General features: G+C 73.1%; 106 protein-coding genes, 2 tRNA genes and 1 pseudogene (1 of these 109 cut by a window edge). 48 read left to right on the forward strand and 61 right to left on the reverse strand.

Annotated features, from left to right (window positions below; all coding sequences use genetic code 11):
- A protein-coding gene (locus tag O7546_RS23860; protein WP_194800510.1) for a chlorophyllase crosses the window boundary here: on the forward strand, positions 1-855 show its 3' portion. Its footprint begins 111 nt before the window's first position; 855 of the gene's 966 nt are visible here — the last part of the coding sequence; its start codon lies off the left edge, out of view; the stop codon is at positions 853-855.
- A 4-nt stretch (positions 856-859) separates the two neighbouring features.
- On the opposite strand, the gene O7546_RS23865 is transcribed toward O7546_RS23860, so the two are convergent.
- From O7546_RS23865 to O7546_RS23875, 3 genes are all read right to left on the reverse strand, one after another.
- Positions 860-1,822, reverse strand: coding sequence for a zinc-binding dehydrogenase (locus tag O7546_RS23865; protein WP_194800509.1), 963 nt, complete (start codon positions 1,820-1,822; stop codon positions 860-862).
- Between the two features lie 76 nt (positions 1,823-1,898).
- A complete protein-coding gene (locus tag O7546_RS23870; protein ID WP_120573292.1) occupies positions 1,899-3,074 on the reverse strand; it encodes an NADP-dependent malic enzyme in 1,176 nt (391 codons plus the stop codon).
- A 157-nt stretch (positions 3,075-3,231) separates the two neighbouring features.
- Positions 3,232-3,570 carry a S24 family peptidase gene (locus tag O7546_RS23875; RefSeq protein WP_194800508.1) on the reverse strand — a complete coding sequence of 113 codons (339 nt, stop codon included), beginning with the start codon at positions 3,568-3,570 and terminating at the stop codon, positions 3,232-3,234.
- 78 nt (positions 3,571-3,648) lie between these two features.
- On the opposite strand from O7546_RS23875, the gene sodN reads away from it, so the two are divergent.
- From sodN to O7546_RS23890, 3 genes are read left to right on the forward strand one after another with little or no spacing between them, the layout of a single operon-like run.
- Positions 3,649-4,053, forward strand: a complete 405-nt coding sequence (sodN, locus tag O7546_RS23880) for a superoxide dismutase, Ni (RefSeq protein WP_013288353.1) — start codon at positions 3,649-3,651, stop codon at positions 4,051-4,053.
- A complete protein-coding gene (locus tag O7546_RS23885) occupies positions 4,050-4,574 on the forward strand; it encodes a GNAT family N-acetyltransferase (RefSeq protein WP_194800507.1) in 525 nt (174 codons plus the stop codon). The genes sodN and O7546_RS23885 overlap by 4 nt, the downstream gene beginning before the upstream one ends.
- A gap of 32 nt (positions 4,575-4,606) precedes the next feature.
- A complete protein-coding gene (locus O7546_RS23890; RefSeq protein WP_013288355.1) occupies positions 4,607-5,014 on the forward strand; it encodes an ATP-binding protein in 408 nt (135 codons plus the stop codon).
- Positions 5,015-5,068: 54 nt separating this feature from the next.
- Here O7546_RS23890 and O7546_RS23895 read toward each other — a convergent pair whose 3' ends face one another.
- Positions 5,069-5,470 (reverse strand): hypothetical protein, encoded by a 402-nt coding sequence (locus O7546_RS23895; RefSeq protein ID WP_269697607.1) that lies wholly within the window; start codon positions 5,468-5,470, stop codon positions 5,069-5,071.
- A 43-nt stretch (positions 5,471-5,513) separates the two neighbouring features.
- Between O7546_RS23895 and O7546_RS23900 the strand changes: the two genes are divergently transcribed.
- Both O7546_RS23900 and O7546_RS23905 read left to right on the forward strand, forming a co-directional pair.
- A complete protein-coding gene (locus O7546_RS23900) occupies positions 5,514-6,464 on the forward strand; it encodes a diacylglycerol kinase family protein (protein ID WP_194800505.1) in 951 nt (316 codons plus the stop codon).
- Positions 6,465-6,911: 447 nt separating this feature from the next.
- The gene (locus tag O7546_RS23905; protein ID WP_013288358.1) at positions 6,912-7,169 is read left to right on the forward strand and encodes a WhiB family transcriptional regulator; all 258 of its coding nucleotides are present in this window, start codon (positions 6,912-6,914) and stop codon (positions 7,167-7,169) included.
- Between the two features lie 63 nt (positions 7,170-7,232).
- Here O7546_RS23905 and O7546_RS23910 read toward each other — a convergent pair whose 3' ends face one another.
- Genes O7546_RS23910 through O7546_RS23925 form a run of 4 tightly spaced genes read right to left on the reverse strand, consistent with a single transcriptional unit; the run spans position 7,233 to position 10,574 of the window.
- Positions 7,233-7,982 (reverse strand): CbiX/SirB N-terminal domain-containing protein, encoded by a 750-nt coding sequence (locus O7546_RS23910; RefSeq protein WP_194800504.1) that lies wholly within the window; start codon positions 7,980-7,982, stop codon positions 7,233-7,235.
- On the reverse strand, positions 7,964-8,713 hold the full coding sequence (locus tag O7546_RS23915) for a phosphoadenylyl-sulfate reductase (RefSeq protein ID WP_194800503.1): 750 nt from the start codon (positions 8,711-8,713) through the stop codon (positions 7,964-7,966). Before O7546_RS23915 ends, O7546_RS23910 begins: the two co-directional genes overlap by 19 nt.
- Positions 8,710-8,868 carry a hypothetical protein gene (locus O7546_RS23920; RefSeq protein ID WP_194800502.1) on the reverse strand — a complete coding sequence of 53 codons (159 nt, stop codon included), beginning with the start codon at positions 8,866-8,868 and terminating at the stop codon, positions 8,710-8,712. Before O7546_RS23920 ends, O7546_RS23915 begins: the two co-directional genes overlap by 4 nt.
- Positions 8,865-10,574, reverse strand: coding sequence for a nitrite/sulfite reductase (locus O7546_RS23925; RefSeq protein WP_269697608.1), 1,710 nt, complete (start codon positions 10,572-10,574; stop codon positions 8,865-8,867). Before O7546_RS23925 ends, O7546_RS23920 begins: the two co-directional genes overlap by 4 nt.
- Positions 10,575-11,085: 511 nt before the next feature.
- Here O7546_RS23925 and O7546_RS23930 point away from each other — a divergent pair.
- On the forward strand, positions 11,086-12,957 hold the full coding sequence (locus O7546_RS23930) for a glycosyltransferase family 39 protein (protein ID WP_281600066.1): 1,872 nt from the start codon (positions 11,086-11,088) through the stop codon (positions 12,955-12,957).
- On the opposite strand, the gene O7546_RS23935 is transcribed toward O7546_RS23930, so the two are convergent.
- Both O7546_RS23935 and O7546_RS23940 read right to left on the reverse strand, forming a co-directional pair.
- Positions 12,932-14,509 (reverse strand): PAS domain-containing sensor histidine kinase, encoded by a 1,578-nt coding sequence (locus O7546_RS23935; RefSeq protein WP_194800500.1) that lies wholly within the window; start codon positions 14,507-14,509, stop codon positions 12,932-12,934. The two genes, O7546_RS23930 and O7546_RS23935, sit on opposite strands and share 26 nt — an antisense overlap.
- A gap of 25 nt (positions 14,510-14,534) precedes the next feature.
- Complete coding sequence (locus O7546_RS23940) at positions 14,535-15,563, reverse strand: SIS domain-containing protein (RefSeq protein ID WP_281601182.1); 1,029 nt, start codon at positions 15,561-15,563, stop codon at positions 14,535-14,537.
- A gap of 187 nt (positions 15,564-15,750) precedes the next feature.
- On the opposite strand from O7546_RS23940, the gene O7546_RS23945 reads away from it, so the two are divergent.
- The gene (locus O7546_RS23945; protein ID WP_281600067.1) at positions 15,751-17,352 is read left to right on the forward strand and encodes a tetratricopeptide repeat protein; all 1,602 of its coding nucleotides are present in this window, start codon (positions 15,751-15,753) and stop codon (positions 17,350-17,352) included.
- A gap of 498 nt (positions 17,353-17,850) precedes the next feature.
- On the opposite strand, the gene O7546_RS23950 is transcribed toward O7546_RS23945, so the two are convergent.
- Entirely contained in the window at positions 17,851-19,440 is a 1,590-nt protein-coding gene (locus O7546_RS23950) for an MDR family MFS transporter (protein WP_194800498.1), read from the reverse strand.
- 119 nt (positions 19,441-19,559) lie between these two features.
- Between O7546_RS23950 and O7546_RS23955 the strand changes: the two genes are divergently transcribed.
- Complete coding sequence (locus O7546_RS23955; protein ID WP_281600068.1) at positions 19,560-20,144, forward strand: TetR/AcrR family transcriptional regulator; 585 nt, start codon at positions 19,560-19,562, stop codon at positions 20,142-20,144.
- A gap of 6 nt (positions 20,145-20,150) precedes the next feature.
- Here the strand turns inward: O7546_RS23955 and O7546_RS23960 are convergent, their stop codons facing one another.
- The 7 genes from O7546_RS23960 to O7546_RS23990 form a co-directional block, all read right to left on the reverse strand.
- Positions 20,151-20,663, reverse strand: coding sequence for a GNAT family N-acetyltransferase (locus O7546_RS23960; protein WP_194800496.1), 513 nt, complete (start codon positions 20,661-20,663; stop codon positions 20,151-20,153).
- Positions 20,660-20,875, reverse strand: a complete 216-nt coding sequence (locus tag O7546_RS23965; RefSeq protein ID WP_135241895.1) for a biotin/lipoyl-binding carrier protein — start codon at positions 20,873-20,875, stop codon at positions 20,660-20,662. The genes O7546_RS23960 and O7546_RS23965 overlap by 4 nt, the downstream gene beginning before the upstream one ends.
- A 394-nt stretch (positions 20,876-21,269) precedes the next feature.
- The gene (gene rsrA, locus O7546_RS23970; protein ID WP_135241896.1) at positions 21,270-21,557 is read right to left on the reverse strand and encodes a mycothiol system anti-sigma-R factor; all 288 of its coding nucleotides are present in this window, start codon (positions 21,555-21,557) and stop codon (positions 21,270-21,272) included.
- A gap of 2 nt (positions 21,558-21,559) precedes the next feature.
- A complete protein-coding gene (locus O7546_RS23975; protein WP_194800495.1) occupies positions 21,560-22,369 on the reverse strand; it encodes a sigma-70 family RNA polymerase sigma factor in 810 nt (269 codons plus the stop codon).
- Positions 22,370-22,597: 228 nt separating this feature from the next.
- Positions 22,598-23,209: an alpha/beta family hydrolase gene (locus O7546_RS23980; protein WP_281600069.1), complete on the reverse strand. Its 612-nt coding sequence runs from the start codon at positions 23,207-23,209 to the stop codon at positions 22,598-22,600.
- Positions 23,210-23,309: 100 nt separating this feature from the next.
- The gene (locus O7546_RS23985) at positions 23,310-23,702 is read right to left on the reverse strand and encodes a WhiB family transcriptional regulator (RefSeq protein ID WP_013288375.1); all 393 of its coding nucleotides are present in this window, start codon (positions 23,700-23,702) and stop codon (positions 23,310-23,312) included.
- A gap of 214 nt (positions 23,703-23,916) precedes the next feature.
- Positions 23,917-24,624, reverse strand: a complete 708-nt coding sequence (locus tag O7546_RS23990) for an SOS response-associated peptidase (protein WP_194800493.1) — start codon at positions 24,622-24,624, stop codon at positions 23,917-23,919.
- A gap of 102 nt (positions 24,625-24,726) precedes the next feature.
- Here O7546_RS23990 and aroA point away from each other — a divergent pair, with 102 nt between their 5' ends.
- From aroA to O7546_RS24010, 4 genes are all read left to right on the forward strand, one after another.
- Positions 24,727-26,028 (forward strand): 3-phosphoshikimate 1-carboxyvinyltransferase, encoded by a 1,302-nt coding sequence (gene aroA / locus O7546_RS23995; RefSeq protein ID WP_194800492.1) that lies wholly within the window; start codon positions 24,727-24,729, stop codon positions 26,026-26,028.
- Between the two features lie 162 nt (positions 26,029-26,190).
- On the forward strand, positions 26,191-27,126 hold the full coding sequence (gene rsgA, locus O7546_RS24000; protein ID WP_269697612.1) for a ribosome small subunit-dependent GTPase A: 936 nt from the start codon (positions 26,191-26,193) through the stop codon (positions 27,124-27,126).
- Positions 27,127-27,186: 60 nt separating this feature from the next.
- Positions 27,187-28,005 (forward strand): histidinol-phosphatase, encoded by an 819-nt coding sequence (hisN, locus tag O7546_RS24005; RefSeq protein WP_194800491.1) that lies wholly within the window; start codon positions 27,187-27,189, stop codon positions 28,003-28,005.
- A gap of 60 nt (positions 28,006-28,065) precedes the next feature.
- A complete protein-coding gene (locus O7546_RS24010) occupies positions 28,066-29,031 on the forward strand; it encodes a hypothetical protein (RefSeq protein ID WP_194800718.1) in 966 nt (321 codons plus the stop codon).
- On the opposite strand, the gene O7546_RS24015 is transcribed toward O7546_RS24010, so the two are convergent.
- Positions 28,914-30,182 (reverse strand): glycosyltransferase, encoded by a 1,269-nt coding sequence (locus O7546_RS24015; RefSeq protein ID WP_194800490.1) that lies wholly within the window; start codon positions 30,180-30,182, stop codon positions 28,914-28,916. The two genes, O7546_RS24010 and O7546_RS24015, sit on opposite strands and share 118 nt — an antisense overlap.
- Positions 30,183-30,374: 192 nt before the next feature.
- Between O7546_RS24015 and O7546_RS24020 the strand changes: the two genes are divergently transcribed.
- The 3 genes from O7546_RS24020 (at position 30,375) to O7546_RS24030 (ending at position 32,753) form a co-directional block, all read left to right on the forward strand.
- Positions 30,375-31,373, forward strand: coding sequence for an SDR family oxidoreductase (locus tag O7546_RS24020; RefSeq protein ID WP_281600070.1), 999 nt, complete (start codon positions 30,375-30,377; stop codon positions 31,371-31,373).
- Between the two features lie 56 nt (positions 31,374-31,429).
- Positions 31,430-32,101: an ATP-binding protein gene (locus O7546_RS24025; protein ID WP_194800488.1), complete on the forward strand. Its 672-nt coding sequence runs from the start codon at positions 31,430-31,432 to the stop codon at positions 32,099-32,101.
- A 79-nt stretch (positions 32,102-32,180) separates the two neighbouring features.
- Positions 32,181-32,753 carry a DUF5709 domain-containing protein gene (locus O7546_RS24030; protein ID WP_194800487.1) on the forward strand — a complete coding sequence of 191 codons (573 nt, stop codon included), beginning with the start codon at positions 32,181-32,183 and terminating at the stop codon, positions 32,751-32,753.
- A 4-nt stretch (positions 32,754-32,757) separates the two neighbouring features.
- Here the strand turns inward: O7546_RS24030 and O7546_RS24035 are convergent, their stop codons facing one another.
- Both O7546_RS24035 and O7546_RS24040 read right to left on the reverse strand, forming a co-directional pair.
- Positions 32,758-33,390, reverse strand: a complete 633-nt coding sequence (locus tag O7546_RS24035) for a response regulator transcription factor (RefSeq protein WP_194800717.1) — start codon at positions 33,388-33,390, stop codon at positions 32,758-32,760.
- Between the two features lie 11 nt (positions 33,391-33,401).
- Positions 33,402-34,523, reverse strand: a complete 1,122-nt coding sequence (locus tag O7546_RS24040) for a DUF5931 domain-containing protein (protein ID WP_194800486.1) — start codon at positions 34,521-34,523, stop codon at positions 33,402-33,404.
- 115 nt (positions 34,524-34,638) lie between these two features.
- Here O7546_RS24040 and O7546_RS24045 point away from each other — a divergent pair, with 115 nt between their 5' ends.
- The gene (locus tag O7546_RS24045; protein ID WP_194800485.1) at positions 34,639-35,106 is read left to right on the forward strand and encodes an ATP-binding protein; all 468 of its coding nucleotides are present in this window, start codon (positions 34,639-34,641) and stop codon (positions 35,104-35,106) included.
- A 14-nt stretch (positions 35,107-35,120) separates the two neighbouring features.
- Here O7546_RS24045 and O7546_RS24050 read toward each other — a convergent pair whose 3' ends face one another.
- On the reverse strand, positions 35,121-36,059 hold the full coding sequence (locus tag O7546_RS24050; protein ID WP_194800484.1) for a ribose-phosphate pyrophosphokinase: 939 nt from the start codon (positions 36,057-36,059) through the stop codon (positions 35,121-35,123).
- A 64-nt stretch (positions 36,060-36,123) separates the two neighbouring features.
- Here O7546_RS24050 and glpK point away from each other — a divergent pair, with 64 nt between their 5' ends.
- Positions 36,124-37,608, forward strand: a complete 1,485-nt coding sequence (gene glpK, locus O7546_RS24055; RefSeq protein ID WP_269697615.1) for a glycerol kinase GlpK — start codon at positions 36,124-36,126, stop codon at positions 37,606-37,608.
- Positions 37,609-37,611: 3 nt separating this feature from the next.
- Here the strand turns inward: glpK and O7546_RS24060 are convergent, their stop codons facing one another.
- Positions 37,612-38,445, reverse strand: coding sequence for a phosphoribosylaminoimidazolesuccinocarboxamide synthase (locus O7546_RS24060; RefSeq protein ID WP_194800482.1), 834 nt, complete (start codon positions 38,443-38,445; stop codon positions 37,612-37,614).
- Positions 38,446-38,567: 122 nt separating this feature from the next.
- Between O7546_RS24060 and O7546_RS24065 the strand changes: the two genes are divergently transcribed.
- The gene (locus tag O7546_RS24065) at positions 38,568-39,893 is read left to right on the forward strand and encodes an extracellular solute-binding protein (protein WP_281600071.1); all 1,326 of its coding nucleotides are present in this window, start codon (positions 38,568-38,570) and stop codon (positions 39,891-39,893) included.
- A gap of 49 nt (positions 39,894-39,942) precedes the next feature.
- On the opposite strand, the gene O7546_RS24070 is transcribed toward O7546_RS24065, so the two are convergent.
- From O7546_RS24070 to O7546_RS24090, 5 genes are all read right to left on the reverse strand, one after another.
- The gene (locus tag O7546_RS24070; RefSeq protein ID WP_091422247.1) at positions 39,943-40,191 is read right to left on the reverse strand and encodes a hypothetical protein; all 249 of its coding nucleotides are present in this window, start codon (positions 40,189-40,191) and stop codon (positions 39,943-39,945) included.
- A 106-nt stretch (positions 40,192-40,297) separates the two neighbouring features.
- A tRNA-Met gene (locus tag O7546_RS24075) sits at positions 40,298-40,371 on the reverse strand.
- A 303-nt stretch (positions 40,372-40,674) separates the two neighbouring features.
- Positions 40,675-40,748: transfer RNA gene (locus O7546_RS24080), tRNA-Met, on the reverse strand.
- Between the two features lie 183 nt (positions 40,749-40,931).
- Positions 40,932-43,928 carry a UPF0182 family protein gene (locus tag O7546_RS24085; protein WP_269697616.1) on the reverse strand — a complete coding sequence of 999 codons (2,997 nt, stop codon included), beginning with the start codon at positions 43,926-43,928 and terminating at the stop codon, positions 40,932-40,934.
- 127 nt (positions 43,929-44,055) lie between these two features.
- Positions 44,056-45,069 carry a PDZ domain-containing protein gene (locus tag O7546_RS24090; RefSeq protein ID WP_194800479.1) on the reverse strand — a complete coding sequence of 338 codons (1,014 nt, stop codon included), beginning with the start codon at positions 45,067-45,069 and terminating at the stop codon, positions 44,056-44,058.
- Between the two features lie 115 nt (positions 45,070-45,184).
- On the opposite strand from O7546_RS24090, the gene O7546_RS24095 reads away from it, so the two are divergent.
- A complete protein-coding gene (locus O7546_RS24095) occupies positions 45,185-46,456 on the forward strand; it encodes a zinc-dependent metalloprotease (RefSeq protein WP_091423230.1) in 1,272 nt (423 codons plus the stop codon).
- A gap of 185 nt (positions 46,457-46,641) precedes the next feature.
- Here the strand turns inward: O7546_RS24095 and O7546_RS24100 are convergent, their stop codons facing one another.
- On the reverse strand, positions 46,642-47,277 hold the full coding sequence (locus O7546_RS24100; protein ID WP_194800478.1) for a hypothetical protein: 636 nt from the start codon (positions 47,275-47,277) through the stop codon (positions 46,642-46,644).
- A gap of 103 nt (positions 47,278-47,380) precedes the next feature.
- Positions 47,381-47,902: a M48 family metallopeptidase gene (locus O7546_RS24105; protein WP_194800477.1), complete on the reverse strand. Its 522-nt coding sequence runs from the start codon at positions 47,900-47,902 to the stop codon at positions 47,381-47,383.
- 473 nt (positions 47,903-48,375) lie between these two features.
- On the opposite strand from O7546_RS24105, the gene O7546_RS24110 reads away from it, so the two are divergent.
- The 3 genes from O7546_RS24110 to O7546_RS24120 all read left to right on the forward strand — a co-directional run bounded on the left by O7546_RS24110 (position 48,376) and on the right by O7546_RS24120 (position 51,190).
- The gene (locus tag O7546_RS24110) at positions 48,376-48,543 is read left to right on the forward strand and encodes a DUF5679 domain-containing protein (RefSeq protein WP_007464795.1); all 168 of its coding nucleotides are present in this window, start codon (positions 48,376-48,378) and stop codon (positions 48,541-48,543) included.
- A gap of 177 nt (positions 48,544-48,720) precedes the next feature.
- Positions 48,721-49,833 carry a hypothetical protein gene (locus O7546_RS24115; protein ID WP_194800476.1) on the forward strand — a complete coding sequence of 371 codons (1,113 nt, stop codon included), beginning with the start codon at positions 48,721-48,723 and terminating at the stop codon, positions 49,831-49,833.
- Between the two features lie 10 nt (positions 49,834-49,843).
- Positions 49,844-51,190 (forward strand): AarF/ABC1/UbiB kinase family protein, encoded by a 1,347-nt coding sequence (locus tag O7546_RS24120; RefSeq protein ID WP_194800475.1) that lies wholly within the window; start codon positions 49,844-49,846, stop codon positions 51,188-51,190.
- A 317-nt stretch (positions 51,191-51,507) separates the two neighbouring features.
- Here the strand turns inward: O7546_RS24120 and O7546_RS24125 are convergent, their stop codons facing one another.
- The 3 genes from O7546_RS24125 to O7546_RS24135 all read right to left on the reverse strand — a co-directional run bounded on the left by O7546_RS24125 (position 51,508) and on the right by O7546_RS24135 (position 54,513).
- Positions 51,508-51,873 carry a WhiB family transcriptional regulator gene (locus O7546_RS24125; protein WP_194800474.1) on the reverse strand — a complete coding sequence of 122 codons (366 nt, stop codon included), beginning with the start codon at positions 51,871-51,873 and terminating at the stop codon, positions 51,508-51,510.
- Between the two features lie 132 nt (positions 51,874-52,005).
- Positions 52,006-52,260, reverse strand: a complete 255-nt coding sequence (locus O7546_RS24130; protein WP_082931090.1) for a hypothetical protein — start codon at positions 52,258-52,260, stop codon at positions 52,006-52,008.
- Between the two features lie 129 nt (positions 52,261-52,389).
- Positions 52,390-54,513, reverse strand: coding sequence for an ATP-dependent DNA helicase UvrD2 (locus tag O7546_RS24135; RefSeq protein ID WP_194800473.1), 2,124 nt, complete (start codon positions 54,511-54,513; stop codon positions 52,390-52,392).
- 91 nt (positions 54,514-54,604) lie between these two features.
- Between O7546_RS24135 and O7546_RS24140 the strand changes: the two genes are divergently transcribed.
- The gene (locus O7546_RS24140; RefSeq protein WP_018784736.1) at positions 54,605-54,847 is read left to right on the forward strand and encodes a mycoredoxin; all 243 of its coding nucleotides are present in this window, start codon (positions 54,605-54,607) and stop codon (positions 54,845-54,847) included.
- Positions 54,848-54,904: 57 nt separating this feature from the next.
- On the opposite strand, the gene O7546_RS24145 is transcribed toward O7546_RS24140, so the two are convergent.
- Positions 54,905-56,158, reverse strand: a complete 1,254-nt coding sequence (locus O7546_RS24145; protein WP_194800472.1) for an MFS transporter — start codon at positions 56,156-56,158, stop codon at positions 54,905-54,907.
- 148 nt (positions 56,159-56,306) lie between these two features.
- Between O7546_RS24145 and O7546_RS24150 the strand changes: the two genes are divergently transcribed.
- The 3 genes from O7546_RS24150 (at position 56,307) to O7546_RS24160 (ending at position 58,064) form a co-directional block, all read left to right on the forward strand.
- Entirely contained in the window at positions 56,307-57,287 is a 981-nt protein-coding gene (locus O7546_RS24150; protein WP_194800471.1) for a helix-turn-helix transcriptional regulator, read from the forward strand.
- Between the two features lie 71 nt (positions 57,288-57,358).
- Complete coding sequence (locus O7546_RS24155; protein ID WP_194800470.1) at positions 57,359-57,598, forward strand: DUF397 domain-containing protein; 240 nt, start codon at positions 57,359-57,361, stop codon at positions 57,596-57,598.
- Between the two features lie 196 nt (positions 57,599-57,794).
- Positions 57,795-58,064 (forward strand): hypothetical protein, encoded by a 270-nt coding sequence (locus tag O7546_RS24160; protein ID WP_194800469.1) that lies wholly within the window; start codon positions 57,795-57,797, stop codon positions 58,062-58,064.
- A 306-nt stretch (positions 58,065-58,370) separates the two neighbouring features.
- Here the strand turns inward: O7546_RS24160 and nudC are convergent, their stop codons facing one another.
- The 3 genes from nudC to O7546_RS24175 are packed head-to-tail and all read right to left on the reverse strand — an operon-like array spanning position 58,371 to position 61,965.
- Entirely contained in the window at positions 58,371-59,318 is a 948-nt protein-coding gene (gene nudC, locus O7546_RS24165; protein ID WP_194800468.1) for an NAD(+) diphosphatase, read from the reverse strand.
- Positions 59,315-60,658 (reverse strand): pitrilysin family protein, encoded by a 1,344-nt coding sequence (locus tag O7546_RS24170; protein WP_194800467.1) that lies wholly within the window; start codon positions 60,656-60,658, stop codon positions 59,315-59,317. The genes nudC and O7546_RS24170 overlap by 4 nt, the downstream gene beginning before the upstream one ends.
- Positions 60,655-61,965, reverse strand: coding sequence for a pitrilysin family protein (locus tag O7546_RS24175; protein ID WP_194800466.1), 1,311 nt, complete (start codon positions 61,963-61,965; stop codon positions 60,655-60,657). Before O7546_RS24175 ends, O7546_RS24170 begins: the two co-directional genes overlap by 4 nt.
- A gap of 148 nt (positions 61,966-62,113) precedes the next feature.
- Here O7546_RS24175 and O7546_RS24180 point away from each other — a divergent pair, with 148 nt between their 5' ends.
- The 4 genes from O7546_RS24180 to O7546_RS24195 are packed head-to-tail and all read left to right on the forward strand — an operon-like array spanning position 62,114 to position 65,273.
- Entirely contained in the window at positions 62,114-63,175 is a 1,062-nt protein-coding gene (locus O7546_RS24180; protein ID WP_194800465.1) for an ABC transporter substrate-binding protein, read from the forward strand.
- Positions 63,172-63,951 carry an ABC transporter ATP-binding protein gene (locus O7546_RS24185; RefSeq protein WP_262013975.1) on the forward strand — a complete coding sequence of 260 codons (780 nt, stop codon included), beginning with the start codon at positions 63,172-63,174 and terminating at the stop codon, positions 63,949-63,951. Before O7546_RS24180 ends, O7546_RS24185 begins: the two co-directional genes overlap by 4 nt.
- Positions 63,941-64,825 (forward strand): ABC transporter permease, encoded by an 885-nt coding sequence (locus tag O7546_RS24190; protein WP_194800463.1) that lies wholly within the window; start codon positions 63,941-63,943, stop codon positions 64,823-64,825. The genes O7546_RS24185 and O7546_RS24190 overlap by 11 nt, the downstream gene beginning before the upstream one ends.
- 4 nt (positions 64,826-64,829) lie before the next feature.
- On the forward strand, positions 64,830-65,273 hold the full coding sequence (locus O7546_RS24195) for an Rrf2 family transcriptional regulator (protein ID WP_194800462.1): 444 nt from the start codon (positions 64,830-64,832) through the stop codon (positions 65,271-65,273).
- 11 nt (positions 65,274-65,284) lie between these two features.
- Here O7546_RS24195 and O7546_RS24200 read toward each other — a convergent pair whose 3' ends face one another.
- The 8 genes from O7546_RS24200 to O7546_RS24235 form a co-directional block, all read right to left on the reverse strand.
- A complete protein-coding gene (locus tag O7546_RS24200; RefSeq protein WP_269697619.1) occupies positions 65,285-65,803 on the reverse strand; it encodes a GNAT family N-acetyltransferase in 519 nt (172 codons plus the stop codon).
- A gap of 51 nt (positions 65,804-65,854) precedes the next feature.
- Entirely contained in the window at positions 65,855-66,004 is a 150-nt protein-coding gene (locus O7546_RS24205; protein WP_281600072.1) for a hypothetical protein, read from the reverse strand.
- Positions 66,005-66,210: 206 nt separating this feature from the next.
- The gene (locus O7546_RS24210; RefSeq protein ID WP_194800460.1) at positions 66,211-67,464 is read right to left on the reverse strand and encodes a DEAD/DEAH box helicase; all 1,254 of its coding nucleotides are present in this window, start codon (positions 67,462-67,464) and stop codon (positions 66,211-66,213) included.
- 178 nt (positions 67,465-67,642) lie between these two features.
- Positions 67,643-67,846 carry a cold-shock protein gene (locus O7546_RS24215; RefSeq protein WP_013288421.1) on the reverse strand — a complete coding sequence of 68 codons (204 nt, stop codon included), beginning with the start codon at positions 67,844-67,846 and terminating at the stop codon, positions 67,643-67,645.
- A gap of 204 nt (positions 67,847-68,050) precedes the next feature.
- Positions 68,051-71,455 (reverse strand): UvrD-helicase domain-containing protein, encoded by a 3,405-nt coding sequence (locus O7546_RS24220; protein WP_281600073.1) that lies wholly within the window; start codon positions 71,453-71,455, stop codon positions 68,051-68,053.
- 55 nt (positions 71,456-71,510) lie between these two features.
- Entirely contained in the window at positions 71,511-74,825 is a 3,315-nt protein-coding gene (locus tag O7546_RS24225) for an ATP-dependent DNA helicase (protein ID WP_281601183.1), read from the reverse strand.
- A 936-nt stretch (positions 74,826-75,761) separates the two neighbouring features.
- Entirely contained in the window at positions 75,762-76,307 is a 546-nt protein-coding gene (locus O7546_RS24230) for a TIGR00730 family Rossman fold protein (RefSeq protein ID WP_194800458.1), read from the reverse strand.
- A gap of 3 nt (positions 76,308-76,310) precedes the next feature.
- Positions 76,311-77,192: a TIGR00730 family Rossman fold protein gene (locus tag O7546_RS24235; RefSeq protein ID WP_269697621.1), complete on the reverse strand. Its 882-nt coding sequence runs from the start codon at positions 77,190-77,192 to the stop codon at positions 76,311-76,313.
- A gap of 155 nt (positions 77,193-77,347) precedes the next feature.
- On the opposite strand from O7546_RS24235, the gene O7546_RS24240 reads away from it, so the two are divergent.
- Positions 77,348-77,509, forward strand: coding sequence for a hypothetical protein (locus O7546_RS24240; RefSeq protein WP_013288426.1), 162 nt, complete (start codon positions 77,348-77,350; stop codon positions 77,507-77,509).
- A 50-nt stretch (positions 77,510-77,559) separates the two neighbouring features.
- Here the strand turns inward: O7546_RS24240 and dapE are convergent, their stop codons facing one another.
- Positions 77,560-78,633 carry a succinyl-diaminopimelate desuccinylase gene (gene dapE, locus O7546_RS24245; RefSeq protein WP_269697622.1) on the reverse strand — a complete coding sequence of 358 codons (1,074 nt, stop codon included), beginning with the start codon at positions 78,631-78,633 and terminating at the stop codon, positions 77,560-77,562.
- 103 nt (positions 78,634-78,736) lie between these two features.
- Between dapE and dapD the strand changes: the two genes are divergently transcribed.
- Positions 78,737-79,696: a 2,3,4,5-tetrahydropyridine-2,6-dicarboxylate N-succinyltransferase gene (gene dapD, locus O7546_RS24250; protein WP_194800455.1), complete on the forward strand. Its 960-nt coding sequence runs from the start codon at positions 78,737-78,739 to the stop codon at positions 79,694-79,696.
- A 51-nt stretch (positions 79,697-79,747) separates the two neighbouring features.
- On the opposite strand, the gene O7546_RS24255 is transcribed toward dapD, so the two are convergent.
- The gene (locus tag O7546_RS24255; protein ID WP_269697623.1) at positions 79,748-83,098 is read right to left on the reverse strand and encodes a S8 family serine peptidase; all 3,351 of its coding nucleotides are present in this window, start codon (positions 83,096-83,098) and stop codon (positions 79,748-79,750) included.
- 140 nt (positions 83,099-83,238) lie between these two features.
- Between O7546_RS24255 and O7546_RS24260 the strand changes: the two genes are divergently transcribed.
- Entirely contained in the window at positions 83,239-83,805 is a 567-nt protein-coding gene (locus O7546_RS24260) for a sugar O-acetyltransferase (protein WP_194800453.1), read from the forward strand.
- Positions 83,806-83,888: 83 nt separating this feature from the next.
- The gene (locus tag O7546_RS24265; protein ID WP_281600074.1) at positions 83,889-86,474 is read left to right on the forward strand and encodes a hypothetical protein; all 2,586 of its coding nucleotides are present in this window, start codon (positions 83,889-83,891) and stop codon (positions 86,472-86,474) included.
- 33 nt (positions 86,475-86,507) lie between these two features.
- Here the strand turns inward: O7546_RS24265 and O7546_RS24270 are convergent, their stop codons facing one another.
- Genes O7546_RS24270 through fdxA form a run of 5 tightly spaced genes read right to left on the reverse strand, consistent with a single transcriptional unit; the run spans position 86,508 to position 90,254 of the window.
- Positions 86,508-87,155, reverse strand: coding sequence for a nucleoside/nucleotide kinase family protein (locus tag O7546_RS24270; protein ID WP_194800451.1), 648 nt, complete (start codon positions 87,153-87,155; stop codon positions 86,508-86,510).
- Positions 87,155-87,799: an SIMPL domain-containing protein gene (locus O7546_RS24275; protein WP_281600075.1), complete on the reverse strand. Its 645-nt coding sequence runs from the start codon at positions 87,797-87,799 to the stop codon at positions 87,155-87,157. The genes O7546_RS24270 and O7546_RS24275 overlap by 1 nt, the downstream gene beginning before the upstream one ends.
- Positions 87,800-87,803: 4 nt before the next feature.
- Complete coding sequence (locus tag O7546_RS24280; protein WP_194800449.1) at positions 87,804-88,820, reverse strand: prephenate dehydrogenase/arogenate dehydrogenase family protein; 1,017 nt, start codon at positions 88,818-88,820, stop codon at positions 87,804-87,806.
- Position 88,821: 1 nt separating this feature from the next.
- Positions 88,822-89,931 carry a succinyldiaminopimelate transaminase gene (gene dapC / locus O7546_RS24285; RefSeq protein ID WP_269698159.1) on the reverse strand — a complete coding sequence of 370 codons (1,110 nt, stop codon included), beginning with the start codon at positions 89,929-89,931 and terminating at the stop codon, positions 88,822-88,824.
- The gene (gene fdxA / locus O7546_RS24290; protein WP_007464872.1) at positions 89,928-90,254 is read right to left on the reverse strand and encodes a ferredoxin; all 327 of its coding nucleotides are present in this window, start codon (positions 90,252-90,254) and stop codon (positions 89,928-89,930) included. Before fdxA ends, dapC begins: the two co-directional genes overlap by 4 nt.
- Positions 90,255-90,333: 79 nt before the next feature.
- Here fdxA and O7546_RS24295 point away from each other — a divergent pair, with 79 nt between their 5' ends.
- Positions 90,334-91,305 (forward strand): GNAT family N-acetyltransferase, encoded by a 972-nt coding sequence (locus O7546_RS24295; protein ID WP_281600076.1) that lies wholly within the window; start codon positions 90,334-90,336, stop codon positions 91,303-91,305.
- Between the two features lie 12 nt (positions 91,306-91,317).
- Here the strand turns inward: O7546_RS24295 and O7546_RS24300 are convergent, their stop codons facing one another.
- From O7546_RS24300 to mshB, 3 genes are all read right to left on the reverse strand, one after another.
- Positions 91,318-91,782, reverse strand: a complete 465-nt coding sequence (locus O7546_RS24300) for a hypothetical protein (protein WP_262013992.1) — start codon at positions 91,780-91,782, stop codon at positions 91,318-91,320.
- Positions 91,783-91,868: 86 nt separating this feature from the next.
- Complete coding sequence (locus tag O7546_RS24305) at positions 91,869-92,363, reverse strand: hypothetical protein (RefSeq protein WP_194800446.1); 495 nt, start codon at positions 92,361-92,363, stop codon at positions 91,869-91,871.
- The gene (gene mshB, locus O7546_RS24310; protein WP_194800445.1) at positions 92,360-93,283 is read right to left on the reverse strand and encodes an N-acetyl-1-D-myo-inositol-2-amino-2-deoxy-alpha-D-glucopyranoside deacetylase; all 924 of its coding nucleotides are present in this window, start codon (positions 93,281-93,283) and stop codon (positions 92,360-92,362) included. Before mshB ends, O7546_RS24305 begins: the two co-directional genes overlap by 4 nt.
- An 85-nt stretch (positions 93,284-93,368) precedes the next feature.
- Here mshB and O7546_RS24315 point away from each other — a divergent pair, with 85 nt between their 5' ends.
- Entirely contained in the window at positions 93,369-95,513 is a 2,145-nt protein-coding gene (locus O7546_RS24315; RefSeq protein ID WP_194800444.1) for a prolyl oligopeptidase family serine peptidase, read from the forward strand.
- Positions 95,514-95,559: 46 nt separating this feature from the next.
- Here O7546_RS24315 and O7546_RS24320 read toward each other — a convergent pair whose 3' ends face one another.
- The 5 genes from O7546_RS24320 to O7546_RS24340 all read right to left on the reverse strand — a co-directional run bounded on the left by O7546_RS24320 (position 95,560) and on the right by O7546_RS24340 (position 101,535).
- The gene (locus O7546_RS24320) at positions 95,560-97,302 is read right to left on the reverse strand and encodes an ABC transporter substrate-binding protein (protein WP_194800443.1); all 1,743 of its coding nucleotides are present in this window, start codon (positions 97,300-97,302) and stop codon (positions 95,560-95,562) included.
- A 108-nt stretch (positions 97,303-97,410) separates the two neighbouring features.
- The gene (locus tag O7546_RS24325) at positions 97,411-98,397 is read right to left on the reverse strand and encodes an ABC transporter permease (protein ID WP_013288442.1); all 987 of its coding nucleotides are present in this window, start codon (positions 98,395-98,397) and stop codon (positions 97,411-97,413) included.
- An 11-nt stretch (positions 98,398-98,408) separates the two neighbouring features.
- Positions 98,409-99,416, reverse strand: a complete 1,008-nt coding sequence (locus tag O7546_RS24330) for an ABC transporter permease (protein WP_194800442.1) — start codon at positions 99,414-99,416, stop codon at positions 98,409-98,411.
- Complete coding sequence (locus O7546_RS24335) at positions 99,413-100,435, reverse strand: dipeptide ABC transporter ATP-binding protein (protein WP_281600077.1); 1,023 nt, start codon at positions 100,433-100,435, stop codon at positions 99,413-99,415. The genes O7546_RS24330 and O7546_RS24335 overlap by 4 nt, the downstream gene beginning before the upstream one ends.
- Positions 100,432-101,535, reverse strand: coding sequence for an ABC transporter ATP-binding protein (locus tag O7546_RS24340; RefSeq protein WP_281600078.1), 1,104 nt, complete (start codon positions 101,533-101,535; stop codon positions 100,432-100,434). The genes O7546_RS24335 and O7546_RS24340 overlap by 4 nt, the downstream gene beginning before the upstream one ends.
- A 240-nt stretch (positions 101,536-101,775) precedes the next feature.
- Between O7546_RS24340 and O7546_RS24345 the strand changes: the two are divergent.
- From O7546_RS24345 to O7546_RS24375, 7 genes and pseudogenes are all read left to right on the forward strand, one after another.
- A pseudogene (locus tag O7546_RS24345) lies at positions 101,776-102,063 on the forward strand (Uma2 family endonuclease); the annotation flags it as partial.
- A gap of 76 nt (positions 102,064-102,139) precedes the next feature.
- On the forward strand, positions 102,140-102,325 hold the full coding sequence (locus O7546_RS24350; protein ID WP_255533249.1) for a Uma2 family endonuclease: 186 nt from the start codon (positions 102,140-102,142) through the stop codon (positions 102,323-102,325).
- A gap of 68 nt (positions 102,326-102,393) precedes the next feature.
- The gene (locus O7546_RS24355) at positions 102,394-103,830 is read left to right on the forward strand and encodes a TldD/PmbA family protein (RefSeq protein ID WP_281600079.1); all 1,437 of its coding nucleotides are present in this window, start codon (positions 102,394-102,396) and stop codon (positions 103,828-103,830) included.
- 227 nt (positions 103,831-104,057) lie between these two features.
- On the forward strand, positions 104,058-105,476 hold the full coding sequence (locus tag O7546_RS24360; protein ID WP_194801307.1) for a metallopeptidase TldD-related protein: 1,419 nt from the start codon (positions 104,058-104,060) through the stop codon (positions 105,474-105,476).
- Between the two features lie 227 nt (positions 105,477-105,703).
- A complete protein-coding gene (locus O7546_RS24365; RefSeq protein ID WP_121685313.1) occupies positions 105,704-106,525 on the forward strand; it encodes a hypothetical protein in 822 nt (273 codons plus the stop codon).
- 10 nt (positions 106,526-106,535) lie between these two features.
- On the forward strand, positions 106,536-108,446 hold the full coding sequence (locus tag O7546_RS24370) for a fumarate reductase/succinate dehydrogenase flavoprotein subunit (protein WP_194801308.1): 1,911 nt from the start codon (positions 106,536-106,538) through the stop codon (positions 108,444-108,446).
- A 3-nt stretch (positions 108,447-108,449) separates the two neighbouring features.
- Entirely contained in the window at positions 108,450-109,589 is a 1,140-nt protein-coding gene (locus tag O7546_RS24375) for a succinate dehydrogenase/fumarate reductase iron-sulfur subunit (RefSeq protein ID WP_194801309.1), read from the forward strand.
- 107 nt (positions 109,590-109,696) lie between these two features.
- Here the strand turns inward: O7546_RS24375 and O7546_RS24380 are convergent, their stop codons facing one another.
- Entirely contained in the window at positions 109,697-110,137 is a 441-nt protein-coding gene (locus tag O7546_RS24380; protein WP_194801310.1) for a (deoxy)nucleoside triphosphate pyrophosphohydrolase, read from the reverse strand.
- A gap of 184 nt (positions 110,138-110,321) precedes the next feature.
- Between O7546_RS24380 and O7546_RS24385 the strand changes: the two genes are divergently transcribed.
- The 4 genes from O7546_RS24385 to O7546_RS24400 all read left to right on the forward strand — a co-directional run bounded on the left by O7546_RS24385 (position 110,322) and on the right by O7546_RS24400 (position 112,700).
- Positions 110,322-110,630: a 4a-hydroxytetrahydrobiopterin dehydratase gene (locus tag O7546_RS24385; protein ID WP_194801311.1), complete on the forward strand. Its 309-nt coding sequence runs from the start codon at positions 110,322-110,324 to the stop codon at positions 110,628-110,630.
- Positions 110,631-110,662: 32 nt separating this feature from the next.
- Positions 110,663-111,025 (forward strand): PH domain-containing protein, encoded by a 363-nt coding sequence (locus O7546_RS24390; protein ID WP_135241958.1) that lies wholly within the window; start codon positions 110,663-110,665, stop codon positions 111,023-111,025.
- A 22-nt stretch (positions 111,026-111,047) separates the two neighbouring features.
- Complete coding sequence (locus O7546_RS24395) at positions 111,048-111,761, forward strand: ElyC/SanA/YdcF family protein (RefSeq protein ID WP_269697632.1); 714 nt, start codon at positions 111,048-111,050, stop codon at positions 111,759-111,761.
- A 207-nt stretch (positions 111,762-111,968) separates the two neighbouring features.
- Complete coding sequence (locus O7546_RS24400) at positions 111,969-112,700, forward strand: class I SAM-dependent methyltransferase (RefSeq protein ID WP_194801313.1); 732 nt, start codon at positions 111,969-111,971, stop codon at positions 112,698-112,700.
- Positions 112,701-112,787 lie beyond the last annotated feature (87 nt).

Here is a 112,787-nt window from a genome sequence, read left to right on the forward strand (position 1 = left end):
CCGACCAGTGCCACACCGGCGCCGCGCGTACCCGCCGGCAAGGCTCCCACGGAGAGCTTCGCTGTCGGCGTACGCCAGGTGAAGCTGAACCGCGACGGCGACCGGCCGTTGCCGGTGACGCTTTGGTACCCGGCGGCCGGCGCGGCCGGTGGCGCGGTCGAGCGGTCCGCCCCGGCGGCGGACGGGCGGTTCCCGGTGGTGCTGTTCAGCCACGGGCTCACTGCCCGGCCGGAGGACTACCAGGCGCTGCTGACCCGCTGGGCGGCGGCCGGTTTCGTGGTCGCCGCGCCGCGTTTCCCGCACACCTCCCGGGGCACCGACGGCAACCCGCTGGACGTGCTCAACCAGCCGGCCGACGTGTCGTACGTGCTGACCCGGGTGCTCGCGCTGGGCGAGAAGGCCGGCGATCCGCTGCGCGGCCGGCTGGACCCGGAGCGGGTGGCCGCGACCGGGCACAGCGCCGGTGGCGTGACCACGATCGGGCTGTTCACCGCGGGCCGGGACGAGCGGCTGGACGCGGGCATCGTCTTCGCCGGCACCGCGCTCGGTGTGGGCACCGCGTTCGCCGGCGCCGCCGCGCCGCAGCTGTTCGTGCACGGCGAGGCCGACGAGGTGGTGTCGTACGCCGCGGGCAAGGCCGTCTTCGACGCGGTGCCGTGGCCGAAGGCGATGCTCAGCCTGCCCAAGGGCGACCACGGCCGGGCGCTGCTCGGCGACGGCAAGGCGCTGGGCGTGGTCGCCGACACCACAGTCGAGTTCCTCCGCTGGACGCTCTACGGCGACCCGGCGGCGAAGAAGCGCCTCCCGGCCGACGCCGCCCGGGGCGGCCTGGCCACCCTGGACGACCGGCTCTGAGACGTCAGGCGGTGTGGTCGACGACCACCTTGCCGAAGACGTCACCGGAGTGCAGCCGGGCGAACGCCTCGGAGATCTCGCTGAACGGCACCACCCGGTCGACCACCGGGCGCACCTCGTGCTCGGCGCAGAACGCGAGCAGCTCGGTCAGCTCGTCCGGGGTGCCCATCGAGGTGCCGAGGATCTCCAGCTGCATGGCGAAGACCCGCCGCAGGTTGACCTTGGGCTCGTGCCCGGCGGTGGCGCCGGAGACCACGATCCGGGCCAGCGGGGCGGCCGACTTCAGCGAGTGGTCGAAGGTGGCCGCGCCGACCGTCTCGATCACCACGTCGACCCGTTCCGGCAGCCGCGCGCCGGGTTCCAGCGCGGTCGCGCCCAGCTCGGCGATCCGCTCCCGCTTGCCGGCGTCGCGGCTGGTCGCGTACACCCGCTTGCCGAGCGCGACGCCGAGCGCGACGGCCGCGGTGGCCACGCCACCGCCGGCGCCCTGGACCAGCACCGACTCGCCGTCGGCGACCCGGCCCTTGGTGGTCAGCATCCGCCACGCGGTGAGCCAGGCCGTGGGCAGGCACGCCGCGTCGGTCGCCGACAGGCCGTCGGGCAGCGGCAGCAGGTTCATCCGGGGTACGGCGACACGCTCGGCGAACGTGCCCTGGTAGTGCTCGGAGAGGATGGAGACCCCGCGCGGGTCCCCGGGGGTGGGCACGACCGGGTAGATGACCACCTCGTTGCCGTCCGGGTCGGTGCCGACCGCGTCGCAGCCGAGGATCATCGGGAGCCGGCCGGCGGTCAGCCCCACGCCGCGCAGCGACCACAGGTCGTGGTGGTTGAGCGAGCTGGCCCGGACCTGCACGGTGACCCAGTCGTCCTGCGGGTGGGTCGGCTCGGGACGGTCGCCGACGGCGAGCGCGGCGAGCGGGTTGTCGGCGTCGAAGGCCGAGGCATAGGCAGCACGCATGATCGGCACGGTAACAAGCTGAGCAGCAGTTAAGAAGGGGCCCTTCCTCTACCGGAGGCGTCAGGAAGGGCCCCTTCCCTACATCTCAGCGGCGGGCGACGCCGTCGCGGCGGGCGGCCTCGGCGACCGCCTCGGCCACGGCCGGTGCGACGCGCGGGTCCAGCGGCGAGGGCACGATCGCGTCGGCGGTCAGCGACTCGGCCACCACCCCGGCGATGGCGTCGGCGGCGGCCACCTTCATCGAGTCGGTGATCCGGGTGGCCCCGGCGTCCAGCGCGCCCCGGAACACACCCGGGAACGCGAGCACGTTGTTGATCTGGTTCGGGTAGTCGCTGCGCCCGGTGGCGACCACCGCGACGTGCCGGGCGGCCACCTCGGGGTGCACCTCCGGGGTGGGGTTGGCGAGCGCGAACACGATGCCGCCGGGGGCCATGCCGGCCACCGCCGCCTCCGGGATCTGGCCGCCCGAGACGCCCACGAGCACGTCCGCGTCGCGCAGCGCCTCGGTGATGTCGCCCTGCCGGCCCTCGGCGTTGGTGATCTCGGCCAGCTCGGCCTTGGTGCCCGTCAGCTCGCGGTGCCGGCCGATGATGCCGCGCGAGTCGCACACCACCACCCGGTCCGGGTCGACGCCGCCGGCGATCAGCATCTTGGTGACCGCCACCCCGGCCGCGCCCGCGCCGCTGACCGCCACCCGCAGGTCGCCGAGCTTGCGGTTGAGCAGCGTCGCGGCGTTGCGCAGCGCGGCGAGCACCACGATCGCGGTGCCGTGCTGGTCGTCGTGGAAGACCGGGATGTCCAGCGCCTCGTCGAGCCGGCGCTCCACCTCGAAGCAGCGCGGGGCGCTGATGTCCTCCAGGTTGATCCCGCCGAACGAGGGCGCGAGCGCCTTGACCGTCGCGACGATCTCGTCCACGTCCTGGGTGTCCAGGCAGACCGGCACCGCGTCCACGCCGGCGAACTGCTTGAACAGCACCGCCTTGCCCTCCATCACGGGCAGCGCGGCGCGCGGGCCGATGTTGCCCAGACCGAGTACGGCGGAACCGTCGGTGACCACGGCGACGGTGTGCGACACCCAGGTGTAGGTGTCGGCGAGCGCGGGGTCGGCGGCGATCGCCTCACACACCCGGGCGACACCCGGGGTGTACGCGAGGGAGAGGTCCTCGCGGCTGGTCAGCGGCACGGTGGAGGCGACTGCCATCTTGCCGCCGACGTGCAGGCGGAAGACGGGATCGGCGGGGTCCGGGGTGGACGAAGACATGGTGACTCCAGGATCTGTCGAGCAGACGGACCGGCCGGCGTGGTCAGCGGTGGTCAGCGACCGGCGGCGCGGCGGTGCGGGGGTCACCCGGGCACTTTTCGAGCATAGTCACGCTTCGGCACCCAGTATGTGAGCGGGGTCATATCCGCTCCGGTCGTTACCTGCTCCTGACCCGTCCCGGACGCGGCCACCAGCGGGCCACCACCCGGCCCCGGACGTCGGCCACCCCGTACGCGCGGGAGTCGTCGGTGACGAACTCGTTGTCGCCGCGCAACCACCATCCGCCGTCGCGCGGTTCCACCGCCCGCTTGACGACGAGCAGATCGGGACGGCTGCGGAACACCGCGACGACCACGTCGCCGGGGCGTACCGGCCGGCCTTTCGTGCGGACCAGCACCGCGTCGCCGTGACGCAGCGTCGGGGCCATGGACGGGCCGGTCACCAGCACCGGCACCAGCGGGCCGCGCAGGGCCGGAGGTTCACCGGTGGGCGCCATGTCACCTCCCAGCCCCCGAGGGCGTCTCCAGGAGTAATGTCGTCTTGGATCATCGCAAACAACCCATGGAGGACCCTGATGCGCCTTCCCCGCATCCTCACGCCCCGGGTGACGGCCAGCGCTCACTGCGACCTGCCCTGCGGCGTATACGACCCGGCCCAGGCCCGGATCGAGGCCGAGTCGGTCAAAATGATCTGCGAGAAGTACCAGGCCAACACCGACCCGGAGTTCCGCACCCGCGCCATCCTGATCAAGGAGCAGCGGGCCGAGCTGGTCAAGCACCACCTGTGGGTGCTCTGGACCGACTACTTCAAGGCGCCGCACTTCGAGAAGTACCCGCACCTGCACCAGCTGTTCAACGAGGCCACCAAGCTGGCCGGCGCGGCCGGCGCCAAGGGCGGCACCGACCCGGCCAAGGCCGACGAGCTGCTGGCGAAGATCGACGAGATCTCGAAGATCTTCTGGGAGACCAAGCAGGCGTGACGTCGCCCGACGGCACTCCGACGATCCGGCCGGTACGTCCCGAGGACGTACCGGCCGTCGTCGCCATGGTGCACGAACTCGCCGAGTACGAGCGCGCGCCCGAGCAGTGCCACCTCACCACGGCACAGCTCGACGCGGCCCTGTTCGGCCCGTCCCCGGCGCTGTACGGCCACGTCGCCGTCGACGCGTCGGACCAGCCGGTCGGCTTCGCGCTCTGGTTCCTCAACTTCTCCACCTGGGCCGGCGTGCACGGCATCTACCTGGAGGACCTCTACGTCCGCCCGGCCGCCCGGGGCACCGGCGCGGGCCGGATGCTGCTCGCCACGCTCGCCGCGATCTGCGTCGAGCGCGGATACCAGCGCCTGGAGTGGTGGATGATCCACTGGAACCCGGCGGCCCGCTTCTACGCCGCGATCGGCGCCACGCCGATGGACGAGTGGACGCCGTACCGCCTGGCCGGGCCGGCGTTGCACGAGCTCGCCACGCACGCGAAGGCCGCGCCCACGCGCCCCGCCCGCTGACCGGGTAGAGTCCCGCACCGGGGGGAGGAGCCGTGACTCAACTGACCGGGCACCCGACGACCGATGACGACGTCGTCCACCTCACCGTGCCCGCCGACGGTGGTTACCTCGGCGTGCTCCGCACCGCCACGGCCGGCCTCGCGGCCCGGCTCCAGTTCGCCCTCGACGAGATCGAGGATCTGCGCATCGCCGTCGACGAGGCGTGCGCCATGCTGCTCGCCATCGCCACCCGCGACGCCGAGCTGGAGTGCCGGTTCGCGGTCACCGACGACGCCCTCACCGTCGAGGTGACGGTGCCCACGGTCCGGGGCGCCACGCTGCCGTCCGAGTCGTCGTTCGCCTGGAAGGTGCTGACCGCGCTGACCACCGGGGCGAACGCCCACGCGTCCGGCGGCCGGGCCACCATCTCGCTGCTGACCCGCCGCGCCGGCGGCTTCTGACCAACCAGCGGCCGGCGACGCTCAGGCCGGGCGGCGCCCAGGCCCGGCGGGCTCTCAGCCGGCCGGCTCGCCGAAACCCAGCGCGCGGTTGGTCGGCCCGCTCACCAGCAGCCCGACCATGCCGATCCCGAGCGCGATCAGCGGCACTCCGAGCCAGCCCATGCCGCCCTCGACCATGAACCAGCCGACCGGCAGCAGCATGAGCTGAAGCACGATGGCCGGCGCGCGGGCACCGGCCCGGCGGCGGGACAGCGCGCCGCCGAGCGCCCAGAGCGCCACCGCGCCGCCGACGGCGAAGACGGTCACCAGCAGTGCCGAGGTCAGATCCGTCGTGTCGGCGGTGAGGTCGGACCAGATGAGCCACACCGCGATCAGCCCCAGCGCCACCGCCTGGGCACGTAGCAGGAGCACCGCGGCGCGCAGCGTGCCGGGGAGCGGGTCGGAGTCGATCGTCACGGGCGCCACGATACCGGTGGGTAGTCGCGGTACAGTGCCGCCCATGCGGGCCGTCCTGGTGGTCAATCCGAAGGCCACCACCACCAGCGAGCGCAGCCGGGACGTGCTGGTCCGGGCGTTGCGCAGTGAAGTCGACCTGTCGGTGCGCTACACCCGCCGACGGGGCCACGCCACGGACCTGGCCCGGGAGGCCGCCCAGGAGGGCGTGGACCTGGTCGTCACGCTCGGCGGTGACGGCACCGTCAACGAGGTGGTGAACGGCCTGATGGCGGCGGAGCCGCCGACGTTCCGTACCGGACAGACCTCGGCCGAGCGGCTGCCCGCGCTGGCCACCGTGCCGGGCGGTTCGACGAACGTGTTCGCCCGCGCGCTCGGGTTGCCCCGGGAGTGGCCGGACGGCACCAGCATGATCCTGGAGGGGCTGCGACTGGGCCGGTCCCGCACGATCGGGCTGGGCCGTGCGGACGACCGCTACTTCACGTTCTGCGCCGGCTTCGGGCTGGACGCGGCGGTGATCCGCCGGGTCGAGCAGGCCCGCAAGAAGGGGCGCGTCTCCACCCCGGCGCTCTACTTCCGTTCCACAGCGAGTCAGTACTTCGTCGGCTCGGACCGCCGCCACCCGTCGATCACGCTGGAGCGCCCGGGTGAGGCGCCCGAGGCGGAGCTGGCGACCGCGATCATCCAGAACACCGCGCCGTGGACGTACCTGGGCGATCGCGAGATCAACCCCAACCCGGAGGCGTCGTTCGATCTCGGGCTCGACGTGCTCGCGTTGCGGCGGCTGCGGGTCGCCAGCACCGCCCGTACGGCGGCGCAGTTCTTCTCGAAGCGACCGGATCCGCACGGCAAGCAGGTGCTGCGGCTGCACGACGTGGCCGAGTTCACGCTGGTCTCGGAGCGCCCGTTGCCGTTCCAGCTGGACGGGGACTACCTCGGCGAGCGGGAGAAAGTCCGATTCACATCCGTACCGGCCGCACTGAGAGTAATCTGCTAGGTCTCGGGTATCCCAGTCGGTTGACGCGGACCCCCCGCCGCGCGGGCGCGGTGGCCGCCACGCCGAGGAAGGGTGCCGGAAATGTCAGCAACGTCACGCAGACCGTACTACATTGATTATCGACTGTGGCACGCCGGGTAACCAGGGCTCTGGCAAACCCGGACAAATGGGTGGTGAGCCCGCTCACTGTTCGGAGTTTTTCCGAGCGTCACCCTTGACATCGCTGTAGTTCGTGAAAGTATTCACAAGCGAACTCGTGTTGCCGGGACATTGCCTGGATATGCTCGTTCGGTTGAGCTGTTCCAGCAGGTCCGGGCACCCCACAGCCTGCTCACGCTGCGCCGAATTGATGGATGCTGACCGTCACCATTCGGCAATGCGGACGCAAATAGAAATAGCAACGAAGCGTTATCTGGCCACCCACTAAGAATGAGGAGTGTTGCCGCCATGGACTGGCGCCACGATTCGGTCTGCCGCGACGAGGACCCGGAGCTGTTCTTCCCGATCGGGACGTCCGGCCCGGCCCTCCTTCAGGTGGAGCAGGCGAAGGCCGTCTGCCGGCGCTGCCCCGTGACCGACCAGTGCCTGCAGTGGGCGCTGGAGTCCGGTCAGGACGCCGGCGTCTGGGGTGGGATGAGCGAAGAGGAGCGTCGCGCGGTGAAGCGCCGCGGCGGCCTCCGGGTGCTGCGCGCTCACTCCGCCTGACCCGTACACGCTGATCGCCCCGGCCGGGATTCCGGCCGGGGCGTTCTGCTGTCCCGGACCGGGTCAGCCCGCCACCGCCGCCACCCGCCGCCGGACCAGGTCGGCCAACTCCGGCAGGTCGGTCAGGGGATCCGCCACGGCGACCGCGCCCGCCGACCGGGCCGACGCGCGTACCCCGTCGTGGAACCGGCCCGGGGCCAGGAAGTAGGCGGCCACCGCGACCCGGCGGGCACCCGCCGCGCGCAGTCGCGTCACCGCGCCGCCGACCTCCGGGGGCGCCGCCGAGGCGTACGAGACGCGGCAGGGCACTCCGAGGCCGGCGCCGAACGCCGCGGCGACCCGGCCCACCGAGGCCCGCGCCGCCGGATCCCGGGTACCGGCCGCCGCCAGCACCACCGCGTCCAGCCCGTCCGGCCCGTCACCGGTCGCCTCCGCCAGACGGCGGCGCAGCCCGTCCAGCAGCCCGCCGTCCACCCCGCCGCCGGTCGGCCCCAGCACGTCGGTCACCCGTACCTCGATGTCCGCGCCCGCCGCCGCGACCGCCGCCGGGATGTCCACCTTCCGGTGGTACGCGGCGGTCAGCAGTAGCGGAACCAGGACCGCCCGGGAATGACCGGCGTCGGCCAGCCCGCGCAGTACCTCGGCCGGCCCGGGATCGGTGTGGTCGAGCCAGCTCGGCAGCACCGGACGCCCGGGGCAGGTGTCCGCCACGGCCCGGGCCAGCGCCCGGGTCGCCTCCGCCGCACGCGGGTCACGGCTGCCGTGGGCCACCAGCACCACCGGTGGCCCGGCGCTCAGGTGTGCAGGCCGCACTCGGTCTTCTCGAACATCGCCCAGCGGCCGGACCGGGGGTCCTCCCCCGCCTTCGTCCGCCGGGTGCACGGCCAGCAGCCGATCGAGCCGTAGCCGCGGGCGAACAACTCGTTGACCGGGATGTCGTACCGGGCCACATAGGCGTCCACCTCCCGCTGCGTCCACGCCGCGATCGGGTTCACCTTGACCTTGCCGCGCCGCGCGTCGAAGCCCACCACCGGCGTGTTCGCCCGGGTCGGCGACTCGTCCCGGCGCAGCCCGGCGGCCCAGGCGTCGTACCCGGACAGCGCCCGCTCCAGCGGCTCCACCTTGCGCAGCTGGCAGCAGTCGTCCGGGGACCTGTTGAACAGGCGCGGACCGTACTGGCCGTCCTGCTGCCCCACGGTCATCCGTGGCCGGATCGACCGCACCCGCACCGGCATCCGCCGGGCCACCTCGTCGCGGACCCTCAGCGTCTCCGGGAAGTGCAGCCCGGTGTCCAGGAACACCACGTCGACGCCGGGCGCGACCCGGGAGACCAGGTGCGCCAGCACGCCGTCGGCCATCGAGCTGGTCACGCAGAACCGCTCGCCGAACGTCTCCACCGCCCACCGGGCGATCTCGATCGCCGGCGCGTCGGCCAGCTCCCGGCCGGCCTCCTCGGCCAGCGCCCGTAGCTCCTCCGGGTCGCGGCGGGCCGGCTCGGCCGCGCCGATCAGCCCGAGGCCGGCGGCGGAGACCAGGCCGCTCACCGGGTCACCGCCCGGCCCAGCAGGCCGGTGAACTTCACCGCGAAGACCCGCGCGCAGGCGTGGCACTCCCAGGCGCCGTGCCCGGCCTCGTGCGGCCGCAGGTCCTCCTCCCCGCAGTACGGGCAGTAGAGAGGCGCAGATCTGGCGTCGCTCATCGGAGCTCCTCCTCGTCGGCTCTGATCACCCAGTTGGCGAACGTCTCACCCTCGGTCCGGCCGGCCAGGTAGCGGCGGGCGAGCCGTTCCACGTACTCCGGAAGTTCCTCGGCGGTGGTCTTCAGACCGCGCAGCTTGCGGCCGAAGCCGGCGGTCTGCCCCTGCGCCATGCCCAGGCCGCCGCCGAGGTGCACCTGGAAGCCCTCGACCTGCCGGCCGTCCGGACCCACCACGAGCTGGCCCTTGAGCCCGATGTCGGCGACCTGGGTGCGGGCGCAGGCGTTCGGGCACCCGTTGAGGTGGATGGAGATGTCCGCGTCGAAGTCGCGCAGCCGCTCCTCCAGACGCGCGACCAGCTCCTCGCCGCGCCGCTTGGTCTCGACGATCGCGAGCTTGCAGAACTCGATGCCGGTGCAGGCCATCGTGCCGCGCCGCCAGGCCGACGGCCGGGCCTCCAGCCCGATCCCGCGCAGCGCCGTGACCAGCTCCTCGGTTCGCTCCGGCGCCACGTCCAGCACGAGCAGCTTCTGGTACGGGGTGAGCCGCACCCGGTCGCTGCCGTGCGCCTCGACCACGTCGGCGAGCTGCGCCAACTGGGTGCCGGAGACCCGGCCCACCACCGGGGCCGCACCCACGTAGTTCGCGCCGTCACTCTGCCGGTGCACACCGATGTGGTCGACCGGCTTCGCCGGCAGGTCCGCGGCCGGACCGTCGAGCAGCGTGCGGCCCAGGTACTCCTTCTCCAGCACCTCCCGGAAGCGCTCCACGCCCCAGTCGGCGACCAGGAACTTCAGCCTCGCCCGGTTGCGCAGCCGACGGTAGCCGTAGTCGCGGAAGATGCCGACCACACCGGCCCACACGTCCGGCACCTCGTTCAGTGGCACCCAGACGCCGAGCCGCTTGGCCAGCATCGGGTTGGTGGACAGCCCGCCACCCACCCAGACGTCGAAGCCGGGCCCGTGCTCCGGGTGCTCCACGCCGAGGAACGAGATGTCGTTCGCCTCGTACGGGGTGTCGACCAGCCAGGAGATCGATGTCTTGAACTTGCGGGGCAGGTTGGAGAACGCCTTGTCGCCGACGTACCGGCGGACGATCTCGTCGATCGCCGGGGTCGGGTCGAGCACCTCGTCGCGGGCCACTCCGGCGACCGGGCTGCCGAGCACGATCCGGGGGCAGTCGCCGCACGCCTCGGTGGTCTGCAGGCCGACCGCCTCCAGCCGGCGCCAGATCTCCGGCATGTCCTCCACCCGGATCCAGTGGTACTGGATGTTCTGCCGGTCGGTGATGTCGGCGGTGTCCCGGGCGAACTCCCGGGAGATGTCCGCGATCACGCGGAGCTGGGCCAGGTTGAGCTGGCCGCCGTCCACCCGGACCCGGAGCATGAAGAACTCGTCCTCCAGCTCGTGCGGCTCCAGCACTGCGGTACGCCCGCCGTCGATGCCGGCCTTGCGCTGGGTGTAGAGGCCCCACCAGCGGAACCGGCCACGCAGGTCCTGCGGGTCGATCGAGGCGAAACCGCGGTGGGCATAGATGTTCTCGATCCGGTCCCGCACGTTCAGCGGGTCGTCGTCCTTCTTGATCCGCTCGTTGGGGTTGAGCGGCTCACGGTGTCCGAGCGCCCACTGCCCCTCGCCGCGTGGCCGGCGGGGCGCACGGGCGGCAGGCGCCGGGGTGTCGGGACGGGTCGGGGTGCTGCTGACCGCCATCGCGGCGTCCTCCATGGTCTGCTGCGGTGCCTGGAGCGCGGACGCGGCGGCCGGCCCTGAAGAGGGCCGTGGACGGCGATGTCGATGACGGCCGGCGCGAGTACGCGCCCGAGACGGAAAGGTCGGGCGTCGTCAGTGGGCCGGACAGATCGCGCTGCGCACGCGGCCGTAATCGACGTGGCGACGAGCCACGAAGCGGCGGACGACAGCGGCGGTCATGTGCCTCATGCTGCCACACCACGCCCCGCACGACCACAGCTCCGCACTGTGATCCCACATCACGGGCCCACCACCCCCACATCGACCCCTGCCCCTGCCCCTGCCTCGCCCTCCCGCCCCGCCCACCACACTGTTGATCATGAAGTTGGCGGGGACAAAAGGGACGGTGAGTGCCGCCAACTTCATGATCGACGGGGCAGGGGTGCGCCCGGGGCGAGGGCGGGGTGGGCCGGGTGGGTGGGAATCGGTGGAGCGGGCGGGCGGGAAGGGCTGAGCGTGTGAGGCTGCGGGGGTGAGGAGGTTCGCGCCCGCGTCCGTCCACGGCCGGCCGGGTCCGGTGGTGTGGGTGGTGCCCGGACTGCTCACGCTCGTGGTGACGCTGGCGGGCATCGGGCACGCCCAGCCGTGGCGGGACGAGCTGGCCACCTGGAGCGCCGCCTCCCGCCCGCTCCCCGACCTGGCCCGGATGACCCGCACGATCGACGCCGCCACCGGCCCTTACTACCTCCTCATGCACGGCTGGACGGCGCTGGCCGGTACGTCGCCGACGGCGCTGCGACTGCCCTCCGCGCTCGCGATGGCAGTGGCTGCCGCGCTCACCGCCCGCCTCGGCGCGATACTCGTCGGCTGTCGCGCCGGGCTGCTGGCCGGACTGCTGTTCGCGGTCCTGCCGGTCACCTCGCGGTACGGCCAGGAGGCCCGCCCGTACGCCCTCGCGACGCTGCTCGCCGTGCTGGCCACGCTGCTGCTGGTCGAGGCGTTGCGCCGGCCGGGGCGGTGGCGCTGGGCGGGGTACGCCGCAGCGGTCGCCGCACTCGGCCTGCTTCACCTGATCGCGCTCACCCTGCTCGCGGCGCACGCCGTGGTGGTGCTGCTGACCGCCGCACATGGCCCCGCGGCGGTCGTCGATCCGCCCGGCCAGTCCCGAGCCGAGATGCCCGACGCGAGCCGGCCACGCGGCAGACACCCACGGCGTTCCACCCGGCCACGAGATCGAGCGCCGGTGGAACGCCACGGGTGTCACGATGCCCCGCAGACACCCACGGCGTTCCACCCAGCCACGAGATCGAATGCCGGTGGAACGCCACGGGTGTCACCGCATCCCGGGAGCAGGGAGCACGGCACGGACGCGCCGGAAGCGGAACCGCAAGACGTGACCGGCGAGGCTCGGGAGGCGTCGGCGCCCGGCCGACGGGTGCTGGTCGGGTGGCTGCTGGCGCTGGTGCCGGTCGTCGTGCTCGTCACCCCGCTGGCGCTGGTCGCCCGGGGGCAGCGCGGTCGACAGCTCGACTGGGTGGACCCGGCGCGGCTGCCCGACCTGGCGGCACTACCGGGCGCGCTGGCGCAGAGCGGCGTCGTCGGCGGGTTCGTGCTCGCGCTCGCGGCGCTCGGTGCGGCCCGGCTGGGTCGCCGGGCGCTGCTGCCGGTCGCCGCCGTAATGCTGCCGGTGCTGCTGGTCTTCGCCGCCGGAACGACGGTGCCGCTGTGGGTGACCCGCTACCTCGTCTTCACCGTGCCGTTCGCCTGCGTACTTGCCGGCGCCGCGCTGGCTGCCGCGCGGGTCACTCCCGCACCGGCCCGAGCGCCGGGAACAGCAACGTCCGCCGGACCAGAGCGCACGGCGACACCCGCCGCAGCAGGCCGCACTGCCGCGCCCGCGGAAGCAGAGCAAGAACCGACGTCGCCGCGCGGACGGGTCGCGGCGGGAATCGCGGTGGTGGTCCTGGCCGGGCTGCTCGGGCTGCCCGATCAGGCGGCCCTGCGCCGTACCCACGAGTGGCCGCGCAGCGCACCGGTCGACTATGCGGGCGCGGCCGGGATCATCGGCACCGAGCAGCAGCCCGGCGACGCGATCGTCTACTCGCCCCGGGACGGGTGGTTGTTCCCGGATCTCGGCATGGCGTACCACCTGGGGCCGAGGCTGCCGCGCGACTTGCTCGTGGTCCGCGACCAGCGTGAGGACGCGAGCCTCTGGGCCGTGGAGTGCGACGACCCGGCGCGGTGCCTGGCCGGGGTGGACCGGGTGTGGCTGGTGGTCACCGGCCGCCGCGCCGACCCACTGGCGGCGGTGCCGGGATCGAAGGGCGACGCGCTGCGCGCGGGCTACACGGTGCGGCGGGTGTGGCCGCGCCCGGGGATCACGGTGGCCCTGCTCGTCCGGTGAGGCGGTCGGTGGTGCCGCGGGCAAGCGGTACGACGATGGCCGCCTCGGTGCCACCGTCGGCGCCGTTGCGCAGCTCGATGGTGCCGCGCAGCTCGCCGGTGACCAACGCCCGGACGATCTGGAGGCCCAGGTTGCCACCGCGTTCGGCATCGAACTGCTCGGGCAGTCCCCGGCCGTTGTCGGTGACTGTGACGTGCAACTGCTTGCGGGCCCGGTGCGCGGTCACCACCACCTCGGGCCGGGACGCGGAAACCGCCCCCTCCACCGGAGAAGGGGCAGCGGTCTCCTCGTCGGCCGGCGGGAAGCCGTGTTCCACGGCGTTGAGCAGCAGTTCGTTGAGCACCATCACCAGCGAGGTGGCGATCTCGGCGGGCAGGATGCCGAACGTGCCGCGGCGGCGCATGCCCACGCTCACCTCGGTGGCGGCGACCTCGGTGGCGGCGCTGGCGACCCGGTCCACGATGCCGTCGAACTCGACCGCCTCGTCGCTGGACAGGGAGAGCGTCTCGTGGACGAGCGCGATCGAGGCGACCCGGCGTACCGATTCTTCGAGCGCCACCCGCGCCTCGGGCATGGCGACCCGCCGGGCCTGGAGGCGCAGCAGCGCGGCGACGGTCTGGAGGTTGTTCTTCACCCGGTGGTGGATCTCCCGGATGGTGGCGTCCTTGGTGATCAGGGCGCGGTCGCGGCGGCGTACCTCGGTGATGTCGCGGACCAGCACCAGCGCGCCGATCGGCACTCCGGCGGGCATCAGCGGCAGCGCCCGGGTGAGCATGGTGGCGCCGCGGGCGTCGATCTCCCGGCGTGGCGGCGCCTCGCCGCGCAGCGCGGCGAGCACGGCGTTGCCCGCGTCGGTGCCTTCGAGGGGGTCGCCGGCGAGCCGCCGGTGCAGCTTGGCCAGATCCTCGCCGACGAGGTGGGAGGCGTAGCCGAGGCGGCGGTACGCGGACTGCGCGTTCGGGCTGGCGTAGGTGACCTTGCCGTTGGCGTCGAGCCGCACCAGGCCGTCGCCGACCCGGGGCGCCGAGGTGGTCTCTCCGGGGTGCCGGGGCGGCGGGAACGTGCCGTCGGCGATCATCTGGGCGAGGTCGTCGGCGGTGGTCAGGTAGTTCAGTTCGAGCTGGCTGGGGGTGCGCGCGGTGGACAGGTTGGTGTCCCGGCCCACCACGGCGATCACCTCGCCGGCCTCACCGTCGCCGGTGCGCAGCCGGACCGGGATCGCCTCGTGGCGGGCCGGGACGTCGCCGTACCAGACCGGGTCGCCCTCGCGCCAGATCCGTCCCTGCCGGTGGGCCACCTCCAGGTGGGCCACCTCGGCCCCGCCGACGATGCGCCCGACCTGGTCGTCCAGGTAGGCGGTCGGTGCGGTGGTGGGACGGACCTGGGCCACGCAGAGGAACGTGCCGTCACCGTCCACCGGCACCCAGAGCAGCAGGTCGGCGAAGGACAGGTCGGACAGCAGCTGCCAGTCGCCGGCGATCCGGTGCAGGTGGTCGATGTCGGCCGGGCGGAGCGCGGTGTGCTCCTCGGCGAGGTCACGGAGGGTGGACACGCCACACAGCGTGCCACGCCGGGCCTCACATCGTCGCCGTGACCTTCTTCAAGCCGCGCGGCGCGTCCGGGTCCTCGCCCCGGGCCAGCGCCAGGGACAGCGCGAGCCGTTGCAGCGGCAGGATGTCGAGCAGCGGCGCGTACCGCTCGTCGACCTCGGGCACCGCCATCCGGGTCTCGCCGACCTCGGCGGAGCCGACCACGACCACGTCGGCGCGGCGCTCGCCGAGGCGGGGCAGCACCTCACGCATGGACGTGCCGCCGGGGCCGGAGCCGACCACGGCGAGCACCGGGACGTCCGGGTCGGTCATGGCGAGCGGGCCGTGCAGCAGGTCGGCGCCGGAGAAGGCGAGCGCCGGGAGGTACGAGGTCTCCATCAGCTTCAGCGCCGCCTCCCGGGCGGTCGGGTACGCGTACCCCCGGCCGGTGGTGACGAGCTGGGCGGCGAACCGGTAGCGCGGGGCGAGCCGGGCCGGGGTGTCGTCGGCGAGCGTCTGCGCGGCCAGCTCGGGCAGGCGGCTCAGGGCGGCGTGCTCCTCGGCGGGCAGCACACCGTCGCCGGCGCGTACGCCCTCGATCAGCATGAGCAGCGCGAGCAGCTCGGCGGTGTAGGTCTTGGTGGCGGCGACGGCGCGTTCGTGGCCGGCGGCGATGTCGACGCTCAGCTCGGCGGTCTCCACCAGCGGCGAGCCGGGGTTGTTGGTGACCGCGAGGGTGAGCGCGCCGGAGGCGCGGGCCACCCGCAGCACCTCGGCCAGGTCGGGTGAGCCGCCGCTCTGGCTGACGCCGACGACGAGCGCGTCGGAGAGGTCGGGCCGGGCGCCGAAGACGGTGATCGCGCTCGGGGAGGCCAGCCCGGCGGGCAGGCCGAGGCGGATCTCGGTCAGGTAGGCCGCGTAGAGCGCGGCGTGGTCGGAGGTGCCCCGGGCGGTGAAGACGACGTGCCGGGGGCGCCGTTGCGCGACGACGGCCGCCACCTCGGCGATGGCCGCCGCGTGCTCGGTGGAGAGCAGACGCTCGTAACCGGCCGGCTGCTCGTCGATGTCGGCGGCCATTCCGGCCCCTGCTCGCGTCACTCCAGAACCTCCTTCTGCGCGTTTCCCGCGCGTTCGATGCTCAGTCTTGCACGTTTGAGCAGCCTCAATCAACGCAACGAGCAGGAGTGCGCAGTGGATCACTAATTGACGGAAGATCCCCTAGGCTTGCCCGGCTGACGACCGACCCGACCGGCGAGAGGACGACGTGCCCGAGGACGACGCCGCGCTCTCCGCGGAGGAGGAACTCGCACTGGCCCGGCTGGCGCTGGGCGAGGGAGACCTGCGGCACGCCGCCGACCACGTGGCCGCCGCGCTGGTCCGCTCCCCCACGCTGCCCGAGGCGCACGAGACGCTCGCCCGGCTCAACGCGGCCAGCGGCGGAGACCTGGACCTCTTCCCGCTCGGTCAGCAGGCGTTCGTCGGCGCCGTGGTGGCCCGCGCGCACCTGCTCGCCGCCGCCGGCCGCCCCGCCGAAGGGCTCGACCTGCTCGCCGCCGCCACCGGCTACGCGCCCACCGCGCCCTGGGCCGCCGTGCCCTGGGTGACCGCCGCCGACCTGCCGGAACGCCTCGACCCCGAGCGCACCGCCCGGATCCTCATGCAGGTCTGCGCGGCGGCACCGGACCCCGCGCCGCGCCGGCTGCGCGAGCCGCTCGCGCCGTACCTCACGCTGGCCCGCAACGCGATCACCGTCCATCCGGCCCATCCGCTGCTGCTGGGCGCGGCGTCCGCGCTGGCCCGGCGCCTCGGCGAGGTCACCCTCGCCGTCACCTGGGCCACCCGGGGGGTACGCGCACAGCCCACCAAACTCGGCGAGGTGTGGCTCGGGTACGCGTACCGCAGCGCCGGCCGGACCGCCGACGCGCTCGCCGCACTGGAACGCGCTGTCGCGCTCGACCCCGACGACCTCGCCGTCTACGCGGACATCGCCGGCACGCTGGCCGACAACGGCCGGCTCGACGCGGCGCTGGGCTGGATCGACCGGGCGCTGGCGAAGGACCCCGCGTTCGACTGCGCGGTGCACACCGCGCACCGGCTGCGCTACCTGCGCGACGGCGACGTGGACCACCTGGTGGCGCTCGCCGACTTCGTCCGCGACCACCCGGACGACACGCACGAGCACGGTGACCTCGCCGAGTGCTGCCGGGGGCGCCCCTGGCTCGGGCAGGTGACCCCGGCGGGTGACGACACCCCGCCCCCCGACGGTCCCGCTCCCTCGGCGGCGGCGGTACGGCGGCTCCAGCAGCTCGCGCACCCGGCGTGGGCGCATCCGCCGGCCGCGTACGACGCCGCGGTCGGGCTGGCCACACTGGACCTCGCCGACCTGCTCGCTCTGCTGGCACACCCGCCGGAGGCGCCGCCCACAGCGCTGGGCCGGGTGCTCGGCGGGCAGGATCCGGCACTGTGGACACGCTGCGCGCAGGTCTGGGCCTGCCTCGGCCTGCTGCACCACCGCACCGACGAGCCGTGGGAGCTGTCGACCCGGCGTCGGGTGCTGGGGGAACTGGCCGCCGGCGATCCCGGACCGGCCGCCGAGGCGGCACTGTTCGCCCTGGTCACCGCCGCCTGGGTGCACCCGGACACGCGCGCCGACGTGGCCGCGCTGGTGGCCGGGCGGATCGTCGAGGTGGCCGCCGGGCCGATCCGGCGTACCCCGGTGGCGGTGTCGCTGGCGTACCTGGCGCGGGCCACCCCGGCCCTCGACCCGGCGGCACGCGCCACCGCCGGGCGGCTGATCGCCGACGCCGAGGGAGGTCCGCTGCGGCGTCTCTGGCGACGCCTCACCGCCCTGTTCCGCAGAGGCTGAGCGCCGGGGCCCATTTCCTGCCCGATCCCCGGCCCCCACCACCCAGCCGAGCGCCGCCACTTCGCCGAAGTGGCGCGATCAACTCACCCCCGCCCCAGCCACTTCCCCGACCTGGCGGCAGCGATCGGCAAGCACGACCCACCCCGCCCCGCGCACCGGTTCCCGGGGTCGGGCCTTGGTGCACCAGGCACCCGTAGGCCGCCACCTCGCCGAAGTGGCGCCATCAACTCGCCTTCGACCCAGCCACCTCCCCGAACTGGCGGCCGCCCCGCGCCGACCACGGGCCCAGGGCCAGCGCGCACCGGCCCCCAGGACCGGGGTGCCCCGCCAGCTCGGGGAAGTGGCGCGATCTACTCGCCCCGGACCCCGCCACCTCCCCGAACTGGCGGGCAGCGGGGCGGAAGCACCGGGCACCGGGGCACCGGGGCGCCTCACTGGAGTGGGTACGCGGCGGCCCCGCGTCCCCCTGGGGTGGGGTGGCGGGGCCGCGACGGTGGGTCAGGCGACGGGGGCCTTGCCGAGCGCGGCCTCGGCCTCGTCCTCCGGGGTGGTGCCAGCCGGCGGTACGTCGTTCGTCGCGCGCAGCGGCACCTCCTTGATGAACCAGGCGAGCACCGGTACGGCCACCGTGAAGACGACGGCCCAGAAGAAGACGTGCGAGATGGCGTCGGAGAGGCCGCCGAGCACCGCCTCCCGCATCGGGCCGGTGAGCTTCTTGAGCGCCTCCAGGTCCATCGCGCCGCCCTCGCCGCCGGAGCCCGCGAACGCGGCACCGGCGGCCGAGTCGGCCAGGCGGTTGGCGAAGATCGCGCCGAAGAGGGAGACGCCGAACGAGCCGCCGATGGACCGGAAGAAGGTGGCCGCGCCGCTGGCCGCGCCGAGGTCCTTCTGTTCCACGCTGTTCTGCGCGATCAGCATCGAGGTCTGCATGAGGAAGCCCATGCCGACGCCGAGCACGACCATGTAGAGGGAGGACTGCGCCTTGCCGGTGTCCACGTCCAGCAGGCTGAGCAGCCCCATCCCGGCAACCATCACCACGCCGCCGACGATCGGGAAAGCGCGGTAGCGGCCGGTCTTGGTGATGGTCCGGCCGACCACGAGCGACACCACGAGCATGCCGAACATCAGCGGGAGCAGCAGCAGGCCGCTGTTCGTGGCCGACGCCCCCTGCACGGTCTGCTGGTAGAGCGGCAGGAAGTTCATCGCGCCGAACATGGCGAAGCCGAGCAGGAACCCGATCACCGAGATCAGCGCGAAGTTGCGGTTGGCGAACAGACTCAGCGGCAGGATCGGCTCCGGCACGCGCCGCTCCACCACCGCGAACGCGGCGAGGGCGAGCGCCGCCAGCACGGCGAGGCCGAGGATCTGCGGCGAGATCCAGTCGTACTCGTTGCCGCCCCACGTGGTCACCAGCACGATCGCGGTGATGCCGACGGACAGCAGCGCCGCGCCCAACCAGTCGATCTTGTGCTCGGTGCGGTACTTCGGCAGGTGCATGGTGGTGGCGAGGACCAGCAGCGCTGCGCCGCCCAGCGGCAGGTTGACGTAGAACGCCCAGCGCCAGGAGAGGTTGTCGGTGATGAAACCGCCGACCAGCGGGCCGGCGACCATCGCGATGGCCATGATGCCGGCGATCATGCCCTGGTAGCGGCCCCGCTCGCGGGGCGGGACCAGGTCACCGATGATCGCCATGACGCCGACCATCAGGCCGCCCGCGCCGAGGCCCTGGACGGCCCGGAACGCGATCAGCTCGGTCATGCCGGTGTCGGCGCCGCCGAAGACGCCGGAGCCGGACATGCCGCAGAGCGCGGAGCCGACCAGGAACACCACCACAGCGGTGAGGAAGACCGTCTTGCGGCCGTAGAGGTCGCCGAGCTTTCCCCAGATCGGCGTCGAGACGGTGGTGCCCAGCACGTACGCGGTGACCACCCAGGTGAAGTGGTCGGCGCCGCCGAACTCGAAGACGATCCGCGGCAACGCGGTGCTGACGATCATGTTGTCGAGCATCGCGAGCATCATCGCGATCATCAGACCGAACAGGACGACCCGGACATTGGGTCTCGTGGTCACCTGGGCTGGTTGACTCATCGGTAGGCTCCCCCGCAGATCGGATGATCGACTTACTTGCCGCCCGGCTAGTTTGCTTACTAGCCGGACGGTAAGCTGGTGGCGGGCGCACGTCAAGCGGATTGGAAGGATGTCGGCCGGTGAGGGAGACCACAGGTGGCACGCGGGAGCGGATCCAGGCCGTCGCCTTGGAACTCTTCACCGAACAGGGCTACGAGAAGACGTCGCTGCGGGAGATCGCCGAGCGGCTCGGCGTGACCAAGGCGGCGCTCTACTACCACTTCAAGAGCAAGGACGAGATCGTCACCAGCCTGGTCGACGACCGGCTGCGCCGGATGGACGAGCTGATCGCCTGGGCCGCCGACCAGCCGCCCACCCTGGCGACCCGGCGCGCCCTGATCGGCCGGTACGCCGACAGCATGTTCGCCGGCGACCTGCCCCAGGTGATGCGCTTCTTCGAGCAGAACCAGACGGTGCTCAAGAGCCTGGTCGCCGGCCAGCAGATGCGGGACCGGATGATGCGGCTGGCGCACGAGCTGTGCCGGGGCGACGACTCACCCGCCGCCCAGCTCCGCGCCGCGCTCACGCTGTTCGCGGTGCACAGCAGCTGGTTCGCGGTACGCGCGCCGGGCGTCACCGACGACGAGCGCAAGCGGATCGCGCTCCAGGTGGCCGACGAGCTGCTCGCCAAGATCGGCGAGACCGGCGAGACCGGCCAGGGCTGAGCCGGTTCAGCCCGCCGCGGTCAGGTCCAGACGCAGGCCGCGCAGGTCGATGCCGGGCAGCGGCGTCCAGTCCTTCTCCGGGTACCTGACGAAGCCGAGCCGCTCGTAGAGGCGGTGTGCGCTCACCGCCATCCCGGCGCGGACACAGATCACCACGGCGGTGCAGCCCAGCTCCGTGGCGCGCGCCACGCACGCCGCCGCGAGCGCGGCGCCCGCGCCCCGGCCCTGCGCCGCCGGATCCACAGCGAGCATCCGGAACTCGGCCTCGCCCGGGCCGGCCAGTTCGGCGTACGGGGTGCCGGGCAGCACGAACGTCACCGCGCCGAGCACCTGGCCGGTGGCGTCGTCGACGGCCACCAGCACCTCGCCGGTCTCGGCGCGGCCGGCCACGTCGGCGAGCACCGGCGCGTACCCGCTCTCGTCCTTGAGCTGGCCGTCCGCCTCGTACGCGGCGACGGTCAGCCGCGCCACGACGGGGAAGTCCGCCGGCTCGGCCCGGCGCACCCGCAGGCCGGTCAACCGATCTCCGCGATCAGGTCGCCGTCCTGCACCACGTCACCCTCGTTGACGGCGAGCTTCTGCACCACGCCGTCGGACTCGGCGACCACCGGGATCTCCATCTTCATCGACTCCAGGATGACGAGGGTGTCGCCCTCGGACACCGTGTCGCCGGCCGCCACGACGACCTTCCAGACGTTCGCCACCATCTCGGCGCGGATCTCCTCGGCCATCTCGCGGCCCTCCCTCTCCCCGACAGCTCCCCGACAATCCTGCGAACGGTATCCAATCATGACGCCGGTCACGCCGGGCCGCGCACCACCGGGCCGCGATCCGCCCCGCCGCGCCCCGGCGGGCGGTGACGGCACTAGCATCGTGCGGGTCGGCCACCGGCGAGCCCGGAGGGCCACACCGCGACCTCCGCCGCGCTCCGCCGCGGACGGAACCGTGACCAGCACAAGGAGGCAGAGCATGGCGAAGAAGGCCCGCAAGAAGAAGGCCCGTAAGAAGAGCAGCGCCAACCACGGCAAGCGCCCCAACTCCTGATCATCCGATCAGGCGGCGCAGTCGCCGGACAGCGCGACGGCCCGGGTCCGTGATCGGACCCGGGCCGTCTCGCGTCGTCCGTCAGTCGGCCAGTTCGCGGGACTCGGTGGTCTCGAAGACCACCAGCTCGGTCAGCCGCAGGCGCAGCCGCTCCCGCAGCTTCTCCGGGGCCGCCTCGTTGCCGCAGCACCGGGCGACGAGCGCCTTGACCTCCTGCTCGATGCCGTACTCGCGCAGGCACGGCCCGCACTCGTCCAGGTGGTGCCGGATCAGCACCCGGCGCTCCTCGGCGCACTCCAGGTCGAGGTAGAGGTAGACCTCGGCGAGGACCTCGTGGCAGTCCGTCTCGTGCGGTTGTCCACAGCTCACGGTCACACCTCCCGGCCGGCGGCGGCGGTCGAACCCTTCTTCGACGAGGCGGCGCTGAAACCCCGCTCCGCCGCGTACTGCTCCAGCAGCTTCCGCAGATTACGTCGGCCACGGTGCAGACGGGACATCACGGTGCCGATCGGCGTGCCCATGATGTCGGCGACCTCCTTGTAGGAGAAGCCCTCGACGTCGGTCAGGTAGACGGCCAGGCGGAACTCCTCCGGCAACTGCTGGAGGGCCTCCTTGACGTCGCTGTCCGGCAGCCGGTCGAGCGCCTCCGTCTCGGCCGAGCGCAGGCCGCTGGACGTGTGCGACTCGGCTTCGGCGAGCTGCCAGTCGGTGATCTCCTCGGTCGGCGCCTGGATGGGCTGGCGCTGCCGCTTGCGGTAGGTGTTGATGTAGGTGTTGGTCAGGATCCGGTAGAGCCAGGCCTTCAGGTTCGTGCCCTGCTCGAACTGGTGGAAGGCGGCGTACGCCTTCAGGTACGTCTCCTGAACCAGGTCCTCCGCGTCCGCCGGGTTGCGGGTCATCCGCAGCCCGGCAGCGTAGAGCTGATCGACGAAGGGCATCGCGTCCCGCTCGAAGCGGGCCCTGCGCTCGTCCGTCTTCTCGGTGGTCAACCGCACATCCCCTCGCGTCGGATGCTTTCCCGCCGAGGATACGCGTACCCACTTACCGGCAGATTCACTTCCGGACTGTGTGCCGGTGCTCACGACCGACGCCGCCGCGGGCCACTCCGGCGCGTCGAGCAGCCGCCGGAGCTGGCGCTCGTCCCGTTCGTCCCGTTCCCGGCTCCGTGTCTCGATCGGCACCGGTCACCCCCCTCGCGATGGCTCTGTCGTCGTCCAAGGGAAGTAACGCGAGTTGTGGGGCGTGGCATTCCTCCGGTCCCACCCGATCCTGGTCCCGGCCTCGGCCGCGACCGACGCTGGGACCAGGAAGGGCCTGGGAGGGTGGCCCCGGCGCGCCCGAACCGGGCGGCCGGCACCAACCGGTGCAACGACCCGCCGTGGCGGACGGTCACGGCGCGCGCCGCCCGGTCAGGACGACCACCCGTGTACGCGCAGCCAGTCCCGCACCACGGCGGCCGTACCGGCCGGATCGCGGCGCAGGTCGTGGCGCTCCCCCGGCCGGACCACCACCTCGATCCCGGGGCCGGGCTCGGGCACGCCGAACGGGTCCCGGTCGCCGTTGACGACGAGCGTGGGCAGCCCGGTGAGCAGTTCCCCGGCCCGGGAGCGCTCCGGCCGGCCCGGCGGGTGCAGCGGGAACGCCAGCGCCACCACGCCGGCCGCCCCGACGGCGGCGGCGGTACGGCAGGCCACCCGGGCGCCGCTGGACCGGCCGCCGACCACCCAGTGGCGCACCAGCGGGGCACGGCGGCGCAGGTCGGCCAGCACCGCCGTCCACGCCTCGTCGAGGTGCCCGGCGGGGGCGGGCGCGCGTCGCCCGGCGACCCGGTACGGCTGGGTCACAAGGGCCACCCCGGCCCCGGCGGCGAGCAGCGCGTCCCGCACCGCGGTCAGGTCGGGCGCGTCCACGTCGCCGCCGGCGCCGTGCCCGAGCACCAGCACAGTGGTGGCGTCGGCGGGTGTGTCGAAGCGGAGCCGGGCGGGTCCGCGTGGGGTGTCGATCTCGTCGTCGTGCCGCACCGGCCCATTCTGCGCGGACCGGCGCGCCCGCCGGTGGTCCGGCGCGGAAACGCCGACGTCGCCCGCGGCCTGCCGGAGCGGGCCACGGGCGACGTCGGGATCAGCTCAGCGGAACCAGCGTGAGCAGGCGGTCGCGCACCGGCGGACCGGCGTCGTCGAGTGCGTCCGGATCCGGCTGCACCTCGCTGCGCCAGGCCACCAGCATGGCGCGCCGCTCACGCGGCGTGGTGCCGCCCCAGACGCCGTGGCAGTCGCCCACCTCGAGCGCCCAGGCCAGGCAGGAGCCCTGGACGTCGCAGGTGCGGCAGAGCGCCACCGCCGCGTCGGCCGGTTCGTTCGGTGCCGGAAAGAACGTCTCCGGATCGACGTTCTGACAGGTGCCCCTGGTGCGCCACGCGTCGTCCTGGCGTCGTTCGCTCAGCGCCCGCAGCAGTCGCGGATCGCGCCGTGCGGCGGCTACCTCGTGCGGACGCGGCATACGTGCCCGTGTCAATACACCCACCTCCCCCGTGGGAACCGGCGTAGATCTCTCCACAAGATCGATGGGTGTCATCCGCCCCGTGCGAACAGACGCCCATCGCCGGCGCTGTGTTCTATCGCATTCGAATACGTAAGGACAAGGGTCTTCAATGAAACTGACTGAACGTCCGGGCGACTTTTCCGGCCCAACCCCGGCAAACGGGGCGCGCAAATGTGGCGGAGCGTGATCAGAACAGTGTCGGTCCGGCGGCCGTCCCGACGCCCGCCGGAGCCACCGCGGCGACCAGCTCCGGACCGTCGTTGCGGACGTCGCCGACGGCCCGGGACACGGGCCGGATCTCCAGCCCGGCGAGCAGGCCGGCGTCCGGCGGCGCGAGCAGTTCCGCCGGCTCCTCGGCCGGGCCGAGCCACTCCGCCCAGCGCTCCGGCGACAGCAGCAGCGGCATCCGGTCGTGCACCTCGGCCAGCTCGCCGACCGCAGCGGTGGTGAGCACGCTGAACGTGAGCCGGGCCGCACCGGCCGACTCCCAGACCGACCAGATGCCGGCGAAGGCCAGGATCGAGCCGTCCCGCGGGGTCATGAAGTAGGGCTGGCGCCCGCCGTCGGCGAGGCGGACCCACTCGTACCACCCGTCGGCGGGGACCAGGCAGCGACGGCGGGCGAAGGACGGCGCGTACGCCCGGCTGGTGGCGACCGTCTCGGCCCGCGCGTTGATCATGCGGGCGGCCCCGGCGGCGCTGCGCGACCACTGCGGGAGCAGGCCCCAGCGGCCGAGGGAGAGCAGCCGGTGCCCCTCCGGGGCGAGCCGGACCAGCGGCACCGGGTCGGTCGGCGCGACGTTGTAGTCCGGCGTCACCCCGCCGGTCTCGTCGGCCGACTCGAACAGCGCGCTCAGGTCGGCGGCGCTCCGGGTCGTGGCGTACCTCCCGCACATGGCGCCCACGCTAGCCGCATCCGGACGTTCCGGCTGTCCCGCCCAACGGGAGCAGCGGCGCCGGACGGTTCCACCAGGCCGTGAGCTTGGCAGAATGTAACGGTGAGCAATCCGACCGCGACGCGTCCGCCGCAGCAGTGGACCGCGCCGACCGCGAGCGACCCGGTCGCCGCGACGCTGCGCCTGCCCGGCTCCAAGTCGATGACCGCCCGGGCCCTGGTGCTCGCCGCGCTCGCCGGCGGGCCGTCGACACTCGCCCGGCCGCTGCGCGCCCGGGACACCGAACTGATGGCCGGTGGCCTGCGCGCACTCGGCGCCCACATGTCGATCTCGGACGACGACCGCTGGCTGGTCCGCCCCTACCCGCTGGCCGGCCCGGCGCACGTCGACGTCGGCCTGGCCGGCACCGTGATGCGCTTCCTGCCCCCGGTGGCCGGGCTGGCCGCCGGGCGGGTCACGTTCGACGGCGACCCGCACGCCCGGACCCGGCCGCTCGGGCCGCTGATCGGCGCGCTGCGCACGCTCGGCGTCCGCATCGACGCGCCACCGGCCGGCAGCCTGCCGCTCGTCGTCCTCGGTGCGGGCCGGGTTACCGGCGGCGACGTGGTGATCGACGCCTCCGCGTCCAGCCAGCTCGTCTCCGGGCTGCTGCTCGCCGCGCCCCGCTTCGACAGGGGCGTCGTGGTCCGGCACGAGGGGCCGCCGGTGCCGTCCGCGCCGCACGTGCGGATGACGGTGCAGATGCTGCGCGCGGCCGGCGCCGCCGTGGACGACACCACGCCCGACGTGTGGACGGTCGAGCCGGGCCCGCTGTCCGGGCGCGGCTGGGAGATCGAGCCGGACCTGTCCGGCGCCGCGCCGTTCTTCGCCGCCGCGCTGGTCACCGGCGGCGAGGTGACGCTGCAGGGCTGGCCGCGCAGCAGCCTCCAGCCGGTCGAGCGGCTCCGGGAGCTGCTGCACCGGATGGGCGGCGAGGTGAGCCTCGGCACCGACGGCCTGACCGTGCGGGGCACCGGCACGGTGCGCGGGATAGACGCCGACCTCTCCGACGTCGGCGAGCTGACCCCGGTGCTGGCCGCGCTCACGCTGCTCGCCGACGGTCCGTCCCGGCTCACCGGCATCGGCCACATCCGGGGCCACGAGACCGACCGGGTCACCGCGCTCGCGAAGGAGTTCACCGCGCTCGGCGCGGACATCACCGAGACCCGCGACGGGCTGGACATCCGGCCCCGACCGCTGCGCGGCGGGACGTTCCGCACGTACGCCGACCACCGGATGGCGCACGCGGCGGCGGTGGCCGGGCTGGCCGTCCCCGGCATCGAGGTCGACGACGTGGCGTGCACCTCCAAGACCATGCCGGAGTTCCCGGCACTATGGTCGGGGATGGTGACCGGCAAGAACTGACAGCGGGGGGACGTCCTGGCGACGAAGCGGCGCGAGTACGACGAGGACGACGTCCGGGTCCGGCCGGGCCGGTCGTCGCGCCCGCGAACGCGCACCCGGCCCCGGCACGCCGACGCCGTCGACGGGTTCGTCATCGCCGTCGACCGGGGCCGCTACACCTGCGTGCTCCCCGGAGCCGGGCCGGACGCGCCGCTCGTGACCGCCATGCGCGCCCGTGAGCTGGGACGCAAGTCGGTTGTGGTGGGCGACCGGGTGGGTCTGGTCGGGGACACCTCCGGTGCGCCGGGCGCGCTGGCCCGGATCGTGCGCATCGCCGAGCGGACCTCGGTGCTTCGGCGTACCGCCGACGACGACGAGACCACCGCCGAGGGGCGGCTGGAACGGGTGGTGGTCGCCAACGCCGACCAGCTGGTGATCGTCAGCGCGCTCGCCGACCCGCCGCCGCGTACCGGGTTCATCGACCGCTGCCTGGTGGCCGCGTACGACGCCGACATCGAGCCGCTGCTCTGCCTCACCAAGGCCGACCTGGCCGGTCCGGAGGCGGTGCTCGGCTACTACACCGAGCTGGAACTGCCGTACGTGCTGATCCGCCCGGACTCCGACCTGGCCGCGCTGCGGGCGCTGCTCGCCGGCCGGGTCTCGGTGATGGTGGGTCACTCCGGCGTGGGCAAGTCGACGCTCGTCAACCGCCTCGTCCCGGACGCCGAGCGGGCGGTGGGCACGGTCAGTGCGATCGGCCGGGGCCGGCACACCTCGACCAGCGCGGTGGCGTTGCGGCTGCCCGCCGAGCCCGGCGCCGACGGCGACACCGGCTGGATCGTCGACACCCCGGGGGTACGCAGCTTCGGGCTGGCCCACGTGTCCGCCGAGAGCCTGCTGCACGGCTTCCCGGATCTGGTCGAGGCGACGGTGGACTGCCCGGCCAACTGCCCGCACACCGCCGACGAGGCGGACTGCGCGCTCGACGCCTGGGTGGCCGCCGGGAAGGCGGACGCGCGCCGGCTCGCCTCGTACCGCCGGTTGCTGGCCTCCCGCAGCGGCGAGGGCGACCCGCGCGAGCCGGAGCGCAACCCCGGCGATCCGCTCGCCGGGTCCTGACCGGCGCGCCGGCGGCGACCCGCCGTCGCCGGCCGGGCCGCCGCCACTAGCGTGTCCGTCATGACCGGGTACGCCGACGACCTCGCCCTCGCCCACCTGCTCGCCGACGCCGCGGACGCCGTCTCCTCGGCCCGGTTCCGCGCGCTCGACCTGCGCGTCGAGTCCAAGCCGGACCTGACCCCGGTCTCCGACGCGGACACCGCCGTGGAGCGGGAGATCCGCGCGCTGCTGGCCGCCCACCGTCCCGGTGACGGCCTGCTCGGTGAGGAGTACGGCGAGCAGCCGCCGGCCGGTCCCGACGGGCGGCGCTGGGTGATCGACCCGATCGACGGCACGAAGAACTTCGTCCGGGGCGTACCGGTCTGGGCCACGCTGATCGCGCTGCTGGAGCACGACCGGCCGGTGCTCGGCCTGGTCTCCGCCCCGGCGCTGGGCCGCCGCTGGTGGGGCGCGCTCGGTGCGGGCGCGTTCGCCGGCACCGGCCCGGCGGACGGCACGCCGATCCGGGTCTCCGGCGTGACGGCGCTCGGTGACGCGAGCTTCTGCTACTCGTCGCTGACCGGGTGGGAGCAGGCCGGGCGGCTGGACGCGGTGCTCCAGCTCATGCGCGACACCTGGCGCAGCCGCGCGTACGGCGACTTCTACGGCTACATGCTGCTGGCCGAGGGTGCACTGGACGTGATGGTGGAGCCGGAGCTGTCGCTGTGGGACATCGCCGCGCTGGTCCCGATCGTCACCGAGGCGGGCGGAGTCGTCACGGATCTGGCCGGGCGGCCCGCGCCGGCCGGCGCCGACTCCGCCGACATCAGCGCCGTGGCCAGCAACGGCGCGCTGCACGACGACATCCTGGCCCGGCTCGGCCGTCCAGCCGAGCGCTGACCCCGGGGGAGCCTCTATCCTCGCCAGGTGGTTTCCTCCGGTTGGTGCTTCCTGGCGGCGATGATCATCGCGTACGGCTTCGCCAACCTCCTCCAGTCGGTCGCGGCCGCGCGGACCACCGTGCACCACACGTTCGACCCCGGGCTGCTGCTGCGCCTGGCCGGGCACCGGACGTACCTGATCGGCCTGACCTGCCAGGTCGTCGGCTTCGTGCTGGCCTTCCTGGCCCGCCGTGACCTGCCGTTGTTCCTGGTCCAGGCCAGCGTGGCGGCCGGGCTCGGGGTGACCGCCGTCCTCGGCGTGCTGGTGCTCAAGTGGCGGCTGCCGGCGGCCGAGGTGGTGCTGCTGGTGCTGCTGTTCGCCGGCATCACCGCGCTCGTGCTCTCCGCCCAGCCGGCGCCGTCACGGCAGCTCGGCACCGCCGGGCTGGTCGGCCTGGCGGTGGCGGTGCTGGCGATCGCCGCCTCCGGCTTCTTCGCCGCCCGGCTGCACGGCGCGCTCGGGTCGGTGGTGCTCGGCTCGCTGGCCGGGATGGCGTTCTCCGCCGCGGCGGTCGCGGCCCGCCCGCTCGCCTCGGCCGGATCGGTGGAGGCATTCGTCCGCGACCCGCTGCTCTACCTGCTGATCGTCCACTCGCTGATCGGCCAGCTGCTGCTCGGGCTGGCCATGCAGCGCGGTTCGACCACGGCGGCGGTCGCGGCGATGGACGCCGCCGGCGCGGTACCCGCCGCGATCGTCGGTCTGCTGCTGCTCAACGACAAGATCTGGCCCGGCCGGGAGTGGCTGGCCGGACTCGGCTTCCTGGTGACGCTCGCGGCGGTGGTCGGCCTGACCCGGTATGCCGAACCGCAGCACCACCACGCCGGCGCCCGCCAGAAGGCGATGGTGGGCGCCGCGATGGTGCCGGTTCAGGCGGCCTCGACCGGCCCGCGTTCGGAGACGACCACCTCGACCGGCGGCGTCGCCTCGACCGGCGTCGGCTCGATCGGCGTGGCCGGGCGGCGCCGTCCGATCACCCGCTCGTAGAGGCGCTCCAGCGCGGCGGCGGTCCGTTCCCAGGTGTAGCTGCACCGGACCCGGTCCACCGCGGCGTGCCCGTACGCGAACCGTCCGGCGTTGTCGGACAGCAGTCGGCGCAGCGTGACCCCGAGCGTGCGGACGTCACCCGGCGGCACCAGCTTGCCGGTCACCTCGTCCACCACCGCGTCGGCGATGCCGCCCATGGCGTAGCCGACCACCGGCACGCCGCAGGCCATCGCCTCCAGCGACACCCGCCCGGCCGACGCGTAGTGCGGGGTGCAGGCCACCACGTCGGCGGAGCGGTACCAGGTGGCCATCTGGTCGTGCGGCACCGCGCCGACCAGCTTCACCTGCTCCGCCACGCCCGCCCGCTCGGCCAGCTCGCGCAGCCGGCGTGCCTCGGCGTGCCCGTCCAGCCGCTCGGGCGGCGGACCGCCGGCGATCACCAGTTCCGCGTCACCGACCAGCCGCATCGCCCGGATCAGGTCGTCCTGGCCGTGTCCGGGCGCGAGCCCGCCGACGGAGAGGATCCGGGCCCGCTGGTCGCGGGGCGCCGCCTCGCCGTCCGGGTGGAACTGGCCGGTGTCCACGCCGGTCGGCACCATCGCCACCGACGTACGTTGCAGGCCCATCCGGGTCAGCTCGTCGACCTCGTCGTTGCACTGGGCCACCGCCACGTCCACGGCCCGGGTCAGCGCCCGCTCCAGCGGGATGCGCTCCCCCGGCCCGGTGTACTCGCGGCCGAGATGCCGCAGCTGCTCCACGCCGAGCGAGTGGAACGTCTGCACCACCGGGATGTCCGTGGCACGGACCGCGTGCGCGGCGGCCAGCCCGCCGACCCAGTAGTGCCCGTGCACCACGTCGGGGGTCCAGTCCCCGGCCCACTGCCCGGCCAGCCAGCGGCCGTACTCGGCGACGAACGGGACCAGCTCGGCGGTGGAGAGCATGTCGGGCGGCCCGACCGGGACACGTTCCACCCGGTAGCCGTCGAGTTCGGTCAGGGCGGGCTGGGCGGACGCGGCACGGCGCTCGTAGACGCGGACGTCATGGCCCCGGGCGGCGAGCTCCGCCGCCACGCGCGCAATGTGCTCCTGCGTCCCGACGGTGGGACCGTCGGTGGACGAGCCGGCGTGCGCGCATACAAGGCCGACGCGCATGGTGCACCTCCATGCGTTTCTCGCGAGCGGGGTCTCCGGTCAGAGCGTCCCATTAACCCAGGTCCGGTGCGCCCAAACCTGACAGATCGGGGTCACCCGGCCAGTGCGTCCCGTGGGCGGGACAGCCGACCGATGCCGATCACCGGCGAAAACGGTCGGCATGACCGCCCCGGCCCGGGGTACCGACGGGGAATGCCGCTGACCCGCAGCCTCTCCGACGCCACAGTCGTCATCACCGGCGCCTCCAGCGGGATCGGCGCGGCCACCGCGTACGCGCTGGCCCGCCGGGGCGCCGACGTGGTGCTGGCCGCCCGGACCGAGTCCGCGCTGCGCCGGGTCGAGTCGTTCTGCCGGGAACTGGGCGGACGGGCCCTGGTGGTGCCCACCGACGTGACCGACCCGGAGGCGGTGGAGCGGCTGGCGACGCGGGCGGTGGCCGAGTTCGGCCGGATCGACGCCTGGATCAACAATGCGGCGGTGGGCACCGTGGGGCTGTTCGACGAGATCCCGGTGGCCGAGTTCCGCCGGGTGGTGGACGTGAACCTGCTCGGCACCGTGTACGGGACGCGGGCCGCGCTGCCCTGGCTCGACGCGGCCGGCGGCGGGGTGCTCGTCAACAACGCCTCGGTGCTGGCCGAGGTGGCGATGCCGTACCAGTCGGCGTACAACGCGACGAAGCACGCGATCCGAGGACTCGCCGACACCGTGCGGCAGGAGCTGCGGGTGACCGGCCGGGGGAACATCTCGATCTGCACCGTGCTGCCCGCCACCATCGACACGCCGTTCTTCCGGCACGCCGCCAACCACTCCGGCCGGGAGCTGACCCCGCCGCCGCCGGTGTACCCGCCGGAGATGGTCGCCGAGACGATCGTCAAGTTGCTGCGCCGGCCTCGGCGCGAGGCGTACGCGGGCGGCGCGGCCCGGCTGATCGGGCTCCAGTGGCGGCTCGCCCCGGCGCTGGCCGAACGCGTGCTGGGCTGGTACACCGCGCGCACCCAGTTCGGCCCCGGCGTACGCGCCGACTCGACCGGCGCGGTCTTCACGCCGGACGCGGCGGCGGAGCGGACCGACGGGTGGTCCGGCCGGCGCAGTCAGGTGCTCCGGCTGAGCGCGGCCGTCGGGCTGGCCGCCGGCACCGCTGTCGGCACGGTGGCGGCGCTCAGCCGCCGGTCGCGGGCCGGCCGGCCGTGAGTCCCGCCGACCGGACCGGTGCGCGGGCTCGGACCGAGGTGCACAATGGGGCGATCATGCCGACGGATGCACGTTGCCTGGTGGAGACCGACGACTCCTCGCCGACGGTCCGGCTGACCGGGGTGCTCGACCGGTCCGAGGTGGAGGCCGTCCGGGACGCGCTGCTCGCCCGGCTGTGGCGGCAGCCCGGGGTGCTGCTCGTGGACCTGTCCGGGGTGCGGATCCCCGATCCGATGGCACGCACCGCCCTGGACGAGATCTGCCGGGCGGTGGACGACTGGCCCGCCGCGCGGCTGCTGCTCGACCCGGACGGGCCGCCACCGGACGCCGCGCCCGAGCCGCTCGACGCCGAGCTGCCCCCGGTGGTCGAGGCCGCCCGGGAGGCGCGCGTGCTGGTGGCCGGCGGCTGCGCCAGGTGGGGACTGCCGGAGCTGACCGAGCCGGCCTGCATCGCGGTCACCGAGATGGTCAACAACGTGGTGGCGCACGCGGTCACGCCGATGACGCTCCGGCTGGCCCCGCGCGGCGGCGCGCTGCACGTCGCGGTCCGGGACCACTCGACCGGGCGGCCCGCGTACGGCGGTCCGGCGCCGGTTGACTCGGTGGGCGGGCGGGGGCTGCTGCTCATTGACACGGTGGCCCGGCGCTGGGGCAGCACGGCACTGCCCGACGGCAAGGTGGTGTGGTGTGTGCTGTACGCCGAGGACGAGGCGGCGTACCGCAACTGAGGTGCTTTTCGCACCGTTTCTCCTGATCCACCCGGCCGGTCGCGGTTAGGGCGGGGAGCGCAGTGGGTAGTTCCCGGGCATGCGCGACGACGAGTACCCCACCCCCGTGTCCGATCCCGAGGCGGCGGGCCTGCCCGACACCGCCGACGACGACTCCACCGCGAACGACGATGTGCTGACCGGACGCGAGGCGGACGGCCCCGAGCCGGCCCAGCTCCCCGGTGACCGCACGCCGGTCGCCGTGGACCAGTTCGGCACCACGGCGGAGGAGCAGCTCGACGGCGAGTCGCTGGACTACAAGCTCCAGCGCGAGCAGTACGAGCGCCCCGCCGACGACCCGCTCGCCGGCCCGGTCGACCCGGACATCGCCGCCGAGGCGGACAGCGAGGAGGCCGCCGCGCAGGCCCAGCTCGACGCCGACGTGATCGACCCGGGCCCGGTCTCGGACCCGCACTCCCCGGTCTCCGTGTATGACCACGGCCAGCTCGGCACCGTCGCCGACCACCAGGTGGGCCGGTTGGTCGAGCCGGACGAGGGCGCACACACCGACCAGGAGACCGACAACGTCGCCTACGACGCCGGCGCGGCCGGTGGCGGGGCCAGCGCGGAGGAGCTGGCGGTGCACGAGACCCGGCCGCCGGAGGCGCACTGACAGCTCAGTCGTCCAGGCCCCGCTCGATGGCGTACCGGGTCAGCTCGACCCGGTTGTGCAACTGGAGCTTGCCCAGGGTGTTCTGCACGTGGTTCTGCACGGTCCGGTGGGACAGGCCCAGCCGGTCGGCGATCTGCTTGTAGGACAGCCCCTTGGCGACCAGACGCAGCACCTCGGTCTCCCGTTCGGTGAGTCGGGGTGCCTCGTCGTGCGGGGCGGCCGGCGCCGCGGCCAGCCGCCGGTACTCCCCCAGCACCAGCCCGGCCAGGCCGGGCGTGAACACCGGCTCACCGGCCGCCGTGCGGCGCACCGCGTCCAGGAACTCCGCCGGCGCGGCCGACTTGATCAGGTAGCCGGTGGCGCCGGCCTTGACCGCGTCCAGCACGCCCTGCGGCTCGCCGCTGGCCGACAGCATGAGCACCCGCACGTCGGGCAGCGCGGCGCGCAGGCCCCGGATCACCTCGACGCCGGAGATGTCCGGCAGCTGGAGGTCGAGCACGACCAGGTCGGGACGGGCCGCCGCGGCCACCCGTACCGCCTGCCGGCCCTCGCCGCTGGTCGCCACCACCTGGTGGCCCGCCTCGGTGAGGTCCCGGGCCACGCCCTCGCGCCACATCGGGTGGTCGTCGACCACCATCACCCGGATGCTCACCCGCGGCTCCTCGGCACGACCAGCTCGATCTCGGTGCCCGCGCCGGGCGCCGACACGATCCGCACCTCACCGCCCAGGTCGGCCACCCGGCCCCGGATGGACTGCGCCACCCCGAGCCGCCCCTGCGCGGCGGCCTCCGCCAGCCGGCCCTCCGGGATGCCCGGCCCCTCGTCGCGTACCGAGACGGTCACCGTCTCCTCCTCGTCCTCGATCAGCACCCAGGCCCGCCCGCCGGCGTGCCGGGCCACGTTGTCCAGCGCCGCGCCGACCGCGGCGCCCAGCTCACCGGCGGCCCGCGCCGGCAGCGGCACCGGTGTGGCGGGCGCGGACACCACGACGGTGGCCGAGGCGTACCTGTCGATCAGGTCGCGCAGGTCCTGCTCGTCCCCGCCCGGGTCCGGCGGCGCGCCCGCCCGGCCGATCAACGCCCGCAGCGCCGCCTCCTGCTCGCCGGCCAGCCGGGCCAGCTCGGCCGCCTCGCCGTCCAGGTCCGCGCCGCGCCGCCGGACCAGCGCGAGCACCTGGAGCACCGAGTCGTGGATGTCGCGGGCCAGCCGTTCCCGCTCGCGGGTGGCCGCCTCCAGCTCCACCGCCCGCTGCAACCGCTCCTCCGCCTGCACCGCCAGCCGCGCCACGTGCCCGACCACCACGCCGGCGAGCAGCATGAGGATCGCGCCGGTCAGCGCGGACGGGCTGATCCGGTCCCGGGTGGCGAGGTCGGCGCCGCCGAGGACGATCGCCGCCACCGCGCCACGTCGCCGCCCGCCGGAGACCGCCCAGGCCAGCACCGGCCCGGCCAGCCAGGCGGCGGTCAGCATCGGCACCCCGGCGGCGAGCGCCGCTCGGCCCACCACCCAGGGCGTGACCAGGATGATCGCCAGCACCACGCCGAGGTCGGCCAGGAGCAGCGGCCAGCGCCGTCCGGCCGGACGGCCGTAGCCGGCCGCCGTCACGCCGCTCCACGCGAGCATCGCCAGCAGGACACCGCCCGCGGCGACCGGGTGCGCGTAGCTGCCCGCGTCGCGCAGCACGACCAGTCCGACGTACGCGAGCGCGGCGAAGCGGAACACCGCTATCGATCGCCAGAAGGGGCCCTCGAGGCCGGAGGACGACGGCATGTGCGCCACCCTGTCACAGCCGGTCCAGGGCACCCCGGGCGGTGCGGGCCGAGAAACCCTGACGTACGGTGGAAATGCCGCGAAAGTCGTCGAGAACCATCGTCGGGACGGGGTCATGACAGACGCAGAACTCCCCGCACCGCGTACGGTTGTGCCCATCGAACCTTCCCTGCTTCTCGCCACCGCCTTCGACCAGGCGCAGGTGACCGGGCTGCGGCACTCGGTCACCTCCTGCGCGCACGGTTCCGGCCTGTCCGGCCAACGGCTGGACGACTTCGTGCTGGCGGTCAACGAGCTGATCACCAATGCGGTCCGCCACGGCGGCGGGCAGGGCTGGCTACGGCTCTGGGAGCGGAACGGCGAACTGGTCTGCGAGGTCGCCGACCACGGGCCCGGGATCAGCGAACGGCGGCTGCGCGACCGCGAGCGGCCCGCGCCGGACACCGCCGGCGGCTGGGGCCTCTGGCTGGCCCGGGAGCTGAGCGACACGATGGAGGTGGAGAGCGGCGAGGCCGGCACGGTCGTCCGGATCACCGCCGCGCTCGCCACCCGCCAGCCCGTCACCGGCCCGCCGGACGGCTGACCCCGCCGCGGGCGTCAGGCGAACAGGGCGCTCACCGACTCCCCGTTGTGGATCCGCCGCATCGCCTCGGCCAGCGCCGGCGCCACCGACAGCACCTCCAGCTTCGGCACCCGCTTCTGGGCCGGGATCGGCACCGTGTTGGTGCAGACGATCTCCAGGACGCCCTCCTGCGCGCTCAGCCGCTCCAGCGCCCCGCTGGAGAACAGGCCGTGCGTACAGGCCAGCCGGATCGAGCGGACCCGCCGCTCGCGCAGGTGCGAGATCAGCTCGATCACCGTGCTGCCCTTGGCGATCTCGTCGTCCAGCACGATCACGTCCCGGTCCGCCACGTCACCGATGATCGTGCTGATCTGCACCCGGTCGTCGCTGAAACGCTGCTTCGCGCCGGCCGCCACCGGAGTGCCGAGCATCCGGGCGAACGCGGCGGCCTCCTTGGCGTTGCCCAGGTCCGGCGAGACCACCACCGCGTTGCTCAGGTCGTACCCCTTGAAGTGGGCGGCCAGCTCGCGCAGCGCGTGCAGGTGGTCCACCGGGACGCTGAAGAAGCCGTGCACCTGCGGCGAGTGCAGCGTCATGGCCAGCACCCGGTCCGCGCCCGCGGAGGTGAGCAGGTCGGCGACGAGCCGGCCACCGATGGAGATGCGCGGCGCGTCCTTCTTGTCCGACCGGGCGTACGCGTAGTGCGGCAGCACCACGGTGATCCGCGCGGCCGACGCACCCCGGGCCGCGTCGATCATGAGCAGCAGTTCGACCAGGTGCTCCTGCACCGGCGGCACCAGCGGCTGGATGAGGAAGACGTCGCGCTCCCGGCAGTTCGCCTGCAACTGCACCTCAAGGCAGTCGTTGGCGAACCGGGACACCCGCACCGGGTGCAGCGGGACGTGGAGGTGGGCGCAGATCTCGGCGGCGAGGTCGGGATGGGCCGACCCGCTGAACACGGCAATGTCACGCACGTCTGATGATCGTACGGGCCGCCGGAGGGAGACGGTGGACGCTCGCGGCGGGTACGGTGCTGCCGTGACCGCAGAGTTCGTCGCCGCGATCGACCAGGGCACCACGTCCTCGCGCTGCATCGTCTTCGACCGGGCCGGTGAGATCGTCGCCGTGGCCCAGCGCGAGCACCGGCAGATCTTCCCCCGGCCCGGCTGGGTGGAGCACGACGCCGAGGAGATCTGGACGAACGTCGAGCACGTGGTGCGCGAGGCGCTGGCGAGCGCCGACATCGGCACCGAGTCGCTGGCCGCGGTGGGCATCACCAACCAGCGCGAGACCACGGTGGTGTGGGACCGGGAGACCGGCCGCCCGGTGGCGAACGCGATCGTCTGGCAGGACACCCGCACCGGCCCGCTGCTGCGCGAGCTGACCGAGACGTACGACGAGGAGCGGCTGCGGGCCCGCACCGGCCTGACCCCGGCCACCTACTTCGCCGGGCCGAAGCTGCGCTGGCTGCTCGACCACGTCGACGGGCTGCGCGAGCGGGCCGAGCGCGGCGAGGTGCTGTTCGGCACCATGGACAGCTGGCTGATCTGGAAGCTGACCGGCCGGCACGTCACCGACGTGACGAACGCCAGCCGCACCATGCTGATGGACCTGGCGACGCTCGACTGGGCCCCGGAGCTGCTCGACGCGCTGCGCGTCCCGGCCGCCGTGCTGCCGGAGATCCGCAGCTCGGCCGAGGTGTACGGCACCGCCCGGGGGGTGCTGGCCGGGGTGCCGGTGGCGAGTGCGCTCGGCGACCAGCAGGCGGCGTTGTTCGGGCAGACCTGCTTCCAGCCCGGCGAGGCCAAGTGCACGTACGGCACCGGCAGCTTCCTGCTGCTGAACACCGGTGCCAGCCCGGTGCCGTCGCGGCACGGCCTGCTCACCACTGTGGCGTACCGGATCGAGGGCCAGCCCGCCGTGTACGCGCTGGAGGGCGCCATCGCGGTCACCGGCTCGCTGGTGCAGTGGCTGCGCGACAACCTCGGCCTGATCTCCTCCGCCCCGGAGGTCGAGGAGCTGGCCCGCACCGTCGACGACAACGGCGGCTGCTACGTGGTGCCGGCCTTCTCCGGCCTGTTCGCCCCGCACTGGCGCAGCGACGCCCGGGGCGTGATCGCCGGGCTGACCGGCTACATCACCAAGGGCCACCTGGCCCGCGCGGTGCTGGAGGCGTCCGCGTTCCAGACCCGCGAGGTGGTGGACGCGATGAACGCCGACTCCGACGTGGCGCTGCGCCGGCTGCGGGTCGACGGCGGGATGACCGGCAACGAGCTGCTGATGCAGTTCCTCGCCGACGTGCTGGACGTGCCGGTCGTCCGGTCCCGGATCACCGAGACCACGTGCCTCGGCGCCGCGTACGCCGCCGGCCTCGCGGTCGGGTTCTGGCCCGACCTGGCCACGCTGCGGGAGAAGTGGCGCTCGGACGCGCAGTGGGAGTCGACGATGGACCCGGCGCACCGGGAGCACGAGCTGCGCCAGTGGCACAAGGCGGTCCGGCGCACACTCGACTGGGTCGACTGAGCGTCAGGCCCAGGTGTTGCCGGTGAGCTTCTCGTACACCTCGACGTAGCGGGCCCGGGTCGCCTCGATCACCTCGGCCGGGACCTCCGGCGCGGGCGGCTGCTTGTCCCAGCCGCTCGACGTGGCCCAGTCCCGCACGTACTGCTTGTCGTAGGAGAACTGGGCGCGGCCCGGCTGGTACGACTCGGCCGGCCAGAACCGGGACGAGTCCGAGGTGAGCACCTCGTCGCCGAGCACGAGCGTGCCGTCCGCCGCCCAGCCCAGCTCCAGCTTCGTGTCGGCGATCAGGATGCCCCGCTCGGCGGCGATCTCCGCGCCGCGCCGGTAGACGTCGATGGTGATCTGCCGCAGCCGCTCCGCGACCTCCGGCCCGACCTTGTCCACCACCTGCTCGTACGTGATCGGCTCGTCGTGCTCGCCCTTGGGCGCCTTGGTCGACGGCGTGAAGATCGGCTCGGGCAGGATCGACGCCTCGACCAGGCCGCGGGGCAGCGGCACCCCGGATACCGAGCCGGTGCGCTGGTATTCGGCGAAGCCGCCACCGGTCAGGTAGCCCCGGGCCACGCACTCGACCGGCACCATCTCCAGCCGCCGGCAGCGGATCGCCCGGCCGGCGAACTCCGCCGGTACGTCCGTCGCGGAGATCACATGGTTCGGCACCAGGTCGGACAGCTGCTCGAACCACCACAGCGACAGCGCGGTGAGCAGGCGGCCCTTGTCCGGGATCGGGGTCGGCAGCACCACGTCGTAGATGGAGACGCGGTCGGAGGCGACCAGAATCAGGTCCTCGCCGTCGGCGTAGACGTCCCGGACCTTGCCCGAGTGCAGAAGTTCCACGGCGCTAGTACACCATGACCGGCGCGGACCGCCCGGCGCGCCCACCGCCGTCCCGCCCGGCGTTGACACCCGGCCGGGGGCCGGTGAAATGATCCGTCCACCCCACCTTCGGAGAGAGACGCGTGCGCGCTGTGCAGTCCATACCCCGTCCCGGGATCGACCGGCGACGGTTCCTGGGCGCGCTCACCGGGCTGCCGCTCGCCGCCGGCGGGCTGCCGCTGCTCACCGGGTGCAGCCCGGAGGAGGTGGCCGCCGACGAAGGCCCGATCGAGCTGTCCGTGTTCTGGTGGGGCGGCGCCCGCCGGGCCGCGGCCACCGAACAGGCGCTGCGGCTGTACTCGCAGCAGAACCCGCGGGTCAGCTTCCGGGTCACCTGGCAAGGGCTCAGCGGCTACTACGACCGGCTCGCCACGCAGGCCACCGGCGGGAACGCGCCGGACCTGTTCCAGATCGACGACACCCTGCTCGCCGAGTACGCGGGCCGGGACATCCTGCTCGACCTGACCCGGTACGTCGCCGACGAGCGGCTCGACCTGCGCGAGGTGCCGGAGCAACTGGCCCGCTACGGCCGGGTGGACGAGCGCACGGTGGGCGTGCCGGCCGCGCAGACGAGCGCGGCGCTGGTGTTCAACCGCCGGCTGCTGCGCCGGCTGGGCCAGCCCGAGCCGCGTACCGGGATGTCCTGGAAGGAGTACGCGAACTGGGCCGCCCGCTTCACCCGCGCCTCCGGCAACCGGGTGGCCGGCACCATGGACGCCTCCGGCGACTACCGGGCGTTCTGGCTCTGGCTACGCGGCCAGGGCAGCGAGCTGTACCAGGGGCGGCAGCTCGGCTTCAGCTCCGCCGAACTGCTCGCCTGGTTCGAGTTCTGGGAGGTGGCACGCTTCGACCGGGCCACACCGAGCGCCGCCCTGGTCGAGCAGGCCGACAGCGGCGAGCTGGCCCGCCAGCTCGTGGTCACCGGGCACACGGCGGCCTCCTTCGCCTGGTCGCACCAGCTGCCCGAGTTGCAGAGCCTGACCGACGACGAGCTGGGCGCGGTGGCCTTCCCGGGTACGCCGGCCGCCCAGTGGCCCCGGGCGTCGATGTACTGGGCCGGTTTCCGGGGCACCCGCCACCCGGAAACCGTGGTGGACGTGCTCGACTTCCTGACCACGAACGTGGCGGCCGGCCGGCTCCTCGGCGTCGAGCGCGGCCTGAACGCCAGCAAGCAGGTGCGCTCGTTCGTCGCCGCGGAGGTGACCGGCCGGGCCGAGAAGCGCATGGCCGCGCTCGGCGCCGAGCTGGACGACCTGGCCGGCCCGTCGCCCGCGCCGCCGCCCAAGGGGCACGCCGCGGTACGCACGCTGCTGATCGAGGCGGCCGAGAGCATCCGCGGCAAGCGGGCCGGAGCCCGTACCGCCACCTCCCGATTCATGGCCCAGGCGAACGCCGCCCTCGCCGGCTGACCCACCCCTCCCCCCCACCCCGCCCGGCGTGGGCGGGGTGGGCCGGGGATCAGCGCGGGGGGCGGTTGCGGCGGTTGCGCGTCAGCAGCACCACCAGCAGCACGATGCCGCCGACCACCACGAGGCAGCAGAGCAGGCCGAGGAAGCCGAAGCCGCCCCGGGAACGCCGGCGCGCCGCCTCCACCACGATCTCGCCGGTGCCCGACGACGCCCAGGCCGCGACCGGCACGAAGACCGACAGCACGACCGTACCGAGGACCGCGCCCAGGCGGCCCCACCACTTGTTCCATGCAGACATGACCCCATCCTCGCCGAAGCCCGCAACCGGGGCACGGCGGACAGTGCGGATGTCGCCGGACACGGCGAAAGGCCCCGGAGAGAACTCCGGGGCCTTTCGTGACGAGTAGCGGGGACAGGATTTGAACCTGCGACCTCTGGGTTATGAGCCCAGCGAGCTACCGAGCTGCTCCACCCCGCGTCGGCTCGTAAAGCTTATCGCACTCCGTTCCTGGAGATCAGCCGGGGCCCCGGAATCCCCTCCTCGGGCGCCGCACGACGATCCGACGTCTCGCCGGGCGAGGTCGAGCCCGAGACTCTCTGGCCGAAAACGATATGCCTGAGAGTCATAACTATGACTCTCAGGCATACGCGTCTCGGGACTTCTCTTCCGCCGGGCCGGTCGCGGAACGTGACCAAGGCGTGCGAACCCGCACATGGGTGCGCAGGGCACCGGCGAGAACGGCGAAGGCCCCGGAGAGAACTCCGGGGCCTTCGTCACGAGTAGCGGGGACAGGATTTGAACCTGCGACCTCTGGGTTATGAGCCCAGCGAGCTACCGAGCTGCTCCACCCCGCGTCGGCTCGACAACCGTAGCGCACCGACCCGGGGAGGCGCAAAACGGGTACTCAGTCAGGGCGAAGAACGCCCGGTCCGGGATCGTGGTCGGGGTCGCGGCCGGGAGTCCGTCTGACGACACGAGCCCGTGGTCCGGATGACCGTTGCAGTCCCGGACCACGGGCTCGTGGTGTCAGTTCGGCGTCAGCCGCCCGGTGACGGCGCGGGTGACGTCGGCGCCGGTGGCGAGACGCTGCCCGACGGCGCCGGGTTGCCCGAGCCGTTCGCCGCGGCCTGGGCCTGCTGGAACGCGCTCATCGCCTCGTCCAGCGCCTTCAGCGCACGCCCGTACCGCTCGAAGTCGCCGGACGCCTGCGCGGCCTTGACCTCGCCGATCGCGGTCTGCACCCGGGCGGCCGCCTGGGCCAGCTCCCCGCTCATCGGCGGCGTGTTGTTGTCACCCCCGGTCGGCGACGGCGTCGGCGTCGGCGTGGGGTTGTCGTCGGTGCTGGGTGGCGGGTTGGTGTTCGGCGCCCGCTTGCCCTGCTCGACGAGCTGCTTGATGCCGTCGCCGAGGTTGTTGGCGAGCACCACGTACGAGCCGCCGTCACCGTAGGAGAGCAGCACCTTCTGCAACAGCGGGTACGCGTCCTGGCTGCTGCTCTTCACGTACACCGGCTCGACGTAGAGCATGCCGTCGGCGAACGGCAGCGACAGCAGGTTGCCGTACTGCACCTGCGCCTGGTTGGAGGAGAGCAGGTTCAGCTGCTGCCGGATGTCGCCGTTGTTCGTCATCTGCTGGTGCACCTGGGTCGGACCGGAGATCCGGGTCTGGTCCGGCAGCTCCAGCACCTCCAGCTTCGGCTGCCCGTCGACGTACGACCCGGAGACCAGCGCCGCGAGGTTCTGCCGGCCGTTCGGGGTCACCGCCGAGGTCAGCTGGAAGCGTGGCCCGTCCTGCCCGGGGAACTGGGTGAACAGGTAGTACGGCGGCTGCTTCTGCCCGCTGTCCGGCGCGTCCGGCACATTCGGCACCTGCCAGAAGTCCTGGCCGGAATAGAAGTCGCCGGGGTCGGTGACGTGGAACTTGGTCAGCAGGTTGCGCTGCACCTTGAACAGGTCGGCCGGGTAGCGGAAGTGCTCGGCCAGCTCGGCCGGAATGTCGCCCTTGGGCAGCACCAGGTCCCCGCCGAACGCCTTGTTCCACGCCTTGAGCACCGGGTCGGTGTCGTCGTACGAGTAGAGCTTGACCGTGCCGTCGTACGCGTCGACAGTCGCCTTCACCGAGTTGCGGATGTAGTTGACGTTCTCCCGGGCGAGCTGGAACGTGCCCCGGCCGGTCAGCTCGTCGGTCGTCTCGGCCTGGAGGTTGACCCGCTCGGCGTACGGGTAGGTCGCCGCCGTGGTGTAGCCGTCGATGATCCACAGCACGCGCCCGTTCACCACCGCCGGGTACGGGTCGCCGTCGAGCGTGAGGAACGGCGCGACCTTCTCCACCCGGTCGCGCGGGTTGCGCACGTACAGCAGCTTCGAGTTCTCGTTGACCGCCTCGGAGAGCAGGAAGTTCGACTCCTGCTCCTTGATCGCGTAGAGCAGCCGGCGCGGGAACGAGCCGATCTTGACGCCACCCTCGCCGGTGTAGGTGTAGTACTGCTCACCGCCGGTGGAGGTGGGCCGGTCGAACTCGACGTTGCGGTCGCCGTTCTGCCCGACGATCGCGTAGTCGCTCGCCTCCATCCGCTCGCCGTAGTAGATCCGCGGCTGCTGGGCCGGGATCTCCTCGGTCGGCGAGGAGCACGCCTCCTGCGCCTTCTCGCCGAGGTAGCCGGAGACGAAGTACGGCTGGCCGCCGCAGACCACCTGGTTCGCCGGGGCGGCGACCAGGCCGTATCCGTGGGTGTAGACGGTGTGCCGGTTGATCCAGTTGCTCTGCTGGTCGGTCAGCTCGCCGTAGTTGATCTCACGGACGCCGACCACGTAGTCGGAGGTCTTGTCCTTGACCGAGTACCTGTCGATGTCCAGCTTCGAACCGAAGTCGTAGAAGCCGCGGACCTGCTGCAGCTGCGTGTACGTCTCGGAGACGAGCTGCGGGTCGAGCAGCCGGATGTTCGACACCACCGAGGTGTCGGTGGCGAGGCTGGCGGGTGGAACGAGGTTGCTGGCCGCGTACGGTGTGGTCTTCGTGCCGTCGAGACCGAACGCGGACCGGGTGGCCTTGATGCTGCGTTCGATGTACGGCGCCTCCTTGTCCCGGGCGCTCGGCTTCACCTCGAACGTCTGCACGGCCCACGGGTAGATGCCGCCGATCGCCACCGCGGAGACGCCCAGCAGCGCCAGCGAGATGCCCGGCCAGACCAGGTTCCGCATCACCGCGTTGGAGAACACGATGATCGCCAGCGCCACCACGATCGAGATCCAGGCGAGGATCTCCTTCGCCGGGAGCAGCGCGTTCACGTCGGCGTAGCCGGCGCCGTAGAGCTTGGCGCCCTCGTTGTACTCCAGCAGCATGGCCCGCCGGTCCAGCACGTAGGCGACGGCCTTGAGCAGCACGAACACGGCGACCAGCGAGCTGAGGTGGGCGCGGGCGGCGTTCGTCATCCGGTCGCCGACGCCCTGGAGGCGCACGCCGCCGAAGATGTAGTGCACGGCGAGCGCGCCGAGCAGCGACAGCACCACCGCGGTGAAGCCGACGCCGAGCACGTAGCGCCAGAACGGCAGCTGGAAGACGTAGAAGCCGACGTCGACGCCGAACTCCGGGTCCTTCACGCCGAAGTCGCCGCCGTTGCGGAACAGCAGCCACTGGCCCCAGCGGCTCTGCGCGGAGAGGCCGGCGAACAGCCCGACGACGGCGGCGGCCAGCGCGATCCAGGTGCCGAGCCGAGGGCTCAGCAGCATCCGGTAGCGCTCCAGGGTGGCCTGCTCGGCCGAGTGCGGGCGCATCTTGGGCCGCAGCCGGTGGGCCAGCCAGAGATTGCCGCCGACGAGCAGCGCCATGCCGGCGCCGACCACCAGGAACAGCAGCAGGCGGGTGGCGAGCACGCCGGTGAAGACCTGGGTGTAGCGGACCTCGTCGAACCACAGCCAGTCGGTCCAGGCGTTCACGCCCCACCCGAGGAGGGTGAACAAGATGAACACCCCGATCAGGACACCGATGGTGACGCGTCCGCGCCGGCTCATCCTCGGTAAGGGACTGCTACGCATGACCACTGTTGGCTCCGCACGCTCGATGTGATCGGCTCCGACCAGGCACCAAGAGTACGGGGTGTTCCTGAGCACGTCGGGTCAAGGTCACGTCACGATCCGCGCCGTGACCGCCGCCCGGCCCGCGTCAGCAGCGCGTCGGCTGTCCCCCGGCCCGCAGCGTCTCGAGTGCCGTCAATGCCTCACTCAGCGTGGCGACCTTCAGCAGCGGCAGGCCCGGCTGCGGGTTGCGGACCGCCTCGGCGCAGTTGTCGGCGGGCACCAGGAACGCCTTCGCGCCCGCGTCCTTGGCGCCGACCAGCTTCTGCGCGATACCGCCGATCGGGCCGACGCGACCCTCGTCGTCGATGGTGCCGGTACCGGCGATGATCTTCCCGCCGGTGAGGTCGGCCGGCTCCAGCTTGTCGATGATGCCGAGCGAGAACATCAGCCCGGCGCTCGGCCCGCCGATGTCACCGAGGTCGATCTTCAGGGTGAACGGGTGCGGCTGCTGCTGGTCGATCTCCACGCCGATGCGCGGCCGGCCGTCCTGCTCACGGCTGGTCACCGTGGCCGTACCCGGGGTGCCGCCACGGGTGTAGCCGATCGTCAGCGCGGTGCCCGCCGGCTTCGCCCGGATCAGCTCGGTGAGCTTCGCCGCGCTCGTCACCGGCACCCCGTCGACCGAGGTGACCACGTCGTCGGGGCGCAGCACGTCGACCGACGGGCCGCCCGGCGTGACCGCCTTGACCAGCACCTTGATCGGGTAGCCCAGCTCACGCAGCGCCGCCGTCTCGGCGCTGGTCTGCGAGTTCTGGAAGTCCTCCGCGTTTCGCTTCTCGACCTCCTCCTGCGACTCCCCCGGCGGGTAGACCAGTTCCCGCGGCACCACCGCCTCGTCCGAGGAGAACCATCCGGCAAGCGCCGACCGCAGCCGCACCGTCGGCTGCACACCGACTGTGGTGAGCCGGAGCTGACCGGCGGAGGTGGACGTCGCGCGGCCGGTCACCTGGATGACCTCCTTGCCGTCCTCGCTGCCCAGCGTGTTCACGGTCGGACCCGGGCCGAGCACCACGTACGGCAGCGGCACACTCAGCACGCCGATGCTGAGCAGGGCGGTGAGCAGGGCACCGAGGAGGACGGTCACGCCGCGACGTCTCATGGGCCAGAGCGTACCGATCCGTCCCCTGCCATCCGGCGCGGTGACCGGCGGACTTCGCCCTCAGCGCAACGCCGAGTGGCACGACCTGCGGCGGGGCCCGCGTACCGTAGACGTCGTGCCTGATATTCCGTTCGGCTTCGCGCTCCCGGGTGGTCAACCACCGGACCCCAACGATCCCGCGGCGATGCAGCAGTTCATGTCGCAGTTGCAGCACCTGCTCTCGGCGCCGGGCAGCGGGCCGGTCAACTGGGACCTGGCCCGGCAGGTAGCCGCCAGCCAGCTCGCCGCCGCCGGCGACCCGGCGGTGTCGCCGTTCGAACGCAACGCGGTCGAGGAGGCGCTGCGCATCGCCGACCTGTGGCTGGAGCCGGCGACCTCGTGGCCCTCCGGCATCCGCACCTCGGTCGCCTGGAACCGCAACGAGTGGATCTTCAAGACGCTCGACGTGTGGCGCAAGCTCTGCGACCCGGTGGCCAGCCGGATGGTCGGCGCGATGGGCGACCTGGTGCCGCCGGAGGCCCGCGCCCAGCTCGGCCCGATGCAGTCGATGGTCGCCACGCTCGGCGGCGCCCTCTTCGGCGGCCAGCTCGGCCAGGCGCTCGGCTCGCTCGCCGCCGAGGTGCTCTCCGCCGGTGACATCGGCCTGCCGCTCGGCCCCGCCGGCACCGCCGCGCTCGTTCCCGCCAACATCAAGGTGTACGGCGAGGGCCTGGAGCTGCCCGAGGACGAGGTACGCCTCTACGTGGCCCTGCGCGAGGCCGCCCACCAGCGGTTGTTCCAGCACGTGCCGTGGCTGCGCGGGCACGTGCTGACCGCGGTGGAGAACTACGCCGCGGGCATCCGGGTCAACCGGGAGGCGATCGAGGAGGCGATGGGCCGGGTCGACCCGACCGACCCGGAGTCGATGCAGGCGATCGCGCTGGAGGGCATCTTCACGCCCGAGGACACGCCCGCCCAGAAGGCGTCGCTGGCCCGGCTGGAGACCGTACTCGCCCTGGTCGAGGGCTGGGTCTGCCACGTCGTCGACAGCGCCGCCGGTGACCGCCTCCCCAACGTCGTACGCCTCGGCGAGGCGTTCCGCCGCCGCCGCGCCGCGGGTGGCCCGGCCGAGCAGACGTTCGCCGCGCTCGTCGGCCTCGAACTGCGGCCCCGCCGCCTGCGTGAGGCGACGGTGCTGTGGGCGGCGCTGACCGAGCACCGCGGCATCGCCGGCCGGGACGCGGTCTGGGGTCACCCGGACCTGCTGCCCTCCGACGACGACTTCGCCGCCCCGGAGGCGTTCGCCACGACGAGCACCGATCTCGACGACGAGCTGGCGAACTTCGACTTCTCCGCCCCCGGTGCCCCGGAGGAGAAGTCCCCCGGCGAGGACGACGACAAGCGCTGACGCGTACGCCGGACGGGCCCGCACGGTTCCCCGTGCGGGCCCGTCCGCCTCCCCACCCCGCCCGCCCCGCTCCGTCGATCTTGGACTTGTGGCGCCCAGGATGTCCTGAATGAGGCTTCTGCCAGGTGCCACAACTCCAAGATCGGCGAAGTCGGCGGGGCAGCGGGGGCGGTGGGGGCGATGGGTCAGACGGGGCGGCCGGACAGCAGGGCACGGGTGGCCTCCCAGCCCTCGACGGCCGAATCGAGGGCGGCCAGGTCGGCCGGGCCGCGCATCCGGTGCCATCCGGCGGTGACCGCCACGTCCCCGGGGCTCGGCGCCGCCCGCCGCACCTCGGCCGGCGCGGTCGTGTCCAGGTCCAGCGCCGGCAGCCACGCCGGTACGGGCAGTCGCGCCGCCACCCCCAGCAGCCCGGTTCCGCTCCCCTCGACCGGAGCCAGCGCCACCGGCCGGGTGGTGAGCGGGCGCAGCAGCTTGCCGAGCGTCAGCCCCGGCACGTCCGGCGCGTCCGCCGCCACCACCGCCACCTGGTCGTAGCCGCCCGCCCCGTCATCGCGGGCCGCCCGGTCGCCGATGATCGCCGCGAACACCGCGTTCGGGGTGGGCTCGGGCACCTCGTACACACCGGTGCCGGGCCAGACCACCGCGTCGGCCAGCCATCGGTCGCGGGCGGTGACCGCGACGGCGGTCTCGACCTCGTTCAGCGTCGCGAGCAGGTCGACCACGTCCTCGGCGAGCGCAGTACGCCATCGCGCCGGATCGACTCCGGGCGGCGTCCACGTCACCGGGCCGAGCAGCGCCACCACCACACGTCGCGACATTCGCCGACCTTAACCCCACCCCACGGGCGATCATGAAGTTGGCGGTGACGAAGCGGACGAAACGCCGGGCCAACTTCATGATCGACCGCGATGGCGGCGGTGGTCAGGGGATGGCGGCGGTGGCTGCCACGCCCTCCAGGTAGCCGCGGGCGCGCTCCGACCTCGGGTAGCGGGCGACCAGCGCCCAGAACTGGGCGTTGTGGCTGGGCACGATGAGATGCGCCAGCTCGTGCAGCAGCACGTAGTCGATCACCCAGTCGGGCATGTCCTGAACCCGGTGCGAGATCCGGATGGTGCGGTCGGCGGGCGTGCAGGAGCCCCAGCGGCCGTTCTGGTTGGTCACCCAGCGGACGCTCGCAGGCGCGGCGGCCGACCCGTGTTCGGTCAGGTAGAGGTCGATCAGGCGAGCGGCGCGGGCGAGCAGTTCGGCGTCCGAGCGGGCCAGCCGGCCCTCGCGGGCGGCGAGCCGGGCGAGCATCCGGTCGACCCACTCGCTCTCCTCGGCCCGGGAGAACTGGTCGGGGATCAGCACGACGACGCGCTCACCGTCCCGGTACGCGGACACCGTGCGCCGCCGACGCTGGCTGCGCCGCACCTCGACGACGGGCTTCCGCGTCACGGCCATTACCGGTCCGCGCAGCCTCGGTTGACTGTCACGATGGAAAGCTAATGCGTACTGACCAGGACTCCGCAAGAGTCAACACGACGACACGCGCCCGGAAAGTGGCGGTTGATTGTCAGGAGTCCGGAAAAAATTCTTTGCGACGGTAGCTGACCATCACCTGACCGGCCCTGTTCACGTTAAGTGATCTACGACGAGTGACAGTCGGCGGGGCCACGCGAAGCGGATCTGGGTGCATTCATCCGGCGTGTCCGCGCGAAACTGACTTATCCGACGTTACTCGGCATGCACACTCTCGACGTCGACTTGCTCACAGAGTCGGCGCACAGCTGACATGGAACTGCCCGTACCTGGGTAGGGTCCGCCAACCACGGTCAGGTGACTGACCGCGGAGAACCCCCGGCGCCGGTGCCACGCGTGGGCCGCCGCAGGGAGACCGCCGGGACACCTCCGGCGGACGAGACGAGGAGGCTACCGTGGCCGACCAGGCCCAGACCTACAACGGTTACTGCGTGAAGTGCAAGGAGAAGCGGGACTTCGAGGGGCACGTGGAGGTCTCGAAGACCGGCATGAACATGGCCAAGGGCAAGTGCCCGGTGTGCGGCACAACAGTGAACCGCATCCTGGGCAAGGCCAAGGTCTGACCCGTACGACACACACCGGGAGGGCGGCCGTCGGCCGTCCTCCCCGGTCGTGTAGCCGACAGAGTTACCGGCTAGTTGTGGAAAACCGGCGAGAACCTGTGGACAACGCTGGCCACGGCTCGCCGCACCTGTGGACAACGAGCGACGGAGCGCGCGGAGACGGTCACGATCAGTGGCGTGACCGACCCGACACCGCTCGTCCGTCCCGTCCTGCTCCCCGGCCTGACCCGACTCTGGCGCGACCGGCACACGCTCCAGCTCGGCGAGCCGCCCGGCCGCGCAGTGCTGCTGGAGATGTCCTCGCCGGGCACGGCCCGCCTGCTCGACCTGCTCGACGGCACCCGCAGCGAACGCGCCGTGCTGGCCGAGGCGCGCGCCGCCCGGGTCCCGCCCGACGAGGCACGCGCCCTGTTCGACACGCTCCGGGACGCCGGGCTGGTGGTACCGGCGCAAGCACTGCTCCCCCGTGATCTCGCCGGAACGACACGGGCCCGCCTGACCGCCGAGGCCACCGCGCTGGCGCTCGCGTCGCCCGACCTGCCCGGCACACCGGCCCGGCTACTGCGCCGCCGCCGCGACGCCCGGGTGCTGGTCACCGGCACCGGACGACTCGGCGCCGTGGTCACCGTCGCGCTGGCGCAGGCCGGCGTCGGGCACGTCGTACCCGACCTGGCCGGCCCGGTCGGCGCCGGTGACCTGGTCGGGACCGGCCTGACCGCCGCGGAGCTGGGCCGGCCGCTGGCCCTCGCGCTACGCGCGGCGCTGGAGCGGTGCGCGCCCGGAACGGTCACCGTCCCGTCGCGGGCGACCCGGCCGGACCTGGTGGTGCAGCTCGGCGTCGACCGTCCGGCCGAGCTGCTCGCCACCGGGTACGCCCGCCGGAATCAGCCCCACCTGCTGGTCGACCTGCGTGGCGGCGTACCGGTGATCGGCCCGCTGGTCTGCCCGCCCGTCGGTCCCTGCCTGCGCTGCCTGGACCTGCACCGAGGCGACCGGGATCCGGACTGGCCCGCGCTCGCCGCCCAGCTCGCCGCCGACCGGGGAGAGCGGGCCTGCACCGCCGCCACCGGGCTCGCCGGGGCGGCCTTCGCGACGGCCGAGGTGCTGGCCCAGCTCGACGGCGCCCGGCCGGAGACGCTCGGCGGCGCGGTGGAGATCCGCGGGCCGGGCCGGGTCCGCTACCGACGGTGGCCGCCGCACCCCTCCTGCGGCTGCTGCCGGCGTCGCCCGATCCGGTCGGCCCCGGCCGCTACCCGCCGCACGGCAGCAGCGGAGGCCCCGCGTCGGTAACAATGGCCGGGTGACCGACATCCCGCGCCGGGCCGTGTCCCGCACCGCCAAACTCGCCGCTCTGCCGCTCGGGTTCGCCGGTCGAACCGTCCTCGGCATGGGCAAGCGGGTGACCGGCCTCGCGTCCGACGTCATCTCCGCCGAGATCCAGCAGCGCACCGCCGAGCAGTTGTTCAGCGTGCTCGGGCAGCTCAAGGGCGGGGCGATGAAGTTCGGCCAGGCCCTGTCGGTGTTCGAGGCGGCGTTGCCCGAGGAGGTCGCCGCGCCCTACCGGCAGGCGCTCACCAAGCTCCAGGAGGCCGCGCCACCGCTGCCGGCGGCGACAGTGCACAAGGTGCTCGCCGAGCAGCTCGGCCCGGACTGGCGCGACCGGTTCATCGAGTTCGACGACACCCCGGCCGCCGCGGCCAGCATCGGCCAGGTGCACCGGGCGGTCTGGCGCGACCCGGGGTACGAAGCGGGGGGCGGCCCCCGGCACCGCGACGTGGCCGTGAAGATCCAGTACCCGGGCGCCGGTGACGCGCTGCTCGCCGACCTCAAGCAGCTCTCCCGGCTCGGCGGCATGTTCCGGGCCATCCAGCCGGGGCTGGACGTGAAGCCGCTGCTGGCCGAGCTGCGTGAGCGCATCACCGAGGAACTGGACTACGAGCTGGAGGCGGAGTCGCAGCGGGCTTTCGCCGCCGCGTACGCCGACGACCCGGACATCTTCATCCCGGAGGTGCTCGACGCCGCGCCGCGGGTGCTGATCACCGAGTGGGTGGAGGGCATCCCGCTGTCCCAGATCATCCGGGAGGGCACCGAGGAGCAGCGGAACGAGGCCGGTCGGCTGATGGCCGAGCTGCACCTGTCCGCGCCGGAGCGGGCCGGGCTGCTGCACGCCGACCCGCACCCGGGCAACTTCCGGCTGCTCCCGGACGGCCGGCTCGGTGTGATCGACTTCGGGGCGGTGGCCCGGATGCCGCAGGGCACGCCCGAACCGATCGGCCGGATCGCGGCGCTGGCGCTGCGCGAGGACGCCGACGCGGTGGTGGAGGGGCTGCGCGCCGAGGGCTTCGTCAGCCGTACCGAGTCGATCGACGCCCCGGCGGTGCTCGACTTCCTGCGTCCGATGCTGGAGCCGATCGCCGCCGACGAGTTCCGTTTCACCCGGGCGTGGCTGCGCGCCGAGGCGACCCGGCTGGCCAGCCCGCGCTCCCCCGCCTACCAGCTCAGCCGGCAGCTCAACCTGCCGCCGTCGTACCTGATGATCCACCGGGTCACGCTGGGCTCGATCGGGGTGCTCTGCCAGTTGGAGGCGAAGGCGTCCTACCGGTCGATCCTGGAACGCTGGCTGCCGGGCTTCGCGCCGGTGGCCTGAGCGCAAGCCGGCGCCGGAAGACCACGAAGGGGCGGTGACCTGGTCGGTCACCGCCCCTTCCTCACGATCGTTCTACAGAACGCCCAGGTCGCGGGCCGACTGGCTGCGACCCCGCATGGCGACGGTACGGGCGGAACGGGTTGCCTCAGTGCTCGTGGTGGTGCGACCGGCCTGAGGCCGGCGCATTCGAGCCCTGGACAACGCTTCGTGGAGTAGTTGCATCTCGAATCCGTTCGGCAGGTTCAGCATCAGGGTTTCTCTTTCAGGTCGGCCGGTGGAGGGACACCGGCATCGGTCGGTTTCGGAACGTAGGTGTGTCAGGCTGCCAGCCGGACGGAGTTCCGCGACTCGGACAGCCCGCTGGCCGCCAGTCGCGCCTCCGCCTCGACCCGAAGCTGCGCGTCACGGGCGAGGTCCTCCTTGCGCGGACGGCCACGGGGCCGTTTGCGCGGGACGACCGCGCCACGCTCGAAGATCTCGCCGCCCCAGACGCCCCAGGGCTCGGCTCGCTCCACCGCACCGGCCAGGCACTCGACGCGCAGCGGGCAGTCCCCGCAGAGCGACTTGGCCAGCTCGAGCTCGGCGGGCGAGTCGGAGAACCACAGGTCGGGGTCGAACTTCCGGCAGGGCAGGTTCGCCTCCACGTCGACGCTCACGTCGAGGGGGGCCAACGCCAGACTCATCCTCCGGTCACCTCTCTCTCACTTCGATCTCGTGGATCGCATTCCGACGTACTTCGGCGGGACAAAAAACTGAGGCCGCGGATCCCGGTATGCGGGTTCCGCGGCCTCGAGGTGAGCCGGTGGTCTGATGGATCAGACCGGTCTACCTCGAGGTGGAACGCCGCGGACATCCGTGCGCTTCTTGGCGCCATCGATGCCCTTGCCCGCGAAGCCACTGGTCCCCTCGACTCCGGCGATCGGCGCAACGGTCAGGTTCAGCTCGGCCTGAACCTGGACCTGGTGCACCTGCGGAGCCGACGGTCGAGCGGCGAGGGCCACCCGGACAGCCGACAGCGGAGCGACGGCAGACGGCATCGCCGCGAGACGCTCATAGTTGAAGATCTTCACTGGTGCCACCTCCCTACTCTCCTCGTGCCGACCGTGGACTCATCCCTCTTGAGCAGCCAGAACGGCGCCGCTCGCGAGGTGTGTCATGAGGCTATTCCTCGCCCTCGGGGGAGGGCAAACGATTTACGGCTAGTTTTCAGAAGTTTTCTGTGGGCAGACGTCGTCCACCGTTGCACCGGCCACCAGGGCGAGCACCGTATCCCCGTAAAGCCCGACTTTTCGGGGCCCGATCCCGGCGATCGCCACCAGTTCCTCGGTGCGGCCGGGCTTCCGCTCGGCCAGCGCGGTGAGCGTGGCGTCGGTGAAGACCACGTACGCCGGCACCTTCTGCGCTCCCGCGACCCGCTGCCGCCACTCGCGCAGCCGTTCGTACAGCTCCTCGTCGATGTCGGACGGACAGGTCGGGCAGCGGCCCAGTTTGCGGTCCGCGCCGGCGAGCAGCGTGGCGCCGCAGATCCGGCAGGAGACCACCTGCGGCCGGCGCCGCTCGGCCCGCCGCGCCGGGCCGGCGCCGCCGGCCCGCTCACCGCCGCCGGACCGGTCGAGCTGCGGCAGGAACCGCGAGGGCCGCCGGGCCCGGCCACCCGGCGAGCGGGCCGTGGCGTACGACAGCCAGAGCCACTCCCGGGCCCGGGTGATCCCGACGTAGAGCAGCCGCCGTTCCTCCTCGACCTGCTCCATCGTCTTCGCGTACGTGGTGGGCAGCGTGCCCTCGGCCAGCCCGACCAGGAACACCGCGTCCCACTCCAGCCCCTTCGCCGAGTGCAGCGACGCGAGCGTCACCCCCTCGACTGTGGGCACGTGCTGCTGGGCGGCCCGCCGGGCGAGTTCCTCGGTGAACCCGGTCAGGTCCGGCTCCTCCTCGGCCTGCGCCGCGTACTCCTCGGCGAGTTGGACCAGCGCGGCGAGCGCCTCCCACCGCTCGCGGGCGGCGCCGCCGGGCGGGGGCGCGTCGGGCGCCCAGCCGACGGCGGTGAGCGCCTCGACCACGGCGGCCCGCAGCGCGGTCCCGGCGTCGGCCGACCGGGTGGCGGCGCGCAACGCGATCATCGCCTGCCGCACCTCGGGCCGTTCGAAGAACCGCTCCGCGCCCTGGAGCACGTACGGCACCCCGGCCTCGGAGAGCGCCTTCTCGTACGCCTCGGACTGCGCGTTGGTGCGGAACAGCACCGCGATCTCCCGGGCCGGGGTGCCACCCGCGACGAGCGTCCGGCAGCGGGCGGCGACCGCGTTCGCCTCGGCCGGCTCGTCGGTGAAGATCCGCAGGTCCGGTTCCGGGCCGGGCCGGCGCTGGCCGTGCAGCTCCAGCCGCAGCCGCGCCTCGGTGCCCCGGGCCTGCGAGATCACCGCGTTTGCCAGACCGACGACCTGCGGGGTGGAGCGGTAGTCGCGGACCAGCCGGACCACTGTCGCGCCGCGGTGCAGCCGGGGGAAGTCGACCAGGTACGACGAGGTGGCACCGGTGAACGAGTAGATCGTCTGGCTGGCGTCGCCGACCACTGTGAGGTCGTCCCGGCCGCCCAGCCACGCCTCCAGCAGCCGCTGCTGGAGCGGGTTGACGTCCTGGTACTCGTCGACCACGAAGTGCCGGTACTGGTTGCGCACCTGCTCGGCCACGTCCGGGTGCTCCTCGATGCCCCAGACCGCGGCGCGCAGCATGTCCTCGAAGTCGATCACCCCGTTGCCGCGCTTGAGCCGCTCGTACGCGTCGAACACGTCCGCCACCCGGGCCGGCTCGTACGGCGTCTCGCGCAGCGCCTTGGCCGCGGCGACCACGTATTCCCCGGGCTCGACAAGCGACGACTTGGCCCACTCGATCTCGGCGGACAGGTCCCGCGCGGCGGCCCGGTCGGCGCGCAGGCCGACCTTGGCGGCGGCCAGCGTGACCACCCGCACCTTGCTGTCCAGCAGCTCCGGCATGGCCCGCCCGGCCAGCAGCCGGGGCGCGAAGTAGCGGACCTGCCGCAGCGCCGCCGCGTGGAACGTGCGCGCCTGCACCCCCTGCACCCCGAGCACGCCGAGCCGGCTGCGCATCTCGGCGGCGGCGCGGGCGGTGAACGTGACCGCCAGCACATGCCGGCCGGCGATGTCGCCGGTCAGCGCCCGGTACGCGATCCGCGAGGTCACCGCCCGGGTCTTGCCGGTGCCGGCGCCGGCCAGGATGCAGACCGGTCCGGCCGGGGCGGTCACCGCGGACCGCTGCTCCGGATCCAGCCCGGCCAGCACCTGTTCCGCCGCTGAGTGAACGCCCACAGCAGGGAATCATCCCAGCATCGTGTGACGTTGCAGCGGTTAGCCTGGCCTGATCGGACCGGGCGCGAGTCACCCCTTGGAGGATCAGACCATGCTGACGATGTATTCCACCCCGTGGTGCGGCTACTGCCACCGGCTGAAGTCGCAGCTCGACCGGGAGGGCATCGCGTACGAGGTGGTCGACATCGAGCAGGACCCGACGGCTGCGGACTTCGTGATGAGCGTCAACGGCGGCAACCAGACCGTCCCGACGCTGCGCTTCGCCGACGGCAGCGCCCTGACCAACCCCTCGATCACCCAGGTCAAGCAGCACCTCGCGGCGCTGCCCGGCTGATCTCCCGCGACACCACGAGCGGCCGTACCCGATCCGGGTGCGGCCGTTCGCCGTCGGTCAGGAGCCTCCGCGGCTGAGCACCCCGTCGTCGGCCGGCCGGCGTGGTGACGGGATCCGTACCGGCACGGCGACCGGCGCGGTCAGTCCGCGGCCCCGCCACAGGTAGAGGCCGGCCGCCGTGGTGACGGCACCGACGAGAGCGAACAGCAGCCGGTAGTCGAACACGCCGACGAGCAGCGCGCCGGTGCCGATGGAAAGCGCCTGCGGCCCGCTGACCAGGGCCTCGGACGCGGCGGTGACCCGGCCGAGCAGCCGCGGTGGCGTCCGCCGCTGGATCAGCGTGTTCAACCCCACCATGGTCAGCGGCAGCGACAGGCCGGCCAGCAGCAGCGCCACCACCCCGAGCCACAACCGGGGGTACGCCAGCGCCAGCGCTGCTGGTCCGAAGAACGTCACGCCCGCCGCGAGCGCGCCGACCTCGCCGAACCGGCGGACCACGGCGGCCGAGAACAGGCCGCCGACCAGCCCGCCGACGCCCTGCACCATGACCAGCACGCCGACGAACGCGGCGTCGCGGTGCAGGCCCAGATCGACGTACGCGAAGATCAGCGACTCGGTGAAGCCCATCACCAGCGAGCCGAGCCCGTACCCGAGCAGCGCCCGGCGCAGCGCCGGCTCGCCGGTCAGGTGGCGCAGTCCCGCGCCCAGTTCGGACGGCCCGCGCCGATCCGGCCGTGCCGGCGTGCTCTCCTCCACGCGCAGCCGCGCGACCACCGCCGCCGCGGTGACGAAGCCGGTCATGGCGAGCAGGACCAGCAGCCAGCCGCCCACGGCGGCGTACACACCCGCCCCGGCCAGCGGCCCGATCAGCCGCAGGCCCTGCCGGACGGTCTGGAGCAGCCCGTTCGCGTCGGCGAGCAGGTCGGCCGGAACCAGGTGCCGGATCAGTCCGTTGAGCACGGCGGTGAGCGTGATGTACGACAGCCCGTAGAGCGCGGCGACCACGTAGATCACCCAGACGTCGGACCGGTCCCGGACCGTGAGCAGCGGGCCGAGCAGCACTGCCGCGACCAGGTTGGCGGCGATGAAGAACTGCCGCCTGCGGTAGCGGTCGACCACCCAGCCGACCAGCGGGGCGAGCGCCATCGGCGCGATGACCGCGAAGATGGTCGCCCCGGCCATGCTGTCCGAGCCGGTCAGGTCCTTGACCCAGACGGCCAGGGCGAGCAGCAGGACCGACTCCGCCGCCATGCTCGCGACGAGCGCGGCGAACAGGAGACGGAAGTCGGGGCGGCGCAGGACGGTGCGCATCGGGGTCCCTCCACGGTCCTCTTTTTGTCTCGTGACACGCCCGTGCCGGAGCCTCCGACGCCGGTCGCGCCGTCCATACTGACCGTGGGGGGCGAATTTCATACAGTTACCGTCGCGTCAAGCGACGGTCGACGGGAAAGAGGACGCCGTGCCTCCTGCCGCACCAGGCCCGATTCTGCGCCGTCGTCGCCTCGGCATCGAGCTGCGTCGGCTCCGCGAACAGGCCGGTCTGACCGGTGACCAGGTCATCGAGCGGATCGGCTGGGCCTCCGCATCCAAGTTGTCCCGTCTGGAGAACGGCCGCAGCCGTCCCGACCCGGACGACGTGGACGTGTTGCTGACGCTCTACGGCGCCGACGAGGAGCAGCGCGCGGAACTGACCGGGATCACCCACGAGGCCGGCGACATGCGCGGTTGGCTGCGCAACTTCCCGGTGATGACCCAGCAGCAGCGCGCCTTCGCCGAACTGGAGGCGGGTTGCGCGGAGATCTCCGAGTACAACCCGGTGCTGGTGCCGGGGCTGCTGCAGACGCCCGGGTACGCCCGGCACCGGATCCTGTCCGCCGCGCAGGTCGCCGCCGAGGCCGGCGACCCGGAGACAGAGGATCCCGAGACCGAGGTACGCGCGCGGCAGGCCCGCCAGTCGCTGCTGACCCGCTCCCCCGACGTGCCCCGCTACACGGCGGTGCTGGAGGAGGCGGCGCTCGGCCGCCGGGCCGGGCCGCCGGAGGTGCTGCACGAGCAACTCGTCCACCTGTGCGAGATGGCGCTGCTGCCGAACGTGACGCTGCGTCTGCTGCTGCGGGACACCCGGGTCGGTGACTGGTACCTTCCGCCGACCGCGTTCTCGGTCTACCGGTTCGCCGATCCCCTCGATCCGGAGACACTCGCCATCGAAGGTGGGTTCACCGACGTCATGTCGACCGAGGTAAACACCCTAAATCGCTATAAAGTGGTGTTCGAGTGGCTATGCTCGTCGGCACTCTCCGCATCGGACACCCTCTCCTGGTTGATCGAGGCGACGGGGCGGCTGACCGGCACGGCAGTCGAGTCCACGGTGGCGTACGGGCCGGCAACGGCGCCGGCCCAGCGTCGCCGGGACTCGGGGCGCCTCACCACGGAACGGTGATCCGGCACGGACACCGCCCGCGCTCCGGCGTCGCTCGGTCCCATCGGAGCACCTCACCAGGAGCAAGCACCATGAACGAGATCCACACCAGCACGACCGCCCGCTCGGGGCGGCTCGCCGGCGCCGCTTGGCGCAAGAGCACCCGCAGCCAGACCTCCAACTGCGTGGAGGTCGCACCGCTCGGCTCCGGGCCGGGCACCGTGGCCCTGCGGGACAGCAAGGACCCGAGCGGACCGGTCCTGCTGTTCGACCGGGCCGGTTGGCTCGGCTTCCTCGCCGGCACGAAGAGCGGTCAGTTCGATCTGGACTGATCCGGCGAACCACGGGGGGCCGTCGGCGCGAGCCGGCGGCCCCTTGCGCGTCCACCCCCGACGACGGTGCTGACCTGGGATCCCCCGATCGGTCGAGCTGGCGCGTTCCCCTTGCCGGGCGGACACATCGGCGTAACATGACGCGCGAGTGACGTGGAAGTTCCAGCGTGTAACCGCCGATTGTCCGGGGGACACCATGCGGTTCCTGATCGTCCGCACCGAGATCCGCACCGCCGCCGACGCCGACATCGCCGCCGCCTGGGCCGGCGGAGGCCGCCTGCGGGACGAGACGTGCACGCCCGAACCCCGCCGCCAGGTCGTCCACGCCGAGGACCGGGACGCCGCACTCCTGCTCGCCCGCGCACTGTCCGCCGTCGGTGCGGTACGCGCGGGCCGGCACCGGGTCAAGGTGCTGCCGATCGAGGAACACACACCCGGGCACCCGTACTGCTGGGACGGTGGATGACCGGACGCTGACGTCCGTCGTGGCCGGACCGGCCTCCCCCGCCGTTTTCCCGCCTCACCCGGCCTCGACGGCACGTGTTCCCGGCCCGCGACCGTCGCGGCAACGACGGTCCGGGTCGGGGCCGCGTCCCCACCCCCGTTCCACCCGCCCCGGGTCCGCCCGGCCCGGGTCCGCCCCGGCCCGAGTCCGCCCGGCCTCGCCAGGTCGGGGAGGTGGCTGCATCCCACCGCCCTCGACCACGCCACTTCCCCGAACTGGCGCCGCCGCACCAACCGAGACACGGCAACCCGACGAGGTCGGCCGGGGTCAGCAGTGGCCGTCGAGCCAGCGGTGCACCAGGAACAACGCGATCGACGACGGGGGCGGCAGGACCAGCCGGTCTCCCCCGCCCACCGGCACCGGCTCGCCCGCCAGCGCCGCGCCGATCTCCCGGCGGGTGAACCAGCGCGCGTGCGCGATCTCGGCCAGGTCGACCCGGATCGGCGCGTCCGCGTCGGCGCGGGCCAGGAAGCCGAGCATCAGCGAGCCGGGGAACGGCCAGGACTGGCTGCCCACGTACGCGATCTCCTCGACCGGGACGCCCACCTCCTCGCGGACCTCGCGCAGCACGGCGGCCTCGGCCGACTCGCCGGGCTCGACGTATCCGGCCAGGCAGGAGTAGCGGCGCTGTCCCGGGGTGCGCGGCCAGGCCGCGTTGTTGCCGAGCAGGCAGCGGCCGTCCGGGCCGTCCACCCCGTCGTGCACCAGCACGATCATGGCCGGATCGGTACGCGGCCAGACCCGGCCGCCGTCCGGGTCGATCCGCGACCAGCCGGCCTCGTCGGCGCTCGTCGCCTTGCCGGTCGTCGACGAGTAGCCGTGCCGCAGGTGCCAGTTGAGCAGCGCCAGCGCGGTGGTGAACAGGCCCGCGTCCCGGTCGGTCATCAGGTGGCCGACCTCGCGCAGGTGGGCCGGACGGGTGTCCGGCAGCGCCGGCAGCGGCCCGTCCACCGCGAACACGGGCACGCCGTCCGGCTCGACGCCGAGGAACATCGGCACCGACCGGGGCACCTCGGGCAGCTCACCGGGGCCGACCAGGACCAGCTCCGGCGGGGTCGACGCGCCCCGGACCAGCGCCCGCCCCTCGGCGGCGGAGTCCAGCACCAGCACCCTTGCCCGTTCCCACGCCTCGGTCAGCCAGGCCGGATCGGTACGCCGGTGCGCGGCCCGGTCGAGCGTCGACCGGGCCAGCGGCGGAGCGGGTTCGCCGCTCATGCCGATTCCGTACGCACCGGTGTCAGCGCGGCGAGCGAGTCGGCCACCCGAGCCGCGTCGCCGAGCACGACCGTGACCGCGCGTGCCGGGGCCAGGTAGCGGGCGGCCACCTCGGCCACGTCGTCCACCGTCGTGGCGGCCAGCCGGGCGGCGTACTCGGCGAGGAAGTCCAGCCGCAGCCCGTTGCCGGCGTACGCGCTGGTCAGCGACGCGAGACCGGCCTGGGTGGACATGCCGAGCTGAAGGGTGCCGAGCGCGTACTGACGGGCCTGCTCCAGCTCGTCGGTCTTCGGCGGCACCGTCGCCAGGCGGCCCAGCTCGTAGGTGGTCTCCACCAGCGCCGCCGCTGTCACCTCGGTGGCCACCTCGGCGCCGGCGACGAGCAGCGAACCGGCCACCGAGTGCTCGACGAGCGAGTGCGGCCCGTACGTGTAGCCCTTGTCCTCGCGGATGTTCTCCACCCAGCGGGAGGAGAAGTAGCCGCCGAAGATCAGGTTGGCGAGCTGCAACGCGGCGTGGTCCGGGTGGGTACGGGGCACCGCGGGCAGCGCGAGGCGTACCGAGGACTGCACCGAGCCGGGCCGGTCGACCAGCAGCAACGGCCCGGGTTCCAGCGGCGGCGCCGGGGGCAGCTCGGCGACGTGTCCGTCACCGCGCCACCCGGCGAGCGCCTTCTCGGCCGCGTCCAGCGCCCGTTCCGGGGCCACGTCGCCGACGAGCACCAGCACCGCGCCGGCCGGATGCACCCGCTCGGCGTGCAGCCGGCGCAACGCGGCCGGGCGGACCGCCCGGACCTGGTCCGGGTCGGGGGTCTGCTCCGCGTACGGGTGCCGGCCGTACACCCGCTTGAGCAGCGCGGTACGGGCCAGGTGCGACGGCTGGCTCTGGGCGACCTGGATGCGGTCGACCAGGCGGTCCCGCTCGGTCTCCACCCAGTCGGCCGGGTAGGTGGCGCCGGTAAGCACCTCGGCGAGCAGCTCCAGCATCCGGTCCAGGCCGGTGACCAGGCCCGCACCGGAGAGCATCAGCCGGTCCGGGTCGAGGCCGGCGGTCAGCCCGCCGCCGACCTTCTGCAACTCGGCCGCCAGCTCGGTGGCGCTGTGCGCCTCGGTGCCGGAGAGCATGGTCTGCGCCAGCATCGCGCCGCGGGCCAGGTGGGTGCGCCCGAACGGCATCCACAGTCGCAGCTCGACCAGCGGTACGGAGGAGCGGCGTACCGCGATCACGGTGAGGCCGTTGGCAAGCGTGCGCTCGGCCTGCTTGGGCACCTTGAGGCGGCGGTTCGGACCGAGTGCCGGCAGTGGCCGGACGGTGGTGGCGGTGGTCGTACTCGTGCTCATCGGGCTCCTCCGGCGACGACCTCGACTGCCGCGCGGCGCTCGGGCCGCAGGGTGGCGGCGGCGGCGCGGACCTGTTCCTCGGTCACCTCGCCGACCAGCCGGGGCAGGTCGTTGAGCAGGCCGGGTTCGCCCCGTTGCTGTTCCAGCACCGCCATCCGCAACGCGCGGCCGAGCACCGCGTCCGTGTCGCGCAGCAGGTGGGTGGCCATCCGGGCCTGGGTACGCGCCAGCTCCCCCTCGGTCAGCCCGCCGGTCGCCAGCCGGTCCAACTCCTCGTCGATGGTGCGCAGCACCTTGTCCACGTCGCCGCCGGGCGGCAGGTGCGCCTGGAGCAGCAGCGCGGTGGGGTCGCGGACGTCGAACGGGTCGCCCATGAAGCCGAGATATCCGCCGAGGCTGGTGACCGACCGGTCGCGCTGCACCAGCCGCTCGACCAGCCGGGAGGCGTCGCCGTCGGTGAGCACCTCGGCCAGCACCACGTACGGCAGGTAGCCGGCGAAGTCGCTGACCGGGTCGGGCACCCGCCACGCGCCGGCCACCGCCGGGAGCGGGGCCAGCGCGTCGGTGTACGTGCTGCGCCGTTCGGTGATCAGGTCGGGCTCGGCGAAGTCGGGCCGCTGCGGGGCGGGCCGGGCCGGCACGTCCCCGAAGTGCCGCTCGATCAGCGTGGTCGCCTCGGCCACGTCGATGTCGCCGCTGACCGCGAGTACGGCGTTGCCGCTGGCGTAGTAGCGGCGGAAGAAGTCGGCGGCGTCGGCCACTGTCGCCGACTCCAGGTCGACGAAGGAGCCGTAGCCGTCGTGCGCGTTGGGGAAGGTGTCGAACATCACCGGGGGCAGCGTCAGCCAGGGGAACCCGCCGTACGGCCGGTTCAGCACGTTGACCCGGATCTCCTCCTTGACCACGTCGACCTGGTTGCGCAGGTTCTCCTCGGTCAGCCGGGGGCCGCGCATCCGGTCGGCCTCCAGGAACAACGCCCGTTCCAGGGCGTTCGCGGGAAGCGTCTCGAAGTAGTCGGTGTAGTCCAGGTGGGTGGAGCCGTTGAACGTCCCGCCGGCGCCCTGGACGTGGCGGAAGTGGGCCAGCTTCTCCAGGTTCTCCGAGCCCTGGAACATCAGGTGCTCGAAGAGGTGGGCGAACCCGGTGCGTCCCTCGGGCTCGGAGCGGATGCCGACGTCGTAGACCACCGCCACCCCGATGACCGGGGCGCTGCGGTCCGGCGTGAGCACCACGCGCAGGCCGTTGTCGAGGGTGAACCGTTCGACCGGGTACTTCGTCGCTGGGATCTTCGCTCTCCGCGTCGGCACGAGATCGACACTAGCGCCTCGGCACCGGCTCTATCGCCGGTGTGCCCTGGCCGAACGGTGGACTGTTGCGGGACGGGTCTTGACGCCGACGGCCGCTTGCCCCACTCTTCCTACCAACTAAATAGGAATACTGCGGATTGGACATTCGATGAGAGGGCTTCCCCTGCGCCGCCTGGTCACCCTGGCGACCCTGGCCGCGGTCGGCGCGGCCACACTCGGCACCACCGCCGCCTGCGGCGAGGACAGCGACGCCGCCGCCGGGTCCGGCCCGGTGACGCTGCGCCTGGGCTACTTCCCCAACATCACGCACGCCCCGGCAGTGGTCGGCGTGGAGAAGGGGATCTTCGCCGAGAAGCTCGGCAGCGACGTCGAGCTGGACACCAAGACGTTCAACGCCGGCCCGGCCGCCATCGAGGCCGTCTTCTCCGGCGCGCTCGACGCCACGTACATCGGCCCGAACCCGACGGTGAACGCCTTCTCCAAGTCCAAGGGCGAGGCGGTCCGGGTCGTCTCCGGCGCCGCGTCCGGCGGCGTCGCGCTCGTGGTCAAGCCCGGCATCACCTCGGTGGAGCAGCTGCGCGGCAAGAAGATCGCCACCCCGCAGCTCGGCAACACCCAGGACGTGGCGCTGCGCTTCTGGCTCAAGGAGAAGGGCCTGGAGACCACCAAGGAGGGCGGCGGCGACGTCAAGATCGTGCCGCAGGAGAACGCGCAGACGATCGAGACGTTCGGCAGCGGTGCCATCGACGGTGCCTGGGTGCCCGAGCCGTTCGTCTCCCGGCTGGTAAACGCCGGCGGCAAGGTGCTCGTCGACGAGCGCGACCTGTGGCCGGACAAGAAGTTCGTCATCACCAACCTGCTGGTCAGCACCAAGTTCCTCAAGGCGCACCCGGACGTGGTGAAGAAGCTGGTCGAGGGCCAGGTCGCGGCGAACGAGTTCGTCAACACCAAGCCGGACGAGGCGCAGCAGGCCATCTCCGACCACATCGGCAAGATCACCGGCAAGCCGCTGGACCTCAAGCTGATCAAGCAGGCCTGGCCGACGCTGGAGTTCACGAACGACCCGATCCCGTCGTCGCTGAAGACCGGTCTGGACCACGCGGTCGCGGTCGGGCTGACCCAGCCGGTCGACCTGAACGGCCTCTACGACCTGACGTACCTCAACGAGGTGCTCAAGACGCAGGGCAAGGCCGAGGTCAGCCAGCCGTGACGACGACCGGCACGACCCCGCGCAGCGCGACCGGCTCGGTCGCGCTGCGCGGCGTGACGAAGGTGTACGGCCAGGGCGAGCAGGCGGTCCTGGCGCTGGACGGGCTGTCGCTCGATGTCGCCCCGGGTGAGTTCGTCTGCATGGTCGGCGCGTCCGGCTGCGGCAAGAGCACGCTGCTCAACCTGGTCGCCGGGCTGGACCGGGCCAGCGGCGGCACGATCGAACTGGGCGAGGGCGTCAACCCGGGACTCATGTTCCAGGAGCCGGCGCTGTTCCCCTGGCTGACCGTCGAGGGCAACGTCGAGGTGCCGCTGAAGCTGCGCGGGCTCCCCCGTGACCAGCGCAAGGAGCGGGTGGCCGAGCTGCTGCGCACGGTCCACCTGTCCGAGTTCGGCCGCAAGCGTCCGCACCAGCTCTCCGGCGGCATGCGGCAGCGCGTCGCGCTGGCCCGCACGCTCGCGCTGGAGACGCCGGTGCTGCTGATGGACGAGCCGTTCGGCGCGCTGGACGCGATGACCCGCGACATCCTGCACGACGAGCTGGAGCGGATCTGGACCGAGCGCAAGCTCACCGTCCTGTTCGTCACGCACAACGTCCGCGAGGCGGCCCGGCTCGCCGACCGCATCGTGCTGCTCTCCAGCCGGCCCGGCCGGATCATCTACTCCACCGAGGTCGCCGTGCCACGCCCCCGGCGGATCGACTCGCCGGAGGTCTCGGCCATCGCCGCCGAGGTCACCGACCGGCTGCGCAAGGAGGTGGGCCGGCATGGCCAGTGACACCCTCGCCGGGTCGGCGCGTACCGACGCGGAGATCTCCGGACTCGACGCCCTGGAGATCGCCGGCCGGGAGAAGGGCCCGTCCCGGGTAGGCCGCCTGTGGTCGGCCACCTGGCCCAAGTTCGCCGCGCTCGCGCTGGCCGTCGCCATCTGGCAGGCGGTGGTCTGGTCCGGGTGGAAGGAGCCGTGGGCGCTGCCCGGCCCGGCGGTGGTCTTCGGCGACCTCGGGGAGTACCTGCTCAGCTCGGCGCTCTGGGAGGGCCTTGCGACCACCGCCCGGCGCGCGGCGGTCGGGTTCGCCGCCGCGGTCGCGGTCGGTCTGCTGCTCGGCCTGGGCGTGGCCCGGGTCAAGGTGCTCCGGGCCGCGCTCGGCTCGATGATCACCGCGTTGCAGACCATGCCGTCGATCGCCTGGTTCCCGCTGGCCATCCTGCTGTTCCAGCTCAGCGAGCAGGCGATCTTCTTCGTGGTGGTGCTCGGCGCCGCGCCGTCGGTCGCCAACGGCGTCATCCACGGCGTGGACTACGTGCCGCCGCTGCTGGTCCGCGCCGGCCGCAACCTCGGTGCCCGGGGGCTCAACCTCTACCGGTACGTGATCGCGCCGGCCGCGCTGCCGGCCATCGTGGCCGGGCTCAAGCAGGGCTGGGCGTTCGCCTGGCGCAGCCTGATGGCCGGTGAGCTGCTGGTGGTCATCGCCACCCGCACCTCGATCGGTGCTCAGCTCACGTACGCACGCGAGCTGAGCGAGGCGCCACGCCTGATGGCCATCATGATCGTCATCCTGGTGGTGGGCCTGCTCGTGGACACCGCGTTCGGGGCCGCCGACAAGGCGATCCGCCGCCGCTGGGGCGTGCTGGACCAGGCCGGCAACTGACGTCGTGTACATCTCCGCGCGCGCCGACTACGCGCTCCGGGCCATGCTCGCCGTCGCCGACGCCGCCGTCACCAGCGGCGACCCGGCGGTCGGCGGCGGCGAGCTGGTCAAGGCGGCGAGCCTGGCCGAGAGCCAGGACATCCCGCTCAGCTTCCTCCAGGGAATCCTGCTCGACCTGCGGCGGGCCGGGCTGCTGCACAGCCACCGCGGCACCGAGGGCGGGTACGCGCTGACCCGCCCACCGGACGAGATCAGTGTGGGCGACGTGCTGCGCGCTGTCGGTGGCGCGATCACCAGCGTCCGGGGCATCCCCGCCGACCGGGCCGGCTACCACGGCGTCGCCACCGGCCTGCGGGACGTGTGGCTGGCGGTGGACGGCGCGATCGCCCTGGTCGTGGACCGGACCACGCTCGCCGACCTGCTGAGCGACCGGGCCACGGCGCCCTGACGCGCGTCCGGTCACGACGTCGGCGGCCGTACCTGCCCGTCGCGGACCATGCGGATCTCGCGTACGCCGTCCTGGACCTGCGTCGTCCCGTCGGCTTCGAAGCCGTGCCGGCGGTAGAACGCCTGGGCACGAGGGTTGGGGTCGGCGACCCACAGCGCCGCCGGCTCCGCCGGGTCGAGGACGGCCCGCAACAACGCCGGCCCGGCGCCGGTGCCGTGATCGGCCGCGTGCACGTAGAGGACGTACAACTGCCGCGCCCACGCCGCCTCGGCATCGAGCGGCGGGCCCGACATCGCGATCCCCACCAGCTCGCCTCGCCGCTCGGCCACCGCCGCCCGGTTCTCGCGGTAGCGCTCGTCGGTCAACGCGGCGATCCAGAACCGCTCCCGGAAGGCCGGGAGGCCCGGATCGTCGAGCACCGCGTCCGGCATGAGCCCGCGGTACGTCTCCTGCCAGCACCGGACATGCACGCGTGCCATCCGGGCGGCGTCCTCGGCCCGGGCCTTGCGAACGGTCACCGACGGGTCCACCGCCGCATCGTAGGCGCCCGGCCGTTCCGGCATCGCCCCTTTTCGGGGCGTCTACTGAGTCTGCGGGGCGCTCATCCCGGGCGTGAAGCTGCGGGCGGCGCCGCGATCCGGCGAGCCGCCGTCGGACGGCTGCCACGGCCCGAACGCGGCCACCGCGGCGAGCGCCAGGCCGGCCCCCGCCACCGCGAGAACCAGCAGCACTTCCCGCGCTCCGCCCGATCCGGCTTCCCCCGCCATGAACCGCTCCCTCCGCGTCCGGCCGACCCCCCGACCGGTACCCCGCGCAGCAGCATCACCGTCGGGTTCCGGTCGCACAGTCGGGCAGCCGACCGAACATCGACTGATTCCCGACTCAGGAGCGACCGCTCTGCCCGACCGGAGAACCGCCGGTCAGGTGCGGGCCGCGGTCAGCGGCGGCGCGGGCGCCGACGAGGACGGGTCGCCGGGGCGGGGTGCGCGGCGGCGGGCGCGGTGATGGTCACCGGCACGCCGGAGGGCTCCCGGGCGCCGGTGAGCCGGGTCAGCTCGCCGTCGCCGGGGCGTACCCGCGTGGTCTTGGGGTTGATGCCCGCGGTGCTCATCAGCCGGGCGACGTCGCGGCGCTGGTCCGGCAGGACGAGCGTCACCACCGTGCCCGACTCGCCGGCCCGCGCGGTCCGGCCGCCCCGGTGCAGGTAGTCCTTGGCCTCGGTGGGCGGGTCGGCGTTGACGACCAGGTCCAGCCCGTCGACGTGGATGCCCCGGGCCGCCACGTCGGTCGCCACCAACGCGGTGACCTGGCCGGTGCGGAACTGCTCCAGGATGCGGGTGCGCTGCGGCTGCGACTTGCCGCCGTGCAGCGCCGCCGCGCGTACGCCCTTGGCGAGCAACTGCCGGGCCACCCGATCGGCGCGGTGCTTGGTGGCGATGAACACGATGGTGCGGCCCTCGCGGGCGGCGATGTGCGCCAGCGCGGCCGGCTTGTCCTCCGCGTCCAGGTGCAGTACGTGGTGTGTCATCGCGGTGACGGTGGCGGTGCCCGGGTCGACGGAGTGCGTCACCGGGTCGGTCAGGAAGCGGCGGACCAGCCGGTCCACGCCGCGGTCCAGGGTGGCCGAGAACAGCATCCGCTGCCCGCCCGGCGCGACCTGCTCCAGCAGCTTCGTCACCTGCGGCAGGAAGCCCATGTCGGCCATCTGGTCGGCCTCGTCCAGCACGGTGATGGCCACCTGGTCCAGCCGGGCGTCCCCCCTGTCGATCAGGTCGTGCAGCCGGCCCGGCGTGGCCACCAGCACCTCGGCGCCGGCGCGCAGCGCGGCCGCCTGGCGGCCCAGCGAGAGCCCGCCGACCACAGTGGCGCAGCGCAGGCCGAGCGTGGCGGCGTACGGGGCGAGCGCGTCGGTCACCTGCGCGGCCAGTTCGCGGGTGGGTACGAGCACCAGCGCGAGCGGGCGGCCCGGGCGGGCCCGGCGACCGGCCGTACGGTGCAGCAGCGGCAGCCCGAACGCGAGCGTCTTGCCGGAGCCGGTCCGGCCCCGGCCGAGCACGTCCCGGCCGGCCAGCGAGTCCGGGATCGTGGCCGCCTGGATCGGGAACGGCGCGGAGATGCCCTGCGCGGCCAGCTCGGAGACGAGCGCCGGAGCCAGGCCGGTGGCGGCGAACGTGGGCAGGGTCGTGGTCATGCGGAAAGCCTTCCTCGACGCGGCACGTGTCGAGGAAGGGCGCCGGACAGCGGCGCGTCACCGGCGTCACCGGTGGTCACAAGCACGAACCGAAAGGGACGGGCCGGCCCGGCAGAGGCGGGCCGGCCCGTGCACCACGCCCGAAGGGGCGCGATGGTGGTGCCGGTTGATCCGAAGATCAGAGCGGGCGGATGTTCTCCGCCTGCGGGCCCTTCTGGCCCTGGGTCACCTCGAACTCGACCCGCTGGTTCTCGTCCAGGCTCCGGTAGCCGGAGGTCTGGATCGCCGAGAAGTGGGCGAAGACGTCGGCGCCGCCGTCGTCCGGGGTGATGAAGCCGAAGCCCTTGTCAGCGTTGAACCACTTGACGGTGCCAATTGCCATGTGTTTCGTCTCCTTGACGGAACGGTCGGCCCGCACGTGTTGCGGGCCGGAGAGGAGCACACCGCGCGTGGAATACGCGGCGTGCCTGTCGCTGCTGGTCGCCCCGCCCGGAGAACTCCGGACACAACAAAGAGCGCCTGGGGCCACAATCCGCCAGGCGCACACAGAGTCTCTGGAAACCAAAACTGCAACCCGGCCAACGTATCACGGATTCGCGCGCTCCGGGAGATCCCCCGGGATTTCCGGCACGGCGGCGACCAACGCGGTCAGCCCCTCGGCGTCGAGCAGGTCGGCCGGACGGACCGTCGCGGAGTCCCGCACGTAGTGGAACGCGGCGCCGACCCGGTCCACCGGCACCCCGGCCAGCTCCGCCCAGGCCAGCCGGTAGACCGCCAGCTGCACCGCCGCCGCGTCGGCCTCCCGGCCGGCCGGCTGCCGCCCGGTCTTCCAGTCGACCACGTCGTAGCGCCCGCCCGGCCGGGCGAACACGGCGTCCATCCGCCCCCTGATCACGACGCCGGCGATGACGGTGGCGAACGGCACCTCCACCTCCACCGGCACCCGGTCGGCCCACTCGCCGGCCAGGAAGCGCTCCTGCAACTCGACGAGCGCCTCGTCCGGGGCCGCGTCCTCGTCCGCCGCGCCGGGCAGCTCGTCCACGTCGAGCAGCCGGTCCGCGCCGAAGCGCTGCTCCAGCCAGGCATGGAACGCGGTGCCGCGCCGGGCGTACGGGTTCGGCTCGGTCGGCATCGGGCGGCGCAGCGTCCGGGCCAGCGCCTCCGGGTCGCGGCGCAGCGCCACGAGCTGGGTCACCGAGAGCTGGCCGGGCAGCTCGACCTCGACCGCCTCGGCCTGCCGGGCCAGCTCCGCCCGCTCGGCGAGCAGGAGATCGGCCTCGCGCCGCCAGCGGGCCACCTCGGCGTCCTCCGCCGCTCCCGTGGTGGCGAGCACTGCCGCCTCGCGGCGGGCCGTCTCCGGGTCGGCCAGGTGCCGGCGGACCAGCGCCGCCGCTTCGGTCAGCGCGGGCCGGCGGGTGCCGAGCGGGTCGGCCGGCCACTCGGCCCGCAACACCGTCTCGGTGGTCGGGTTCACCGCGTCCCCGGCCGGCTCAGGCGTCCAGGCGTCCACCACGTGCCCGTCCGCACCGGCCAGGCAGGCGTCGTGCACCTCCCGCAGGAACACCGACGGGCCGCGGAACCGTTTGGTCCCCTCCCCCCACCAGTAGCCGGAGCAGAGCAGCAGCCGTCGGGGGCGGGTCACCGCCACGTACGCCAGCCGGCGCTCCTCCCGCTCGTCGTGCGCCCGCCAGGCGTCGGTGAAGTCGGTCAACGCCCGGGCCACGCCACGCTGGTCCTCCGCCTCCGGCAGGCCCAGCTCCGGCAGCCCGTCCGCGTCGCCGCGCAAGGGGAACGGCAGCACGCCCAGCCCGCCCAGCCAGTGGTCGGAGTTGCGGACCGGCCCCGGCCAGGCGCCCCGGGTCATCCCGGCCGCCGCCACCACGTCCCACTCCAGGCCCTTCGCGGCGTGCGCGGTGAGCACCTGCACCGCGCCGGCCACCACCTCCACCTCGCCGGGCGCCAGCCCGCGCTCCTCGTCCTCGGCGGCGGCCAGGTAGGCGAGGAAACCGGCGAGCGTCGCGCCGGGCGTCTCGCCGCTGAACCGGGCCGCCACGTCGCCGAGCGCGTCCAGGTGGGCGCGGGCCAGCCCGGCGTCGCCCGCGCCGTCCCGGCCGGCCCGGACCGCCACCTCGACGTCGAGCCCGATGGTCCGCTCGATGTCCGCGATCAGCTCCGGCAGCGACTGGTCCAGCCGGTAGCGCAGCAGCGCCAGCTCCATCCCGTACGAGCGCAGCCGCGCGTAGCCCTCGGCCGAGTACGCCTGCGCCGGCCCCAGATCCGCAAGCGCCTCCACGAGCGTGGCCTCGTCCAGCGCGTCCACGGTGATCTCCGGGCCCTCGTCGCCGGTCAGCTCCCGGCGGCTGCGGGCGATCGCGCGGGCGCGGCGGTGCAGGGCGACCAGGTCACGCGGGCCGATCCGCCAGCGCGCGCCGGTGAGCAGCCGCAGCAGCGCCGCCCCGTCGGTCGGGTCGGCGAGCACGCGCAGCGTGCACACCACGTCCCGTACCTCGGGGGTGTCCAGCAGCCCACCCAGGCCGACCACGTCGACAGGCAGCCCGCGGGCACGCAACGCCGCCTCGATCGCCGGGATCTGGCTGCGCAGCCGCACCAGCACCGCAGTGGTCGGGCGACGGTCGGCGGGGATGTGCTCGGGCAGCGCGCCGGGCATGCCGGCCGCGCCCCGCCAGGCCGCCAGCACGCTGTCCGCGATCCAGTCGGCCTCGTCGGCGTACGTCTCCAGCAACGCGCAGTGCACGGTGCCGCCGGCCTGCCCGCCCGGCGTGCGGTGCGGGATCGGGTCGCGGACGCTGAGCGCGGCGTGCAGTTCCGGCACCCGCGCGCCGGCCGCCCGCAGCGGCACCGACAGCGTGTTGGCGACACCGAGGATCTCCGGCCGGTTGCGCCAGCTCGTCGTCAGGCTGAGCACGTCGGCGGGGCTGCCGTCGGTGCGGGCGAACTCGGCCGGGAACCGGTCGAGCGTGCCGGCGCTGGCCCCCCGCCAGCCGTAGATGGACTGGCACGGGTCGCCGACGGCGGTGACCGGGTGGCCGCCGCCGAACAGCGCGTTGAGCAGCACCACCTGGGCGTGACTGGTGTCCTGGTACTCGTCCAGCAGCACCACCCGGAACCGGTCCCGCTCGATCACCCCGACGCCGGGATGGTCGCGGGCCACCCGGGCCGCGCGGGCGAGCTGGTCGGCGAAGTCCATCGCCTCGAAGTCGTCCTTGCGCCGGGCGTACGCGCGCACCAGCGGCAGCAGCTTCAGCCGGGTCCGCTGGAGCTGGAGCGCCTTGCGCACGTCGGCGTAGACCCGGCCGGGCCGGGACTGCACGTCGGCGAAGAACCGGCCGGTCCAGGCGGCCAGCTCGTCCGGGTCGACCAGGTGCTCGTCCAGCTCACCGGCGAGCGCCAGCACGGCGTCGGTGATGGTCGACGGCATCCGGTCCACCTCGGACATGTCGCCGTCGTAGTTGCGCACCAGCAGGTCGACGAGCTGCCAGCGGGACGCCTCGGTGAGCAGCCGGGTGGTCGGCTCGTATCCGGCGCGCAGCCCGTGCTCGGTGACGATCCGCCCGGCGTACGAGTGGTACGTGGACACGGTCGGCTCGCCCGCCAGCGGGTCGTCGTGCGGATCCCGCCCCGGCCGGCCGAGCCGCCGGATGAGCTGGTCGAGCCGGGTGCGGACCCGGTGTGCCAGCTCACCTGCCGCCTTGCGGGTGAAGGTGAGGCCGAGGATGTGCTCGGGGCGTACGTAGGAGTTGGCGACCAGCCACATCACCCGCGCGGCCATCGTCTCGGTCTTGCCCGAGCCGGCGCCCGCGACCACCAGCAGCGGCTCCACCGGCGCGGCGATGATCGCGGCCTGTTCCCGGGTGGGCGCCGGCAGCCGCAGCAGCCGGGCCAGCTCGACGGGCGTGTAGCGGGGTCCGGCGTCGGCGGTACGCGGCGCGGGCGTGGCGGAGGCGCCGAACAGCGCCGGCTGAACGCTCATGGTCCGGTCCTTGTTCGCGACTGCGGGGCTCGCAAAACCGGCTCACTCCTCGCGCTCACGGCTGACTCTCCGGGGGCGGCTCGACCACCTGGCGGCCCTGGCCGGAGACCGGGCAGCTGGTGCGTACCGGGCAGACCCGGCACTTGGAGTTGGCCACGGCGGCGAACGTCGAGGCGGCCATCGTGTCCGCGGTACGGCGCACCAGCGCGGTGGCCCACCCGGCCTCCGGCCCCTCCCCGGCCGCGGCCTGGGTCTGCTCCTTGGCGTCCCGCGCACCGGTGCCGAGCTGCACCAGCGCGGCCCCGCCCGGTTCCTCGCCGAACTCGGCGAACCCGCCCGCCTCCACGGCCGCCTGGTACGCGCCGAGCTGCGGATGCTCGGCCACCTCCCGCTCGGTGACAGCAGTCGACTTGCCGGTCTTCAGGTCGATCACCACGAGCCGCCCCTCGTCGTCGACCTCCAGCCGGTCGACCCGGCCGGTCAGCTCGATCGGGCGGGCCGGGTCGTCGAGGCGGACCGCGAACTCGTGCTCGATCGCGAGCAGCCGGCGCGGGTTGCCGGCCAGCCAGCGCAGCAGCTTGTCCACCATCGCCTCGGCGCGCTGCCGCTCCGGACCGGCCATCCACCGGGCGGCCAGCTCGATCGCGTCGAACCGGGCGGCCACGTACTCCAGCAACGCCTCCCGGTCGACGCTGGCGTCCTCCGCGAGCATCGCGGCGGCGTGCACCAGGTTGCCGACGCCCTGCGCGGCGCTGGCCGGCCCGCTGCCGCCGTGCCGTTCCAGCAGCCAGCGCAGGCTGCACCGCAACGCGCTCTCCATCGCCGACGGGGTGACCCGCACCGGCTCGCCCTCGTCGACCAGCGGCCGGTCGTCGGAGAGGCCGCGCAACCCCCACCAGTCCTCCGGGTGCGCGCCGGGCACCCCGGCGGCGGCCAGCCGCGCCAGCTCACCCGCCGCCGCGTGCCGCCGGGTGATCGGCGTCGCCGGGTCGGTGACGGCGGTACGCAGCTCCGCCACCAGCGCTGACAGCGTGAGCCCTCGCGGCGGCAGGGTGACCGGGAGCGCGGCGGACGGCCCGTCCTGCGGATGCTCGTCCCCGTGCGGCACCGGCCCGTCCGCAGATCGCCCGCGCGTGGCCGTACCTGTCGGGCCGTTCCCGGCCGGGCCGGGGCCGTTCGGGGCCGGACCGGTCGGGTCCGGGCCGCCACCGCCGGTGGCGGGTGGGTCGGCGGCGGCCAGCTCGTGCAGGAAGCGGCTCGGCTGCTCCTCGTGGTCGTCCCCGCCGACGGCGGCGGACGCGACAGCGGTGACCAGCAGGCGCCGCCGGGCCCGGCTGATCGCCACGTGGAACAGTCGTCGCTCCTCGTCCAGCAGCGCGGACGTCTGCCCGACCAGGCTGGCCCGCAGTCCGGCACCGTCGGCGCGGCCGGCGAGCACGTCGACGAGCCGCTCCGAGCCGAGCAGGCTGCCGCGCAGGCGCAGGTCCGGCCAGACGCCCTCCTGCACCCCGGCCACCGCGACCAGATCCCACTCGAGCCCCTTGGCGGCGTGCGCGGTGAGCAGGCGTACCGCGTCGCCCCGGTCGGCGGCGGCGGCGAGTGTGTCGGCGGGCAGTTCCTGCCCGAGGACGTGGTCGAGGAACACCTCGGTACGCGCGCCCGGCAGCCGGTCGGTGAACCGGGCCGCCGCGTCGAAGAGGACGAGCACCGCGTCCAGGTCACGGTCGGCGGCCTCGGCCCGCCAGCGCTGGGCGGTCTCGTGCTCGCCGGTGGCCGCCCGCCCCCTGGTGATCGCCCCGGCCCAGCGTTCGGCCAGCCCGCTCTCCCGCCACACCGCCCAGAGCACGTCCTCGACCGTGGCGCCGGGCCGGCCGGCCGTCTCCCGGGCGGTCGCGAGCAGGTGCGCCACGGCTTGCGCGGGCGCCGCCCAGCGGCGCTCGATGGTGGCCAGTTCCGCCGGGTCGCGCAGCGCCTCCACCAGCAGCTCCCCGGACGGACGGCGGTCGCCGCCGGCCAGCGCCAGCGCCCGCAGCCCCTGACGCAGCCGCCGCTCGGCCAGCGGGTCGGCCCCGCCCAGCGGCGAGTGCAGCAGCGCGACCGCCGCCTCCTCGTCCAGCCGGCCGGGTTCGAGCGCGCAGCGCAGCAGGAGCAGCAGCGGGGCGACCGCCGGCTGGAGGTGCAGCGGCAGGTCCTCGCCGTGCACGACGGTCGGTACGCCTGCCGTGTGCAGCGCGCGCCGCAGCGACGGCAGTTGCCGGCCGGTGGAGCGGACCAGCACCGCCATCCGGGACCACGGCACGCCGTCGAGCAGGTGCGCCTCGCGCAACGCGTGCGCCAGCCAGGCCGACTCGCTGGTGGCGGACCGGAACGTCCGTACCTCCACCGTTCCGGCCGGCGCGCCGGGAAGCGGGCGCAGCCGCCGGTGCGCCGCCGGACCGCGCAGCCGGCGGGCCAGCCGAGCGGTGGCCGCCAGCAGTTCCGGCCCGGCCCGGTACGAGGTGGTGAGCGTGACCTGGGCTGCCGGCGCACCGGAGGCGGTGCGGAAGCGGTGCGGGAACGTGGTGACGCCCGCCGGGTCGGCGCCGCGGAACGCGTACGTGGACGAGTCCGGGTCGGCGAACGCGACGAGGGACCGGCCGCCGCCGGCCACCACGGCGAGCAGGTCGAGCTGGGCCGGGTCGGTGTCGGCCAACTCGTCGACGTACACATGGGTCAGTCGACGGCGCTCGGCGGCGAGCAGCTCGGGGTCGTCGAGCAGCATGCCGGTGGCGGCGCGCACCAGCTCCGCCGGGTCGTACGCGACCGAACCCCGGTTGCTCACGTCGCGCAGGGCGAGCACGGCGACGTACTCCCGCAGGAAGCGCGCTGCGGCCGGCCAGTCGGCGCGGCCCAGCTTCTCCCCCAGCCGGGCCAGCTCGACCGGGCCGACGCCGCGCTCCGCGGCACGCATCAGCAGATCGCGGAGCTGCTGGGCGAACGCCCGGGTACGCAGCGCGGGGCGCAGGTCCTCCGGCCAGCCGACCGGGTCGTCGCCGGGCTCCTCCCCCACCACGTCGAGCAGCTCGCGGATGATCAGATCCTGCTCGGGGCCGGTGAGCAGCCGGGGCGAGGGCTCGCCGCGTTCGGCCGCCGCGCGGCGCAGCAGCCCGAAGGCGTACGCCGGGAACGTACGCACCAGCGGCTCGCGGACCACGCGGTGTCCGTTCCCGGCGATCCGCGCCTCGATCCGGTGGCGCAGTTCGGTGGCGCCCCGCCGGCCGAAGGTGAGCACGAGGATCCGCTCCGGGTCGACGCCCTCGGCCACGCGGGCCGCGACCGCCTCGACGAGCGTCGTCGTCTTGCCGGTGCCGGGACCGCCCACGACGAGCATCGGCCCGTCGGTGTGCGCGACCACCTCGGCCTGCACCGGATCGACCCGGCACGAAACGTTCGTGCCCTCCCCGGCCCCGATCCCCGCGGAAGCAGCCGACGGTGGCGACGCGCCGGTCTCGTTCTGCGGCGAAGCGCCTTCGGGCGGCGCGGCAGTCTGCGGGTGCGCGGCGGTCTGCGGGTGCGCGGCGGTCTGCGGGTGCACGGTGGTCTGCGGGTGCGCGGCATCGCCCGCCGACCCCCCGGATCGCGGCTCCGCATCGGCCGATCCACCGGACCGACCCACCCCCTGCCCCGCCCCGGCGTCGTGGGTGACCCCCGCCCCCGCGCCGCCGGGCCGGCGCACCAACCGGTACGCCTGCATCACCGACATCCCACCACGCCGGTACGACACCCGGAAACCGACCGTCGTCCCGCCGTCACCAGCTCACCTGACCGCGGCGTGCACCACTGCCCGGCTCTGCCACACACCCGTCTCTCAGGCGTTCACGCCCACCTCGGCGAAGTGGGGGCATCCCACCCCTAGATCAACACCATTACGGCGAGGTGGCCACATCGCACCGGCCCGGACACCACCACCTCCCCGAAATGGTGTCGATCAAGCCCCAAGCGGTGTCGATCAAGCCCGCCCCGCGACGGTGTTCAACAAGCCCGACCGGCCGAGCACACACGCACCGAACCGCGCCACTCCAACAAACGACACACCCCCACGCCCGACCCCAGGCGTCCGCGCCACCTCGGCGAAGTGGGGGCATCCCACCCCTAGATCAACACCATTACGGCGAGGTGGCCACATCCCATTGGCCCGGACACCACCACCTCCCCGAAATGGTGTCGATCAAGCTCTCCGGGAAGTGGTGTCGATCAAGCCCCCAAGCGGTGTCGATCAAGCCCGCCGAGACGGTGGTGAACAAGGACGGGCCGACCCGGGCGCGCGTCAGGTGAGGCGGGCGTCGATCAGGTCGAGCGCGGCGGGGACGCTGTCGGCCACCATCAACAGGTCCAGCGCTGCCGGCTTGAGGAACCGCTGTTCGCCGAGCCCGCGGATCCAGTCGAGCAGCGGCCGGTAGAAGCCGTCCACGTCGACGATCACCATCGGCTTGGCGTGCAGGGCCAGGGTGGCGGTGGTCCAGACCTCGAACAGCTCGTCGAGCGTGCCGAGGCCGCCGGGCAGCGCCACGAACGCGTCGGACTTCTCGTCCATCAGCGTCTTGCGGCTGGCCAGGCTGTCGGTCACCAGCAGCTCGTCGGAGTCCAGGTCGGCGACCTCCAGGTCGACCAGGGACTGCGGGATGACGCCGATGGTGCGACCGCCGGCCGCCCGCGCGCCCTGCACCACGGCGCCCATCATCCCGACGCAGCCGCCGCCGCTGACCAGCGTGTGGCCGCGCCGGGCCAGTTCCTCACCGGTCTCGGTGGCGAGCGCCAGCCAGCGGGCGTCGAGAATGCGGGAGGACGCGCAGAAGACACAGACGTTGGCCACGGGTCAGCTCCGTCCCGCCGGGCCCTCGGGGGCGGCCTCGGCGGCGGCTCGCTGGTCGGCGGCCACCCGGGCGACCGCCTCCTCGCGGACCGCCTCCTGCTCGGCGGAGAGCACCGCCTCGGCCTCGACGATGTGCCGGACCGCCTCGTTGACGTCGTCGGTGAGGCGGATCAGGTCGAGGTCGGACGGGCCGATCTTGCCCTCGGTGGCCATGGTGGCGCGCAGCCAGTCGAGCAGCCCGCGCCAGTAGTCGGTGCCCATCAGCACGACCGGGAAGCGGGTCACCTTGCCGGTCTGCACCAGCGTGAGCGCCTCGAACAGCTCGTCCAGGGTGCCGAAGCCGCCGGGGAGCACCACGAACGCCTGGGCGTACTTGACGAACATCGTCTTGCGGGCGAAGAAGTAGCGGAAGTCGATGGCCAGGTCGACCCAGTCGTTGAGGCCCTGCTCGAACGGCAGCTCGATGCCGAGCCCGACGGAGAGGCCGCCGGCCTCACCGGCACCCCGGTTGGCGGCCTCCATCACGCCGGGACCGCCGCCGGTGATCACCGCGTACCCGGCCCGGGCGAGTGCGCCGCCCAGTTCCTCGGCCATCCGGCACTCCGGGCTGTCCGGCTTGCTGCGGGCGGAGCCGAAGACGCTCACCGCCGGGGGCAGGTCGGCGAGGGTGTCGAAGCCCTCGACGAACTCGGAGAGGATCCGCAGCGCGCGCCAGGCGTCCTTGGTCTTCCAGTCGCTGCGTCCCCGGGAGTCGAGCAGCCGCTGATCGGCCGTACTCGTCGGAATCGCCCGGTTGCGCAGCGTAACCGCACCGCGGTGCCGTTCTCCCCGGTTCCGCTCCTCCCGTCGGCCGTCCCCGGCCGACATTCCCCTGCTCTCGCCCATGGGGTCACCGTAGTGGAGCGGCTCCGGCCCGGCGCGCAGGCCCGGGAGCCGGAGAAATCTTTGGGATCCGGGCAACTAATTCGGTCGCACGTACGTCTTACTATTCACATACCCGGTATACCCCGGGCGACGCGCCTTCGGGGGAGGAGCCAGCGTTGATCAGTAACAGCGAGATGATCCGGATCCGCCGTCAGATGCAGCGGCGGATCCGTGACGTGGTGGCCGAGCGCCGCCGCGCCCGGATGATGGAGACCCACCGGTCCGACCTGACCGGCGAGACCGGCGAGGCGGAAGCACCCCTGACGACGACCGTCTGACGATCACCGGGGCCCGCGCGGCGGGCGCGGGCCCCGGTGACCGCCGCGCGTCAGGCCGGGGCCAGCCAGCGGTGCAGCGTCGCCGCGCCGTCCCGGATCTTGGTCAGTTCGACGTGCTCGTCCTTGTGGTGCGCCAGGTTCGGGTCGCCGGGGCCGAAGTTCAGCGCCGGGATGCCCATGGCCGCGAACCGCGCCACGTCCGTCCAGCCCAGCTTTCCGATCGGCGCGGCACCGACGGCCGCCAGGAACTCCTGCGCCGCCGGGCTCTCCAGCCCGGGCGGGGCGCCGGCCGCCGCGTCGGTGACCTCCAGCTCGAAGCCGGCGAAGACCTCGCGCAGGTGCGCCTCGGCGCCCGCCGGGTCGCGGTCCGGGGCGTACCGGTAGTTGATCTCGATCTCGCAGCGGTCGGGGATGACGTTGCCGGCCACCCCGCCGGTGATCCGTACCGCGTTGAGGCCCTCGCGGTAGTCGCAGCCCTCGATCGTCACCCGGCGGGCCTCGTACGTGGTCAGCCGCCGCAGCACCTCGCTCGCGCCGTGGATGGCGTTCACCCCGTGCCAGGAGCGCGCCGCGTGGGCCCGCTCGCCGTGCGTGGTGACCACCGCCCGCATGGTGCCCTGGCAGCCCGCCTCGACGATCCCGTACGTCGGCTCCAGCAGCACCGCGAAGTCGGCCTCCAGCCACTCGGGGTGGCTCTGCGCGACCAGGGTCAGGCCGTTGTACTTCGACTCGATCTCCTCGGCCTCGTAGAAGAAGTACGTGACGTCGTAGCGCGGGTCGGGCAGCGTCACCGCCAGGTGCAGCGCGAACGCCACCCCGGACTTCATGTCGGAGGTGCCGCAGCCGTACATCAGGTCGCCGCGCATGGTCGAGGGGAAGTTGCCGTTGAGCGGAACGGTGTCCAGGTGGCCGGCGAGCACCACGCGCTGCGCCCGGCCCAGGTCGGTACGGGCCATCACGGTGTTCGAGTGCCGGTAGGTGGTCAGGTGCGGCACACCGCGCAGCACCTCCTCCACGCAGTCGGCGACGGCCTTCTCGTTGAGGGATACCGACTCGATGTCGACCAGGGCGCGGGTCAGCGCCACCGGATCGGCCAGGACCTCGGGGGTCAACGGGTTCTGCATGTCTCGCACGGTACCGTCATCCTCGGTGGGCGCGAGGGACACGTGCCGCGCCCCCGGCCGCGAGCAGCGGCGGACGCCGCCGCCGGAGCAGAGAGGTGTCACCGTGACGTCCGCACCATCCGCCTGGGGTATCGGCCTGGCCACCGTCACCGCGCAGGACCAGGTGCTCGACACCTGGTACCCGACCGGCAAGCTGGGCCTGGGCGAGCTGCCGCTGGTGCCCGGCGAGGACCGGGCCGACGTGCTCGACCTGCCGCCGGGCGCGATCGGCGAGCGGGCGCTGCCCGGGTTGCGCACTGTCGAGGTGACCACGCTGATCGGCTCGCTGGACGACCCGATCAAGGACGCCGCCGACGCGTACCTTCGGTTGCACCTGCTCTCCCACCGCCTGGTACGGCCGAACGAGCTGAACCTCGACGGCATCTTCGGCAAGCTGGCGAACGTGGCCTGGACGTCGGCCGGGCCGTGCCCGCCGGAGCGGGTGGACGAGCTGCGCGTCATCGAGCGGGCCGCCGGCCGCCACCTGTCCGTGTACGGGGTGGACAAGTTCCCCCGGATGACCGACTACGTGGTGCCGTCCGGGGTGCGGATCGCGGACGCGGACCGGGTCCGGCTGGGCGCGTACCTGTCCTCCGGCACCACTGTGATGCACGAGGGCTTCGTCAACTTCAACGCGGGCACGCTGGGCACCTCGATGGTCGAGGGCCGGATCGTGCAGGGCGTGGTGGTCGGCGACGGCTCCGACATCGGCGGTGGCGCCTCGATCATGGGCACGCTCTCCGGCGGCGGCACGGAGAAGGTGCGCATCGGTGAGCGGAGCCTGGTCGGCGCGAACGCCGGTGTCGGCATCACGCTCGGCGACGACTGCGTGGTGGAGGCCGGCTGCTACATCACCGCCGCCTCGAAGATCACCCTGCCGGACGGCCGGACGGTCAAGGCCCGCGAGCTGTCCGGCGTCGACGGGCTGCTGTTCTGGCGCAACTCGGTGACCGGCGCGCTGGAGGCGAAGCCCCGCACCGGCCAGGGCATCACGCTCAACGCGGCGCTGCACGCCAACGACTGAGCCGTACCCCCGTCCGGGTCCGCGCTCACCGCGCGGACCCGGACGGCCGGCTCACCGCAGGCGGTACGCCTGGATGATCCGCTGGGTCACGGTGTTGCCGGCGTCGTCACGGGCGGTGGCCCGCAGCGACGCGTACCCGGGGCCGGCCGGGTGCCGGACGGTGGCCGTCCACGCCCCGCCCTGCTTCTTCAGTGCCGCCTTCTGCCAGGTCTTCCCACCGTCGTAGGAGACGTCGACGGTGAGCGCCACGACCCGGCCGGACGGCGCGCCGGGCTGACGCTGCACGGTCACCGGCACGGTGAACGTCCGGCCCGCCGGGGCGGAGCTGTCCACCGCCAGCGGCGGGGTGAACCGGACCGCCGTGGCCGGCAGCCGGGCCGGCACGTCACCTGGTACCCGCTTGGAGCGGAACGTCCAGCTCGCCGAGACCTCGGTGCTCAGGTCGGTGAAGCCGCGCGTCGCGGTGGTCTCCACCCGGTAGTTCGCCGTTCCCGGCGGCACTGTGAACTCGCCGTACCCCGGGTAGGGCGACTCGTCGACCAGCTTGCCGTTGCGGTAGAGCCGGGTGTGCTCGGTGTCGTTCAGCGAACCGCCCGGGTGCCCGGCCGCGTCGCTGTGCACCGGCAGCGAGACGACGAGGGTGTCGCCGGTCCGCGTGATGCCCTGCTCCGGCCACTGCGGCTGCGGGAACGACGGGCCGAACGGGGCCTTGTTCCACTCGTCCCGGTAGGTGTGCCCGGCCCGGTAGCGGGTCGGCACTCGTTCCAGCGCCGCCCGCGGCTCCAGCCAGCCCTCCTCGGAGCGCTCACCGAAGGCCAGCTCGGCGCTCCAGCGGGTCCGGGTGACGCTGAGGTGGTCGATCCGCTTGCCCGGCACCTGTACCGGCAGGACGATCGCCGAGCCGCCCATGTTGTAGTCGCGCTCCGCGTAGACGACCAGTTCGTTCTCCATCCCGGCGTAGCCGGCGGCGAACCGGTTCGTGACGGCGGCCAGGTCGGCCGGCCGGTAGTGCCGGACGAAGCCGGTCGGGAACCGGCCCGGGAACAGGTCGTTCAGGCCGTAGAAGTACGGACTGCGCTCCGGCGCGGTCGGCTCGGCCCACTGGCTGGCGAGCGCGCCGACGAAGACCTTGTCGGAGACGGTGCGGCCGATCTGGGCCGAGTAGAGGCCCTCGAACCGGTCGGTCCACAGCCCGAAGCTGTTGTAGTAGTCGCCGAATCCCCAGGCCGCGGTGAGGTCGATCAGCAGTGGTGCCGCGCCGCGCTGCGGCACCGTGGTGCGGATCGGCTTCGCCCGCCGGGCGTCCAGCGTGAGCCGCTGGTTCCCGGCTACCACCAGTTCCGGCTGGGCCAGGAAGGAGACCTCCGACCAGCCCTGGTCACCGTCGACGAAGATCAGGCTGTGCGCGCCGTACCGGCCCTTCGGCACCCGGATCCGGGTCTCGCCGCCGGCGCCGTAGACGTCCCGGTAGCTGCCGTCGTCGAGCCCGAGCAGAACCGTGTAGTAGCCGTCGGTCAGGGCACCGGAGCGGTTGCGGTGGGTCACGGTCAGGTCGTAGCTCTCCACCTCGCGGTCGACCGCGAGCGGGGTCACCACCACCGCGTCGCCGGCGCGGGCGAGCAGGCGGCCGGTCCAGTAGCCGTCGGCGCCGCCGAGCCGGGTGTCGATCACCACTGTCGCCTGGGCGCTGCCGCCCGCGGGAACGGTGAGCCGGGAGGTGCTGAGGGTCAGCATGCCGGCCGGCGCGGTCCGCCCGCCCGGCCCGGTGAACCGGGTGCTCAGGTCGAGCGTGAGCGGGGCGGTCCCGCCGTTGCGGTAGGTGACCGTCCGGCTGATCGGCTTGTCGTCGGTGTGCGGCCAGGCCGCCACACCGAACGAGACGGAGGCCGGTTCGCTCGTCACCTGCTGGGTCATCGCCCGGGCGACGTCGACCCGGCCCGCGCCCTGCTGGAACGCGGTCTGCTCCGGGTGCGGCTTCGCCGAGGCCATCAGCGTCGCCTTGTAGCGCTCGGGCGTCCAGCCGGGGTGCTGCTGGGCGAGCAGCGCGACCGCGCCGGCCACGTGCGGGGCGGCCATCGACGTGCCGGACAGCGAGGCGTACCGGTCCCCCACCGGGTCGCCGATCTGGCCGTTCGCGGCCCGCGCGGCCACGATCTCCACACCCGGCGCGGTGATGTCCGGCTTGATCGCCCCGTCGCCCACCCGGGGACCACGGCTGGAGAAGTCGGCGAGCGCGTCGTCCCGGTCCACCGCGCCGACCGCGAGCGCGGCGTCGGCGGTGGCCGGCGAGCCGACCGAACCGTCGACGCCGTCGTTGCCGGCCGAGATCACGAACAGCGTCCCGTGCTGCTCGGTCAGCGTCCCGACCGCCTCCTCCAGCGGGTCCACGTCCGGGGTGTCGCCGCCGCTGAGGCTCATGTTGACCACTGTGGCGTGCTGCTCGGCCGCGGCCCACTGCATGCCGGCCAGGATGGCCGACTCGGTGCAGCCGTAGACCTCGCAGACCTTGCCGGACAGCAGCGTGGCGTCGGGCGCCACGCCCCGGTACTTCCCGCCCGAGGCGGCGCCGCTGCCGGCGATGGTGGAGGCCACGTGCGTGCCGTGCCCGACGATGTCGTCCGGGTCCGCCTCCTCGGTGAAGTTGCGCGACTCGGCGACCTTGCCGGCCAGGTCCGGGTGGCTGAGGTCGACGCCGGTGTCGAGCACCGCCACACGCACGCCCTTACCGGTCCAGCCGGCCGCCCACGCGGTCGGCGCGCCGATCTGCGGCACGCTGTGGTCGAGTGTCAGCCGCCGCCGGCCGTCCAGCCAGATCCGGTCGACACCCCCCGCCGCGTCGAGCCGGGCACCGGAGCGGTCGGCGCTCACCTCCTTCCAGAGCGCGCCGGTGTCACCCTTGTCGGCGACGACGGCCGCGCCGGCGATCGCCGGCAGGTCGCGGGTCACCCGCGCGCCCGCGAGCGGGGCCGCCGTCCGCCGGGCCACCCCCGGCCGGTACGTCACGAGCAGCGGTACGCTGCCGCGCCGCGCGTCGTCGTACCCGGCCTCGATCAGCCCGCTCACGTCGAACAGGCGCCGGTCGAGCTTGCCGGCGCGGACCAGCGGGAGCGCGTCCTGCGGCATCACGGTGAGCCGGTCGCGCTCCCGTCCGACCAGGAACTGGATGCCGGCGCGGCCGGCGCCGGGGCGTACCGCGGCACGGCCGCCGGAGGCGACGGTGACCCGGTCGCCGGTGATCAGGGTGACGGTGACCGGTTGGACGCCGGCCGGGGCGGACGGCCCGGTCCGGGCGGACGGGCCGGTCGGCGCGGTGGGCGCGGCGGCCAGCGCGGGCACCGGCAGGCCGAGCGCCAGCGTCAGGCCGAGGCCGAACGCCGTCAGCTTTCTGCGGTTCCGGAGCAACCTTCCTCCTTCGTCGAACGTTTCATCGATGGGAGACACATCGATGCGGGTATCAGAATTACATACCGCGTATGTATCGGGAAGTCGCCGATCCGACGGAACCGCCACCACCCACCGGAGCGGGCCGGGACGATCGGGCGATGACCTCCATGAAGGACCGGATGCTGGCCGGCGAGCAGTACATCGCCGACGATCCCGCGATCATCGCCGATCTGGAGCGGGCGGCCCGGCTCGGCGAACGCTTCAACCGCAGCTCCGCCGACGATCCGGCGGGACGCCTCGCCGCGCTGCGCGAACTGCTCGGCTCGCTGGGCGAGGACGCCTGGGTCCGGCCGCCGCTGTACTGCGACTACGGACACCAGACGCACATCGGCGCGCGGACGTTCGTCAACTTCAACGCGGTGTTCCTCGACGTCGCCCGCATCACCATCGGTGCGGACGTCCAGATCGGACCGAACGTGCAACTGCTCACCGCCACCCACCCGGTGGAACCGGAGGCGCGCCGGGCCAAGTGGGAGTCCGCAAAACCGATCACCATCGGTGACAACGTCTGGCTCGGCGGCGGGGTGATCGTGCTGGCCGGAGTGACCATCGGCGAGAACACGGTGGTCGGCGCCGGCGCGGTGGTGACGCGCGACCTACCGGCGAACGTGGTGGCGGTGGGTAACCCTGCTCGCCCGATCAGGAGCCTGAGCAAGCCGTCCTGAGCTGGGGAAACAACCGTTCCAGCGGATGCGGATTCCCGTCCTCTCACGCACTCTGGGTAGTAGTGCGTTTACCGGGAGGCACGATGGAACGGGTCCTCGAACTGCGGGTGCACGGGGTCTCCAACACCCCGCCGGATCAGCTGCTCGGCCTGACCGCGGGCGCCAACGGTGACGGTGCGCAACCAATGCTTGTCGCCGGCGGTCAGACCACCGGCTTCTACCGGTCCAGCGCGGCGGGCCGGGACGACCCGATCACCGTCGAGGCGTACAGCTGGGGCCAGTTGACCTCCGGCGCGCGGACCCGGCGGGACGTGGAACGGGCGCTGTGGACACTGATGCTCCCGTTCGCGCTGGCGAACGTCGCGCTGCACGCCCGCGCCGGCATCCCGCCCGACCCGGACCAGGAACGCTGGGCCAGCCGGTCCGGCATCACCGCCTGGCTCATCCGCCTGTTCTGCCTGAGCCTGACCTGCACGCTCGTCGTCACGGTGACCGGTGTGGGCGTGGACCTCATCGCCTGGCAGTGCGTCGAGGCGGACTGCCTCGGCAAGATACCCGGGCCGTGGGAGTTCCTCGGCGCCCCCTGGTGGCGCGAGGGCACCCGGACGCTCGCGCTCGGGCTGCTGCTGCCACTGCTCGTGCTGGCCGGGATCGGGCTCGTCGCCTTCCGCACCTACCAGTACGAGGCGCAGATGCCCGCGGACCCGCACCACCACGGGGCGGCCCGGGAGGACGGCGAACCGGACAGCCGGCCGGACCCGCGTGAACCGCCACGGAACCCGCTCCAGGACCCGACGTTCTGGAACGGGGAGGGGCAACTGCGCCGGGCCGCCGTGCTGCACCTGTGCACCGGGGCGGTCAGCGCCGCCGCCGTACCGGTCGCCGCAGTGATGATCATGGACCCGCCGCGAGGCGTACGGGCCGCCGTCGCCTGGCCCACAGTGGCGCTGCTCGCCGCCGTGGTGATGATCGCCGTGGTAGCTGTCGCCCGGCCGTGGCTGAGCCGGCGGCAGGGCGCCACCCCGCTCGGCCTGTGGAGCGCGGCGGTCGTGGCGCTCACCGCGCTCGGACTGATCGGGGCGTTCACCCTGCTGCTGCTCCCCGACGGGGCGGCCGGGCAGCCGTTGTCGGCGTACCGGCCGCCGGACGGGTGCACGGCGCAGCCGGTCACCGCCGGCTGCCGCACCGACAGGTCACTGCCCGGGTACGACACGGCAGTCGCGTGGCTGCTCGCGTACCAGGTGCTGTTGCTGCTCGCCATCGCCGCGGCGAACCGCTCCGGCCGACGGGCGCTGATCGGCCCCGTCGCCGGGATGGTGCTGCTGCCGGTCGGCGCGACCTGGATCGAACGCGGGCTGCCCGTGCTGCCCGCCGCACCGGGCGAGTTGCGCACCTGGATGCTCGTCGGTCCGGCCGTCGCGCTGGCCGCCGCCGGACTGTTCCTGCCCCGCCTGCGACCGCCGGTGCCGACCCAGCCACTCGGCGCGTACACCGATCTCGCCTGGCGCGGCTGCGCCCCGGCGGTCATCGCCGGGTTCGGCTGGATGATGGCGGTGGCGTACTGCGCCGGGCTGCTCTACTGGGTCAGCGACCGGCTCGACGCGTCGGCCGAGCCGAGCGGCCCGAGCCGGGTCGTGCCGCCGCTGGCCGTCTTCTGGGCCGGGCTGGCCTGCGCGATCGGCCTGGCCGCGCTGATCGGACTGCTGATCCGGGCCGTCGTCATGCTGCACCGGCTGCGCCGGGTCGAGTACGCGCGGCTGGCCGCCACCCCCGGCCTGTCCGCACACGACCTGCGGCGCTGCCGCGACGTCAGCACCTACCGGGCGCTGCACCGCCTGATCGGCGAGCACGCGGTACGGCTGCTGGGCTGTTACGCCGCGTTCTGCGCCGCCCTGGTCACCCTCTGCTGCGCCGCCGCGCTGTCCGGCGAGCGGCCCAGCCCGCTGTCCCCGTCCGGCTGGCAGACCGCCATCCACTGGACCGCCGAGCGCGGCGACGCCCTCCTCGGCTGGCTGCCGGTGGTGATGGCGGCGCTCGGGCTGCTCGTCTACCGCACCGACTCGGTACGCCGCTCGGTCGGCGTGATCTGGGACGTGTGCACGTTCTGGCCCCGGGCCGCGCATCCGCTCGCACCCCCCAGCTACGCCGAACGCGCCGTACCGGAACTCCAGACCCGGGTGGCGGGCCTGCTGGCGCTACCGCCGCACCACGCCGACCGGATGGACGGCGTCATCCTCTCCGGGCACAGCCAGGGCACCGTCATCTGCGCCGCGGTGCTGCTGCAACTGCCCCGGCGGTGGCGGCTACGGACCTGGTTCTTCTCCTACGGCTGCCAGCTCACCCGGCTCTACGGGCGGGTCTTCCCGTCCTACTTCGGGCCGGAACGGCTGCGGGCGCTGGCCGGCGCGCTCACCTGGCCCGGCGGGCACGTGGCCTGGACGAACTTCTGGCGGGACACCGACCCGCTGGGCTGGCAGGTCAGCGCCGGTCAGCGAGACGTGCCGGTGGCCGACCCGGAGGCGCTGCACCCGTCCGGCGGCGAGGTGGCCGACCCGCCCATCCGTAGCCACAGCGGTTATCCGGAGTCGGTGGAGTTCACCCGCGAGCGGGCGGTGGTGGCGCGACTGCTGCGCCGCACCGTGCCGTCGCCACGCCAGCGGACCGGCTGACCGTGCACCACTGCGGCGGCGGGCCGGCCGACGTCACGCCTGCGGCGGTTCGGCCAGGCGTACCACCAGGTCGGCGTGCCCGGCCGTGCCGGCGACCCGCCGGGCGTTCTCCTCGTCGCTGCCGAGCGCCCAGGCGCGGGCCTGCTCCGGCGACTTCCCGTACGCCTCATGGCGCGCGGTGAGCCGGCGCAGCCGCAACTCCGCGTCCAGATCCAGGAACCAGATCTGGTGTACGAGGGTGCGTACCTCCTCCCACGGGTCGTCCCGCAGCAGCAGGTAGTTGCCCTCGGTGACCACCAGGCGCACCTCGGGCGGCACCTCGATCGCCCCGGCGACCGGCTCCTCCAGGTCCCGGCGGAACTCCGGCGCCCACACCGACGTCGGTTCCAGCCGGCGCAACCGGCGCAGCACGGACACGAAGCCGTTGACGTCGAACGTGTCCGGCGCGCCCTTGCGCCCCGCCCGCCCCAGCCGAGCCAGCGCGGACCCGGCCAGGTGGAAGCCGTCCATCGGGACCAGCCGGGCGACCGGGCCGAGCGCGGCCACGATCCCTTCCGCCAGGGTGGACTTGCCCGCCCCGGGTGCCCCGGCGATGCCGAGCAGCTGACGTGGGCCGGTCTCGGCCAGCGCCCGCGCTCGGGCGACCAGCTCGTCGAGCGGCAGCACCTCCGCCGGTGGCATCAGCCCAGCACCGGCTCGCTGATGGTGAACCGCGCCTCGACCGCCGCCTGCACCGGCTGCGGCGCCGGGTCCAGTTCCAGTTCGCGCTCCGGCTCGCCGGAGCGCGAGTACGCCGCCCCGACCATCATCATCGGCGGCCCGGCGCTCATCCCGGTGTCGGACAGCTCGCGCAACGCGATCACCCGGGCGCCGAGCGCCTCAGCGTACTCCCGGGCCCGGACCAGCGCGTCGGCGATCGCGGCCTGCCGCGCCTCCCGGTAGGCCGGGCTGTCCGGCCGCAGCGACCACACCGGCCCGGCCACCTCCACCTGCTCCTGGTCGGCCAGGCGGAGCATCAGCTCGCCGAGCGCAGTGAAGTCGGTGGTCGTGACTGTGGTGCTCACGCTGCCCTGGTAGGCCACCACCCGGTCGCCGGCGCGCTTCGTCACCGGCCGGACGTGGACCTGGCCGGTCTCCCGGCGCTCCACAGCCGGCTCGGCCGCGTCGAGCAGCGCGCGCACCGCGGCGGCCCGTTCGGCCAGCCGGGTCAGCGTGGTCTCCCGGTCCCGGTCCCGCGCCGTCGCCGTCACGGTGAACCGGGCCAGCTCGGGAGCCACCTCCCGGTACGCCTCACCGCGTACCGCCACGACCGGTGCGTCAGCCATGCCCTCAGCCTAACGGCGGGGTGGCCGGCAGGTGCCCCGTGTAGGTGACCGAGCCGGCCGTCTCCCGTACCCCGCTCAGGTGACCGCCCGCCGCGCCCAGCTCCCGCAGGTACGCCAGCTCGCCCGCGTGGTCGGCGGCGGCCGGGAACTCCCGCCGGTGCGTGCTGAACGTACGCGCCCGCAGGGTCGCGCGGACGTCTCGCCCCTCGGCGAACCGGTCCGCCAGCGCACCCGCGTCGCCACCGCGCAGCGCCTCGGTCAGCTCGCTCAGGAACGCGCCGAGCGCGTCCAGTTCGGCGAGGACGCGGTCCCGGTTGCCGAGCAGCATGTTCGCGGTCCGTTCGGGTGGCCCGCCGGCGACCCGGGTGCCGTCGGAGAAGCTGCCGGCGGCGAGCGTCAGCACCGCGTCCCGCAACGCCGACCGGTGCACGGTGCCGGCCAGCGCTCCCGCCAGCACGTGCGGTACGTGCGAGGCGAGCGCGGCGGCGCCGTCGTGTTCCGGGGCGGACATCGGCACCACCCGGGCGTGGAAGACGTCCACCAGCAGCACCGCCAGCCGCCGGAACGCGCCCAGGCCGGCCGGCCCCGGGCAGAGCACCCAGGCTGCGCCGTCGAGCAGGTCCGGGCCGGCGGCGCCCGCTCCGGCCCGGTCCGCGCCGGCCATCGGGTGCCCCGGCACGACCCGGTGCCCGAGCCCTTGCACGGTGGCGGCGGTGCTCACCTCGGCCTTGACGCTGCCCACGTCCGTAAGCACGCAGTCGTCGTCGGTCACGGCCGCGACCCGGGCCAGTGTCGCCGGCAGCGTGGGCAGCGGGCCGCAGAGGAACACCACGTCCCGGCCGGTGACCGCCTCTTCGACCGTGTCGGGCGCGTCGATGCCCCGGTCGCGTACCAGCCGGCGGGCCGCCGGATCGGGATCCCAACCGGCGACGTCCAGCCCGGCGGCGTGCAGCCGCAGCAGCACCGAACCGCCGATCAGCCCGGTACCGACCACCGCCGCCCGCGCCAGCCCGCCCGCCACGTCAGGCCTCGGCGAGCCGCCCGGCCACCGCGTCCACGTGCTCGTCGGACTCGGTGAGGGCCACCCGGACGTGCCGGGCACCGGCCGGGCCGTAGAAGACACCGGCGGCCACCAGGATGCCCCGGCGGGCCAGCCAGTCCACTGTCTCCCAGCAGTCCTCGTCCCGGGTGAGCCAGAGGTAGAGCCCGGCCTCCGAGTGCTCGACGGTGAAGCCGGCGGCGGTGAACGCCGCACGCAGCTTCTCCCGCCGGACGCGGTAGCGCTCCCGCTGGGCGTCGGCGTGCTCCTGGTCGCCGAGCGCGGCCACCATCGCGGCCTGCACCGGCGCCGGTACGATCAGACCCGCGTGCTTGCGGATCTTGAGCAGCTCAGCCACCAGCGCCGGGTCACCGGCGACGAACCCGGCCCGGTAGCCGGCCAGGTTGGAGCGCTTGGACAGCGAGTGCACCGCCAGCACGCCGTCGTACGAGCCGCCGCACACCTGCGGCGAGAGCACCGAGACGGGCTCGGCGTCCCAGCCCAGCGGCAGGTAGCACTCGTCGCTGGCGACCACCGCGCCGCGCTCTCGCGCCCACTCGACCACCTTGCGCAGGTGGGCGGCGGGCAGCACCCGGCCGGTCGGGTTACCGGGCGAGTTGACCCAGACCAGGCGGACCCGGGGATCCGGGCCCAGCGCGGTCAGCGAGTCGGTGCGTACCGTCGTCGCGCCGGCCAGCCGGGCCCCGTCCTCGTAAGTCGGGTAGGCCACCGACGGCACCACCACCACGTCACCGGGGCCGAGCCCGAGCAGCGTGGGCAGCCAGGCCACCAGCTCCTTGGAGCCGATCGTCGGCAGCACACCCAGGCCGTCGACGCCCGCGCCGCAGGCCCGCGCGACCCACGCCGCGATCGCGTCCCGCAGGGCGGGCGTACCGGCGGTCAGCGGGTAGCCCGGCGCGTTCGACGCGTCGGCCAGGGCCTGGCGGATCAGCTCCGGCACCGGGTCGACCGGCGTGCCCATCGACAGGTTGATGAGACCGCCCGGGTGCGCCGCGGCCGTGGCGGCCGCGGCGTCCAGGGTGTCCCAGGTGAAGTCGGGCAGCCGTGCCGAGACCGGCGAGCGCCGGTTCAGTGGCCCTCGCCGCGCGGCGGCTGCGCGGCGACGAAGGTGGCGTCCTTCTCCACCTTGCCGATCTTCGAGGCGCCACCGGGCGAGCCCAGGTCCTCGAAGAACTCGTAGTTGGCCCCGGTGTAGTCCTTCCACTGCTCCGGGACGTCGTCCTCGTAGAAGATCGCTTCCACCGGGCAGACCGGCTCACAGGCACCACAGTCGACGCACTCGTCGGGGTGGATGTAGAGCATCCGGTTGCCCTCGTAGATGCAGTCGACCGGGCACTCCTCGATGCATGCCTTGTCGAGCACATCCACGCACGGCTCGGCGATGATGTAGGTCACCGGTCTTCTCCTCCGCAAGACTCGTCGCGATCAACCGCAACGGTAAGAGCCTAGTATCTCGCCGGGGAGGGGGTCGATCGTGCTCCGACAGCAGGACGTGGGACACCGGATCGTGGTCCGCCGGATTGTGGGGATTCGCGAGGGCCGCACGCTGTTCTCCGACGCGCTCGGCGAGCTCGTGGAGCTGAGCGAGACCCACATCACTCTGTCCACCGACGCCGGGCCACTGCGCGTACCGGTGGCCGAGGTGCACCGGGCCAAGCGGGTGCCGCCGGCCCGGCGGCCCACCGCCGCCGCCGTGGTCGCGCTGGAACTGGCCGCCGACGAGGCGTGGCCCGCGCCGGTACGCGGACGGCTCGGCGACTGGCGGCTGCGCTGGGCCGACGGCTGGACCGGCCGGGCCAACAGCGCGCTGCCGGTGGGCGACCCGGACCGGCCGCTGCCCGCCGCGCTGGACGCGGTGCAGCGCTGGTACGCCGAGCGCGGCGGGCCCGCCCTGGTGAACACTCCGCTGCCGCTCGCCGCCCCGGTCGGGGCGGAGCTGGACGCGCGCGGCTGGACGTCCCGGCCGCCGGTGCTGGTGCAGACCGTCCCGCTGCGCACCCTGACCGCTGCCCCGCTGCCGGGCGACGCCTCGGCCGGCGCGCCGCCGGTGACGCTGGCGGACGCGCCCGCCGACGACTGGCTGGCGATCGCCGCCGGCCGCAAGGGCGGGCTGCCGGACGCCGCCCGGCAGGTGCTCACCGGGACGCCCCGGGTCCGCTTCGCCGAACTGCGCGAGGACGGCCGACTGCTCGCGGTCGGGCGGGGCACGGTGACCGGCGAGGGCCGCTGGCTCGGCGTCAGCCTGCTGGAGACGGTGCCGCAGGCGCGCCGCCGAGGGCTCGCCGCCGCTGTCGTACGGGCCCTGGCCGGGTGGGGCGCCGCCGAGGGCGCCACCCACGCGTTCCTCCAGGTCGAGCAGAGCAACACCGGCGCCGTGGCGCTCTACCGGGGGCTCGACTTCACCACCCACCACACCTACCTGACCCGGATCGCCCCGGCGGCCTGACCGGCGGAGCGGTCAGCGCCGGACGATCTTGCGAGGCCGGGTGCGCTTCATCTCGGCGTACCGCTTGAGCTGGCGGGACCGGTAGTCCCGGCCCAGCGCGGTCAGGATCAGGTAGCCGACGAGCACGCCCGCCGCGGTCGCAGCGAGATAGAGCCAGATCTGCGCGAAGAACAGGCCCGCGCCGCCGCCGAACGGGTTCTCCCCGACCAGCAGCGGACCGACGAACACGGTGAGCGCCAGCGCGACCGCGACCGCGGCGGCCAGGTCACCGGCCCAGCGGCCCAGCGGCCGGTCGGCGCCCCACCGGAACGCGGTGCCGGCCAGGATCAGCCCGATGACCAGGAACATGGCGAGCGAGACGCGGCCGGACGCGGTGTCGTCGTCCGGGAACGCGAATCTGATGACCAGCCGGGCCACCACGTTCACCCCGAACAACGCGGCCGCCAGCACGCCTACCGCACGCCACCGCTGACCCATCGCACGCCTCCCGCCGTACCGCCCGCTCCCTCGGCGGGCCTCTTGGCTGGAATGTCTACCACCGCGAGCTGTGCGGCGTCAGCACCTCACCGTGCGTCGGGCGGCGTCACCAGGTGCCGGAAGCCCAGCACCGCGAACGTGACCGCGCCGGCCACGATCAGCGCGAGCCCGAGCACGTTGTCACCGGCGAGCGCCAGATCGCCCTCGACGGTCCGGAAACCCCCCACCACGATCACCAGGAACCACGGCAGCGCGCCGAGCGCCACCGCCCAGCGCGTACCCGTCGACAGGTGGGCGAACCGGCCCAGCAGCACCGTCGTCGCCACCACGGCGACGACGCCGGCGGTCACCAGGCCGATACCGAGAAGCGCCCGCAGCCCGCCGGAGCGGCCCTGCACGGTCTCCCAGGCCCACGTCGCGAAGATCAGGTCGAGCAGCGCCAGCAGGACGCCGGCCCAGACCGTCACGACGCCGCCGGCCACCCGCAGCGCGCGGTCGAGCACCCGCTCCGCCGGGCTCGGCGTCGCGGCCGTCGGCGGCTGCTCGGGGAGTGTCGACACGGGTACGGCCGGCAGCGTCACCGGAGACCGGCCGCCGCGACCGGGGACCGCCGCGGGTCGTCCAGGGCGATCCCGGCGAAGAGGTCGTCCTCCCAGCCGTACGGGCCGGTGCCCGGCCCCTTCTCACCGACCGCGAGCGTGAAGTACTCGACGCCCATGAACTCGCCGCCGAAGTTGCCGGCGATCGAGTAGAGCCACGAGTTCGCCGGAATCTGGGTGGCGTGGGCGCGCATCGCCGCCTCCTTGGCGGCGTGCTGGTCGGTGCCGTCGATCCGGGCGGCGATCTCCGCATCAGGCGTGCCGAACGGAAGCTCGTCGGCGCTCTCGATGCCCGCGAACGGGTTGTCCGAGGACTCGGTGAACGTCTCCAGGCCCGCGTCGAGCACGCTGCGCGGCATCGCCGTCCAGTAGACCTTCGCCGGGGCGATCCCCTCGGCCGCGGCCAGTTCCACCGCCCGCATCGCCACCCGGTGCGCCTGGATGTGGTCCGGGTGGCCGTAGAAGCCGTCCGGGTCGTACGTGACGAGCACCTGGGGGCGGACCTCGCGGATGACCTCCACCAGGTATCCGGCGGCGACGTCCAGGTCGGCCTGCCAGAACGCCCGCGGGTGCTCGTTCGTGGCCAGGCCCATCATGCCGGAGTCGCGGTAGCGGCCCGCGCCGCCGAGGAACCGGTGGTCGGTCACGCCGAGCGCGGCGCAGGCGGCCGCCAGCTCGCCGATCCGGTAGCCGCCGAGCTGGTCCGCCTCGGCCGCGCAGAGCTGCGCCAACGCCGGGACGTGAATCTCGCCCTCCTCACCGAGCGTGCAGGTCACGAGCGTGACGTGGGCGCCGGTGGCGGCGTAGTGCGCCATCGTCGCGCCGGTCCCGATCGACTCGTCGTCCGGATGCGCGTGGACCAGCAGAAGGCGTCGGTCGGGCAGCGTCGTCACGCCCGTCACTCTAACCGGCGGTCCTGCCCGCTCGACGGTGATGCGTCCGCCCAGGTCGGCCACATCACCTCCGGCGCCCGCCTACGCTGCAGGCGTGGACTTTCCCGAGCTGGCCGCCCGTACCCGTCGGTTCAGCCACGGGGCGCCGCGTGCCGTCACCGTCGCGGGCGACGGCGCCCGGGTGATCTTCCTGCGTTCCGCGGGACCGGAGGACCCGGCCGACGCGCTCTGGCTGCTCGACGTCGACAGCGGCGAGGAACGACTGGTGGCGGACCCGGCGGTGCTGCTGGGCACCGACGCCGAGCCGGCCCGCCTCGCCCCCGGCGAACGGGCGCTGCGCGAACGGTTGCGGCTCAGCTCCGGCGGCATCGGCTCGTACGCGCTGGACTCGGCCGGCCGGGTCGCCGCGTTCGCGCTGGCCGGGCGGCTGTTCCGGGCCGACCTGGTGCACGGCGACGTGATCGAGGTGGCGGCGATCGGGCCGGTGATCGACCCGCGCCCCGACCCGGCCGGTGAGCGGCTCGCGTACGTCACCGACGCCACCGAGGGGGTGCGCCGGGGCCAGTTGCGGGTGGTCGAGCCGGACGGCACGGACAACCTGCTCGCCGGCGAGGACCACGGCGTCACCTGGGGGCTGGCCGAACACATCGCGGCCGAGGAGTTCCACCGCTACCGGGGCTACTGGTGGGCGCCGGACGGGCGCAGCGTGCTGGCCGCCCGGGTCGACGAGTCCCGCCTGGAACGCTGGTACCTGCACGACCCGGCCGACCCGGCGACCCCGCCGACGTCGCTCGCGTACCCGGTGGCGGGTGGGCCGAACGCGGAGGTGAGCCTGCACCTGCTCGACCTCGACGGCGGCTGGGTCGACGTGCACTGGGACCGCGAGACCTATCCGTACCTGAGTTCGGTGGACTGGACCGAGGGCGGCCCGCTGATCACCGTGCTGCGGCGCTCGCAGCAGCACGGCCTGGTGCTCGCGGTGGACCCGCGCACCGGGGAGACGCAGGTGCACGCCGAACTGGCCGACCCGCGCTGGGTGGAGCCGATCCCCGGCACCCCGGCGCACCTGCCCGACGGACGGGTGCTGGTCGGCGGCGAGCTGGCCCACGACGGGTACGACGCCCGCTGCCTGTTCGCCGACGGCACCCTGCTCACCCCGCCGTCGCTGTACGTGCGGCGGGTGGTCGGACGGCTGCCGAACGGCCCGAACGCGGCGGCGGACCTGCTGGTGGAGGCGAGCGAGGGCGAACCGAGCCAGCGCCACCTCTACCGGGTGCGGACCACCATCGGCGGCGGCATGGACGCCCGCCGGATGGGCAGCGACCCCGGCTGGCACACCGCCTCGATCGGCGGGTCCACGCTGGCGGTGGGCATCGCGTCGCTGGAGCACGCCGGGGTCCGCTGGCGGGTATGGCACGGCGACCGCGAGGTGGGCGAGTTGCGCTCGTTCGCCGCCACCTGCTCGTACGCGCCGCGGCCGACGATGGTCCGGGTGACCGACAGGCGGCTGCCCAGCGCGGTGCTCTACCCGGCCGAGCACGTCAAGGGCACCCGGCTGCCGGTGCTGCTGGACATCTACGGCGGGCCCGGCCACCAGGAGGTGGTGGCGGCGCGCGGTGTCTGGCTGGAGCGGCAGTGGTGGGCCGAGCAGGGTTTCGCGGTGGTCACCATCGACAACCGGGGTACGCCGGGCATCGCGCCGTCGTTCGAGAAGGCGATCCACAGGCGGGTCGCCGACGTGACACTCACCGACCAGGTGGACGCGCTCACCGCGCTCGCCGACAAGCACCCGGATCTGGACCTGGAACGCGTGGCGGTGCGCGGCTGGTCGTTCGGCGGCTGGCTGGCCGGGCTCGCGGTGCTGCGGCACCCGGAGCTGTTCAAGTGCGCGATCGTCGGCGCGCCGGTCACCGACTGGGCGCTGTACGACACCGCGTACAGCGAGCGCTACCTGGGCATGCCGGACGACGGGATGGACGTGTACGCCCACCACTCGCTGGTCGAGCTGGCCGCCGAGCCGCTCGGCGACCCGGCGCAAGCCCGGCCGATGCTGCTGGTGCACGGCCTGGCCGATGACAACGTGCTCGCCGCGCACACGCTGCGGTTGTCGGCGGCGCTGCTGGCGACGGGCCGCCCGCACGCGGTGCTGCCGCTCACCGGCGCGAGTCACCTGGCCGCCGGCGGCGTGTCCGAGCGCCTGCTCCGGCTGGAGCTGGACTTCCTCCGCCGCTACCTGTGAGGAAGGGCCCCTCGACGAGGGGCCCTTCCGCCGACCACAGGTGTGGCTACTGCTTGACGTACGCGTTGACGAAGTTCGGGTAGCCGAACACGGAGGAGATGAACACCCCGCCCGCCTTCGACCCGTGCACGTTGTACGCCACGTCCACGTAGAGCGGCACCACCGGCGCGTGCTCCTTCATGATCCGCTCGTCGAGCTTGCCCCACTCCGGGCCCTGCTCGGACGGCGGCAGCGCCAGGATCCGGTCCATCTCGGCGTTGATCGCGTCGTCGTTGAAGTACGACTGGTTGCTGTTGCCCTCGGCCTTGATGGTCCGGCCGTCGTAGAGCACCGGCAGGATCGACGCGCCGCTGGGCCAGTCCGCCGCCCAGTTGCCGATGTACAGGTCCCAGGGGTTGTTCTTCTTCTTGACCTCGTCCAGCTTCGCGTCGTCCGGGATGTTCCGGACGGTGATCTTGAAGCCGGCGCGCTCCAGGTTGCCCTTGAGCTGGACCGCCTCCGCCTGCTCGGTGGTGTTGTCGGCAACGCCGAGGACCAGCTCCGGCGTCTGGCCGCCGAGCAGCTCCTTGGCCTTCTCCACGTTGCCGTTGGCGCCGGCCGGGTACGCGTCGTACGCCTTGTAGCCGATTGTCGACGGCGGCATCAGCGTGGTGATCGGCTGCGCGACGGTCTGGCCGCCGAGCGCCTTGACCAGGCCCTCGCGGTCGATCGCGTAGTTGAGCGCCTGGCGGATCTTCAGGTCCTTGACCCGCTGGGTGTTGATCACGAGCTGGTTGGCGCTCGGGGTCGGGGACAGCAGCGTGCGGGACTTCAGCGCCGGGTCACCGGCCACCTTCGCCACGAGCGAGGCCGGCACCGAGTTGAACGCCAGCGCGCTCTGGTCGGCGCCGTTGTCCGCGATCACCCGGTTGTTGGCGGCGTCGGCGGTCGGTCCGAAGCTCCACACGAACTGGTCCGGGTACTGGTGCCGCACCGGGTCGGTCTTGGCGTCCCAGTTCGGGTTGCGGTCGAGCGTGAGCTGGACGCCGACCTGGTTCTTGGCGATCTTGTACGGGCCGGACGAGAACGGCTTCTGATCGAGGTTGACCCCGGTGTCCTTCTCCGGCTTGAGCGGCGCCGTGGTGGGCAGCGAGACCGCGAACGGCAGGTCGCAGCGCGGCTTGGCGAACTCGAAGCGCAGCGTCTTGTCGTCCGGCGTGGTCAGGCCCGGCGGCAGCGACGTCTTGTTCTTCTTGAAGTCCCACTTGGTGTCGTACTGCGCGGTGTCGGCCAGCCACTCCTGGATGTAGGTGGGGCCGCCGGTGAGGTCCGGGTCGAAGGAGCGGGCGATGCCGTACGCGATCTCCTTCGAGGTGATCGGGCTGCCGTCCTCGAACTTCACCCCGTCCTTGATGGTGAATTCCCAGACCTTGCAGTCGTTGTTGACGTTCTTGCCCGGCGTCTCGGCCAGGTCACCCACGAGGACCAGGCCACCCTTGCCGTCGTCCTTCCAGGTGGTCAGGTAGCGGGCGAAGAGCGGGTTGGCCATCAGACCGGCGAACGAGTACGTCCGCTGCGGGTCCAGGTGGGAGATGGGGGTCTCCCGGATGATGGTGAACGTCCCGCCCTTGGCCGCGCCGTCGATCTCGGCGGCCGGGCCCTGCGAGTCCTTCGGGTCGGTCGCGATGACCCCGGTCTGCTGCCGGTTGCCGTCCACAGTGGTGCCTTCGCCCGTGTTCTCCGAGCAGGCACCGAGTGCCACAACCAGTGCGATGGCGCCGCCAGCGGCGGCCGCTGCGCGTGGTCGCATGTCCTACCTCCTCCACCCGTGCGCCGAGCGCATCCGCCGACGTCCCGAGGATCGTAAAGAAGAAAAGCTACGAGTTGGATAACAGTTGTCGATAAATTTCGTCGCGGTTCAGCCGAGCCGTACCCGCGGGTCGATCACCGCGTAGAGCAGGTCCACCACCACGTTCGCCAGCACCACGAAGACCGCCGCGATCAGCACCGTCGCCATGATCGTCGGCAGGTCGCCCGAGCGGACCGCGTCGACAGCGGTACGCCCCATCCCGTTCAGACCGAATGTCGTCTCGGTGATCACCGTGCCGCCCAGCGCCCCGCCCACGTCCAGACCGGCGATCGTCACCACGGGTGTGATCGCGGCGCGCAGCGCGTGCCGGCCGTACACCTTGCGTTTGGCCAGGCCCTTCGCCCGCGCGGTCCGGACGAAGTCCTCCGACAGTGTCTCCAGCATCTGCGCCCGGGACAGTCGCGCGTAGATCGCGGAGAAGAGGAACGCCAGCGCCACCCAGGCCAGCACCAGCCCGCTCGTCCACTTCAACGGGTTGTCGAACAACGAGGTGTAGCTCGGCACCGGCAGCAGGCGCAGGTTGTAGACGAAGACGATGAGCAGCACCGCGCCGACGAAGTAGAGCTGCAACGAGGCGCCGGTGAGCGAGAAGCCGATCGCCGCCCGGTCCAGCCAGCTGCCCCGGCGCAGCGCCGAGAGCATGCCCAGGCCGACGCCGAGCAGCAGCCACAGGATGGCGGCCGGGATGACGATGCTCAGCGTCACCGGCAGCACCCGGGCGATGGTGTCCGAGACCGCCTCGTTCGACACGTACGACCAGCCGAGGCAGGGGGCGTCGCACCGACCGCCCTGGGCGCTGCCCAGGTCCCGGCCGGTGAAGATGCCCTTCATGTAGCCGGCGTACTGGCTGATCAGCGGATCGCGCAGGCCCAGCTCCTGGCGGACCCGCTCCAGTCGCTCCGGGTTGCAGTTCTTCGGGCACATGCCGGTGACCGGATCGCGGGGCAGCGCGAAGAACATCAGGAAGCTGAGCACGCTCACCGCGAACAGCGTGAGCGCGGCGGACAGCAGCCGGCGGATGAGGAATCGCGTCATGGACCGGCCTCCTACCGGGACGACTTCGGGTCGAGCGCGTCGCGCAGCGCGTCACCGAAGAGGTTGAAGGCGAACACGAGCGCGAAGATGGTGATGCCCGGGAAGAAGACGTACGCCGGGTCGGTCTGCAGGTAGTCGAGGCTGCGGTAGATCATGCGGCCGAAGCTCGGCGTCTCGTCGGTGAGGCCGACGCCGATGAACGACAACGCGGCCTCGCTGGTGATGTACTGCGGTACCGCCAGCGAGAAGGCGACCAGGATCGGTGCCCAGGCGTTCGGCAGCAGCTGGCGGAACAGCATGTGCCCGAGACCGGCGCCGCTGGCCCGCGCCGCCTCCACGAACTCGCGCTCCCGTAGCGCGATGATCTGACCCCGGACCAGCCGGGCAGTACCGGTCCAGCCGAACAGGGCGAAGATCGCGATGAGCACACCGATCTGGAAGTACGCCGGCACGGCCTCGCGCTGCCCGTAGAAGCGCAGCGCGACGGTCGGCATCAGGGCCAGCGCGATGATCAGGAACGGCATGGCCAGGGTCAGGTCGGTGATCCAGTTGATCACGGTGTCCAGCCAGCCGCCCAGGTAGCCGGCGAGCGTTCCGAGCGTCACGCCGATCACCGCGGTCAGCACGGCGGCGGCGAAGGCGATGAACAGCGATGTCCGCAGCCCGTGCACCATCCGGATGAAGATGTCCCGGCCGAGGCCGGGCTCCAGCCCGAACCAGTGCTCCCCGGTCACCCCACCGGCGTAGCCCAGCGGCATGCCGTAGCCGTCGAGGCGGTTCTGGAACTGCTCCTTCGGTCCCACCCCGTACAGCGCCTCGATGAGCGGCACCGCGAGCGCGACGAGGACGAAGAACACCAGCAGACCGCCGCTGATCAGCGCGGTGCGGTCCCGCTTGAGCCGCGCGAGGGCGAGCTGGCCGGGTGACCGGCCGACGAACTCCTTCTTACCGTCCTCGTCACCCTCGCCGGGCGACTCGATCTCGGCGAGCGCGACGCCCTCGACCGGCGACAGGCTCATTGGGACACCTCCACGGGTTCGCCGGTCGGCACGCCGACCGGTCCGCTCTCCGGGTAGTGGCAGGCGGTGAGCTGCCCGCCGTCGTCGCGGGTGGTCAGTGCGGGTTCTTCGGTGGCGCAGTGGTCGGTGGCTTTCCAGCAGCGGGTCCGGAAGCGGCAGCCCGATGGTGGGTTGAGTGGGGTGGGCACGTCGCCGGTGAGGCGGATGCGGCCGGCGGGTCCGAGGGTGGTGACGTCGGGGATGGCGGACAGCAGTGCCCGGGTGTAGGGGTGTTGTGGGTGGGTGTAGATGGTGTCGCGGTCGCCGATCTCGACGATCTTGCCGAGGTACATGACGGCGACGCGGTGGCAGAAGTGCCGGACCACGGCGAGGTCGTGGGCGATGAACACGAACGCCAGGTCCAGGTCGCGTTGCAGGCTGCGCAGCAGGTTGATGACCTGCGCCTGGATGGACACGTCCAGCGCCGAGACGGGTTCGTCGGCCACGATCAGTTTCGGCTTCAACGCCAGAGCGCGGGCGATGCCGATGCGCTGGCGTTGCCCGCCGGAGAACTCGTGCGGATACCTGTTGTAGTGCTCCGGGTTCAGGCCGACGAGTTCGAGGAGTTCCTGGACGCGGTGTTTGACGCCGCCGGGTGGGGTGATCCGGTTGACCTGCAACGGCATCGCCACGATCCGCCCGACCGTGTGGCGGGGGTTCAGCGACGCGTACGGGTCCTGGAAGATGATCTGCAGGTCCTGCCGCAGCCCGCGCAACTCACCACGTTTCGCATGCGTGATGTCCCGCCCCGCGAACGCGATCGACCCGGCCGTGGGCTCCAACAGGCGGACCAGCATCCGCCCGGTCGTGGTCTTCCCACACCCCGACTCCCCCACCAGCCCGAGCGTCTCGCCCGGCCGCACGTCGAAGTCCAGCCCGTCGACCGCCCGCACCGCACCCGTGCTGCGCAGGCCCTGCCGGACGGGGAAGTGCTTGGTCAGGCCGCGCACCGACAGCAGCGGCTCGGTCTCGGTGCTCATCGGGCCACCCCCACCTGGGCTACCTCGTCGCGGTAGATCCGCTCCCGGTCCCCCGCCGACAGATGGCAGGCCACCAGATGCCCGGCCGTGCCCGCCGGGCCCAGCTCGGGCACCTCCGTGCGGGACCGGTCGCCGTTGACGTCGGCCCACCGGCACCGCGGATGAAACGCACACCCCGGCGGCAGATTGATCAGCGACGGCGGGTTACCCGGAATCGGCACCAGGTCCGCATCCGCGTCACCGTGCAACGACGGCACACTCGACAACAACCCCCACGTGTACGGATGCTGCGGCGCCCGCAACACCCGCTCCACACTCCCGTGCTCCACCGCCCGACCCGCATACATCACCAACACGTCATCAGCCACCTGACTGACCACACCCAGATCGTGAGTGATCAACACGATCGCCGACCGGAACTCCTCCTGCAAATCCGCCAACAGATCCAGGATCTGCGCCTGCACCGTCACATCAAGCGCCGTCGTCGGCTCATCCGCGATCAACAGATCCGGATCGTTCACCAGCGCCATCGCGATCATCGCCCGCTGCCGCATCCCACCCGAGAACTCATGCGGATACTGCTCGAACCGCTTCGCGGGCTGCGGGATACCGACCCGCCCCAGCATGTCCACCGCCCGGCTGCGGGCCTCGCGTCGGCCGGCCTTCGGATGATGCACCCGGTACGCCTCCGCGATCTGCCTACCCACCGAGTAGTACGGATGCAACGCCGACAACGGATCCTGAAAGATCATCGCCATGTCCCGGCCCCGCAGCCGCCGCACCTCCTCCTCACCCAACCCCACCAGCTGCCGCCCACCCACCGAGATCTCCCCCGAGATGGTCGTGCGCTTCGCGTTGTGCAAACCGAGGATCGCGAGGGAGGTGACGCTCTTACCGGAACCGGACTCACCCACGATCCCCAGCGTGCGACCCCGCTCCACAGCGAACGACACCCCGTCCACCGCCCGGACCACGCCGTCCTCGGTGTCGAACCGCACCCGCAGGTCCCTGACCTGGAGATAGGGCCCGTCGCCGGAGCGCTGCTCCGGCACCTCCGGGCGGTCCGGCTCCCCGGACGGCACCGCCTCCGACCTGCCCATTGACCGCCTCCCCTTCGGTGATGAAGAGAACCTACAGGAAATCCCCAGAGGCGAAAATAAGCTACATCGAGCGGTCTGTCAGCGGTCAGAGCGTAACGACTCGGTCTCCCGTCCGCACGCCCCTCACCTGGGACATCCACAGCCGCGATTGGGCATCTCGGCCTCGTCGTCGCACCCGGCGTGCGACCGAGGTCCCCGCGACGACGGGACCATTCCGGCCGGCACGAGGTGGAGGTGACCATGACCGCGGCGGTGTTCGGCCACGACGGCCCGTGGACCGAAGAGGAGTACCTCGCCCTCGGCGAGACGCACGGCCATCTCGAATTATTCGACGGCAGCCTGCACGTGACGCCGGCGGCGATTCCGCGGCACCAGCGAGTCCAGCGGAACCTCGGCAACCTGCTGGAGGCCGCGGCCCGGCACGTCGGCCTGGAACTGCTGGAGACGGTGAACGTCCGGCTCCAGCCAGGCCGCATACCGATTCCCGACCTGGTCGTCACCGAGCCGATCGACTTCGACCAGCCGATGATCGAGGCGCGGGACGTGCGGCTCGTGTGCGAGGTCCTCTCACCTGGTAACGCGGCAACCGAAAAAGGTGCTCAAGATGCACTACTACGCCGCCGCGGGGATCGAGTGGTACCTGTTGGTGGAGCAGGAGACAGGCACGCTGCACCTGCACCGGCGGCAGGGTCGGCACTACCGCGAAGTGTCGGTGACCAAGCCCGGTTCCGTGCTGGAGCTGACCGAGCCCGTCCAGGCCACGATCCGGCCGGAGGATCTCGTCCCCTGACGGATGTCGGTGCGCTCGCCTAGGGTCGGGCGCATGAGCGAGCGTCAGCAGGGCAACGGAGTGCCGGGATGAGCGAGTTCGACGCGGCGACCGCCGCCGTCCAGGCCGCTCTCGACGCGGGTGCCCGGTACGCCGACGCCCGGGTCATGCACCGCCGCTACGAGTCGATGTCGGCCCGCAACGGCGACATCGAGGAGCTGAGCCAGGACGAGAGCATCGGGCTTGGTGTACGCGCACTCGTCGGATCGGGGTGGGGCTTCCACGCCGTACCCGATCTGTCCGACGCCGCGGCCCGCGACGCCGGCCGGCGCGCCGCGGCGATCGCCACCGCGAGCGCGCGGGTGCCCGGCCCGCCGATCGACCTGGTGCCGGTCGAGGCGACGGTGGCGAGCTGGGCCTCGGACTGCGCCGTCGACCCGCTCGGGGTGCCGCTGTCGGACAAGGGCGACCTGCTGGTCCGCGCCACGGCGACGATGCGCGAGCACGGCGCCGACCTGGCCGAGGGGCTCTACCAGATCTGGGACACCTCGAAGTGGTTCGTCTCCAGCGAGGGCCACCGGATCGACCAGCGCATCCGGGAGTGCGGCGGCGGCATCTCGGCCACCTCGATCGGTGCCGGCGAGACGCAGCGGCGGTCCTACCCGAGCTACCGCGGGCAGTACGGCACCACCGGTTGGGAGCTGGTCACCTCGCTCGACCTGGCCGCGCACGCCGCCCGGATCGCGGAGGAGTCCCGCGAGCTGCTCACCGCGCCGCTCTGCCCGTCCGGCGAGACCGATCTGATCCTCGGCGGCGAGCAGCTCGCGTTGCAGATCCACGAGTCCGTCGGGCACGCCATCGAGCTGGACCGCATCCTCGGCTGGGAGGCGGCGTTCGCCGGCACGTCCTGGCTCGACCTGGCCCGCCTCGGCTCGCTGCGGTACGGCTCCGAGCTGATGAACGTGACCATCGATCCGACCATCCCCGGCGCGCTCGGCAGCTTCGGCTTCGACGACGAGGGCTCCCCGGCGGTCGCCCGGGACGCGGTCCGCGAGGGGCGGTGGGTCGGGGTGCTCGCCGGCCGTGACTCGGCCGCCGTCGCGGGCCTCGACTACGGCGGCAGCGTACGGGCCGACGGCTGGGCCCGACTGCCGATGGTGCGGATGACGAACGTGGGCCTGGAACCCGGCCCGCACACGCTGGACGAGATCATCGCGGCCACCGACGACGGGGTGCTGATGGACATCAACCGGTCCTGGTCGATCGACGACAAGCGGCTCAACTTCCAGTTCGGCTGCGAGGTCGGCTGGGAGGTGAAGAAGGGCCGCCGGGGGCGGATGCTGCGCAACCCGACCTATACCGGCATCGGTCCGGTCTTCTGGCGCTCGATGGACATGCTCTCCTCGGAGACTGTCGCCTGGGGCACACCCAACTGCGGGAAGGGGCAGCCCGGTCAGGTCGGGCACACCGGTCACCCGGCCGCGCCGGCCCGGTTCCGCGGCGTCCGGGTGGGGGTGCGGGCATGAGCGAGCGAGTCAGCAGGCTCAGGGCGACGGTGCCTCATGACGGCACGGAGCGAAGCGGAGTGCCGGCATGAGCGAGCGCAGCGAGCGAATCAACAGGCTCAGGGCGACGGTGCCTCATGACGGCACGGAGCGAAGCGGAGTGCCGGCATGAGCGAGCGCAGCGAGCGAATCAACAGGCTCAGGGCGACGGTGCCTCATGACGGCACGGAGCGAAGCGGAGTGCCGGCATGAGCGAGCGCAGCGTGAGCGCCGAGTTGGAGATCGCCGCCGGGGTGGTGGACCTGGTCCGGCACACGGCGGGGCCGGCCGCCGAGGCCGAGGTGCTGGTGACCCGCACCGACCTGGCGCTGACCCGGTTCGCCAACTCGTTCATCCACCAGAACGTGTCCGAGACCGGTGTCGCCGTACACCTGCGGTTGCACGTGGACGGGCGGACCGCGACCGGCAGCGGCAGCCGGGTCGACGCCGACGGCCTGGCCGCCCTGGTCGAGCGGACCCGCGCGGCGGCCCGGCTCGCGCCGCCCGACCCGGCCTGGCCGGGGCTCACCGCACCGACCTCGGTGCCGTCGGGCCCGGCCGTCGACGAGGCGACGGCGTTCGCCTCGCCCGACGAGCGGGCCGAGCGGGTACGCGCGTTCGTGGACGCGGTCGACGGGCTGGAGGCGGCCGGCTACTGCCGCACCGCGTACCGGTCGGGGGCGTTCGCCAACTCGGCCGGGCACACGGCTGTGGGCCGGGCGGGCGAGGCGGCGATGGACGGCATCGCCCGCGCCGGCGGCGCCGACGGGGTGGCCCGGCTCTGCGGCGACCGGCTGGCCGATCTCGACGGCGCGGCCCTCGGCGCCCGTGCTGCGGCGAAGGCGCGCGCCGCGGCCGACCCGGTCGAGCTGCCGCCCGGGCACTACGAGGTGGTGCTCGAACCGGCGGCCGTGGCCGACCTGCTGCAGAACCTGGCCTGGTACGGCTTCAACGGCAAGCGGTACGCCGAACGGCAGTCCTTCGCCGAACCGGGCACCGCCCAGTTCGACCCGGCGGTGACGCTGGTGGACGACCCGCTGCACGCGAGCGCGCTGCCGTTCGACCTGGAGGGCACGCCCCGGCGGGCGCTGCCGCTGGTGCAGAGCGGCACCACAGGGGCGGTGGCGTACGACAGGCGCGGCGGCGCCGAGGCGGGCACCGGGTCCACCGGCCACGGTATGCCGGGGAGCGCGACGTTCGGGCCGATCCCGCACAACATCCGCCTGCTGACGGCCGGCGCTGACGCGGGCGCGGGGTCGGCCGCCGCGGCGGTGAGCGCGGGCGTGACCGGGGCGGTGGGCGACCCGGACACCGCCGCGCTGGTGTCCGGGATGCGGCGCGGGCTGCTGGTGAGCGACTTCTGGTACACCCGCGTGCTGGACCCGAAGCAGTTGGTGGTCACCGGGCTGACCCGCAACGGGGTGTGGCTGGTCGAGGACGGCGTGCCGACCCGGGCGGTGCGCGACTTCCGGTTCACCGAGTCGTACCCCCTGGCGATGGGGCCGGGCCGGGTGCTCGGCCTGGGCCGGACGGCGGTCCGCCAGCCCGCTCGCGTCGACGGCTCCTGGTACGAGACCCCGGCGCTGCGGCTGGCCTCGTGGCACTTCACCGGCGGCGCGTCCGGGTGACCCGGCGCGCCGCCGGGCGCGTCACGGCACCGGTCGGCGCACCGTTCGGCCGACCCGCCACATTGATCATGAACTGACTCTTTCCAAGCTGCGGGACACACGGGACACTGCGTTGCGCGGCCGGGCCGTGAAGATCGGCGTAACGTGTGTCACTTAGCCGCACCGGTTCGCCGGTGTGGCCTCGCGCGTGCGCAGGACGTGACAGTGACGTCAGGGAGATGACTCGAATGACAACTACGTCGGCCAGGACGCCGAGACCGCAGCCGCGGGGAGGGCGGGCACGCGCCGCCATCGCGGCGAAGACGTTGCGGACCGACAGATGGTGGATCGCCCCGCTGATCACAGTGGTGGGGCTCAGCGCGTGGGTCATCTACGCGACGGTCCGGGTCTTCATGCACAAGTGGTACTGGGTGGAGCAGTACCACTACCTGACGCCGTTCTACTCCCCCTGCGTCACCGACCGCTGCGTCGAGGGCTCCTCGCACTTCGGCCAGTTCCTGCCCGGCTGGTGGATCATCCCGGATGCGGCGCTCACCCTGCCGTTCCTGCTGCTGTTCCGGCTGACCTGCTACTACTACCGCAAGGCGTACTACCGGTCGTTCTGGCTGTCGCCGCCGGCCTGCGCGGTGCCGGACGGGCACCAGTCGTACAGCGGCGAGACGCGGTTCCCGCTGCTCGGCCAGAACCTGCACCGCTACTTCTTCTACGCCGCCGCGATCATCTCGCTGATCAACACCTGGGACGCGGTCCTGGCCTTCCACTCCCCCGAGGGCTTCGGCTTCGGCCTGGGCAACATCATCCTGATCGGCAACGTGGTGATGCTGTGGGCGTACACGATCTCCTGCCACTCCTGCCGGCACATCATCGGCGGGCGGCTCAAGCACTTCTCCAAGCACCCGATGCGCTACAAGGCGTGGACCGGGGTGTCCTGGTTGAACGTCCGGCACATGCAGCTCGCCTGGATCACCCTCGGCACCCTGGCACTCACCGACTTCTACGTGATGGCGGTCGCCGCCGGCTGGATCAACGACCTGCGGTTCATCAACTGAGAGCCTGGACATGACTGAGACGCGAATCGAACGACACCACTACGACGTCGTCGTGATCGGGGCCGGTGGCGCCGGCCTGCGCGCGGCGATCGAGGCCCGGCTGGCCGGCAAGAAGACCGCGATCATCTCGAAGTCGCTGTTCGGCAAGGCGCACACGGTGATGGCCGAGGGCGGCGCCGCCGCCGCGATGGGCAACGTGAACTCGCGCGACAACTGGCAGGTGCACTTCCGGGACACCATGCGCGGCGGCAAGTTCCTCAACAACTTCCGGATGGCCGAGCTGCACGCCAAGGAGGCGCCGCAGCGGATCTGGGAGCTGGAGACGTACGGCGCGCTGTTCGACCGCACCAAGGACGGGAAGATCTCGCAGCGCAACTTCGGCGGCCACGAGTACCCGCGCCTGGCGCACGTCGGCGACCGGACCGGCCTGGAGCTGATCCGTACCCTCCAGCAGAAGATCGTCTCGCTCCAGCAGGAGGACAAGCAGGAGTTCGGCAGCTACGACGCGCGGATCCGGGTCTTCTCCGAGACCACGATCACCGAGCTGCTGCTCGACGGCGACCGGATCGCCGGCGCGTTCGGCTACTACCGCGAGTCCGGCGAGTTCGTCCTGTTCGAGGCGCCCGCGGTGGTGCTCGCGACCGGCGGCGTCGGACGGTCCTACAAGGTCACCTCGAACTCGTGGGAGTACACCGGCGACGGCCACGCGCTGGCGCTGCGCGCCGGGGCCACCCTGATCAACATGGAGTTCCTCCAGTTCCACCCGACCGGCATGGTCTGGCCGCCCTCGGTGAAGGGCATCCTGGTCACCGAGTCGGTCCGCGGCGACGGCGGCGTGCTGAAGAACTCCGAGGGCAAGCGGTTCATGTTCGACTACGTCCCCGACGTGTTCCGCAAGCAGTACGCGGAGACCGAGGAGGAGGCGGACCGCTGGTACACCGACCCGGACAACAACAGGCGTCCGCCGGAGCTGCTGCCCCGCGACGAGGTCGCCCGCGCGATCAACAGCGAGGTCAAGGAGGGCCGGGGTACGCCGGCCGGTGGCGTCTACCTGGACATCGCCTCCCGTAAGTCGGCCGAGGAGATCCGCCGCCGCCTCCCGTCGATGTACCACCAGTTCAAGGAACTGGCCGACGTCGACATCACCAAGGAGCCGATGGAGGTCGGCCCGACCTGTCACTACGTGATGGGCGGCGTCGAGGTGGACCCGGACTCCGGCGCGGCGTACGGCACCGTGCGCGGGCTCTACGCCGCCGGCGAGGTGTCCGGCGGCATGCACGGCTCCAACCGGCTCGGCGGCAACTCCCTGTCCGACCTGCTGGTCTTCGGCAAGCGCGCGGGCGGGCACGCGGCCACGTACACCGATCAGCTCGCCACCCGCCCGGCGGTGTCGGTGGCGGCGGTCGAGGCCGCCGTGGAGACGGCGCTGGCGCCCCTGCAGCGGGACACCGGCGAGAGCCCCTACCAGCTCCAGCAGGACCTGCAGGCGGTGATGGGTGACCTGGTCGGCATCATCCGCCGGGAGAGCGAGCTCGCCGACGCCATGCGGCGGCTGGCCGAGCTGCGGGAGCGGGTGGCGAAGGTCAGCGCGGCCGGCGGTCGGCGCTACAACCCGGGCTGGCACCTGGCGCTGGACCTGCGCAACATGCTCGTGGTCTCGGAGTGCACCGCGATGGCGGCGCTGGAGCGGCAGGAGTCACGCGGCGGGCACACCCGGGAGGACTACCCGGCGATGGACCCGAAGTGGCGCCGGGTCAACCTGGTCTGCTCACTGGACGGGGACGCGGTCCGGCTCACCGAGAAGCCGCTGCCGAAGATGCGGCCGGAGCTGATCGGACTGTTCGACCGGGCCGAGCTGGCCAAGTACCTGACCGACGAGGAACTCGCCGAGTTCGACGCCCTCACCGAACAGGAGCGCTGAGGAATGGGAACCGATCCGCAGCAGGCGACCGGCAAGCCGGGCGCGAAACGCCAGTTCCGCATCTGGCGGGGCGACGAGACCGGCGGCGACCTGAAGGACTACACGGTCGAGGTGAACGAGGGCGAGGTGGTCCTCGACGTGATCCACCGGCTCCAGGCCACCGAGGCCCCCGACCTGGCGTGCCGGTGGAACTGCAAGGCCGGCAAGTGCGGCTCCTGCTCGATGGAGATCAACGGCAAGCCGCGGCTGGGCTGCATGACCCGGATGTCGACGTTCGAGGAGTCCGAGACCGTCACCGTCACCCCGCTGCGCACCTTCCCGGTGATCCGGGACCTGGTCACCGACGTCTCGTTCAACTACGAGAAGGCCCGGGAGACCCCGGCGTTCGCGCCGCCGGCCGACGTGGCGCCCGGCGACTACCGGATGCAGCAGGTCGACGTCGAGCGCTCGCAGGAGTTCCGCAAGTGCATCGAGTGCTTCCTGTGCCAGAACGTCTGCCACGTGATCCGTGACCACGAGGAGAACAAGCCGGCGTTCTCCGGTCCCCGGTTCTTCATCCGGGCGGCCGAGCTGGACATGCACCCGCTCGACGCGCGTACCGACCGCCGGGAGTACGCGCAGTCGGACATGGGACTCGGATTCTGCAACATCACCAAGTGCTGCACCGAGGTCTGCCCCGAGCACATCAAGATCACCGACAACGGGATCATCCCCATGAAGGAACGGGTCGTCGACCGCAGGTACGATCCCCTTGTGTGGCTCGGTAACAAGATCTTCCGGAGGGGTCAGGTGCCTCAGACCAGCGCGACCAGCGGGCATTCCAGCGGTGCCGTCACGTCCGGAGGGGCGCACGGCGGGGCGCACGCGCACGGCAGCGGTTCGCACGCCGGCGGGGTGCACTCGCACGCGGGCGGCTCGCACGACAGTGCCGCCGAGCGTCAGGCGCAGCAGGGCGTCAACTGGCACCGCGAGGTGCCGCACCCGACCGCCCCGGCGGTGGACGCCAACGGTCGGCTGCCACTGACCGAGCTGACGTTCAACAAGGCCGCCGCGCCGTCGCCGTTCGGCGACGACGTGACGTTCCCGCTGCCGCCCGAGCACCTCAACTTCGCTCACCCGCAGCAGGACGAGCCGAAGCACTGAACAGCAGCGCGACGACGACGGGGGCCAGCGGCACACGCCGCGGGCCCTCGTCCCGTTTCTGCCCGGCTGTCCGGTTCACCGGACGGCCCGGCCCGTGCCGCGATCGTTCAGGGGGCGTCGAGCAGCGGGCGCAGCGCGGCCACGATCGGCACGTCGGCCGGCAGCCAGTCGACGCTGTCCAGTTCGGCGGCGGACAGCCAGCGCAGCTCGGCGTGCTCCAGCGCCTTGGGCTCGTCGCCGTGCAGCAGGCGGGCGGCGTAGACGCGCAGCACGGACCGGCCGTGCGCCATCCGTACGTCCCGGCCGACACGCGCGCCGACCGCCACCCGCACGCCGAGCTCCTCGGCACACTCCCGGGCCAGCGCGTCGGTCTCGGCCTCACCGGGCTCGACCTTTCCGCCCGGGAACTCCCATCGCCCCGCCACCTCGGGTGGCGCGGAGCGCTCGCACGCCAGCACCCGGCCGCCCTCGATGATCGCCGCCCCGACGACCACCTTCGGCTCCCGCCGGTCGGCCTGCCCGTTTCCGCTAACCCGTTCGGTCCGCACGGGCCACCAGCGTGCCAGATCAATCGGCGGTTTGGGTAGCTGCGTCGACCGTCAGGTCAGCAGAACACGGAAGTGTGGGCGTGGACACACCATCTGAGTGGCGAGAGACTAGAGGGCGTCGACTGGGACACGGGATGGCGACGATTTGGCCACAAGCCGGCAACGACGCCTGGGAGGTGCGGTGATGCGCGTGCTGTTCAGCGGCCGGGCGAAGCACGACTACCTCAGCGACGCGCTCGCCCTGCTGTCCGGATGGACGCGCGAGGGCGAACAGATCCGCCGCACCATCGTCCTCGACGACACCCAGCACGCCGCGCTCACCGAGCGGGTGGCGGTGGTGGCCGACGCGCTGCGGTTGCGCCCCGAGATCAGCCGCCGGGCCGACCGTACCCAGATCCGGCTCGGCCACGGCGACGGCGAGCCGCTCACCGAGGGTGAGGTGCTGCTGGCCGCACGCATCGAGGACGCGGTCCGCGCGGTCACCGAAGCCTGAGCCGCTGGCACGCCCCGCCTACCCTCGGGTGCATGTCTGGCCCCACGTACGACCGCAAGGAACAGTTCCAGCAGATCCAGAGCGGGTTGCTGCCCGGCGAGCAGATCATCGCCGTCTACGACGCGATCGGCACCGGCACCGGCTTCATCGGCCTGACCGACCGGCGCGTGATCGTCCAGGACCGCTCCTTCGTCGGCAAGCGGTACGCGATCACCAGCATCCCGTACTCGAAGATCACCAGCGTGAGCGTGGTGAGCAACAAGTCCTGGGGTGGTTCGTTCTTCTCCACCGGGTCCATCGCGGTGCACGTCGGCACCCACACCTACGAGGTCGAGTTCCGGGGCGCGCAGAAGAGCCACCACGTGCACAACGTGATCCTGCAGTACATCTCCTGACCCGCCTGGCACAATCGCCGCCATGCGAGGGCTGACGGCGCGATGGCGGGCCTGGCGGGGCGACCGTCGGCGGGCCGTACGCCTGCTCCGCCGCCTCCTGGTGCTCGCCACCGCCGCCGTGATGCTGCTCGGCGCCGCGACGGTCGCCAGCGTGGTCTGGGTCCGCGACGCCGCCGAGGGCCGCGTGTTCGACGCCGCGGACGCGCCCGAGACGCCGGTGGCGCTCGTGCTGGGCACCAAGGTGGAGCCGGACGGCACGCCGGCGCCGTTCCTGGCCGCGCGGCTGGAGATCGCCCGGCAGTTGTACGCCGCCGGCAAGGTCCGGGTGCTGCTGCTCTCCGGTGACCACATGAACTGGGACTACGACGAGCCGGACGCGATGCGGCGCTGGCTCGTCGACCGGGGCGTCCCGGCCGAGAAGACGGTGCTGGACCACGCGGGGTTCGACACGTACGACTCGTGTGTGCGCGCGCACCGCGTCTTCGGGGTGCGGCGGGCCACTGTGGTCACCCAGTCGTTCCACCTGTCGCGCGCGGTGGCGCTCTGCCGGGACGCCGGCATCGACACCGTCGGCGTCGGCGACGACACCGCCCGCCGGTACGCGGGCCAGTGGCGGATCAGCTCCGTCCGGGAGTACGGGGCGTGTGTGAAGGCTGCCCTGGACGTGCTCACCGGGCGTGACCCGGTGCACCTCGGCCGCCGGGAGACCGGAGTGGACGACGCGCTGCGGGCGTAATCCGGTTGTCCCGCCGGCTCGGCTGCTGATCTGCTGAGCCTCTCGAAGCCGACCGGAGGGAGCATCACCATGCCACACGCTGCGAAGCCCACCCGACCCGTCGTCACCTCATCCGAAACGAGGCTTCGTGTTGTCGTACCCCATTCCGGCGGAGGTCACTGACCTCGCGCCGCGTCGCGTCCCGTCCGCCCGGCGGGAGGGCGCGTGATGTCCGTCTTCGACGATCCCGGCCTGTTCGGCCGGCTCTGGGCCGCCACCTACGACGGCCCCGGCAATCCCGACCCGGCCCCGGCCGTCGACTTCCTCGCCCCGCTGGCCGAGGGCGGCCCGGTGCTCGAACTGGCGATCGGCACCGGCCGGGTGGCCCTGCCGCTGGCCGAGCGCGGCCTGACCGTGGAGGGCGTCGAGGCGTCCCCGGAGATGGTCGCGCACCTGCGCGCCAAGCCGGGCGGCGCGGACATGCCCGTCACCGTCGGCGACATGGCGGACGTCCCGGTCCCCGGGCCGTACCGTCTGGTGTTCCTGGTGTTCAACACGCTGTTCAACCTGGTCTCCGAGGAGCGCCAGGCGGCGTGCTTCCGCAACGTCGCCCGGGTGCTCGCGCCCGGCGGGGCGTTCGTCATCGAGACCTTCGTGCCCGACCCGGCGGACTTCGACCGGGACGAGCAGGTCCAGGTGCGGGAGGTGACCGAGGACTCGGCCACCATCCGCATGCATCGGTACGACCGGGCGGCGCAGACGTTCGTGCGCCAGACCGTCACGTTCGACGCCGCCGGCGTTCACCTCAAGCCGTTCGCCATGCGGTACGCCTGGCCGGAGCAGATCGACGAACTGGCGGAGCGGGCCGGGCTGCGGCTCACCGAGCGGTACGCCGACTGGGACCGGTCGCCGTTCGACGCGGACAGCCGCTCGCACATCTCCGTCTACCGGCGGCGGTAGCGCTCACACCGAGGGGCCGGGCATCCCGTCCCGGCCCTTCGGCCGCGCGACTACGCTGACCACCGCCGGTCCGGACAGGGGGAACCG

The sequence above is a fragment of the Micromonospora sp. WMMA1976 genome, assembly GCF_027497335.1.
GTDB classification, from domain to species: Bacteria; Actinomycetota; Actinomycetes; order Mycobacteriales; family Micromonosporaceae; genus Micromonospora; species Micromonospora aurantiaca.

Coding starts and splice junctions, on each gene's coding strand:
- O7546_RS24220 (WP_281600073.1), bottom strand. CDS start 71,455: ATGAGCGTTCAGCCGGCGCTGTTCGGCGCCTCCGCCACGCCCGCGCCG.
- O7546_RS24045 (WP_194800485.1), top strand. CDS start 34,639: ATGACAGACGCAGAACTCCCCGCACCGCGTACGGTTGTGCCCATCGAA.
- O7546_RS24015 (WP_194800490.1), bottom strand. CDS start 30,182: ATGCGCGTCGGCCTTGTATGCGCGCACGCCGGCTCGTCCACCGACGGT.
- O7546_RS24260 (WP_194800453.1), top strand. CDS start 83,239: ATGACCTCCATGAAGGACCGGATGCTGGCCGGCGAGCAGTACATCGCC.
- O7546_RS24270 (WP_194800451.1), bottom strand. CDS start 87,155: ATGCCACCGGCGGAGGTGCTGCCGCTCGACGAGCTGGTCGCCCGAGCG.
- O7546_RS24085 (WP_269697616.1), bottom strand. CDS start 43,928: ATGCGTAGCAGTCCCTTACCGAGGATGAGCCGGCGCGGACGCGTCACC.
- O7546_RS23920 (WP_194800502.1), bottom strand. CDS start 8,868: ATGAGCGACGCCAGATCTGCGCCTCTCTACTGCCCGTACTGCGGGGAG.
- O7546_RS24145 (WP_194800472.1), bottom strand. CDS start 56,158: ATGCGCACCGTCCTGCGCCGCCCCGACTTCCGTCTCCTGTTCGCCGCG.
- O7546_RS24025 (WP_194800488.1), top strand. CDS start 31,430: ATGCCGACGGATGCACGTTGCCTGGTGGAGACCGACGACTCCTCGCCG.
- O7546_RS23990 (WP_194800493.1), bottom strand. CDS start 24,624: ATGTGCGGGAGGTACGCCACGACCCGGAGCGCCGCCGACCTGAGCGCG.
- O7546_RS24140 (WP_018784736.1), top strand. CDS start 54,605: ATGCTGACGATGTATTCCACCCCGTGGTGCGGCTACTGCCACCGGCTG.
- O7546_RS24170 (WP_194800467.1), bottom strand. CDS start 60,658: ATGAGCACGAGTACGACCACCGCCACCACCGTCCGGCCACTGCCGGCA.
- O7546_RS24365 (WP_121685313.1), top strand. CDS start 105,704: ATGACAACTACGTCGGCCAGGACGCCGAGACCGCAGCCGCGGGGAGGG.
- O7546_RS24180 (WP_194800465.1), top strand. CDS start 62,114: ATGAGAGGGCTTCCCCTGCGCCGCCTGGTCACCCTGGCGACCCTGGCC.
- O7546_RS23905 (WP_013288358.1), top strand. CDS start 6,912: ATGGACTGGCGCCACGATTCGGTCTGCCGCGACGAGGACCCGGAGCTG.
- O7546_RS24155 (WP_194800470.1), top strand. CDS start 57,359: ATGAACGAGATCCACACCAGCACGACCGCCCGCTCGGGGCGGCTCGCC.
- O7546_RS24215 (WP_013288421.1), bottom strand. CDS start 67,846: ATGGCAATTGGCACCGTCAAGTGGTTCAACGCTGACAAGGGCTTCGGC.
- O7546_RS24010 (WP_194800718.1), top strand. CDS start 28,066: ATGATCATCGCGTACGGCTTCGCCAACCTCCTCCAGTCGGTCGCGGCC.
- O7546_RS24320 (WP_194800443.1), bottom strand. CDS start 97,302: ATGCGACCACGCGCAGCGGCCGCCGCTGGCGGCGCCATCGCACTGGTT.
- O7546_RS24370 (WP_194801308.1), top strand. CDS start 106,536: ATGACTGAGACGCGAATCGAACGACACCACTACGACGTCGTCGTGATC.
- O7546_RS23900 (WP_194800505.1), top strand. CDS start 5,514: ATGCGGGCCGTCCTGGTGGTCAATCCGAAGGCCACCACCACCAGCGAG.
- O7546_RS24375 (WP_194801309.1), top strand. CDS start 108,450: ATGGGAACCGATCCGCAGCAGGCGACCGGCAAGCCGGGCGCGAAACGC.
- O7546_RS24035 (WP_194800717.1), bottom strand. CDS start 33,390: ATGGTGGTCGACGACCACCCGATGTGGCGCGAGGGCGTGGCCCGGGAC.
- O7546_RS24235 (WP_269697621.1), bottom strand. CDS start 77,192: ATGGGCGAGAGCAGGGGAATGTCGGCCGGGGACGGCCGACGGGAGGAG.
- O7546_RS24330 (WP_194800442.1), bottom strand. CDS start 99,416: ATGAGCCTGTCGCCGGTCGAGGGCGTCGCGCTCGCCGAGATCGAGTCG.
- O7546_RS24040 (WP_194800486.1), bottom strand. CDS start 34,523: ATGCCGTCGTCCTCCGGCCTCGAGGGCCCCTTCTGGCGATCGATAGCG.
- O7546_RS23940 (WP_281601182.1), bottom strand. CDS start 15,563: ATGGCCGCCGACATCGACGAGCAGCCGGCCGGTTACGAGCGTCTGCTC.
- O7546_RS24325 (WP_013288442.1), bottom strand. CDS start 98,397: ATGACGCGATTCCTCATCCGCCGGCTGCTGTCCGCCGCGCTCACGCTG.
- O7546_RS24190 (WP_194800463.1), top strand. CDS start 63,941: ATGGCCAGTGACACCCTCGCCGGGTCGGCGCGTACCGACGCGGAGATC.
- O7546_RS24265 (WP_281600074.1), top strand. CDS start 83,889: ATGGAACGGGTCCTCGAACTGCGGGTGCACGGGGTCTCCAACACCCCG.
- O7546_RS24030 (WP_194800487.1), top strand. CDS start 32,181: ATGCGCGACGACGAGTACCCCACCCCCGTGTCCGATCCCGAGGCGGCG.
- O7546_RS24020 (WP_281600070.1), top strand. CDS start 30,375: ATGCCGCTGACCCGCAGCCTCTCCGACGCCACAGTCGTCATCACCGGC.
- O7546_RS24340 (WP_281600078.1), bottom strand. CDS start 101,535: ATGGGCAGGTCGGAGGCGGTGCCGTCCGGGGAGCCGGACCGCCCGGAG.
- O7546_RS24395 (WP_269697632.1), top strand. CDS start 111,048: ATGCGAGGGCTGACGGCGCGATGGCGGGCCTGGCGGGGCGACCGTCGG.
- O7546_RS24350 (WP_255533249.1), top strand. CDS start 102,140: ATGCACTACTACGCCGCCGCGGGGATCGAGTGGTACCTGTTGGTGGAG.
- O7546_RS23965 (WP_135241895.1), bottom strand. CDS start 20,875: ATGGCCGAGGAGATCCGCGCCGAGATGGTGGCGAACGTCTGGAAGGTC.
- nudC (WP_194800468.1), bottom strand. CDS start 59,318: ATGAGCGGCGAACCCGCTCCGCCGCTGGCCCGGTCGACGCTCGACCGG.
- O7546_RS23950 (WP_194800498.1), bottom strand. CDS start 19,440: ATGAGTCAACCAGCCCAGGTGACCACGAGACCCAATGTCCGGGTCGTC.
- O7546_RS24125 (WP_194800474.1), bottom strand. CDS start 51,873: ATGAGTCTGGCGTTGGCCCCCCTCGACGTGAGCGTCGACGTGGAGGCG.
- O7546_RS24400 (WP_194801313.1), top strand. CDS start 111,969: ATGTCCGTCTTCGACGATCCCGGCCTGTTCGGCCGGCTCTGGGCCGCC.
- O7546_RS23925 (WP_269697608.1), bottom strand. CDS start 10,574: ATGGCGGTCAGCAGCACCCCGACCCGTCCCGACACCCCGGCGCCTGCC.
- O7546_RS24210 (WP_194800460.1), bottom strand. CDS start 67,464: ATGACCACGACCCTGCCCACGTTCGCCGCCACCGGCCTGGCTCCGGCG.
- O7546_RS24275 (WP_281600075.1), bottom strand. CDS start 87,799: ATGGCTGACGCACCGGTCGTGGCGGTACGCGGTGAGGCGTACCGGGAG.
- O7546_RS24160 (WP_194800469.1), top strand. CDS start 57,795: ATGCGGTTCCTGATCGTCCGCACCGAGATCCGCACCGCCGCCGACGCC.
- O7546_RS24100 (WP_194800478.1), bottom strand. CDS start 47,277: ATGTCGCGACGTGTGGTGGTGGCGCTGCTCGGCCCGGTGACGTGGACG.
- O7546_RS24090 (WP_194800479.1), bottom strand. CDS start 45,069: ATGAGACGTCGCGGCGTGACCGTCCTCCTCGGTGCCCTGCTCACCGCC.
- O7546_RS24355 (WP_281600079.1), top strand. CDS start 102,394: ATGAGCGAGTTCGACGCGGCGACCGCCGCCGTCCAGGCCGCTCTCGAC.
- O7546_RS24105 (WP_194800477.1), bottom strand. CDS start 47,902: ATGGCCGTGACGCGGAAGCCCGTCGTCGAGGTGCGGCGCAGCCAGCGT.
- O7546_RS23870 (WP_120573292.1), bottom strand. CDS start 3,074: ATGTCTTCGTCCACCCCGGACCCCGCCGATCCCGTCTTCCGCCTGCAC.
- O7546_RS24335 (WP_281600077.1), bottom strand. CDS start 100,435: ATGAGCACCGAGACCGAGCCGCTGCTGTCGGTGCGCGGCCTGACCAAG.
- O7546_RS24070 (WP_091422247.1), bottom strand. CDS start 40,191: ATGTCTGCATGGAACAAGTGGTGGGGCCGCCTGGGCGCGGTCCTCGGT.
- sodN (WP_013288353.1), top strand. CDS start 3,649: ATGCGCCTTCCCCGCATCCTCACGCCCCGGGTGACGGCCAGCGCTCAC.
- hisN (WP_194800491.1), top strand. CDS start 27,187: ATGACCGGGTACGCCGACGACCTCGCCCTCGCCCACCTGCTCGCCGAC.
- O7546_RS24390 (WP_135241958.1), top strand. CDS start 110,663: ATGTCTGGCCCCACGTACGACCGCAAGGAACAGTTCCAGCAGATCCAG.
- O7546_RS24225 (WP_281601183.1), bottom strand. CDS start 74,825: ATGCTCGTCGTGGGCGGTCCCGGCACCGGCAAGACGACGACGCTCGTC.
- O7546_RS24385 (WP_194801311.1), top strand. CDS start 110,322: ATGCGCGTGCTGTTCAGCGGCCGGGCGAAGCACGACTACCTCAGCGAC.
- O7546_RS23875 (WP_194800508.1), bottom strand. CDS start 3,570: ATGGCGCCCACCGGTGAACCTCCGGCCCTGCGCGGCCCGCTGGTGCCG.
- dapE (WP_269697622.1), bottom strand. CDS start 78,633: ATGCAGAACCCGTTGACCCCCGAGGTCCTGGCCGATCCGGTGGCGCTG.
- O7546_RS24300 (WP_262013992.1), bottom strand. CDS start 91,782: ATGGGTCAGCGGTGGCGTGCGGTAGGCGTGCTGGCGGCCGCGTTGTTC.
- O7546_RS24360 (WP_194801307.1), top strand. CDS start 104,058: ATGAGCGAGCGCAGCGTGAGCGCCGAGTTGGAGATCGCCGCCGGGGTG.